The sequence below is a fragment of the Sphingobium sp. B11D3A genome (assembly GCF_025961695.1).
Classification (GTDB): Bacteria; Pseudomonadota; Alphaproteobacteria; order Sphingomonadales; family Sphingomonadaceae; genus Sphingobium.
Map to the genome: position 1 here is coordinate 2,645,525 of NZ_JAOQOE010000001.1, position 115,343 is coordinate 2,760,867.

Genomic DNA, 115,343 nt, shown 5'->3' on the forward strand with positions numbered 1-115,343 from the left:
AACGTGCCGACCTTGGCGCACTGGCCCAGATTCAGGTGCCGGTCGCTGGGGGCGCCTATGTCCCCCTGTCGAGCGTGGCGACGATTGCGGTGGTCGACGGGCCAAACCAGATCAGCCGCGAGAACGGCAAACGCCGCGTCGTTGTCCAGGCCAACGTCCGGGGCCGCGATGTGGGCAGTGTCGTTGCAGACGCTCAGGCAGCGATTGCGAACGAGGTGCGCTTGCCTGCGGGCAGTTATCTCGAGTGGGGCGGGCAGTTCGAGAATCTCGCTTCGGCAAGCGAGCGGCTGAAACTTGTCGTGCCGGGCTGCTTCGTCATCATCCTGTTGCTGCTCTACGGTGCGCTCGGCAATGTTCGGGACGCGGCGATCGTTTTCACCGGCGTGCCCTTCGCGCTCGTCGGCGGCGTGTTGCTGCTCTTCCTGCGCGGGATGGACTTCTCGATCTCGGCGGCGGTGGGGTTCATCGCGCTGTCGGGAATCGCGGTGTTGAACGGGCTGGTCATGGTCAGCTCCATTCAGGATCTGATCGGCAAGGGCATGAGCCGCGCCGAGGCAGCACGAACAGGCGCGATCCAACGCCTGCGGCCGGTCGCCATGACTGCGCTGGTCGCAAGCCTGGGTTTTGTGCCCATGGCGTTTGCCAGCGGCTCCGGAGCCGAGGTCCAGAAGCCGCTGGCGACCGTGGTGATCGGCGGCCTGATATCCGCAACGCTGCTGACGCTGTTCGTTCTTCCGACACTCTATGCCCGCTTTGGACAACGCGCTGTCCGGCGGCGCGGTCATCCGATGACCTCGGACAAGCGTCACCCGCTCTTGTCAAAGCCGGTTAGTCAGACGCGCGAATGATGTGCATTTGAGGTGGTCCGAATGGTCATGTGACGCGCCGCAAGGAAGAAATGCCAGGCGGGCCATACCATCGCTGCGAGGCATCCCATGATCACCCATTGCGTGGCCTGGGATGTCGCGGAGCGGCATGCGCTGGCCACTTCCGGGGCGCTCCCGGCGGCGGCCGCGCCGCCGGGGCACGCGCTCGAAAAACTACCTTGCCCAACGGCACCGAAGAGATGAGCTGCCAGCAGATCGATCCCCATGCCGGCGAGCAGCGGGCCGAAACCCATCGCGATCAGACTGAGGCAGAAGCTCGCGATGACCGATGCAGTCGCCCGGCCGTTTGGCCCGACCGTGCTGTGCAGCATGGCGTAGGAAGGCGCGAGATAGGTCGAGTTGACGACGGATGCGAGAAACAGGATCGCCGCGAGGCCCTGCCAGCTGTTTTGCGCATAAGCCGCAACATATAATGGCGCGCTGAGCGCAACGCCGATGGCAGGCACCCACATGATCCAGCGGTCGTCAAAGCGGGATGCCCAATGGACGATGAGCCCGCCTCCCAGCGTCGATATGGCCGATCCGAGCATGAAGGTCAGCGCGATGATCACGCCCAGTTCCGTGTAGCCCAGGTCGAACCGGCGGATCATGTAGGGGCCCATGAAGGTGACATTGGGCGCGCCGACCAGTCCCGCAGCCGTCAGAGCAATGATCACATTCCGGGCAATGGGCGATTTCCATAACGTCATCGCAACTTCGAACAGGGACCCGGCGCTGGGCAACGTCCGCGCGGATGCCCGCTCAAAGCGGCCCCGTTCGGGCTCCTTGATAACCATCCAGGTCAGCAGGGCTACCAGCAGGCCGGGCAGACCCACGATCAGCATCGCGCTGCGCCATCCCCAATGGTCCATGACGAAGCCACCGATCACGACGCCGGCAAACCCGCCCAGCGGTAGGCCCAGCCCGAAGATCGACATCGCACGCGTTCGCGCCTCCGGCGGGAAGAGATCACTGACCAACGAGTGTGAAGCGGGCAGGCAAGCCGCTTCACCGACACCGACACCGGCTCTGAACAGGCAAAGCTGCACGAAACTCGTCGCGAGCCCGCACAGCGCGGTCATGATCGACCAGAAGGCCACGCAGAGGGACAGGATCAACGTCCGGTTTCCCCGGTCGGACAGGCGCGCCATCGGAAAGCCGACGACGACATACAGGAGACTGAAGGCAAAGCCGGTGAGCAGGCCAAGCTGCCAGTCCGCGAGGCGCAACTCTTCCTTGATCGGCTGGGCGAGGATCGAGAGGATGAACCGATCGAGATTGTTGAGCAGATAGACGAGCAGCAGGATGGAGAGCGCGATCCATGATGCACGCGTGGCATCCGGGCGGCTGGTCGGCCCGTTCAGATCGACCGCCTCATCCGCCGCTGATTCGGCTGGCCTGCCAGAGCTCATTGCCTCGTCCCAACTCTTATCCTGATATCTGCCATACCGATGTGTCGCTCAGGCCTTTGGGGGCACACCCTCCATATGGTCCGTTTCCCCATCGAGCTTACCAAGCGCTTTGCGGGAAAAGGCGATGATGTCACCATAACGCTGCTCCCGCACCTTGTTGACCCATTCGGGGTCGCTAATCTGCCCGCGCCCGACAGCGACAAGGTCGAAGTCGCTCCGCTGCAGACCCTGGTCGAGAAGAGCGATGCTCGCCTGTACATCGGAGTGCGATTCCAGGCCCTGAGCCGTTTCCATGATGTCCGTGCTCAGTCCGACGCTGCCCACGGCGATGACCGGGAGTCCGCTCAGTTGCCTGACCCAAGCGGCCAGCGTCTTGTCGCTCTCCGGCCAGGCAGCCTCCCAGAAACGTCGCGTCGACACGTGGAGAATATCGACTCCTGAGTCCCGCAGCAGCGAGACGAATAGCGCCAGCTCCTCTGGCGTCTCGGCGATCCGCGCCTTGAGATCGATCTCCTTCCACTGGGAAAAGCGAAAGGAGATGATGAAATCTTCCCCGCAGGCTGCACGTACGCTTCGCGCAATTTCGGCAGGATAGCGCGCCCGCTCGGGCAGCGACTGGCCACCATAGCGATCCGAGCGGCGGTTGGTTTGCTCCCACAGAAACTGATCGAGAAAATAGCCGTGCGCGCCGTGCAGTTCTATGCCGTCTGCCCCGGCCTTTTGCGCGAGAAGCGCGGAGCGAACGAAGGCCTGTTTGATTTCCTCGAGTTCCTCAAGCGTCGCCGCCCGACCACGCGGTCGGTCCGCCGCCATCAATCCGGATGGGCTGAGTGTCGGCGTGACGACCACCCCGTCTCCCAGGTCCTCATCCTTGCGCACGGCGCCCTCATGCCAGAGTTGCAGGAGAATGTGCCCGCCTGCCGCGCGCACTGCCCCAACGCACTGGCGCCAGGCCTCGAACGTGCCTTCGTCCAACCGGCTGAAAACAGCCGACCGTGTCGCGCTGGGGTGATCGACCGCGACCGACTCCGTGATGATAAGGCCCGCGCCACCCTTCACGCGCCGCACGTAGTAATCGGTGAGCGTATCGGTCGGCGCGCCGTCGACGCTCCATCCGCGTTGCATGCCGGGGAGGACGAAGCGATTGGCGAGTTGCCGCCCTTTCAAAGTGAACTGGTCGAAGAGGAGGGAGGACTGATCCGTCATGCGGTTGCGCCTCGCATCGATGATAGCTGGCCTGCCACGATCAGTAGCGCCATTTGACCGTCGCGCCGAAGGTGCGCGGCGGATTGAGCAGCACCAAGTCGCCATTTGCGGACGGCTGGAAGGCCGCGATCTGCGCCTTGTCCTCGATGTTCCTGACGAACGCCGAGATCTGCCACGCGCGATTGGGGGTTTCGAAGGTCAAGCTCGCATTGGAGCGCAAGTAGCCATCCTGATAGGAGCCGGGGGCGTTGCTGTTGGCCACGAAATGTCCCGTCACATATTTGCTGTCGATGCCGAAGGTCAGGCGGGCGCCGCTGTCGAAATCGAACCGGTGCTCGTAGGCGCCACCTAGCGTGAAATCGGGCGCGGCCTGGATCTGCTTGCCCGACAGGTTGGTCGCGCCAATGATATAGGTATCAAAGCGGGCATGGAGCCAGGTGGCCGCTAGCGACAGGCGACCCGCGGAGGAAACGGCGACCTCGGCCTCCAGCTCGCCGCCGTACATCGATGATTTCTGCGAATTGGTCGTCTGGATGAAGAAGCCGGGAATGGCGGCGTCGCGGATCACCTGCAGCGCCTGGAAATCCTTGTAATCATAATAGAAGACTTCGCCGTTGATCTGGAGGCGGTTGCCGAGCAGGCGGTTCTTCGACCCCAATTGATAGGCAGTAATCGTCTCGGGCCGGTAGGAGCCGGTGAAGCCAGGCAGTTGCGGAACCTGATTGATGCCGCCCGATTTGAAGCCGGTGCTGACCGTCGCGTAGACCAGCGACGTCTCGGCCAGATCGAGCTCTGCCCCGGCTTTCCAGGTCCATTTGCGGGTCCGGAAATTCTGCAGGATCGGCAGTTCGGTGGTGGAGGTCGGCGAGATGGTGCGGACCACACCCGTCGCGGACTTCTCCTCGTCGGTATAGCGCAGCCCGCCGATGACCCGCAGCATGGAGGCGAGGGGCACGGTGACTTCGCCGAACACCGCTTTCGAAGTCGTCACCAGATGCGGATCGCTGGAGAAGTAGGGGATCTCGTCCTGATTGAAGGTCTGTGAGGCCGGCCCGGTCTCGCGTGCGTAAAAGCCGCCGAGGAGCCATTTGAAAGGCGACTGGGCAGGCGATGCGAGGCGCAGCTCCTGCGTGAACAATTTGCTGCGCACACCCTGGATAAAGCCTGAGGACGACGTGCCCAGCACCTGCGTCTGCCGGGCGAGGAAGTCGTTGTCGCGGTAGCCAGTGAGCGAGGTGAGCGTGGCCCAGGGGAGCGTGAGATCAATCTGATTATAGACCGACCAGCTATCGCTATGATTGAAATCCGCGAGGTTGCGTCCGCTCAGCCCGGTATAGGGGCGGAAAGGGCGGCCGGCGCACAAAGCGCTGGTGGTGTTGGGCGGGCAATAGTCCCAACCCGCGCCATCGTTGCTCAGCTTGGAGCGGTCGGCACTGAGGACGATCCTTAGTTGATCGCTGGGCTGGACCAGTAGACGCGCGCGCCCGACCCAATCAGCGGCATTGCTGTACCCATCGGGATAGAAGCCATCGCGCCTGTTCGAGCCGAACGCGAAACGGATCGCGGCCTTTTCACCCATGGGCACGTTCAGCATCGCCTCGGAACCGAAGGTCGCATAATTGCCCGCAGTCAGCGCGATATTTGCCTGCACTTGCCCCAGCACCGGTTCGTTGGTCAGGAAGTTGATCGCGCCGCCATTTGAGTTGCGGCCGTAGAGCGTGCCCTGCGGTCCACGCAGAGACTCCACGCGCGCGATGTCGACCAGAACCGGGGGATAGGCCTGGGGATGGGCCAGAAAGATGCCATCGACCGTATATGCTATGGCGGAATCGACGCCGGCCTGCGTGCTGAACGTGCCAACACCGCGCACGGTGACGATCGGCGTGCTCGTCGCTGTCTGGAATTCCACAGCGGGCAGCCGGCTCTGCAGGTCCGTCAACCCGGTGATGCCGGCCCGCTCGAGGGCGCCGCCGCCGATCACCGACACGGCAACAGGTGCGTTCTGCAACGTCTCTGCCGTCCGACGCGCAGTGACGACAATGTCCTCGATCGTTGCCGATGGTTCGCTCGGTCCCGTCTGCGCCATCCCCGGCGTCGCCACCAAGGCCGTCAGCACGCAAAAACCGGACAGACTGTCAGAGCCCTTCCACATATCCTCGCCCTCTTCATTTCGTTGTTTTGTGGCGAGCAGACTTAATTGGCCGCAGCCAGGCCGTCTTTCCGATTTCCGCAGTGGATTTTTGAAATTTGGAAGTGCGGGTCGGTTCTGAGTCTAGACAGTGCGGCCATATCGCAATTGCCGTGGCGAAACCCCGGCATAGGACCGAAAGCTGGTGCTGAACTGACTGCTGCTGTTGAAGCCACACTCCAGCGCAATGTCGGTGATGGATCTGTCCTGCCAGGCTGGCGATTTGAGGAGCGCCTCTGCTTGTTGGAGCCGGAAATTCCGGATCATCCGGGCGGGTGACTCTTCAACCTGGCAGATGAGGTGCAGGTAGCGCGTGGATATCCCGAGCGCGCGCGCAATATCCGCCGCTGAAAAATCGGGATCGCTGAAGTTTCGTGCGATGATCTCGCGAATGCGCAGCACATCGGCGCTGCGCTTGTGCAAGCCAGGGCTATGGTCATCGGCTTTGACGGGACGCAGAGTATCAAGGAAGCCGTCCACCAGCTTCGTGCTGATCGAAGGAAACTGCGCCAACCCAATGCATGATCGAAGCGCAAACATGATGTCGCGCGCTGCGAGCCCATTGGCATCGGGCAAGACAGTCGCTGCTGTGCTCAGATGAACCGGCTCCGGAACATGGCGCGCGACCATCCAGTGAGGCAGAACGAGTGTAAGATGCCGCGTGTCGCCAAGGCTGATCGTCCTGATTGGATCGTTCGTATTGATGACAACGAGTTTATGTTCAGGGATTTCCTGTATTTGGCCATCGCCTCGGCCGATCCAGGTGGGACGGTTCGCGATGTAGAAGCAGAATTTCGCAGCGCGATTGTCGGAACCGCCGCCGCTTATGACCTCGAAACGCTCGGGCACCAGCCAGTCAAAGAGCTGGATTTCGCTCTGACTGTTCGTGGTCGCGGCCACGATGACAGGCCGATGTGGCGTGCCGACATATGTCGCCGCCTGATACAAGGCAAAGCCACTGTTCCACGACCCATTGATTGGCGAAACTGAAATGTTCTGTGCCATGATGGTATCAAGATGTCATGCGATGCGCATTCCGCATAGTGTCAATGCGTGGGGTCGCTCTTTGCGTGACCTACCCGGCTTGACTGGTCCCCGGTACATGTGACCCCCAGTGGGCCGGTCATAGGAGAACCCTTGGACAGCGCGCCCGCGGGTTGTCCTCAGTTTTAACAGTTCAACATAGCCGACATTTCACCGCGCGAAACGGCCCGTGAGGACCTGCCCTCGTTCATGAAGCTGGCTTGCGCCATGAGCCTGAGATCGGCGGCGGTTAAAATCGAAGCGCACGCTGTCGGTTGCGGTTGCGGTTGCGGTTGCGGTTGCGGTTTCGAGGGGATCCATCTGAGATCGTTTAGCAAGGATTCTTCGGGTGAATCAGGCTGAATCAATCGCGGTATGACGCGGCTTCGGCACGAGGTGGGAGACAGATCGCATTCTGCTCGCGCCCCTTGCCTTATCCTTCTGTCTGACGACGCCAGCTCTTCTCTCTAATGAGCCGCTCATCAGAATTACACGCAATCGGCGTAAAACCGTGCTGCTACATCAGGGTGGGATCTCAAGCGCGCCTTGAGGTGGTTCATGCCGACATCGCGAAAAAGCGGGTTGCTGGGGTCTGAACTCACCCCGCGTTCGACTGCGCGGAGTTCGGGAGGAAGGTCGATTAGGGGGATGCTGCCCTCGTGGCTCGCGCCGAGGAAGAACGGAATGGAATAGCGCGCCGTGCCGGGCTCTGGTGAGGTGGCGCAATGGACGTCTGCGTGGACGAAGCCGTTGGTGGCCAGTTCAAGCAGTTCTCCGGTGTTCACGACGAATGTGCCCGGCACAGGCGGCGCATCGATCCACGATCCGTCCTCAAGCTGGACCTGCAGACCCGGCAGCACGTCTTGCAGCAAGATGGTGATCAGCCCGCCATCCTTATGGGCGCCGACGCCCTGTTTCGACGTAGTTTGATCGCGACCGGGATAGCGCACGATCTTGAGATGCTGGCGTGGGCCCGACTTGTACATGGGCGCAAAGGCATCTTCGTTCTGGCCGAGCGCCAGGGCGATCGCGCGGAGGACTTCGATCCCTACCCGCGTCACCTCCGCCTGATAGGCCAGAATGATGCCGCGCATCTCCGGCAGGGCATCGGGCCACTGGTTGGGCCCAATGGCGCGATGCCAGGCGGGTGTGTCGGGGCCGGTCGGCAGCGGGATTTCCTCGCGGTCGAAATCCACTTGCTCGCGCCAGTCGGGCTTACCGCCTGTCAGTTCCATGCCGGCCCGGCAATAGCCCCGGAAATGCGGCGATCTGATCATTTCAATGGCGAGCTTGTCTTCATCCGGCAATGCGAAGAACTGCTTGGAGACGGCGAGGGCTGCGGCGCACAGTGCGGGGTCGACGCCATGCCCCTTAAGGTAGAAGAAGCCGAAACGGTGCAGAACGCTCCTCAGATGTGCGATCAGCGTCTCACGGTCTCGCGCGCTGCCTTGCAGTCTGGAGATGTCCACGACCGGCAGGGTGTCAGGCAGATCGGCACCCTGTGCGGGTTGATCGTCAACGCCGGCTTTTTCGGCCGCAAGATCTGAAAGAACGTCCAACATCATACTCTCCATTTGTGTCGCCAAGCGTGCAGTCATTGTCCAGGCAGGCAATGATCGCGTTGGCTGATCCATGGTGTTGATTTTGAACGACCGTGTCGGTGGGTAAACCACATTCGTTCCCACCGTCGTTGGGATAAATCCCACCTTTCGAAAACTATGAATCTATATTTCCGGTGATGGAAATATATTCAGAAATAGAAGAGATTTACATCGGATTTGAGCTGCGTCTGAATCTCTTCAATATGGTGACGGAAGAGATTTGGCGCGAGGTAGATCGCCTTGCCACAAGTCGCGCAGCACAGGTCGCGTTTGGGCGTCTCCAGTGGCTGGTGGGCCACAAGGTCTGGCGTCAGGCTGCAACAGGCGCAGCCGCCGGCACTCGAAAATCTTTCGAGCTGATCAATCATATCCTGTGTCCAGCGCGCGTGGCAGAATGGGCAGGTCGCGTGATTATCCATATGTCTTCTTTCCATGGCTATCCCAGGTCTGCGCGACGGGAGATGATGTAGGCTTCGTTCTGGAACCACAGCCCGCCATATTTGCGCAGCGTCTGGCGGGTGGCCTCGAGATAGCGATCGCTGTTCATCGCCACGGACAGCCGGTCGTCTTCGATCTGCGCCACGTAGCTGGCGGCATTCCAGGCCGCGAGCAGCGTGGAGGAGCCGATCGACTGATCGATTTCGGTATCCAGCGTCTGGATGCCATAGCGGAACACCGAGCGCTCATCGGGTAGATCGTGAAGCTGGAATTTGCGCGCGTCACGGCCGAGTTCGGCCTGGACAGCGGCCATCAGTATCTGCCGCTTGTGGACGAAGGGGGTTTCGTCCGGCCAAATGGTCTGAATCAACTCCATGCCCGGATCGTCACCAAAGGAATGCACGCCCATCAGCTGCCCGCTCAGGCGCAACGCGCGGGCGAGCGGCGCGACGATCTTCTCCGCCTTGAAGGACAGCTCTGCCCGCGCGCTATAGGGTTGGGACAGTAGTACGAAGTCGAAATCGGCACTGGCCCGGCCCCGACGTGGAATGACCGCGTCGAGCGCGAACCGATGGTCGCGGCGGTACAGGATGAGGACGGCGGGGACTTCATGCAGCGGGCGCCCTGTGGCGGCACTGCGGCGCACGCGCCAGTTGCGTTCCAGAAATGGCTGAAGCTCGGCGATCGCCTCCTCGAAATCGCCGGCGGTGGTCCCATCGAGCGGCACTTCTTCCCAGACCATCCGGCTGGCGTCCACAGGATTGCGCGGGTTGAGCCAAGGGGCCTCGGTATAGGGCAGGTTGGTGACGACCAGCACCGTCGCCGGATGCTCCTGAAACCTGTCGGGCATTTTCTCCAGCATCAGTCGAACGTTTTCGAGGCTGATTTCCTTCGCGACGATGTAGAAAGGTAGCCAAGCGTAACGGCGGTGCGCGCCGCGCAGAAGTCGGGTAAGTGCGGTTCCATCGCCGGCGCCCCCATCAAACAAGCGGATCGCGGGCGGACGGGGCTGGGCGAGGGCCAATTGCTGCAACGCGCGGTCGGCGATCACCTGCTTTTCCGATGAGGTGTTCACGAACATCAGATATTTCTGGCGGTTGTCGTAGAAGCGGAAGCTGTGCTCGACGCTCATCTCGGCGCGACCGATAATGGCCGATCGCAACGTCGCTGCCGATGGCCCGCCCTGCTCGGCGATGAAGCGGTGGACCCGTTCTACCGTCTGGAGCGTCACGCGGCCGCCCTGCTGCAGGCGGCTGACGAACTTGCCGTCGTTGACAGCCTGCCGCCCGAATGTCGTCTGGGCGATCTTCAGCCGCTTGCAGGCTTCTTCGACCTGAGCCAGTAGGGTCTCGGCATCGGTCATGCCGCTACCATCGCATCTCGGGCACTGGCCAGTCCGTGCCGATGGGCGGCAGGCGCAGCAGGCGGGTCGCAGTGCCGCCGAAAATCAGGCGCTTGTCCGCAAGGCTCAGCCGGTCGCTCCGCAGCAGAAAGTTGAGGCTTTCGGCATAGGTCAGTCCGCGGCGCCGTGGGCGGGCACCGCGGGGAAGATCGGCCGTGCGCAAGCGCGTATAATCGCTGGCCCACATGATCCGCTCCGCGCCGAACGCGGCAATCAACTGGTCGAGCCGCGGCCACAGATCCTCGAACGGGTAAGACTCTTCCGACAGGAGCGGGGCGCCGCAGAGCTTCACGGCAATGTTGGAGTAGCGGGCAAGGTCGAGCAGGTCGGGGAAGGTCGCCCAGGACATCGTCTCGGGCGGCGACACGGGGTGCTGCGCGACGCCGATATGGTCGATGATCAGCGTCAAGGTGGGATGCCGTTCGGCAATCTCCGCCATGCGCGCGCATCCGCCGTGGGTGGAGTTGAAGATGGGCAGGCCGACCTCTTCTGCCGCCGCATAAAGAGTATCGAACTTTCCGGTATCGAACTCTGGGCGCATTTCCGCTGTCGCGAAGTTTCCGACCAATGCGCGCCCTGCCACCATGGCGGGATTGGCTGCGACCTTGCGGACAGCAGGGCCGAAGTCGTCGACGATCGGGAAGAAGGTATGGACCCCCGGGAAGCGCCCAGGGAAGAGGGTGCTGGCGAGTTCGATGAACGCGTCGTCGGTGACGGCGAGCGCCCGGTCGACGCCGATCGCGTCCATCGCTTCGCGCGCGAGTTCGATCTGCATCCTTGTCAACAGGTGCATGTCTGCCCCGTTCAGCCGAACTGCAGGGAAAGGCTCATGGATTTGCGCGTCGATGATTTCGAGCGTGTCGATCGGGGCCATGGCGTCGCGGTCTCCCTCACCGGTCTGATCCTGGGCGCTCATTGCCCGGCCTCCAGGGCCATGCGGTCGACGCTGCGGGCAAATGGCTTGAGGCCCTGCCAGGTGATCAAAAGGGTCAATGGGCCAAGCAGGGCAGTGCTTAGCGAGATGGAGTAGTTGAGCAGTTGCGGATCGCGGAAGAGATAGTCCGTCAGGATCGCGACGAGGAGCGGGCCCACCGCAAAGGCCAGAACATTGGTGCAGAACTGGCTCACCGAACTGACCTGCGCGCGCATGCTGTTGGGCGTGACAAGCTGGAAGGCGGCGATGGCAGGGCCGGCGCCCATAGCGGAAACGAACACGGCGACCGATTGAAGCGTCAGCACTATCCAGGGATTAGGCAGCAACGGCGCGACGATGTAGCAGGGCACGGATACGCACAGGCCGTAGAAGACGATGCGCAGATTAGCGTCGGAGCGCCCCTGCTTCATCCAGCGTTCCGAGACGCGCGCGCCGAGCAGCAGGGCGATGGGCGAGAGGACCATGGCGATCCCGCCCGTGATCATGCCCACATCGGACAGCTCCCAGCCGAATTCGCGGTGGTAGAGCGTTGGCATCCATTGCGAGATCCCCATAACCATCAGCAGCTTCATGGCGAGGCCGCCGATCGCAGCGAGATAGACGCGCCAGTCATCGCGCATGAAGCGGGCGACATCCTTCACCGGGACGCTTTTCAGCTTACGGCCTTTTAGTCCACGCCGCGCCGGCTCCTTGGTGGTCAGCACGACGAGCGCCCAGATGAGGCCCGGCGCGCCGACGATGATGAAGGCCCACTGCCAGGGGCGGATCGTGCCGCCGAAGGGCAGGCTAACCGTCGGGAAGTGTTCGACCATCGCGAGCACCGCGCCGCCCATGAAGAGCGCAAGCCCCGTGCCCACCGTCGCGCCGATGGAAAGCACACCGGTTCCAAAGGCCACCTTTTCCCGTGGGTAGGAGTCCGTCACGATCGACCAGGTCGCCGGGCCATAGCCCGACTCGCCGGCGCCGATGCCCATGCGCGCGAGGAAGAGATGCGTGTAGTTTTGAGCCAGACCGCACAGCATCGTGGCCCCGCTCCAGAAAGCGATGCAGGCGGCGACGATGTTGCGGCGGTTGCGGGTGTCCGCGATGCGGGCGATGGGCAGGCCGGCGATGGCGTATGTCAGCGAAAAGGCCGCGCCCAGCAACAGAGCCGCCTGCGTATCGGAAATACCGAAATCGCGCTGCACGGGCAGGATCAGCAATGCGAGAACCTGACGATCCACGACCGTGAACAGGACGACGACCGTCAGCACGAAGAGCGAATAATGCGCTTGCCCGCGGGTCGGCATGTCCGTGTCATCTGCCGGCGCGCCAAGCTTGGGACCAGCGGTTGCTTGGGAAACGCCAGGATCATGCGCATCGTGATGGACAGTCAAAAATCGTCTCCCAAAGCCGGTTGTTTTCTATCTTCTATCCGCATGTCGATTCAGAATGCAGCGCCGTAGATTTGGCGCGCGTCACGCCATTCGACGGGGCGCACATTGCGGTCCAGCAAGCGGGTGACGGTCATTGCGCCATCCGTCATCCGGTCCAGCGCATCGGCCGGCACGCCATGGTCGGAGAGGCGCATGGGCACGCCGCAATCGCGGCACAATCCTTCGATTAAACGCAGCCCTGCGCGCGCGATCTCGGCCGTCGTTCCGTTGCCATCCGCGCCAGCCGCCATCGCGATGTCGGCATAGCGTGCCTCCGCTGCGGGCAGGTTGAAGGCGAGGACGTGCGGCAGAAGGATGGCGTTCGACACGCCGTGGGCGACATGGAACTCACCGCCGAGCGGATAAGCCAGCGCATGAACGGCGGCCGTGTTCACCGGGCCAAGGCATACGCCCCCATAGAAGCTGGCCCGCGCCATGTCCGTCCGCGCTTGCACATCGCTGCCATTGCGCACGGCGTTCAGCAAACTGCGGAAGACCAGCCGCACGCCTTCCAAAGCAAAGGTATCGATCACCGGATGGGCAAAGCGGTTGGCATAGGCTTCAATGCAATGAGTCAGCGCGTCCAGCCCGGTTGCGGCGGTGACGGCGGGCGGCATCGACTTCGTGAGCATCGGGTCGATGTAGGCGGCATCTGGCACCAGTTGCTCGCTCACCACGCCCTTCTTGAGCAGGTCATTCTCATCCAGCAGGATGGCAATGGGCGAAACCTCGCTGCCGGTGCCGGCGGTGGTCGGGATGCACGCGAGCCAGCATCTGCGCGGGCCAAACAGGCCGTCGCGCTGAACATCCGCGATCGTCTGGCGGCCATCCAGCAGGGCGGCGGCGAGTTTCGCAAGATCCATCGAGCTGCCGCCGCCGATGCCGATGACGGCATCTGCGGCCCGACTTTGGGCTATGGCCAGCAAGGCCTCGAAGTCGCTTACGGATGGCTCGCTGCCGCTGTCGCACCAGATTTCGGTGCGCAAGCCTTGCGCCCGCAAGGGGCCGGCGACCCGCTCCGCGGCGTCGCGTACCGGTGGCGTCGTCACGATAAGGGCAGACTTCGAGCCGATCTTGAGAAGATCATCGACCAACCGCGCCGACACATCCGGCCCGAAATGGAGGAGCGCCACCTGTTTCATGCTGATCTGCTGGGGACTCATGGTCGGCGCGTTCCTGACGGTGATTTTGCAGGATCGGGATGACATGACCCGCCGGGCGGCACTTACCCTGGTCGGAAGTTGCAGATGCCCGTCGCGGTATGTCTGGCACCCCGCCTGTAGGCCTCCTGCAAACCAGGCGTCGGGCGTAGAAAGGCACAGCGAACTTCCGCGACGGATAAGCGCGGGCCGGTGGCCATGGGCAGTCATGGCCGCTGGCAGCAACGTCGACAGAGAAGATCATGATCACCGAAATCGCACATCTCACCATCGATCCGGCGAAGGCAGAGGCTTTCGAGCTGGCCGTGGCCCAGGCGGCGGCTATTTTGCGGGCCGCCAAGGGCTCACACAGTATGACACTTGAGCGGGTGATCGAAGACCCGGCCCGTTATCGCCTGCGCGTGGAATGGGACAGCGTCGAAGACCATATGGTCGGCTTCCGGGAGTCCGACGGCTTCCACCAGTGGCGGGCGCTCGCCGGCCCTTATTTCGTCGAACCGCCCTTTGTGGAGCATAGCCAGACGGTCGGCCGCTTTTTCTGATCTCGCCGCCGCATACCGCGAGGGGCAGCATCATTTTCCGGCCCGGGCAAGTGGCTCCGGGGAGTGCATCCTAGGTTGCGGTCCTGTCCTCCCCCTTTCAGGCCGCCTTGTTCCGTGCGGACGGCCCACACAGGAAGAAACCATGTCCACTGGCTCAATCACATTCGAAGTCGTGCCCAATTGGGAAAAATGTCCTGCCGGTGATGAATTCAGCCATGAGGACGTAGCCGGCGTCGCTTGCGATTCCCGGGACAGGGTCTTCCTCCACACCCGCAAGGGAGAGCGGGTGATGGTGTATGATTCAGACGGCAACTTCCTCTACAAATGGGGCGATGGCGTGTTCAATCGCGCCCATGGCATCACCATCCATGACGACCTGGTCTACTGCACCGACGATCAGGACAGCGTGGTGCGGGTGTTCGACCTGGAGGGGAATTTCCAGTGGATGCTGGGCGAACCGCGCAAGGTCAGCGATACCGGCTATGGATCGATCAAAGGCCGGAGGCCGCAGATCCATCACAATGAGTATGTGGAGCGCTCTGCGGATGGCTTCAACTGCTGCTGCAATGTGTGCATCGCGCAGAACAAGGACATGTTCGTCGCGGACGGATATGGCAATGCGCGCATCCATCATTTCTCGCCCAAAGGCGAACTGCTCAATAGTTGGGGCGAGGTGGGGACCGGCCCGGGCGAATTTCATCTCCCCCACGGCATCGCGCTCGATCGTCAGGAAAATGTGATCGTCTGCGACCGCGAGAACGACCGCCTGCAGTTCTTCGACCGCTCCGGCAAGTTCATCGCCATCTGGGATGACGTGCTGCGCCCGACGGACGTCGTGGTGGACGACGAGGGGCTGATTTACGTCTCCGAACTCTGGCGGCCGATGGAAGCCGGCCAAGGGTCTTTTACGCATGGCTTTGCGGACAGGGATCTGCCCGGCCGCGTGACGGTGTTTGCGCCGCAGGGCAATATCGTCGCGCGATGGGGCGCCGATTCCAACGCCCGCTCGGCCCCGGGCAACTTTATCGCGCCGCACGCCCTGGCGCTGGATTCGCAAGGCAGCCTCTATGTGGCCGAGGTTTCGGTCTCCTTTGGCTCCGGCTTCAATCGCATCGCGCGCGAGGCGTGCATCGATCACCAGATCCAGAAGTTCCGCAGGGTCGATCGCTGATGGCGCTGCCGCTGCTCGCAAACCTGGTTTGCGGAAGCCCCCATCGCAATCACGACTTTGATTACGCCCGGATCAACCTGGCGCAGGCGCTGTATGATGCCGGCGGCATTCGCACAGATTGCTTCATCGATTATGAGAATGTGGATGCATGGGCGCGCTGCGACATGGTTGTCAGCTACACCTCGCAAGTGCCGGTCTCGGAAGCGGCGTCGAGCGTCATGCGGGCCTTTCTGGAGCGCGGTGGACGCTGGTTCGCGCTCCATGCCAGCAATTCGGTGGGGGACAATCAGATTGTGCCGCAGATCATGGGCACGCGGTTCATAACGCACCCGCCCTTTCAGCGGTTCCGGGTAGACACCGCTCGTCCGGAAGACCCGCTGCTCGAGGGGATTGCGCCCTTCGAGATCGACGACGAGCTCTACTGCGTCGAGACGGTGCGCGATGATATCGAGGTTCTGTTGCAATGCCACTGGGGCGGCGAGGCCTTTGGCGGGCGCATGATGGAAACCAAGAATTGGCCGTTGATGTATCGGCGCCATGTCGGCGAGGGTGGCCTGCTGTATCTGGCTCTGGGGCACGCCAATCGCCCCTATGACAAACCCTTTGCGGATCGGCCCGACCAGCCCGATCATCGCGGCCCTTGGCAGGACCCCGTGTTCAAGACGTTGATCCAGCGCGGCGTGGAGTGGGCCGCGCGGCGGCGTCCTTTCGCCTAGAGCAGAGCCGGTGCTTCAGGCGCCGGGGCCGTTCCGCTCCAGCACATCCTCATCCAAGCTTAGCCCGAGGCCGGGCCGATCGGACAGGATCAGGTCGCCGTCCTCGATCTGCAGCTTCTCCTGGAAGAGCGGTTGCGCCCAGGGGACGAGGCCCACGATCAATCCATTGGGTACGGCGGCAATCGCGTGGCTCAGTGTTTCGGGCGCCAGATGGTTCACGACCGGCAGTCCATAGGCCTGCGCCATATGGGCGACCTTGAGGAAGCCCGTGAGTCCGAGGTCCTGGTCGATCATCACATAATCGCTGCCGCGCTTCTCCATCAGGGCGCGAAATTCGTGGGGGTGCTGGAACACTTCGCCGGCGCAGATCGCCTGCCTCGTGTTGGCCCGCACGAAGGCCATGCCGTCATAATCATGATAGGCGACGGGGTCTTCGATCCAATAGAGATCGTCCGGCTCCGTCTCGCGCGCGAAATGCAGCGCCTGCTTGGCTGTCCACTGAAAATTGCCATCAACGATGATGCGCACGTCCCGCCCGGCGCATGACCGCACGAAGTGGACATGCTCGATTGCCGTCGCCAGCGGGGCGAAGCCGACCGGACATTTGATCGCCCGAAACCCCCGGCCAAGGAGGTCGGCGATGTGGGCGGCGAGCGCGTCCTTGGGCGGCCCGGGCATCAGTCCCCAATTGGCGGACACGGGCAACCGATTGCGAAACCCGCCCATCAGTTTCCAGACCGGCTGACCGACCGCCTTTCCCTTGATGTCCCAAAGGGCGACATCGATTGCGCTGGCGGCGCGCAACTCCAGCCCGCTGACCGGCGCGCCGAGGAGGGGGCGTGTGAGCCGGTCGTGAATGGGTTCGACCTCCGCCTCATGCCCTATGAGGCTCTCGACCATCGCTTCGATCAGCAGAATGAGGGGCTTGAGCGTGCGCGGGTTCACCCGGCTGACAGAGCCGATGCCCTCGATGCCTTGGTCGGTCATCAGGCGCAGCACGATGTGCGTTCCCGCCATCGCGCCTTCGAAATTGACCGTCGCACCCATCACCTTGCCGCCGGTGATCTTCATGCCGCTCTCCCGTTCGACCCCGGCACCGTGCCCAGAGTTCGGGCGCCTGTCTGCATCGCCGATGGGGCGCGGGCAATAAAGAGCCGACTGTCCCGGCCAATCCGCAAGGCAAACTTCCGAAACGGATAAGTGCGCGCAGGCCCACCTCATATGGTTTAGGTCCCGAGTCAAAGAAAAGCGGGGTTCAGGAGGGTGAAATGCGGAAGGCTATTAGCAAGAAGGCGGGGATGATGTTGACCGGCATGTTGCTTGCGACGGTGAGCGCCGGCGCAGCGGCGCAGGCGCAGCAGACGCAAGGCACAACCGATCGGGCCAGCGCGGCGGGGAACGGCCTTCCCGATATCGTCGTGACCGCCACCCGACAGCAGACCAATGTGCAGGATACGCCGATTGCGATCACCGCCGTCACGGGCGAAACGCTCGCCACACGCGGTATCCAGTCGGCAGCGGAGATTTCGCAGGTCGTGCCCAACGCCACCTTCTCGCGGGCGCAGGGTGCCTTCGGCCCGGGGGTAACGACCTATATTCGCGGCATCGGTTCGCGCGATACGAGCCTGGCCGGTGAGGCCGCCGTCGCTTTCTATATCGACGACATCTACTATCCGCTTCTGCTCGGCGCCAATTTCGACTTGCTCGATCTGGAGCATGTCGAGGTGTTGCGCGGCCCGCAGGGCACGCTGTTCGGGCGCAACGCGCTCGCCGGTGGCGTCGTTCTCGTCAGCAAGCAGCCCAGCCTCACCGAGGCCTCCGGCTTCGTGGACGTCACGGTCGGCGCCTACAAGCGCCGCGATTTCCGCGCCGGAATCAATCTGCCGATCGTGGCGGACAAGCTCGGCATGTCGCTCTCCGTTCTCTCCAAGAGGCGCGACGGATTTGTGAAGCGGCTCGATTTCCGGTGTCAGATGGAGGCCAATGGCACGCCGCAGCTGGCGGGGCGCATCCCCTATGTCGACCAGACGCTGGCCTCTTCTCCCAACAACCGGCCCGATGATTGTCAGGTCGGGACGCTGGGTGGCGAAGACGTGCGCGCGGTGCGAGGCGCGTTGAAATTCCAGCCGAGCGACGGCATCCGCTTCACTCTGTCCGCCGATTATATCCAGGATCAGTCGGAGAATGTCGCCGATACTCTGATCGCGACTAATGCCTCTCGCGCCGCGACGCGCGCGTCCTGGGTCGGGCAGGCCAACCTGCTGGGCGTGGCCTATGATAACAGGTTTCTGACCGGCAACCGCTTCTCCACTTATGCGACCTATTGCGATCCGGTTGGCGCCGGTACGGTGGTTGCCGGCAGCACCTTCTACAACGGCAATCCCAATCATGGCGGGGTCTGCTACAGCCCGCGCGTGGATGTCGTGAACTGGGGCGTTTCCGGCAAGCTGTCCATCGACCTGACGAGCGATATCGAATTCACCGGCATCCTTGGCTATCGCAATTTCAGCGACACGCATGCGTTCGATACCGATGGCTCGCCGTTGGTGCAGGAACACACGCTGGCGACGATCACCTCCCGATATATCAGTGCGGAAGCCCGGCTTTCCGGGCGCCACCAGTGGCTGGATTGGGTTGCCGGTGTCTTCCTGTTCGATGCCGATGGCCGCAATCGGGCCGTCACCTACTCACCGTGGAACGGTTTCCTCAAATATCAGAACACGACCTACGAGCCCACCAGCAAGGCGGTGTTCGCAAATGTCACTGTGCGTCCGTTCGAGCGCCTGTCCGTCGTGTTGGGCGGCCGCTACTCGAAGGATGCGAAGGACGTGCATTATTCCAATCTGGACGATCGCGATCCGGGCAAGCCGAACTTCTCCCAGAACCTGACGTTCAATGTCAAACCCGAGGAGAGCCGCTTCGACTGGAAGGCCGGGCTGACCTATGAACTCAATGCCCAGACCATCGCGTATGTGTCGGCGGCCACCGGCTCGCAAGCCCCTGGCTTCAATGGGCGGCCGCTGCAGCCTTCGCAGAATCAGCAATATCCCGGCGATCGCACGCAGGCCTATGAACTCGGCATCAAGACCGAGTTTCTCGACCGACGGGTGCGCCTGAACGCGGTGGCCTTCTACACCGATTACAAGACGCGCATCTTCGGCCTGAGCGGGCAGGAAGCGCAGATCGGCACCAACGGTGGCCCATTGCCGGGCACACAGATCGTCATTCCTGATGTCGCTAATGGCAATGGCATTACCACCTGTCGCGCCCGCACCCCTGCGGAGGCTGCAGCCGGTCAGGGTGTGCAGTGCATTGGCCGGACGTTCTTCGTGAACCTGCCGGGCAAGGCCAAAGGCTTCGAGCTGGAGCTCGAGGCGAGGCCTGTCGAGGGGCTGCTGATCAATGGGTCGCTGGGCTATTCGCAATTCACCTCGCCCGACCTCAACGCGCCGGGGCGGATAACCAACCGGCTGACCGCCGTTGGCATCGGCATTCCAGAATGGACGGCCAATGCAGGGATCGAATATCGCGTCCCGGTTCCGTCGCTGGCAGGCTCGGTCACGCCGCGGCTGGACTGGTTCTACACAGGCAGCATTCCGTTTGATGCGGTCGATCCCGCCTATTTCCAGAAGGCCTATTCGACCTTCAACGGACGCCTGACGTACCAGAATGACGATCTTGGCCTGTCCGTCTCGCTGGGTGCGACGAACCTCACCAACAAGGCCTATTATCGCAACTACTTCATCTACAGCAGTATCGGTTTCGCCAGCAGCCAAGGCCAGCCTGCCGCGCCGCGGGAGTGGTACCTCAAGGTCAGCAAGACTTTCTAATTCAACGCGCAGTCCTCGCCGGCAGCGCTGGCGAGGACCGCCATGGAGATTGATTTGATATGAGACGTTCTACCGACCACATTCTGAGCAGCCACGGCGGCAACTTGCCCCGGCCCGCCAAGCTGGACGTGCTGCTGGCGAAGGCCGACGATCATCGCGCCGAGATCGACGAGCAACTGCCGCTGGCGGTGCAGTGGGTGGTGGACAAGCAGATCGCGTGCGGTGTCGATATCGTCAACGATGGCGAATATGTCAAAGCCGCCAATATGGGCCATTATGTGGGCTATATTCAGGCTCGCATCACCGGCTTTGGGCAACGCGAACGGCCAGAAGGCCTCGCACCCAAACGCGCATTTGTGGCCGAGCGGGATCGCCGCGATTTCCCCGGCTTCTATGAATCCGGCCTGTGGTTCGCCGGCTCGGGCGGCCCGGTGCGTCCCGGCTTTTCCAAGCCCGGCGTCGTGCCCCAGCCCTCGAAGACGGAAGCGATCTGCGATGGGCCGGTCACCTATATCGGTCAGGAAGCAATCCAGAAGGATATTGCGGCGCTCAAAAAGGCGCTGGTCGGCAAGGATGGCGCGGACAGCTTCATCGCGGCGCTCGGCCCGCTCAGCCTCGGCGCCGGCACCCGCAACCTGCATTATCGGGACGAGCGCGACTATATGATGGCGGTCGCGGCGACTATGCGCGAGGAATATAAGGCGATCACCGATGCGGGCCTGATCGTCCAGATCGACGAGCCGGAGTTCGCGACGGCGTGGATGTTCCACCCCGACTGGAGCGTCGAGGAATATCGCGATTATCTGCGCTTCTGCGTGGAGGTCATCAATCACGCGCTGGAAGGATTGCCCGAGGAGCAGGTTCGTTTCCACATGTGCTGGGGCAGTGGCCACCGTCCGCATGTGCACGATATCGGCTTTGAGCACATCGCCGACCTGATGCTGATGATCAACGCGCAGACCTATACGTTCGAGGCGAGCAATCCGCGACACGCTCATGAGTATCGCGTGTTCGAGACGCTCAAGCTGCCCGATGGCAAGATCATCGCGCCGGGAGTGGTGGGGCATTACACCGATCTGGTCGAGCATCCGGAACTGGTCGCGGAGCGGCTGGTCAACTTCGCCAAGTTGGTGGGCATGGAGAATCTCCACGCCGGCACCGATTGTGGCATCGGGTCGCGCGTGGGGCATGAGGAGATTGTCTGGGCCAAGCTGTCGGCCATGGCGGAAGGCTGCCGCATCGCCAGCAAGCGTCTGAAATCCTGATTTGCGTATGGATGCCGAGTCAAGAGGATCAAACATGGTGGATCAAGGCGATCGCAGCGTATTTCTGGTGACCGGCGGAAGCCGGGGCATTGGAGCTGCCATCGCACGAGACGCCGCCAAGGCGGGCTACCATGTGTTGCTCACCTATGCCGGCCGAGCGGACATGGCAGCGGCCGTGGTGGATGCCATTCGCGCGGAAGGCGGAAGGGCGCAGGCGGTCCAGGCGGATACTGGTGTTGCCGGCGATATCACCACGCTCTTCGCGGCCGTCGATCAGGTCGGCCCACTGGCGGCGCTGGTCTATAATGGCGGCATCGTCGGTGAATCCTCGGCACTTGTGGACGCGAGCGACGACCTCCTGGTCAAGGTGGTGGATGTCAATCTCACCGGCGCCTTGCTGTGTGCGCGCGAGGCCGTGCGTCGCATGTCCACCGCGAACGGCGGGGGAGGAGGCTCGATTGTGCTGATCTCGTCGCGCGCTGCGCTCTATGGGGCGCCCGGCGAGCATGTCTGGTACGCGGCCACCAAGGGCGGAGTGGACAGCCTCGTACTGGGGCTCGCGCGCGAAGTCGCTCCGCAGGGCATTCGTGTCAACGCGGTGTCGCCCGGCCCGATCGACACCGAAATTCATGTCCCGGGGAAACTGGACCGGATCGCCTCGGCCTTGCCGATGCGCCGGGCCGGTCAGCCCGAGGAAGTCTCCGCCGCCGTCATGTTCCTGGTTTCCGACGCGGCCTCTTATGTGGCCGGGGCCAATATCGCCGTGGCCGGCGCGCGATAACGAGCGCGTAAATCCGTCATTCCGAAGTGGGGCTTATGCGCGCTCCTCCGGGTGCCGCTTTTCCAAGATTTACTGCAACAGGGCCGGTTCGGCGCTCTCAGTCGCGTGTTGTAGGCGATACTGGCTGGGCGCCATGCCAAAATGCTGGCGAAACGTGCGCGTGAAATGCGGGGCGCTGTTGAATCCCCAGCTGAACGCAATCTCCGTAATGGATCGGCCCCGCCAGCGCTCGTCGCTGAACTGCCGCGCGCATTCCTCCAACCGCCGCCGCAGGATATAGGCCGATGGGGACTCGTCGCTTACCGCGAAGATCATGCGGAGGTAGCGGTCGGACAGCTTAAGCCGTTCCGCCACGAGCGAGGGAGAGAGCGACGGGTCGCGCAGATTTTCCTCGATGAAAAGGCGGACTTTCCAGAAGCGCCGTTCCATCAGCGACGTCGCGGATGATGGTTCGTCCATGACTTCCGCGTAGGCGGTGGCCAGAACATCCAGCAAATGCGTGGCCACACGCTCGTTGAAGTGGAGACCGGGCCTTGTTTCGAGCTTGGCGGAGAGATCCTTCGCCATTGCCAGCGCGGTGGATGTCAGCCCCACATCGCCAGGAATGCGCTGGCCATAGAAGCTGTCGGGCACCGGAAAAATCTGCCGGATAGCGGTTGAGTTCACCCGGATCATGATCACTTGGGTCGGCTGCCCGAAGTGCAGCGTGTATTCGGCGCTGTGGTCGTACATGGTGATGTCACCGGGATATAGTTCGATCTGCCGGCCATAATGGCGCAGGCTGGCCCCGCCGGACAGGACGAGGATGAAGGTCGATTGACGATCGGCGGGGGTCAATGCGCCTTCCGGCCGGGAAATCGTCACGGAGCCGCACCGCATCTGGATCAGCAACAGCGGCCCGAGTTGTTCGGCCAAAAGCATGGAGTTTGGGATGCGGCTGTGCACCGTCACCTGCGCCCGCCCGCCTTTCCAGACCACGGGAGGTGCCTGACTGGGCTCAATGGCTCTCGCTCGACGCATAAAAGACGGTCCTCTCCACCGTTTTTCGTATTTCCTATACGATATCCTAGTTGCGCTGGCAGTCAATGGACCTGCGCAAGACGGTTCGCCACAAGCCTAGCTTTGCTGCGGCTCTCCGATCAGCCGTTCATAGGAGTTGCCGATGTGTAGCCGCATGGCGGCTTCGGCCCCGTCCGCGTCCCGACGGCTCAGCGCTTGCGCGATGAGCCCATGCTCGCGGCTGGCTTCGATCGCGACCTCGGTATTCGATTTCAGGCGAAAAATGTGGAGGTGCGCGTGCAGCCGTCCCAGCGTCTCTTGAATGATCGTATTGCCGCTGCCGCGCGCGATCATCTCGTGCAATTCCGCATCGCGATCGGCGTAGTCATCATAGCCGAAAACATGGGTCTGCGGGTCCATCAGCGCGACATGGCGTGTCAACGCGCGCATATCCGCGTCGGTCATGTTTAGCGCCGCATGTCGGGCGGCGTGCGGCTCCAGCAGCAATCGGACGGCGAAGAGATCGTCGATCTGCGTCCTGGAAAGCTGCGGCGCGCACCAATACCCGGCATAGAGGCGCCGCACGACCAGGCCGATCGCTTCCAGCATGCTCAAGGCCTCGCGGATCGGTGTTTGCGAAATGCCGAGTTCGCGGGCCAACTTGTCGATCGAGATCCGCGAGTCTGGCGGAATGCGCAGAGCCATGATGTCCGCGCGAATGATCTGGAACACGTCTTCGACCAGGCCGTGCCTGCGCTGGAGTTTGCGCCGGGCACGCACGGACGAGCGGGACGGTCGGGTGTCGGCGGCGCCTTCATCGGCAGGGAAGTCAGGGGGCGGGGTCATCGTCGGGCGTTTATAGCGCGCCGGGCCGGCGCTGTCCGGCAGAACGGCACGCCGCAGATACTATCGCGCGTCCATGCCGGATTGGCGAAGCGGAAGTTCCGCCTGAGGCAGGTTGGGAAGGCCCGGAAACCGCGCTTCTTGGACGAGTGGGATGCAATGTGGTTTACCCGGCCATCCGTGGATGGACAATTCGCTCCGCCTGCGAACGGCAGGCAAAGGTCGCGAGGCGATAGGGGAGCGGATATGCAACTGACGAATAGAAACCGGCCCGACCGCGTGCCGGAGGATGAAGCGCCCCAACCCTCCGGGCCGAAGCCGCGCTTCTACGACAGTCGCCAGAATTACCTGATGTTCGTGCACAGTTGTACCGAGAAGCTGGTGATCGCCGACCGCGTGGCGCAGGAGCTTGAGCATCTCGATCCGCAGCAGCCCGCACTGAGGTTCTTCGATGCCGGCGTTGGCGACGGCACCGTGATGTCGCGCCTACTGCGCGCCATGCACCGGCGCTTCCCGCACTTGCCCTTCTATGTGGTCGGCAAGGAGATTAGTCTCGAGGATTTGCGCCTCGCGCTCGACAAGCTGCCGGATCGCTTCGTCGAGCATCCCGAAACGGTCGTAGCACTCACCAACATCTCCTATGCCGAGGCGCCCTGGCTGCGCCGGTCGCGTCCGCAGGCGCAGAAGGCGCTGGTCTGGAAGGACGTCGCATTGAACGGCGAGACCTCCGCCGACATGGAGCAGCAAATCCAGTCTCTCATGCCGTTTCTCGCGGACCATTGGCGGATGAAGGCCAACCCTGCGACGGGCGCATTGTCGCCAGAAACGCCGACTGTGCTCCTGCTCTATCGTGAAGCCTATCGGTTCATCCTCGACCGGGTCATTCCTCGCCCGGCCGCGACACGGGCCGATTTCGATTTGGTCCTGGCGAGCCAGCCCTTTCGCCTCAAGGCCGACGTGCAGTTCAAGGCTGAGCGCGTGCTGGCGCCGTTGGCGCGGGCCTTGCGCCCCGGCGGCCGACTGATCGTGGTGCAATCCGCCGGCGACGATCCGGCCATGGATATCATTCGCAAGGTCTGGCCGGAGGAGCAGCCCTTTCCCTACGGCCGGCAGGACCTGATCCGGGCCACGCAAGCAGCCTTGTCCGGCGGCACCGCCCATTATGCCTTCGACACGCTTTCCGATGAAGCCGCGTCGATTCGCTTCGAAATGCACGTGCTGGGCAGCGAAGGCGACCGGGATGCCACGCTCATCGGTACGTCTGCGCTTTATTCCGCCTGGATCGCCGCAACCTATGTGGCGCAAATCGAGAATGAGCGCGTGGCCGAGCAAATGACAGGACCTGGCTATCTGGCTGCCACCCGGGAGGTTCTGGCAAAGCACGGGCGCTTGTGGTTCCGGGACGAGTGTCTGGTCATCGAGCGGGTCGAGTGACGGGGGATGATGCTTGTCGCTGCGGTGTCGCGGGTTGACCCTGCCGTTTTCGTCAGAAATGCAGACGCACGGATAGGGCCAAATCGCAACCAATCACGTCTGACAGGACAGCTGGCTGATCACTATAGAACGTCAGATCTCCTGCCCTGAGCACTGGCATCTCGCTCTGACGATCTCAACGCTGAGCAACCCGACGCCGGGCGGTCGCCCTCTCCTGACCGGACTTGATCTGCCACAGTGAAACGCCATTTGAGTGGCGCCGGATAGGGAGTCGGCGAAATACATGCCGAAGAACTGCTACTATAACGGCCCCGTCACCGATCATTTCGACGGTCTCCGCTTTCACAATTTACGCGACGAACCAGAGACGGACCGCTCACTGCGGGACGTGATGCGCTGGAAGCGCAACGTCCCCGATAATCCCTGGCCCAAGTCGGTCGCGGTGAAGCCTGTCGTGCCGGACGAAAGGGTCGACGGCCTGCGTGTGACGATGATTGGCCACGCCACCCTGTTGATCCAGATCGGGGGCTACAATCTCGTCACAGACCCCGTTTGGTCCGATCGCGCCAGCCCGCTCTCGTTCGCCGGGCCTCGACGCATCTGCGCGCCCGGCGTTGCGCTGGCGGACCTTCCCCCGCTCGACGCCGTGTTGCTCTCCCACAATCACTACGATCATCTCGACATCGCGACGCTCAAGGCGCTTCACAGTCGTCACCATCCGCTGATCGTCACGCCGCTGGGCAACGACTATATCGTCCGCAAGCACATTCCGGCTGCCCGCTTTGGCGTGGGAGACTGGGGCGACAGCATCGAGGTTGCGCCGCGCCTCAAGGTGCATATCGTGCCCGCACTCCACTGGTCGTCGCGCGGATGGCGCGACCGGCGCATGGCCTTGTGGGCGGGCTTCGTGATCGAGGCGGCCGGCAGGCTCGTCTACTTCGCCGGCGATACTGGCTATGGCACCGGCGGCATCTTTCGGCGGATGCGCGACCGTTTCGGCGCCATGGACCTCGCGATCATCCCGATCGGGGCCTATGATCCGCGCTGGTTCATGGCCGCCCAGCACACCGATCCGGAGGAAGCGATCCAGATCATGCTGGACCTTGAAGCACGAGCCGCCATCGGCATGCACTGGGGCGCCTTCAAGCTCACCGACGAGCCATGGGACGAACCCCGGACGCGCTTGCAGGCCGGTCTGGTCGCGAAAGGGATCGATCCGACCTGCTTTCCGGCGCTCCGGGCGGGAGAAACTCGAGACCTGTCATTCGTCGGCCTAGAATCCCGCGTGATGTGATTGACATAGGGACAAAGATCAAGCGCCCTCGAGCTGAACTCAGGCACATTGCCTACGTGATATTCTGCGCTCGACCAGAAGTCGATCGATGGCATGGACGGATTGCTGTCCCTCGGTGCCCTCATCCACATCGATCACCAGGACAGGTCAAAGACCGTTATTTCCTTTTCTTGACGCGAAGGATCAATATGCGGCTACGAGATCTAACCACTCGGTGGATGTGACAGTTAAACCATTAATTCGATAATGTTCGGCAGCGCCTCGGCATAGCGTGCAACGTCGTGAAGATGACCGACGGAGACGCGGGAGTACTGCGTCCACTCACCGAACGCGCCCCGAATGACGATGTTGCGATCGCGCATGGCGCGGTCGAGGGCGTCGGCATCCGGGACTTTGACGAAGACGAAATTGGTCTGGCTGGGCAGGGCGGTCAAACCGGCGCGGGCGACGGCATCCAGGATCATTTCGCGCCCCTCGCGGATCGAGGCGAGGGATGCGGCGAGGAAGGTCTCGTCATTGTAGCAGGCGATCGCGGCAGAGATGCCTGCGACGTTGCCGCCAAAACTCGTCATGTAGCTGCGGATGCGCGCGGCATTCTCTTCGCTGGTCAGCGCATAGCCGACGCGCAGCCCAGCCATGCCGTAGATTTTCGAGAAGGTCCGGGTGACGATCACATCTTCACCACCGCGGACCAGATCGACCAGCGAGCTTTCCTCCGGCTGATCGGAGAGTTCGTTATAGGCTTCGTCCACCAGCAAGGTCGCGCCGCTTTGCGCGACGGTGCGCGCGAAAGTGCGCAGGGCGGCGTTGTCCAGCGCCATGCCGGTCGGGTTGTTCGGGTTGACGAGGTGGACGAGCGCAACGTCTTCGCTGAGGTGGCCCGCCATGCCATCGAGATCGAAGTTCATGTCCGCGGCCAGCGGGACATAGATGCACGCGACGCCCTTGCGTTCCGCGAAGAGGATTGGCGCGTCCCAGAACAGGCTGGGGCAGATGATCGATCCCTTCTGCCCCCAGGCCAGCGCGGTTGCGCACAGGATTTCGGTCGATCCGGCGCCGAGCACGACCTGCGCGGGCGTCACGCCATGGCGCTCGGCGATCATCGAGGTGAGATGGAAGACGCCCCGGTCGGCATAATAGCAGCCGGACCCGGCCGTTTCAGCGAGTGCCTTGAGCGCGCTGGGGGCGGGGCCGAACGGATTTTCGTTCCCCACGAGCCGCGCCTGGCCGGGGAGCGGCCCAAACAGGCTGGCGACTGGCGCATCGCGATCGGTCTGCAGGAAAGGAACATTCACGGCCCCGCCTTGAACCAGGCCAGGTGCCCGGGCCGGCGCGCGCTTCTTGTCCTGCATCATCTCGATATCTCCTAAGGTCTTTATTGTGCGATGGGGGCCCGCTGATGGGGACGGCCATCAGGCGCTAAGCCTGCCGCAGAGGCGCGGCTGGGCGAAACCTGCCGCGCGCCCCTAAACAATGGCCAGAAATTAGAAATTGCGTTGATATTGAATGGTTTGATCGAAATCTTATTCGGCGGGAATCTATGGCCCTGCCGTGGGACCGTCAAGAAAACGGCCATGAACCGGGCGCATAACCAATATCAGAATTCATCATTGGTGTTGGCCGAGGCAGCATCTCAATTTGAGGTGGATTATAAAGGCGATGGGCCAGCGTGATGTTCGCGCGGTTCAGGCAAGCCTGCGCGCGTGTGACGGACGCTGAACGAAGCATTGTCATACGCCGCGTCGGGGCCGTGGCTGAGGATGTGCTGTGACTTTCATCGAAAAGACCGACCGCATTACCATTGACGATCTGCGCCGCACCGGTGCGACGAAATGGGCGGTGCAGGATGATCTGATCGGCGCCTTCGTCGCGGAGATGGACTTCGGTATCGCGCCCGTGATCACCAAGGCGCTGCATGAAATCGTCGATCAGGGGGCCTTCGGATATCTGCCGACCCGCTTCACTGCCGAGTTGCGGGCCGCAACGGCGCAGATGCTTCAGTCGCGTCACGGCAGGACGGTCGAGCCTGCCGATGTGCGCGTGGTGCCGGATGTCATCAAGGCGCTGGAGCTGGCGATCGAGCATCATTCGCGGGCCGGATCGAAAATCATCGTGCCGACCCCATCCTACATGCCCTTCCTCTCCATCCCGCCGATGATGGGACGCGAGGTCATCGAAGTGCCGATGCGGTATGAGGATGGGCATTATGCGCTCGATATGGCCGGCATCCAGGAGGGGTTCGATCAGGGCGGCAACCTGCTGATCCTGTGCAACCCCTATAATCCCGTGGGCCGTGTGTTCAGCCGCGCGGAGCTGGAAGCCGTTGCGGAACTGGTTGAGCGCAATGGTGGCCGGGTGTTCTCCGATGAGATTTGGGCGCCGCTGACCTATGCCGGCAACCGGCACCTGCCTTATGCCTCGGTCAACGAGGTTGCGGCGGGCCACACCATTACCGCGCTCTCCGCATCAAAGGCGTGGAACTTGCCGGGGCTGAAATGCGCGCAGGTGATCACGAGTAACGATGCGGATCGGGCGATCTGGAACAGGATCGGCTTTTTCGCGGCCCATGGCACCGCCAATCTCGGCGTCGTGGCCAATGCCGTGGCCTACCGCGAGGGCTTTCCCTGGCTGGAAGACGTGGTGGCCTATCTTGACCGGAACCGCAGGGCCATGGCGGACCTCGTTCACGATCTGCTGCCGGACGTGCACTACCATATGCCGGAGGGCACCTATGTCGGCTGGCTGGACTTTCGCGGGTCCGCTGTCGCCGACAATCCGGGTGCCTTCTTCAAGGAGAAGGCCGGCGTCTATCTCACCGAGGGCGTGACGTGTGGCAAGGACTTCGCAGGGTTCGCCCGCTTCATTTTCGCCACGCCCCTACCCATCATGCAAGAGGCAATGGACCGGATGAGCAAGGCGATGAAGGCGCTGTGATTGCGGCCGCCGGGATGGGTCTTCAGCCTCACCCGCCCCGGTTCTTCGTCGCGTCGTTGAACATGCCGAACATCGACTTGCGCAGCCATGAGACGAGCGGATCATTGTTATAGCGGCGGTGCCAATATTGCAGCACCTCGATGGTGCCGGTGTCGAAATCCAGCTCCAATATCTTGATATCGTGGATCTTCTTCATGAAGGTGGCGAGCGATCGCGGGTAAAGCGCGATCAGCGTCTTGTCATTCGAGACGATGAAGGGCGTCGCGCTCGCATTGGGCGTGATGATCCGGGAGTTGCGGCGCAGGCCCCGACTGTCGAGCATATGATCAACCCGTGTCTTGGCGGCGGAGCGGATCTGATGGATGACATGATCGGCAGCGGCATAATCCGCGATCGTCATGACGCCCTCATAGGGATAGTCGGTCGCGCAGATGACAACCATGTCGTCGTCGTAGAGCTTCTGGCACATCAAATCGAGCGAGGGCGAGGCGATGAAGCCCACATAAAGATCGAGCTTGCCGTCCAGCAATTCCTGCTCGGCTTCATGGGCAAGGCTCATGACTGTCTGGATCTTGCAACTCGGCGCCGTGTTGCGGACGAACTCGAGGAGTGTCGACATCAGCATGATCTCGCCGACATCGCCGAGCGCAAGATGCAGGGTCCGCTCGGCCAGTTCCGGCTGGAAGGATGCAGTCGAGAGCAGGATATTCCCTGCTGATTGAAGAATCTCGTTGATCGGGCCCGCCAGTTCCAGCGTTTTTGGGGTCGGCATCATGCGGTTGCGCGTCTTGACGAACAGCTCATCCCCCAGCAGGCGGCGCAACCGGGTGAGCGCGTGACTGGCCGAGCTTTGCGACATGGACAGCTCGTCGGCGGCGGCGCTGACACTCTGATGCTCCAGGACCGCACCCAGCACGACCAGCAGGTTCAGATCGAAATTGCGAAGCTTGCCATATTCCATATCCGCTCCTTATTCCGTCGCAGTCGCTTGCGCGAGGCTTCAGCGTTATCCTCTTTGCCGGCAAAGGCCAGCGCCCACGATGCGACAGGCTCGGCCGCGCAGAGGCGCGCTCTTGTTTAGCTGATTGGACTGCTCATCGAAGGCCCGGTGCTATGCAGCAGGTCGATGACCAATATGGATCAGGCGCCATGGTGGGCGCCGCGGCGCCATGTTAGCCATCGGGAAAATATCATCCGGGCGAACGCGCATCCCACCCAATTGCCTTCGCCGTGCATGATGGACAATGAGGGGCTGCAGCCCGACCTGAGAGGATGACGACCGTATGAGCGGAGTTGGATTTAGCGGCGTATCTGCGCATCGCATCGCCCCCGTTTCATATCGAGTTTGAAGGCCGTTCTATGTCATCGATCCCTTCTTCAGCCGCCGCACCGGCCGCTCTTGACGCCTCAGTATCGCGCGACGGCGGGTGGACCCCCCGGTCGATCTATATGCTCGCCTTGCTCACCCTGGCTTATGCCTTCAACTATTTCGACCGGCTGCTGATCTCGCTGCTCTTCCCGCTCATTCAGGCGGACCTCAAGCTGACCGACACAGAGCTGGGTCTGATCACCGGCGTTGCCTTCGTGCTGATCTATGCGGTGATGGGCATTCCCATTGCGCGACTGGCGGACCGATGGAACCGCAAGATGATCATCGGCATCGGCTTCTCCTTCTGGAGCGTGATGACGCTGGCGACGGGCTTCGTCACCAATGTGTGGCAGATGGCGGCGGCGCGCTTTTTGATGGGCGCCGGCGAGGCTGCGGGCACGCCGCCCTCCACCTCGCTGCTCTCGGACATTTTCGACAAGAAGCATCGGCCGCTGGCCTTCTCCATTATGGCATCCGGGACCGCGATATCCGGGCTGGTGTTCACGCCCATCGCGGGGTGGATGGGGCATCTTTATGGATGGCGCGTCGTCTATTGGGTGGCCGGTTGCGTGGGCCTGGGCCTGGGTCTGCTGATGATGCTGACGGTGCGCGAGCCGCAGCGGGGCCGCTTCGATGACAAGGCGCCGGATGGCGAGGCCGCCAAGCCGACATTCAAGAGCTCGCTGGCCTTCCTGCTCAAGCGCCGCACTTATGTGTTTGCGACACTCGGCGCCGCCTTGGTGACGATCTCCTTCTATGCGCACATTGTTTGGAGCACGACCTTCATGCTGCGCGTGCACGGCATGAGCGTGGCGGAGAGCGCCAGCCTGCTCGGCCCCATTCGGGGTATTTCCGGTCTTGTCGGGGCGATCGGCGGTGGCATCCTGCTCGCGCGCCTGCTGCGCTATGACGAGCGCTGGCGGATTTGGCTCCCGGCTCTGTGCTTCACCGCCGTCGGCCTTTCGCAATATGTCTTTCTCTTCTCGACGAATATCCTTTTCGTGGCGATCGGGGCGGCCATCGACAGCGTCGCCGCGAGCATGATGGTGCCATTGCTGTCCCTGTTGCTGATTCAGGTGATGCCGGTGCCGATCCGCTCCTTCGGCATGGCGCTCTACGTCCTCTCCATCGCCATTCTCGGCCAGATCATCGGCCCGCTGGGCGTCGGCATCCTCAACGACCAGCTGGCGACGATCTGGCAGGATGAGGCGATCCGCTATTCCATGGCGATCACGGCGTTTGTGGGGGTGATTGCAGGCCCCATCATGCTGCGGGCCGGGCGCCATCTCTCCAGTGACACAGCCGAAGCGCGGACATGGGCCGGTGCGTGAGGGCAGAACCATGAGCCGAACAGATCTCGTCCGGATATGGGCTGTGTCCCTCGCGGCTGTGGTTCTCTCAGCCTCCACGATTGCTGCCAGCGAACCGGCCGTGACCGTGTTCACGGCCGAGCAGGCGAGCGCGGGCGAGAAGGCCTATAACAGCCAGTGCGCGATGTGCCACGGCGCGGAACTGCGCGGTCCCAATGCGCCCGGCCTTGTCGGCACGGATGTGATGCAGAATTTCGACACGGTGGCAGGGCTATATAGCTACATCAGCACAGCAATGCCGCCGCAGGCGCCCGGGCGACTTGCCGAGCAGGATTATCTGAACATCGTCGCCTATATCCTCAAGGCGAACGGCGCCCGCGCCGGCGCAGTGCCGCTGATGGCGGACCCGCAAGCGATGAAGGGCATGTCCCTTGCAGCCATTGCCGGTGCGCATGGCAGCCCGGCACCTGCATCCAGCGCCCCACCCGAGGCGCCTGAGGCCGTTCCGCAAGCCTACACCTGGGGCAAGACACTGCCGAGCGTGAAGTGATCCTGCCGCGCCCGGTTGCTCAGATATGGAGTTTATAATGAGCAAGCCTCCCCTTGCTGCAATGACCTGGGCCGCTTTGGTCTTGGCAGGCCTTTCAGTGCCGTCCCACGCGCAAGGCGTGAGGGAGCGCTACGAGCCGGTCACCGACCAGATGCTGCGCGATCCGCCGGCAGGCGAGTGGCTCTCCTGGCGCCGCACGATCGACAATCAGGGATATAGCCCGCTCGCGCAGATCGACCGCGAGACAGTCGGCAAGTTGCAGCTCGTCTGGGCCTGGCCGATGGCTGATGTGGGCGTGCAGGAAACGGCGCCGCTGATGCACGATGGCATCCTCTTCCTGCAGACCAACAACAATATCGTGCAGGCGCTCGATGCCCGCACAGGCGACCTGATCTGGGAATATCGCCCGGCCCTCGCCAAGATTCCCGCCGACTGGAGCTATCAAGCCTATCAAAGCCGCCGCCAGAAGAACTCCATCGCGCTCTATGAGGACAGCGTGGTGCTCACCACGGTCGATGCGCGCATCATCATATTGGACGCGCGGACGGGCGAGGTCCGCCGCGAGGTGCAGGCTCTCGATTACCGCAAGGGCTATAGCTACACGGTCGGTCCGCTCGTCGTGAACGGCAAGATCATCTCGGCGATTTCGGGCTGCTCGACCGCCGGTTCGGCCGGCGGCTGCTACATCATGGCGCACGACTTCAAGACGCTCAAGGAGTTGTGGCGCGTCAACACTATCGACGATCCCGCCAATCCGGCGCAGGGCCGGAGCTGGGGGGAGGTGCCGCCGGCCAATCGCTGGGGCGGCACGCCCTGGGCAACTGGTTCTTACGATCCCCGGACGAACACCACCTTCTGGGGCACCGGCGGCCCCGGCCCTTATTCGGAGCTGATCCGCGGCACCGGCAAGGGCAACGTCCTCTACACCAATTCGACGCTGGCAATCGATGCCGATACCGGCAAGATCAAATGGTATTACCAGCATCTCCCCCGCGACAACTGGGATCTGGACAGCCCCTTCGAGCGCGTGCTGGTCGATGTGCCGGAGGGCGGCAAGATGCGCCGCCTGATGATCTCCGTGGCGGGCAAGAACGGCATCTTCTTCGCCCTGGATCGCGACACGGGGAAATATCTCTGGTCGAAGGACACGGTGTTCCAGAATTCCGTCTCGCGCATCGATCCGGACGGGACGGTTCATCCCAATGAGGCGATGATCATCAAGGCGCTGGGCGAGGAAGTGAACATCTGCACCTCCATTTCCGGCGGCAAATTGTGGCAGGCCGGTGCCTACAGTCCGCTCACCGGGCAATTCTATGTGCCGCTGACGGAGGCGTGCAACACCATCTCGGCCACGCAGACCAAGTTCACCACCGGCAACATCATCGCGTCCATGAAGTTTGGGCCGCGTACCTTGCCTGAAGGCGTGACGGATGCGGGGCTGGTCGAGGCGATCAGTGTTGGCGCGCGCAAGCCGAGGGTTGAAGGCTGGAAGGCGCGGCAGCGCACCGTCCCGACATCCTCGCTGCTGGCGACCGGGGGCGGGCTGGTGATCGGCGGCGATGCGGGCCGCTTCGTCAAGGCCTGGGACCAGAAGACCGGCGTGGTCCTCTGGCAGCAGCGGCTCAATGCGCCGGTCGGCGGCTCGCCGATGACCTATGAGCTGGACGGCGAGCAATATCTCGTCGTCCCCACCGGCTATAGTGTTTCGGCAAGCTCCATCGCGGCGGCGTTCCCGGAGACACCGCTGCCCTCCGGCGCGGGCAACTCGATCTTCGTGTTCAAGCTGCCGGCGAAGAAATGACCTGCCTGAACAACGTCCTCAAAAGGCGTCGATGGGAATCTTGAGGTAGCGCACGCCATTGCCTTCGGGCTCGGGCAGGCGGCCGCCCTGCATGTTCACTTGAATGGAGGGCATCAGGAGCTGAGGCATGGCAAGCGACCTGTCGCGCGCCTCGCGCATCGCGACGAAACTCTCCTCATCGATGCCGTCCCGCACATGGATGTTGTCCGCGCGCTGGGCGGCCACGGTGGTCTCCCAACAGAAAGTGTCGCGGCCCGGCGCCTTGTAATCATGGCAGAGGAACAGGCGCGTCTCGTCTGGCACGGCGAGAAGGCGGCGGATCGAGCGAAACAGGGTGCGCGCATCGCCGCCGGGAAAGTCCGCGCGGGCCGTGCCGTAATCCGGCATGAACAGCGTGTCGCCGACAAAGGCGGCGTCGCCGATGAGAAAGGCGAGATCAGCGGGGGTGTGCCCGGGCACATGGAGAACCTGGCAGTCGAGATTGCCCAAGGGCAGGCTGTCACCATCCTCGAGCAGCCGGTCGAACTGCGAGCCATCCCGCGCGAAATCGCTGCCGGCATTGAACAGCCGCCCGAACAGCGCCTGCACGGTGATGATCGCGCGGCTGACCGCCAACTGGCCGCCGAGCCTCGCCTGCAGATAGGGCGCTGCGGAGAGATGATCGGCATGGATATGGGTTTCCAGATGCCACGCCACCGTCAGTCCGGCTTCGACCACATGGGCTGTGATGGTATCGGCCGAGGTGAACGCGGTGCGCCCGGAGGCCGGATCGAAATCCAGCACGCTGTCGATGATCGCCGCCTGCCGGGAGGCCGGATCATGCACGACATAGCTGACGGTAAAGCTCGGCTCATGGAAAAAGGCGGCGATCCGGGGACCGCCGCGCGCTTGGCACATCGTCATGCTTGTTGGTCTCGAATGGGCGCGGACAGCCGGCGAACCGGCCGTACACGGACCGGGGCTTGTTCAGGCGGTCGGCATCTTCAGGCCGAAGATGGAATGCAGGCCGGGATGGCGACCGATGCCGCCGAACAGATCGCAGCCGCGCTCATACCAGTCGCGCAGGAAATCATCCTCGGGGAGGGGCGGCGTCTTCGCGACGGAGGCGGCCCACAGGAAGATGGAGAGCGCGGAATAATCGGCAAAGTCCGGCGCCTCGCCGCCGAGCCATCTGCGCTCGCGCAGCACTTCGCGCAGCGGCTCGAGCTGCGGCACGACCAGCGGCAGGCGCTCTTCCCGTCCGGCCTGCGCGTCCTCCAGCGTGCGTCCGCCCAGAAAATCCCGCTCGCGGCTTTCGCGCACATAGGGGCGATCTTCCGGCAGGGAGAGATCGTGATAGTCGAGGATGTAGCATTGGAACCAAGGCTTGATCGCGGTGGCCCACAGCCAGGTATCCAGGAACTTCACATAGTCATGATGGTCCGCATTGCGGAACAGCATCGGTCGGTCGGGATAGGCGCGGTCGAGATAATCCGCGACGACGAAATCGCCGCTGCGCAGGCTCTCGAACACCCATGTGTCGCCATCGCTGATGCCGGGATGGAAATCGGTGCGGCCACCAGTGCGGCGCGAGAGCGAGGTAAAGCCCCCCTCGCTCATCTCGGCCTCCAGCCCCTTATGGGCCACGGCATATTTGGCCTGCCAGCAGAAGGGGCTGATCGTCGCGCCGGTGACGAGATTGAGGTCGTAGATGCGGATGGGGTTGGTCTGGGTCATGGCACTCTCTTTCGCCGGCCGGGGGGCGTGGCGGGGTTTGTTCGAGGGAGGTCTGATGCCGTTCGCTCAGGCGGAGGCAGGCTTGGCGGAGGTGGGCTGGGCGGGGCCTTTGGCCTTGGGCAGGGCCGGATCGGCGCCCCATTCCGTCCAGCTTCCATCGTAAAGCGCGACATCCTCCTTGCCGATCCGCTCCAGCGCGAGGGCAAGCGCGCAGGCGACGACACCGCCCCCGCAACTGGTGATGATCGGCTTGGAGAGGTCTACGCCGGTGTTCGCGAACACGCCCCTGAGCGTTTCGTCGCTCTTGAATGTCCCGTCCGCCTCGAACAGATCCCAGAAGGGCACGTTGATCGAGCCGGGCACATGGCCGGATGCAACGGCGGGATTGGGGTCTTCATCCGCGCCGCTGAAGTGGGCCGCGCCGCGGCCGTCGATATGCTGCGCGGTCTTGTCCTCGATGTTGCGCAGAACGTCCGCCTTGTCGCGCAGGCGCGTCTCGTCGAAGGACGCTGTAAACGTGCTGGGCGTTCGCGTCTCGATACCGGTGGCGAGCGGCCGCCCCTCGGCCTTCCATTTCGCCAGGCCGCCATCGAGCATGGCAACATTCGGCAGGCCGTACATGCGGAACATGAACCAGGCCCGCGCCGCCGTCTTCACCACGCTGTCATCGTAAATAACGATGCGTTGATCGGCAGAAACGCCCAGCTCGCGCATCCGGGCCGAAAACTGCTCCGCCTGCGGCATCGTATTATCGATGGGGGAGGCGGCATCGACCAGATGAAGCAGATCGAGAAACACCGCGCCCGGAATGTGCCCTGCTTCATATTCGGCGGCGGACTGCCGCTCCGGCTCGAAATGGTGCCGCGTCGCATCGACGATGCAGAGATCGGGAGCGCCAAGCTGCTCGGCGAGCCATTGAGTGGAAACGAGATTGTCCATAGCGGTCCTCATCGATGCCGGGCGACCCGTGTTTCGCGATGCGTCGCCATGCTGTTGTGCCGGTCAGGCAAAATCCGGGGCCTGTGACGGCCCCGGACCTGAACTTTCATTGTCTGCTCAGAACTCGTAGCGGGCGGTGACGGCCCACTCGCGCGGTCTGGACGGGGTGGCCTGGATGCCGGCCGTCGAGGTCGGGCCAATGCCGGTATAATAGAAGGTATCGGTCAGGTTGCTGATCGACGCCGAGAGCGTCAGCCCGCTCGCATCCGGCTGCCAGCTCACCCGCGCCCCGAGCAGGCCATAGCCCGGCTGGGACTGGCTGAGTGTGTTGGCCAGATCGTACCAGATGCGGCTGCGCCAGTTCCAGTCGGCCCTCACGCTCACCTCGCCGGCGGAACCCAGGTCGAAGTCATACTGCGCCGCGACGGCATAGTTGAACGCCGGGGCGCCGACCGGTTCGCAGGTTGCGCACGGGCCGTTGGGAACAGCCGCCGCCGCGCCCAGATCGGTATACGCGAAGTCATTATACCCCAACATGCCGTTCAGGGTCAGGCCCTGCGTGGGACGCACCGTCACCTCGGCTTCCACGCCGCGAATGCGGGCGGTGCCGGCATTGGTGCGCAGCGAGTTGGGAACGCCGTTGAGATCCGGCACGATGGCGGTGACCTGACGGTTGGTGAAGTCCGTCTGGAAGACCGCAAAATTGGCCTGTACGGCGCGATCCAGCAGGTTGAGCTTCGCGCCCAACTCGTAGGACGTCACCGTTTCCGGCAACACCGCAGTCACCTGCGCCGCGCTGAGCGGACGAGGATTGAAGCCACCCGAGCGGAAGCCGCTGGAAACCGAGCCGTAAAGGAACACGTCTTCGCTGGCCTTGAAGTCCAGACCGACGCGATAGTCGACGCGGTCATAGGCGACATCGGCCGTGGTGTAAGCGAAGGGCCGCGTGCCGGTCTCGTAATAGAGACGGTCGAACACATAGTCCTTCTTCTCGTTGCTGTAGCGCAGGCCACCGTTCAGCTTGAGCTGATCGGTGAGCGCAAAGGCGACATGCGCGAAGGCCGAGTAGTTCTTGCTCTTCGAGATATCCTTGGTGAACTGGGTCAGGTTGAGCGTGGCGAAGTAGACCCAGCTGTCATAATTGCCGGTCGCCGTATAATAATAGCCGCCCAGGGTCCAATCCAGCCGGTCATCCATCATCAGGCCGGACAGGCGGACTTCCTGGCTGAACTGGTGGTGGCCCAGAGTCTCCGCGCTGCCGCCCAGGTCCATCGGCGAGCCATCGCCATCGCGCCCGAAGAAGCCGTCATATTTCCGCCATGCCGTGATCGAGGTGAGGCTGATATTCTCGCCCAGCTTCCAGTGGATCTTCCCGGTGATGCCCCACTGATCGAGATTGCTCTCATTGGGCAGGGCCAGACCGTTGCGGCCGGGCTGATAGGCGGCATAGGTCGTGTAGGGCGAGTTGGTGATGAAGCGGCTGTCGTAGGGAATCCCGTACAGCGGCACGCCGATGGTGGCATTGTATGACGTCAGTGTCGGGCTGATGGTGAGCAGCTTGTAGGCGCTCTGGGCCGTATGATCGCGGGAATAATCGCCCGTCACGGTCACTTCGAGGTCATCGCTCACCAGCGCGCGCAGAGAGGCCCGCGCCGCCTTGGTGTTGATGTTGCCGAGCTTGCCGACCTCACATCCGGATTCCGTCGTTCTCTGGCGCAGCAGGTAGGACAGCGGCGCCGTGCCCGCGCCGGTGCTGCCGGGGTTGGCGCAGGCGAAGTCCAGCACGGACATATAGCCCTCGCGGCTCAGCGACGCGCCCGAAACACGCAGGAAGACGCGATCCTTGATCAGCGATGCATCGAAGGCGCCGCGCACGTCCATGCGGTCGTAGCTGCCTGCGGTCGCCTCGACATAGCCGGTGTTGCTGCCGGTCGCCTGCTTGGAAACGAGCCGAAGCGCGCCGCCGAGCGAGTTCTTGCCGAACAGCGTGCCCTGCGGACCGCGCAGAACTTCCGCGCGTTCCAGATCGAGCAGGCCAAGCACGCCGCCGAACACCGTGCCGTGATACACGTCGTCAACATAGACGCCGATCGCAGGCTCGATGGTGAACTGATAATCGGACTCGCCGATGCCACGGATGGTCGACTGGAGCGACTTGCCAAAGGCGGCGCTGCCTTCCCGCAGATAGATGTTCGGCGTGGTGTTGGACAGCGCGGTTACGTCCCGCGCATCGCGCGCCACCAGTTCGTCGCCGGTGACGGCGGTGATGGCGATCGGCACGGTCTGCAGGCGTTCCTCGCGAAAGCGCGCCGTCACCACGATGTCACCGTCGGTTCTGGCCGTCTCGGCCGCATCCTGCGCGACGGCAGGCGCCGCGACGCACAGGCTCGCCAGCACGGCTGCCGATGCAGAACAACCAAAAATCGTCTTGAGCCCCATATCACTCTCCCTTGAAATCGCTGCTACTCTAAGCGCCGCTCTTTGGGCGGTAGCTTGGCTGGCGCGTGGGCCGCGGCGGACGAGCCGGCGGCGTGTCAAGCCAACGATGGGCGGATATCATCGCTCATGAACAGCGGCCATGAGGGCGCGGCGATAACCGTTATTCAGCTTGTGCATATCGATCCCCCGTACGGCGGCGCTGATCAGGTCCGCCGCGCCTCGATAGCGGACATTTCGTCGCCATATTCGCAGATGGTCGAGCGACGCAGGTCGCGCTTCACACCGAAGTAATCGAACGGGCGGGCGCGATGCAGGGTGCACCGATTGTCCCAGATGAGCAGGTCTCCCTGCTGCCACCGGTGGCTGTAGATAAATTGCGGCTGGGATGCGAAGGCGACGAGGGCGTCCAGCAAGGCGCGACCCTCGGCTTCATCCATGCCGATGATATGGTCCGCGTGGGAGCCGATCACGAGGCACTTTCGGCCGGACGCGGACAGGCCGACAATGTCGTGGGTGACCGCCGGATACATCTCCTTGAGCGCCATCGTGCCCTCGAAGCCGATGCGCTGGCGCGAGATCCAGACATTATGCTCGGCAACGCGCCCGTCGATCCGGTTCCGCAGATCCTCGGGCAGCGCGTCGTACACGGCCCGGGTGTCGACCAGCTCCGTCTCACCGCCCTCACTGGTGACGCTGTGGCCGAGCAGGAGTGACCATTTGGTTGGCATGGCGTGGAAGGAACTGTCCATGTGGAACAGCTCATTGCCCTTGTTGTTGGCGACCGCCTTGTCGTCCGGCGCCATGATCTCTCCGTCCAGCCGAAGATTGGAGGCATCGTAGAGCAGCGGGCTGATCCGCTTGCGGGGAGCGGCGCCATCAGAGCGCGTGCCATGGGGGAGTTCCAGCGGGCCGAACGCCCGGCTGAAGCGAATGTGATCCGCATCACCGATGTGCGACTGCCCGCGGATGACGAGCACCGCATATTGCGCCATCGCCTCTTCGACGAGGTCGATCAGCGTCTGATCCGGCTCGGTGGAAAGGTCAGCGCCGATAAGTTCCGCTGCAAACAGCGGATGAAGCGGATTGATCTCCATGCATCGTCTCCCGATATTTTTATCGAGACTTATGGCGTGGCCTGACGTGGGCAACGGTGTGGTGGCGCATGGGGCCTATCGACTGCGTGCATAACGTCATCACGAAGTGGAGCTTGAGCCCGGCCCATTCTCCGCTCGCCATTGCATGCCGCACCACCGGCTTTATGTTTGACTAGAGCCCTGCGCTTGGCGCACTTGCGCTGCGGGTGCGAAAAGAGATCTCATGAGAATCGTCATCGTCGATGATAGCGGCGCGCGCGCGACGGTCCTCGAGGAAGGGCTGCGTGATGCCGGCTATGACGACATCCATGTCGTCCCCCCACGCGGCGCCTTCGTCGCGCGGCTCGAGCGCATGGCGCCGGACGTGGTGCTGATGGACCTCGGCAACCCCAGCCGCGATACACTGGAAGAAATGCTCACCGTCAGCCGTGCGCTGGCCAAGCCCATCGCGATGTTCGTCGACCAGTCGGATGACAGCATGATCGAGGCGGCGATCGATGCCGGCATCTCTGCCTATGTGGTCGACGGGCTGCGCAAGGAGCGGATCAAGCCGATCCTCGATCTGGCGATCCGTCGCTTCAATGCCTTCGCCCGGATGCAGGCCGAGCTGGACGATGCGCGCACGCAACTGGCCGACCGCAAGACGATCGATCGCGCCAAGGCCATCCTCATGGCGCAGCGCGGCCTCGGCGAGCCGGAGGCTTATGCTCTGCTGCGCTCCAGCGCGATGAACCAGGGGAAGAAGATGGTCGATATCGCCGCGGCCCTGATTACCGCGCATGATCTGCTGGGAGGCACGCCGTGACGCCGATCCGCATTGCCTTTCTAGGACTGACCGATACCGCCGTTCTCGTTGCCGCGCGCGAGAAGGGTTTTGCGCAAGCCGAGGGCGTCGCGCTCGATCTGCTGCGCGATACCAGCTGGGCTACGCTGCGCGACCGGCTCGTCTACGGCCAGGTGCAGGCTGCGCACATGCTGGCCCCGCTCGCGGTGGCGGTGACGCTGGGCTTGAGCCAGCAGCCTTGCGCGCTTTCCGCGCCCTATAAGCTCAACGTCAATGGCAACCTCATCGTCATGGCGCCGGGCTTTTCCGCCGCGCTGGAGCCGGACACGTCCGCGCGCCTCAACGATCCGCTGGCCACCGCACATGATTTCGCCACCGCCATCGGTCTGCATCATCGCAAGCCGATCATCGGCGTCGTCCATCGCTTTTCCAGCCATGCTCTTGTGCTGCGCTACTTCCTCGCCAGCGCCGGGATCGATCCCTACCGCGACGTGGTGATGCGCGTGCTGCCGCCCTCACTGATGGTCGAGGCGATGCGCGCCGGCGAGATCGATGGCTTCACGGCCGGCGAGCCCTGGGGCAGTGCGGCCATAGAGGCCGGGCTTGCCGAAGCCGTGGCGGCGAGCGAACGGCTCTGGCAGCGCGGCGTCGAAAAGGTGCTCACCTTCCGCACCGACTGGATGGAAGCCAATCCGGATGCAGTCGATGCGCTGCTGCGGGCCATGGCCAAGGCAGCGCTCTGGTGCGACGATCCCGCCAATCGCGCGGAACTGGCCTTCCTGCTCGCCGGGCCGGCCTATCTCGATCAGCCAATCCCACTGGTGGAGCGTGGGCTGGCCGGGCGCATCGTCGCGCGGCAGGGCGAGCCGCCGGTCGATCTGCCCGACTTCCTGCTCTTCGCCCGCGAGGCCACGCCCTTTCCCTGGCAGAGCCAGGCGCTGTGGATTTACTCCCAGTTCGTGCGCTGGCGCATGGTGAAGCCCGGCGAGGCGAGCCGCGCCAAGGCCGCGTCCGTCTTCCGGCCGGACATCTACCGCCGCGCGCTGGCCGACAGCGACGCGCCGATGCCGGGCGCCAGCAGCAAGGTGGAAGGCGCCCTCACCAGCCCACTCCCCATCGGCGCCCCGCGCGGCGCGATCACGCTGGGGCCAGATCGCTTCTTCGATGGTCGCAAGTTCGATCCGGATCAGATCGAGGCTTATCTGGCGGGGTTCGAGCGGGGATGAGGGGGCGGATCATCGATCCCCGCGATCCTTCGGATCGCTACCCCTCTCCCAGCTTCGACCAGGCAGAACGCTGCCAAGTCTGCGCATCCCTCTCCCTCAAGGGGAGAGGGTTTGAGCTTGGCTCATCGGGCATGAGATTGCCGCCTCCGACTCTGCCCAAAATTGTGCCTTGCAACATGAGCCGAATCGCGAGATAGTATCTCCGTTACGCGACGAGGCGTGACCGCTTGGACAGGCGCTCCATTGAGGGAGCGGGCCGCGTCCTCCCAAATTTTGCAGCAATGCCGCTGGCCAGACATGTGCATTTTTGTGCGCATCGTCTGCCGAGCGGCTTTTTTCGTTTCACCGCCCATCAGGGGGCTTCGTCACTAAGGGGACGTGACATGGCAACGATAATCAGTGACGTGACTGGCATGAGCGCCACGCAGGCATCATCCGAGAAAAGCAATTTCTGGCGCGTGGGCCACAAGCCAACGTTGATCGCCTCGTTTCTCTATTTCGATCTCGCTTTCATGGTCTGGGTGATGCTCGGCCCACTCGCGCCGGATATCTCCGCCACGCTGGGACTGTCGGCTGCGCAGAAGGGGCTGATGGTCGCAACCCCCACGCTGATGGGCGCCATCTTGCGCGTCGTGAACGGGTTGCTGGTCGACCGGATCGGCCCCAAGCTCTCCGGCGCGATCAGCCAGGTCATCGTCATCGTCGGACTGATGACGGCGTGGATGATGGGCGTGGACAGCTTCGGCGGCACGCTGGCGCTGGGCGTGATCCTCGGTTTCGCGGGCGCCAGCTTCGCCATCGCGCTGCCGCTGGCCAGCCGCTGGTATCCGCCCGAGCATCAGGGCAAGGCGATGGGTCTTGCCGGTATGGGCAATTCCGGCACGGTCCTCGCCGCGCTGTTCGCGCCGACGCTGGCCAAGCTCTTCGGCTGGAACGCGGTGCTGGGCCTCGCCTGCATTCCGCTCGCGATCGTCTTCGTGATCTACATGGTGATGGCCAAGGACGCGCCGAATCAGCCCGCGCCCAAGAAGGTCCTCGAATATTTCAAACCGCTCCAGACGGCGGACGCCTGGTGGCTGATGGGCTTTTATGCCGTCACGTTTGGCGGTTTCTCGGGACTTTCCGCCTCGCTCAGCATCTACTTTACCGATCAGTTCCTGCTCAGCCCGATCATGGCCGGCTATTGCACGGCGGCCTGCGTGTTCGCCGGATCACTGGTGCGGCCAATGGGCGGGGCGCTGGCGGATCGGGTCGGCGGCATCAACACGCTTGTGCTGGTGTTCCTCGTCGCCGCGCTGGCCCTTGCCGGGGTGAGCATGGCGACCACGCTCCCCGCCGCGCTCGGCCTCTTCGTGCTCGCCATGCTGGCCCTGGGCACGGGCAATGGCGCGGTGTTCCAGCTCGTGCCGCAGCGCTTCCAGGCGGAAATCGGCATCATGACCGGGCTGGTCGGCATGGCGGGCGGCGTGGGCGGCTTCTACTTGGCCTCCTCGCTCGGGTTTGCCAAGCAACTCACCGGCAGCTTCTCTTCGGGCTTCCTGATCTTCGCCGGCCTCGCGGTTCTGGCGCTCGCGGGGATGCTGGCGGTCAAGAGCAAGTGGCGCGCGACCTGGACGACCGGCGCGCGCATCTGATGGCGTGACGATGGGGCGGGGCCGCTGGCTCCGCCCGTCTCATCAGGGGGAAAATCATGAAATTTTTGTCTATGACGGCGGCCCTGCTGGTCGCCGCCGGGCCGGCTTGCGCCCAGGATCTGACGGTCAAGCCGCTCGCCGAACTGCGTCTGCGCTATGAGAGCGTCGATCAGGACGGGCTGGCCCAGTCGCAAGCCGATGCGGCAACGGCCCGGCTCCGCGCCGGCGCGCAAGCCAGCCTCGGGCCACTCTCCGCGCTGGTGGAAGGGCAGGGCACGCTCCGTCTCGCAGGGGATGCCTTTGACGGGTTGAACGGCGCGGCCAACCGGCCGCTTATCGCCGACCCGCAAAATGTGGCTCTGTCCCGCGCGCAGATTGCCTATCGCACGCCGTCCTTTGCGCTCACCGCCGGGCGGCAGCGCATCATGCTGGATGACGAGCGCTTCGTCGGCGCGGTCGGCTTCCGGCAGAACGGCCAGAGCTTCGATGCCGCGCGCGGAGAATGGACCGGACTTCCGGGCGTTCGCGCGGATGTCGCCTATGTCTGGCAGGTGCGCACCATCTGGGGCGTGGATGGCGCCGGTGCCCGGCCGCGCAGCATCGACGGCGATAGCGTGCTGACCAACGTCTCGGCGAAGACGCCGTTCGGCACCGTTACCGGCTTTGCCTATCTGATCGATCAGGACGAGGCGGCGGTGCAGGGCTATCGGCTGTCGAGCCAGACCTATGGCGTCCGGCTCGCGGGGACGCGCAAGCTCTCGGCCTCCACGAAGCTCGGCTATGCGCTCAGCTACGCGCGGCAGAGCGATTATCGCCGCAATCCCAATGATTATGCGGCGGACTATTGGTTGGCGGACGTGACGCTGGATGTGGCCGCCCTCAAGCTCAATGCCGGCTATGAAGTGCTCGGCGCGTCCGGCGGCGCCGCGTTCACCAGCGTCCAGACGCCGCTCGGCACCAATTTCAAGTTTCAGGGCTGGGCGGACAAGTTCCTCACCACCCCGCCCGATGGCCTGCGCGATCTCTACGCGGGCGCGAGCTACGGCCGGCGGGGCGTGACGGTGCAGGCCATCTATCACCGATTCGAGAGTGACCGGCTGGCGCGTCATTATGGCGACGAGATCAATTTCCTCGCCAGTGTGAAGCGTGATAAGGCCACGGTATCTGCGCGTTTTGCACGCTATGCGGCGGACAGCTTCGGGACCGACACCAGCAAGCTGTGGCTGCAACTGGATTGGGCGCTGTGACGATGACGCGCCGGAATCGCTTGCGCGGTTTCGCGAATCGCGTCATGTTGCAGTGCGAAGGGCAAGGACGCCCGACGGATTTCATAGCTGAGACTGGCCCGCGGATGGGCCGTCAAGGCGCGATGTGATGGCAAAGCCGCCATCCAGGCTTCGGTTCAAACACCGGAGCCCGGATGGCGGCTTTTTTTCGTTTTGGAGCAAGGCACATGGACTTCCAGGATTATCGGGGCGGAGGGGCAGCACCGGAGGCGGGACCATCGGAAGGGGCATCGGGCGGCAGCGCTGCGCCGCGCGAACATCTGGTGGTGATCGGCAATGGCATGGCCGGTTGCCGCGCCGTCGAGGAACTGCTGGCGCGCGATGCCGGGCGCTACCGCGTCACCATCTTCGGCGCCGAGCCGCATGTGAACTATAACCGCATCATGCTCTCCCCTGTGCTGGCCGGGGAAAAGAGCTTTGACGAGATCGTCATCAATACGGCCGACTGGTATCGGGAGAACGGCATCGATCTGATCGTGAGCGATCCGGTCACCGCTATCGATCGTGCCGCGCGCACCGTCACCAGCCGTTCGGGCCGGATCGTCGCTTATGACCGCCTGCTCATCGCCACCGGATCGGACCCGTTCATCATCCCCGTACCCGGGTATGACTTGCCCGGCGTCATCAGCTTCCGCGACATGAAGGATGTCGACACGATGGTCGCCGCAGCCGATGCCAAAAATAACGGGGGTGGCGGCGAGGCCATCGTGATCGGTGGCGGTCTGCTCGGGCTGGAGGCCGCGCACGGGCTTTCCTTGCGCGGCATGAAGGTGACGGTTCTGCACCTGCCCGGCACGCTCATGGAGCGCCAGCTCGATGAAGCCGCGGGCTGGCTGCTCAAGACGGCGTTGGAGGCGCGCGGGCAGACCATCCTCACCGGTGCCGATACCGCTGAAGTCTTTGGGCAGGGCAAGGTCGAGGGCGTGCGCCTGAAAGATGGCCGCGAGATCCCCGCGAGCCTCGTCGTCATGGCCGTCGGCATCCGCCCCTCGGTGGCGCTGGCGCGCGAGGCCGGTTTGGAGGTCGGGCGCGGCATCAAGGTGGACGATCACATGGTCACCTCGGACCCCGCGATTCTCGCGGTCGGCGAGTGCGTGGAGCATGACGGGCAGGTCTATGGCCTCGTTGCGCCCTTGTGGGACATGTGCCGCAGCCTTGCGGACGGTCTCATCGGCAAGGCGAACCCCTATCGCGGTTCGGTCACCTCCACCAAGCTCAAGGTCTCGGGCATCGACGTCTTCTCCGCGGGCGACTTCTCCGGCGCGGGCGCGGGCTGCGAGGACATCGTGCTGCGCGATGCCAGCCGGGGTGTCTACAAGCGCCTCGTGCTGCAGGATGACCGTATCGTCGGCGCGGTACTCTATGGCGATACGGCGGATGGCAGCTGGTATTTCGACCTTCTCAAGAAGGGGGAGAGCATCGCGGACCTGCGCGATCTGCTGATCTTCGGCCAGGCCTTCGCCTCCGGGGGTGGGCAGGCGGACCCTAAGGCGGCCGTTGCGGCGCTCTCGGACGATGCCGAGATTTGCGGCTGCAACGGCGTGTCCAAGGGCCAGGTCGTCTCCTGCATCGCCAAGGGCGCCCACAGCCTCGATGCGGTGCGCGCGACCTGCAAGGCCTCGGCCAGCTGCGGCTCCTGCACGGGCCTCGTCGAGACATTGCTGGCGATCACGCTGGGCGATGATGTCCAGTCCGGTCCCAAGACGATGTGCAAATGCACCAGCTTCACGCATAACGATGTGCGGCGGGAGATCGTCGCGCAGGGCATGCGGTCGATCCCCGAGGTGATGCAGAAGCTGCACTGGGGCACGCCGGATGGCTGCGCCTCCTGCCGTCCCGCGCTCAATTATTATCTGCTCTGCGCCCTACCGGGTGACTATGTGGACGACCAGCAGAGCCGCTTCGTCAACGAGCGCCTCCATGCCAACATCCAGAAGGACGGCACCTATTCCGTCGTGCCGCGCATGTGGGGCGGCCTCACCAATCCGCGCGAGCTGCGCGCCATCGCCGATGTGGTCGAGAAATATGAGGCGCCGATGGTCAAGGTCACCGGCGGCCAGCGGCTCGACATCTTCGGCATCAAGAAGGAGGATCTGCCCGCCGTCTGGGCCGATCTCAATGCCGCCGGCATGGTCTCGGGCCATGCCTATGGCAAGGCGCTGCGCACGGTGAAGACTTGCGTGGGCAGCGAGTGGTGCCGCTTCGGCACGCAGGATTCCACCGGGCTTGGCGTGCGGCTGGAGAAGATGAGCTGGGGCTCGTGGATGCCCCACAAGTTCAAGATCGCCGTCTCCGGTTGCCCCCGCAATTGCGCGGAAGCGACCATCAAGGACTTTGGCGTGGTCTGCGTGGACTCGGGCTATGAGCTGCATGTCGCAGGCAATGGCGGAATCCATGTGCGCGCCACGGACCTCCTCTGCCGCGTCTCCACCGAGCAGCAGGTGCTCGATTATTGCGCGGCCTACATCCAGCTCTACCGCGAGGAAGCCCGCTATCTGGAGCGCACCGCGCCTTGGGTCGAGCGGGTCGGCATCGATTATGTGAAGCAGCGCATCGTCGAGGACGAAGTGGGGCGCGAGGCCCTGTGCGCGCGTTTCCTCTATTCGCAGAGCTTCAGTCAGGACGATCCCTGGGCGGCCCGCGCTGAGGGCGGCGAGCGCGAGCAGCACGCGCATATGGCGCAGTTCAAACCCGTCAAAGCGGAGGAAATGGCATGATCGGCGATTGGCTCGACATCGGCTGGGTGAACGAGATTCCCGTGCGCGGCAGCCGCACCGTCACCGTGGATGGCGCGGGGGAGATCGCCGTGTTCCGCACCGGGGACGACAAGGTCTTTGCCCTGCGCAACCGCTGCCCGCACAAGGGCGGCCCGCTCAGCCAGGGCATCGTCCATGGCCACAGCGTCGCCTGCCCGCTGCACAACTGGAACATCGCGCTGGCGACCGGCGAGGCGCAGGGCGAGGACAAGGGCTGCACGCCGACGATTCCGGTGAAGGTCGATGGCGGTCGGGTGCTGATCTGCCGTACCGGCACGCTGCAGGCGGCGGCGTGATGGGGGCGATTGCTTCTCCCTCTCCCCTTCAGGGGAGAGGGCCGGGGAGAGGGGGATTGCGTCGTTGACCCCCGCCAATCCCAGTTCCCCTCTCCCAACCCTCTCCCCTGAAGGGGAGAGGGCTAACATCCGCACCACCTGCGCGTATTGCGGCGTTGGCTGCGGCATTCTCGCGACGCCCATCGGCCCGCGCAGCATGGCGATCAAAGGCGATCCCGATCACCCGGCCAATCGCGGGCGGCTGTGCTCCAAGGGCACGCATCTGGGCGAGACGGTCGGGCTGGAGGGCCGTCTGCTCCACCCGATGATCGGCGCCAAGCGGGCCGGCTGGGACAAGGCGCTCGATCTCGTGGCCCGCCGCTTCCGCGAGACCATTGCCCGCCATGGGCCGGACAGCGTCGCCTTTTATGTCTCCGGCCAGTTGCTCACCGAGGATTATTACGTCGCCAACAAGCTGATGAAGGGGTTCATCGGCTCGGCGAACATCGACACCAATTCGCGCCTGTGCATGTCCAGCGCGGTCGCCGGTCATCAGCGCGCGTTCGGCGAGGATATCGTGCCCGCCAGCTATGACGATCTCGATGCGGCCGACCTGATCGTGCTCGTCGGCTCGAATACCGCATGGTGCCACCCCATCGTCTATCAGCGGATCATGGCTGCGAGGGCCGAGCGCGGCACGAAAATCATCGTCATCGATCCGCGCCGCACCGAGACGTGCGAGGATGCCGACCTGCATCTTGCGCTCAAGCCCGGCACGGATGTGGCGTTGATGAACGGCCTGCTCGCGCATTGCCGGCGCGAAGGGCTGGTGGATGCGGCGTTTCTCGCCGATCACGTCGCCGCGCCGGAGGCTTTCTGGGAAGCGCTTGAGCGCGACCATGATCTGTGGAGCATCGCAAAGACCTGCGACCTTCCCCCTGCCGATCTCCAGCGCTTCTACGACCATTTTGCGGCCACGCCGCGCACCGTCACCCTGTTCAGCCAGGGCATCAACCAGTCGATCCGCGGCACCGATCAGGTCAACGCGATCCTCAATGTCCATCTCGGCACCGGCCGCATCGGCAAGCCGGGCGCGGCGCCCTTCTCGATCACCGGTCAGCCCAACGCCATGGGCGGCCGCGAGGTCGGCGGGCTGGCGACGACGCTGGCCGCGCATCGCAGTTTTGGCGAGGAGGACGTGGCGGAGGTGGGGCGCTTCTGGGCCGCCGAGCGCATGGCGACCAAGCCGGGCCTCAAGGCAGTGGACATGTTCCGCGCCATTGCGGAAGGGCGCATCAAGGCACTGTGGGTGATGGCGACCAATCCCGCCGTCTCGCTGCCGGATGCCGCCCGCGTGCGCGAGGCGCTGGAGACTTGCCCGTTCGTCGTCGTCTCGGACGTGATGGCCGATACCGATACCACCCGCTTCGCCCATGTGCGCCTGCCCGCCGCTGCGTGGGGGGAGAAGGATGGCACCGTCACCAACAGCGAGCGGCGCGTCAGCCGCCAGCGCGCGGTGCTGGCGCTGCCCGGCGAGGCGAAGCCGGACTGGTGGATCATCAAGGAAGTCGGCCGCCGCATGGGCTGGCGCACGGCCTTTGGCTATGCGCATCCGGCGGAAATCTGGCGCGAGCATGCCCGCTTGACCACCTATTGCAATGAGGGCGCCCGCCTGCTCAATCTGCGGGACAAGGTGGCGCTGGGTAATGCGGATTACGACGCGCTCGAGCCTTTCCAGTGGGGCGGCACGCCCTTTGCCGATGGGCGCTTCTCCACGCCGGACGGCAAGGCGCGGCTGGTGCCGGTCGTCCAGCGCGAGGCCGAGGCGCAGTTGCGCGACTGGCCGATGACGCTCAACACCGGGCGCTATAGGGACCAGTGGCACACGATGACGCGCACGGGCCTCAGCCCCAAACTCGCCCGCCATCGCGAGGAGCCGCAAGTTGAGGTGCATCCCGCCGATGCCGCGCGGTTGGGGCTGGAGGATCGCGCGCTGGCCCGCGTCATCACGCCGCAGGGAGAGAGCCTGTTCCGCGTCGCACATATGCCTGGCCAGCGCCGGGGCGAGGTGTTCACGCCGATCCACTGGACCGATTGCCAGTCCACCGGCGGGCGCACCGGCTTGCTTGCGCGTCCGCTGGTCGATCCGCACAGTGGTCAGCCCGGCTTCAAGATGACGCCCGCTCGCATCGAGCCGGTCGCGGTCGACTGGCGCGGCTTCCTCATCCTCCACGGCTCGGCACTGAGCGCCCCCAAGGCACCGGATTGCCTCTGGGCGACGCGCATCGCCGTGCCCAATGGCGCGCTCTATGAGCTGGCCGGGGAGGGCGATCCCGCCGTGCTGGATGCGACCCTGCCCCGCGGTCAGCGCATCGAGGCGAGCGATCCCGCACGCGGCACGCGGCGCATCGCGATCCTGCAGGACGGGCGCCTCGCCGCCGTGCTGTTCGTCACCCGCGACGGCGACCTGCCGGCGCGCGACTGGCTCATCGGCCAGCTTGCCCAGCCGCAGGGGCCGCAGGTGCTCGCCGGGCGCGCGCCGGGCGCTCAGGTCGATCCCGGCCCGATCATCTGCGCCTGCTTCGGCGTGGGTCTCCACGCCATCGTCGCGGCCATTCGCGCGCGGGATCGCGTCGATGTCGCCGCTATCGGCGCGGCGCTCGGCGCCGGCACCAATTGCGGCTCCTGCCGCCCCGCCATTGCGCAGCTCATCGCTGCCGAAACGAAGGAGGCCGTTCATGGCTGAAGCATTTGCACCCGGCACTATCTGGCTCGTCGGTGCCGGGCCGGGCGATCCCGATCTGCTCACCCGCAAGGCGCTGCGCCTGCTCGAACAGGCCGATGTGGTGTTCTACGATGCGCTGGCCGGGCGAGACATTCTCGATCTTGCCCCGCAAGCCGAGCATGTCAGCGTCGGCAAGCGCTCAGGCCGCCACAGCAAGGATCAGGCGACGATCGACCAGCTGATCGTCGCGGCGGCACTGGCCGGACGGCGGGTGTTGCGCCTGAAGGGCGGGGATCCCTCGATCTTCGGCCGCTCGACAGAGGAGCTGACGGCCTGTGCCGCGCATGGCATCCCTGTCTACATCTGCCCCGGCATCACGGCTGCCAGCGCCGCGGCCGCCAGCGGCCTCGTCTCGCTTACGCTGCGCGGGTCGGCGCGGCAACTTACCTTCCTCACCGCCCATGCGCGCGGCAAGGAGCCGCTCGATGTCGATTGGTCACGCCTCGCGGCGGGCGAAGCGACGCTCGCCATCTATATGGGCCGCGACGCCGCGCCGGAAATTGCCCGCAACCTGATTGCCGCCGGACTGCCCCCGGAGACACCGGTCATGGTCGCCGTCAATGTCTCCCGCCCGGATGAGCGCCTGCTGCGCGGCCGGCTCGATGCGCTGGCCTTTCTCGTGCGCACCATCGGGCGCGACGATCCCACCCTGCTGCTGATCGGCGATGCGCTGCTGTGCCCGGGGAGCGAGCGCAAGCGCGCCGCGGCGTTGGCGCAGATAGGACAGGCTACCACGCAGGATTGATCTATCGCTCAGATAACAGGGTCGAAATGGCAGCGTCCTTTCGCAACAGGACGCTGTGTCAGGCGATTTTTCCTGATCTGAACTTAAACGATTGTGTAGCGTAACCAATGTCCAGACGCTTGATTTCTCAGGTGTCTGAGGGCGCAGTATCTTCAAAGTTTATGCGCTGCTGAATTTTGGTAGCGATGCAATCACGACGCCCGCCTTGCTTTCACCTTGCAATTGCAGAAAATGAGTTCCAACGAACTCCCGCATGCCAGTGGATTAAATAGCTGGCAGGCGGCCAAATCCTCCATAAGGACTGCATCAGATGTTTAGAAGACTGTCGCTTGAGACGGCTCTGAAATCGATCGGTACCTGCATTGGGGAGCATGCCATCATCGCAATAGTCTTAGCCGGCCTTAGCTGGCCGGCTTCACTTTTGGCGGCTCCAACTCCGACTCCGACGGCACCTGTTGAATCGGTCAGACTTTTGCCGCGTACCGGGCCGTTCACGGTGACGATGGAGACGGTGCCGAGCTTGCCCAACCATGTCGTTTATCGCCCTGAGGGCGTCAAAGGCCGTATGCCGATCGTCGCCTGGGGGAATGGCGGCTGCGCGGCGGTGGGCAATCGCTACCGCAGGTTCCTGACGGATATCGCATCGCGGGGCTTTTTGGTGATTGCGGTCGGGCAGATCGGCGATGCGCGATACGAGACGGATCATGATGCCGAGCCCTACATGCCGACGGGCCCGATCGATTTCAACGCGCCTGGCCCTTCCGAATCCGTGGAACTGAGCAGGGCGATCGATTGGGCTGCGGCGGAGAGCCAGCGTCGCGGTAGTGCCTATTTCAAGCGGGTCGACACGCGCCATGTTGCGGTGATGGGCCATTCCTGTGGCGGGCTGCAGGCGCTGGCAGTGACAGTGGCCGATCCTCGGGTGACGACAGCGGTCATCCTCAACAGCGGGGTTTGGTCCACCGGGCCGGGCGGTCTGCCGGGTGCGCGCGTGACCAAAGCCGATCTGGCGCGAGTCAACGTGCCCATCGCCTATTTCAGCGGCGATCCGTCCGATGGCGCCCATGCGAACAGCAAGGATGATTTCAGCCGGTTGCGCTCGGTACCGGCGGTGTGGGCCTATCGCACGGGCGTGGGACATACCGCGCAATATTGGGCCCCGCAGGATGAAGACGAATATAGCCGGGTGACCGGCGCTTGGCTGCAATGGCAATTAAAGGGCGACAAGAAGGCGGCCCAGGTGTTCCGGGGCGCGGATTGTACGCTTTGCAGCGACAGTAAGTGGACGCTGGCGCGACATGATATTCCCTAGGCGGGACTGATCATCAGTCAGCGCTGATGGCTGCTATAGCGGCTTCTCGTATATGACGAGGAGCCGCTATTTTTTTATCCCGGTTCCACCTGGAAGGAGATCGATCCCGAGCATCCCGACCATCTGGCGTGATGGCTAAGAATGGCCGTCCCCGGGGCGCGCGAGGGCATCAGCCGAGCACACAGCCCCCGGGGCAGCCGGACTTGTTACACCATCGCCCAGTAAGTGAAGATGGATTGAGACTCGCGGCGGTCTGCCTTGCCGACGAAAATCGTGCGGCTCAGCCAGTCGTGCGGGCCAACCGGCGCATCGAAGCGCGGGGTGAGGCCCATATAATATTCGGAAGGATCGACCGGCTCATATTTGCGCATCCGTTCCAGCACCTCTTTGCTGCCATAGCGAACGCCGGTGTTGTGCAGCTCGATAATGGTGCCGTCATCGGCCTCGATCAGGTAGCGGGCGTCGAACCGCACCGTGTCGTCCGGTTTCACCGTCGGCCAATCGCCACCGCTGTGCGGGATGATCTTGCCGTTCAGCTTGGGGCCTTTCACGGTGCCGCCGAGAACACCAACATAGCCCCGATCCATGCCCCAGAAGGTCGGGCCGTAACGCAGGCGCTTGCCCAGCTCGATCTTGATTTCGAATGCGAATTCGAAGCTCGGCGGCGTCAGCGCCTTTCCGGTCATGTCGGAGATCTGCTGCTGCCGCGCGGCCGCTGCGCTCGTTTGGGCAGCGGCCATGGCCGGGAGTGCAGTGGCGACACCAGCAGCGCCGATGCCGGCAGACAACAAGCTGCGGCGCGAAAATGACTCATTACTCATATAGACTTCCTCTCTATCGCCCGAAGGCTCTCGCAGGCTGACGATGGGGATGCAGAAACATGGGTACCGCAGAATTGTCAGACCATAAACACCAGTCGAGGACCGGTGAGGCGGAGCTTGGTCGCAAAAAAACAGATCATTGGCAAGATTGGCGGTCTTGCTGATGGCATGATGGCTCCAATTTCGTACCCCTTTCCTGCATGGACAGCCGCGCACATCGGAAAACGGCTATTGAGCGCCCCGTATTCCGATCTTCTTAGAGCGTCACGAACGCGGGGACGCCCGGTTCCCGCCCCGCCGCGCCATCGCAAATCGGCTGAGAGTTCGTCGCGCCAGCGCTTTCTGCACGAGCGGCAAAGGCATAAATTCGCTGCATAATCTGACAGCTTGTATGCGCCATGCTGGCTTTCAGGCCGCAATCCGGCTAGCTGACGCTGCAAAACTCGGCGCAACCATGGGTGGGCAATGACAAAATCCGCAACGAACAAGGCGAGCCGCCGGCCGGTGCAGCTGAAGCGGCAGAAAACGAGCCTGCACCGTCGGATCGCGCACGATCTCGGCGTGGCGATCGTAACGGGCAAGCATCATCCCGGCGATATCCTCGCGACCGAGCTCAATGCCAGCGATGAGCTGAGCGTTTCCCGCAGTGCCTACCGTGAGGCGATCCGTGTGCTTGCCGCCAAGGGCCTGGTGGAGTCCCGCCAGCGCACCGGCACCGTTGTCATGCCCATCACGCGCTGGGCGTTGCTTGACCCGGATGTGATGGAGTGGATGTTCGAGGGCGGCGCCTCCACATCCGTGCTCGAGGGATTGGTCGAGATGCGGCTGATCATTGAGCCCGCAATTGCGAGCCTTGCGGCGCAGCGGCGCACGCTCCAGCAGATCGCGAGAATGCGCGAGGCTTTGCAGGATATGGAACGTTTTGGCCTGACCAGCGAAAAGGGACAGGCGGCGAACCGCCTGTTCTATGAGGTGCTGTTGCAGGCGACGGCCAATCCCCCGCTGGTCAATCTGGGCAACAGCCTTGGCACTTTTGTGCTGTGGTACACGGAATTTCAGGGCGGCAGCAGCACGCCGCGCGAAACCGTGCGCGAACATTGGGCGCTGTTTGATGCCGTCGCCGCGGGCGCAGCCGAGGAAGCATCCGCTGCCATGGAAGGCCTGATCCGCAGCACCTGACCTGCGACGCGGGCTACCGGGCTCTGCCAATCATAAAGCGCCCTGCCCCGTAGCACTCGCTATTGCGCAGTATATGCCATGAGCATTCTGTGTGGTTTTCCTCAAATTGTCTGTTTTTTTGTGGCCCCGTCCGCGCGATGTTGGTATCGGCGCCGGCGCGTCATGGCCAGACGATCGGCCGGACGGTGAATATTTATAGGGCTGAAGCATCTTAAGATGCTGAAAAGAGATAGATGTGAGGGGCTTGGGATGGCGGGCGGTCAGATAATCGGCGATTCGCTAGATGCGGACCAACTGCGGCGGATTAGCTCTGCCGGAGTCCTGTCATGACCGCTTTTCCTCAGACCATTCATTTCACGGGCCTTAATACGCCTGTTCGCACCGAAGCGTCTGTCCGCAACCTGCTGGTGGAAGGCGAGATCCCGTCCGAGATCGAAGGCGCCTTCTTTCGCGCCGTGCCGGATCCGGCCCACCCGCCGATGTTCGATGACGATCATATCCTGTCGGGAGACGGGATGATCGCGCGTTTCAAGTTCGACCATGGCGCTGTGGATTATGACATTCGCTATGTCGAAACCGCGCGTTATGCGGCCGAGCGCGAAGCCCGGCGCGCGCTGTTCGGCCAGTATCGCAATCCCTTTACCGATGACCCCAGCGTTGCGGGCGTTGATCGCACGGTCGCGAACACGACGCCGCTTTGGCATGCAGGTCGGCTGTTCATGACGAAGGAGGATGGCCGCGCCTATCGCGTGGATCCGACTACCCTGGACACGCTCGGTGCCTGGGATTTCGGCGGCGCCCTCAAATCGGAGACGATGACGGCCCATTCGCGGATCGATCCCGAGACCGGCGAATTGTTTTTCTTCGGCTATGAGGCCGATGGCCAATGTTCGCGGGCGATCGCCTATGGGATTGCGGATCGCGACGGCAACCTCGTTCGCGAGCAGTGGTTCGACCAGCCCTATGGCGGCATGATCCATGACTTTGCGATCACGAAGAGCCGCGCGATTTTCCCGATTTTTCCGACCACCACCGATCTTGAGCGGCTGCGCGCCGGCGGGCCGAAATGGGCCCATGAGCAGGACCTGACCTGCCGCGTTGGAATCATGCCGCGCGATGGCGATGTCGCTGCGATGCGCTGGTTCGAAGGCGCGGCTGGCGCGTCTGCTTTTCATATCATGAACGCGTTTGATGAAGGCGATCGGGTCCATCTCGATATCTTCGTATCCGACACGAACGCATTTCCGTTCATGCGCGAAGCGGGCGGAATCCAGCGCGGTCAGCAGGAGATCCGCGGTGCCTTCGAACGCTGGACGTTCGACCTCACCAAGGATGGCTCTTCCTACGAGGTGCGGCCGCTCGGCCCCCCGGGCGACATGCCGCGCATTCGCGATGCCGATACCGGCCTGCCGTACAGCTTCGGCTGGTATCTGACGGTCGATCCGAATGGGCCGCCTCCGCTGCCCGGCGGCCCGGTCGGCATGACCTTCAACATGCTTATCCGCATCGATGTGGCGCATGGCGGACTCGACGCACTCGCACTGCCGCCCGGTCACGCAATCAGCGAGCCCGTTCACGTGCCCTCGGCCGCGCCGGGGCATGACGGGTGGCTGCTTGCTGTGGTCGATCGCCAGGTCGGCGATCAGGCCTTCGCCTCGCAGCTTTGGGTCATCGATGCTGGCGCGGTCGGGGCGGGGCCGGTTGCCAAGGTGCATGTGCCGCTGCCCTTGCGCGCTCAGGTGCATGGCACATGGGTGCCAGCCACCCAACTGGCGCTGGCAAAGACCTGAAACCAAAGCAGTAATTCCGGGCGCCAGCGCGCCTTCTTTTTCATTCAGTTTTGCAATCGATTGAAATTCAATGGTTCGGCCCGCTCGTCGAGAGCGGTGCTTTTAGGAGGGAAAGAATGAAGACCATGAGCATCTGGCAAATCAACGGCGCGACCTGGTTGCGCAACTCCGTCGCGGTCGGCGCGATGGCAATCGCTTGTGCGGCACCCGCCTTCGCGCAGGAGGCGGCTCCGTCGACGGCACCCGTCAATCAGGCGGAACCGACCGCGCAGGCCGAGGACGGCATCAGCGAAATCGTCGTGACCGCGCAGTTCCGTGGCCAGAGCGCCCAGAAAACGCCGCTCGCGATCACGGCCTTGTCGGCTGAGACGATCGCCGCGCAGGGGCTGACCACCGTCAGCGATATCGCAGCCCAGGCCCCTAACGTCGTGCTCCAGCCGGCTCCCGCTGGCGCCGGTCCGTCGGTTCAGTCCTTCATTCGCGGCGTGGGCCAGGTGGACTTCAATCCCGCCGTGTCGCCCGGCGTCGGCACCTATATCGACGACGTCTATTACGGCACCATCGCTGGCGCGAACTTCGATCTGGTCGACCTTGATCGCATCGAGGTCCTGCGCGGTCCGCAGGGCACGTTGGCCGGGCAGAACTCGATCGGCGGCTCGGTGAAGCTGTATTCCAAGAAGCCGACCGGCAATGGCGGCGGGTTCATCTCGCTCTCTTACGGAAGCTACAATAACGTGCGCGTGAATGCGGCAGCGGACATGACGCTGGTGCCCGATCGCCTGTTCATGCGGATCACCGGCGTGACCGACCACAAGGATGGCTATGTCACGCGGTACGATTATGCCTGCACGCATCCGGGTACGCAGGTTCCGTCCTTCGCGCGCGATGCGAACTGCAAGCTCGGCACTGAAGGCGGGAAGGCCGTGGCAGCCGGGCGCGTCCAGCTGCGCTGGGTGCCCACTGATGCGCTCGAGGTCAACCTTGCCGCCGACTATGTCAGCGACAAGTCGGAAGGCACGCCGCAGACGCTGCTTTATGCCCGCAATGACAGCCTGACGCCCAAGAACAGCATCAATGGCGTCAGCATCGGCACCGCGACCGGCGCGTCGCAATTCATCAGCTATTCCCCGTTCGGGGCGTTCGCTGGCGACAGCTTCAGCACGAGCCCCTATACCAACTACGCGACCTATTGCGACCCGACCCCGAGCAGCCGCTCGGGCGCCTATTGCCTGGATTCAAGCTCGGCGACCAAGGGCGGCGGCGTCTCCCTGACGATCGACTACAAGCTTGCTGACAATGTCTCGTTCAAGTCGATCACAGCCTATCGCAAGCAGAAGATGGAGTTCTCGCAGGATAATGATGCGACGCCTGTCCCGCTGGCGCAGAGCTTCAATGCGCTGACCTATCGCGAGGTGACGCAGGAGCTGCGCGTCAATGCCAGCCTCATGCAGGATGCGGTTAATCTGACGCTCGGCGGCTTCTTCATGGATGAGTTTACTGCGCTGGATTCGCGCATCGACATCCCGCCCTTCGACTTCATCGGGCGGGATCGCGTGCCCGCGAAGACCTATGCCGTGTTCGGCAACGTCGACTGGAGCGTGACCGACAAGCTGCAGCTGATCGGCGGGCTGCGCTACTCGAAGCAGGAAAAGACCTTCAAGTTCGGCCGCCTCGGCGTGCCGGGCACGCAGCTCGGCGGCCATCCCGATGGCCCGCCCTATCTGCCCTGCCCCGAAGCGGGCGGGACGATCGTCAATGTGGCAGTCTGCCCGGTGAATGGCGCCTCGGGCACCTTCAAGGGCGACAATGTCGATTATCGCATCGCAGCGCAGTATCAGTGGACCCCCACGATCATGACCTATGCGTCGGTCGCGACCGGCTTCAAGGGCGGCGGCATCAACCCGCGGCCTTACAATATCTATCAGGTCATCCCGTTCGCGCCGGAAAAGCTGACCTCCTATGAGGTTGGCTTCAAGAGCGACCTGTTCGACCGCAAGCTGCGCGTCAACGGCAGCTTCTTCTATGGCAACTACACCGATCTCCAGCTCCCGGTCAGCGCGTGCCCGGCCAACCCGGCTTATCCGGATGTGCCTCTGGCAAGCTATGCACAGCCGTGCAGCGCACTGCTGAACGTCGGCAAGGCGGTGACCAAGGGCGGTGAACTGGAACTGACCGCTCGCCCGACCAGCAATCTCACGCTGCAAGCGGCGGTCGGCTACATCAACATCGGCTTCAAGTCGCTGCAGGCGACGGCGATCAGCGCCGGCACCACGCTGGACTCCAAGTTCCCGCTGATCTCCGACTGGAAGGGCAGCGCGAGCGCCCAGTATCGCATCGATACGGCCAATTTCGGCACTCTGACGCCACGGCTGGACATGACGTTCCAGTCCAGCTTCCAGACGTCGATCCCCAACACCACGTTCAACAAGGTGCCGGCCTATACGCTGCTCAATGCAGGCCTGACCTGGGATGCTCCGGGCGGCGATTGGCAGGTGATTGCGAACGTCATGAACCTGACGAACAAGCTTTATTACTACGCTTATCTGGATAACCGTGCGACCAATGGCACGGTGAACGGCTTCCCGGCCGCGCCTCGGCAGTGGCGCCTGACTGTGAAGCGTTCGTTCTGATGATCGGCGGCGGGGCGGTGGTTGCGATGCGATCTCTGCCCCGCCTCGAGAACCACAAGATGAAATAGGGTGGAGGCGGCAGGGTGAAAGTCGGTCGGAGAGCGATATTAACGGGCGGCGCCGCAATCGTCGCTGCCAGCACCCAGACCCCTCGCATGGCAGCCGCCGCTGCCGCTTCCCCGCGCACTGGCGGGCGGGCCGTATCCGCAGGCCGGGATATGGCACGCGTGGAAACGCAATCGGGGACGTTGGCCGGCTATCGGCAAGGCGACGTCCTGACCTTCAAGGGCGTTCCCTATGCAGATGACACGGCCGGGCCAAATCGCTTCCTGCCGCCACGTCCGCCCCGTCCGTGGTCGGGCGTACGCAGCGCACTGAGCTTCGGGCCGGTCTGTCCGCAAGATCGCGGATCGGGGCGGGCCAATGACGAAGAAGCGTTCATTTTTCAATGGAATGACAGCTACGAGCGCGAAGACTGCTTGCGGCTCGATATCTGGACGCGCGGCGATGCCGGTCGCCCCCGACCCGTGATGGTCTGGCTGCACGGCGGCGCGTTCATCGCCGGATCGGGCCATGACCTGCCCGCCTTCGACGGCCATAATCTGGCCGACCTGCACGACGTGGTGGTGGTCACGTTGAACCATCGGCTCAACGCGCTCGGGTTTCTCGATCTGTCGGCGTTCGATTCCGCCTTCGCGGACTCCGGCAATGTCGGCCTGCTCGACATCGTCGCCGCGCTGCAATGGGTGCGCGACAATATCGCAGCGTTCGGCGGCGATCCGGCGCGCGTCACGCTGTTTGGCCAGTCGGGCGGCGGACGCAAGGTTGCAGCGCTGATGGCCATGCCTCAGGCGCGCGGTCTGTTTCACCGGGCGATCGTCCAGAGCGGCTATGTCCCCACCGGCGTGACGGTAGACGAGGCTGCGAGCCTGGCCGCCGCAACGCTCGCTGAACTGGGCATTGCGAGGACGTCGGCGCGCGCCGTGCAGGATGTGCCCTATCCGCAATTGCTTGCGGCATCGAATGCGGCAGCGCGGCGGCTCAATCCCAAGCTTGCGGGAAGCCCCATCGATCCGCGAAATTTGCCGCGCTTCTCATTTGGGCCGGTTATCGGCGGGGCCACTCTTCCCGGCGGCGTGCTCTCCGATGGCGCACTGGCGAATTCCGCGCATGTGCCGCTGATCGTCGGCACCACGCTCAACGAATTCGCAACCGGCATCAACGACCCGGCGTTCGAGGCTTTATCGGCAGCGCAATTGCGGGAACGGGTCACCGGCCTGTTCGGCGATCGTGCGGACGGCATTATCGAGGCCTTCAAAGGTCGCACGCCGCACGCTTTGCCCTGTGACCTATGGTCCCGCATCGCGACCGCGCCGCTGCGCCTCAGCGCGATGGAGTTCGCCCGTCGCAAGGCCGCCATCGGCGGAGCAGGCGCATGGCTGTACCAGTTTGCACGCCCTGCGCCGGTGCTGGATGGCCGGCCACGCGCATTCCATTGTGCGGATATTCCCTACGCGTTCGCCAATGCCGAACGCTGCGCCACGATGACCGGAGGGGACGCGGTCGCGCTGAAGCTGTCCAATCTCATGGCCGGCGCCTGGACCCGATTTGCCGGGACCGGTGACCCCAACGGACCGGGTTTGCCGCGCTGGGCGGCTGCAAATCGGGACCGACCTGCGACCATGATCTACGACGATCAGACCCGGCTCGACACCGGCAGCGACCACGCCGAACTGGCAACCGTCGCGGCTGCCTTGCGTGACTGAGCAGTCGCGGGAATTCTCAAGGTGTCGCCGTGACGGGGCCGTCGGGAGCGAGTGCGAGACACTTGATCAATACTCTGGTTTTTAAGGTCGGTGCTCCCCGCGCAAAGCCGCTTTCGCCCAAAGATGGTAAAATCGTTCGCCGCTGGCGCAGATTATTGTCGTTTCACAACAAAGTGTTGCCTCGCCGTCCGATCTCTAACCGAGAGGGGATTGGCGGCACTTAAAAGTCCTACCTTTTTCCGCCTCTGTCATGCTAGGCTTCTCCCATGATATCGATCCTGCTCGCTACCGCTCTTGCCATGGCCCCGGACTCGACGCCGGCTGTGACCCCGCCCTCATCCCAAGAAGCGCCGGCGGCAGCGCCGTCCGTTCCTACGGATCACGCTGCCTTGCTCGCCAGCAAGGACCCCAAGCTCGCGCGGAACAAGCGGCTGGTGTACGACATGTATCGGATCGTGCTCGTGGCTGGTCAGGTTGATCGCGCGCACGAGTTCATCGCGAAGGATTACATCCAGCATAATCCCAATGCCGCCCAGGGTTTGGCCGGCGTGATGGATTATGTCCGGTCCTCGCGCCCGCAGCGGCCTGTGGAGGCAAAATTGAGCCTCCCCATGGTCGACATCACGGCGGAGCGGGACAAGGTCGTCATTGCATTTGTGCGCCCCGAAAAGGATGCGAACGGGCAGACCTATTACACGACCTGGTTCGACATGTTCCGGATCGAAAACGGCAAGATCGCGGAGCATTGGGATCCTATGCTGAAGGGCGAACCTAAGGTTGACCCAAATCAGAAGAAGCTCTGATCGTTAAAGGAAATCTCTTGAATTGTGAGAAGCGCGCGAGCGTTCGGCTGCAATTCAAGTGTCTCAACTGCGCCTATTGCCCCCCGTCATTTCCGATTCCATACAATGCGCTGCATCCCGTGCGGAATCCTAGGACATCGTCGATCTTTACTTCACTTGGGATTGAAGGGCCTCTCCTTCGCTAAGCAGACGCAACTCACTTCGAACGTGGATAATGTGTCCGATCAGGGTTCTCCCTACCTGACCACTGGCAATGGCTATGGTAACGGGAATACGCTCGGAAGGCTGGTTCGGCCCGCCATTCGTACGCGCTTCTGATCCGCCGGGTCGCCCGTCCGCCAACGGCGCGATCATAGCGGACGGGGCATCGATATTTGAGGTAGAAGAACTGATGGTCACTCGATTTAGCATGGTGCTGGCCGCCGCTGCGGCGCTGGCAGTTTCGGTTCCGGCGACCTCTGCCGAACCTTTGCATACAACGAAGTTGCGTGTCCTGATCTTGTCCGACATCGGAAATGAACCCGACGATTCTGAGTCTCTTGTGCGCTTGTTGCTTTATGCAAACGAGTTCGACATCGAAGGCCTTGTTGCGACGACCTCCACCTGGCAGCGTACCAGGGTTCAGCCACAGCTTATGCGCGAGCGGGTGGAAGCTTATGGGAAGGTGCTTCCCAATCTCCGGAAACATGCCCGCGGCTATCCGGATGCCAGCACGCTGATGGCCGCAATCGTCAGCGGCACGCCGGTTTATGGCATGGCTGCGGTGGGCGAGGGCAAGGATACCGAAGCCTCGCGCCGGATCATCGAAGTAGTCGATCGCCCCGATGACCGACCGGTTTACATCCCCGTATGGGGCGGCAGCGCGGATCTTGCACAAGCCCTGTGGACCGTTCGCGAAACGCGCACGCCCGAACAGGTGAAGGCCTTCGTTTCCAAGCTTCGGATCTATTCCATTTCGGATCAGGACGATACCGGCGCTTGGGCGCGACGGACCTTCCCGGACCTGTTCTGGATCGCCAGCGTCCATGGCTGGGGCCAATATGGCCTCGCCGCATGGATCGGCATTGCTGGTGACCTTTTCCACCGTGACGACAAGTGGCCGAATGCGGACATGGTCACCAATGAGTGGCTGGAAGCCAATATTAGGCGCGGGCCGCTGGGCGCATTATATCCCCCGCATGAGTTCATCATGGAAGGAGACACACCGTCCTTTTTGGGCTTGATTCCTAATGGCCTGAATAATCCCGAGCGTCCCGAATGGGGTGGCTGGGGAGGGCGCTATCTGCCGATCTACGAAGGTGCCGGCCACCGGGCCGACGCATCTGACAGGTTTGTGGACGCAAATGGCAAGGTCTGGGTCAGCAATCAGGCGACGGTGTTTCGTTGGCGCGGGGCTTTTCAGAACGATTTTGCCGGACGGATGGCCTGGACTCTTTCGCCCGACGTGCGCCGCGCCAATCACTATCCCGAGCTGGTGTTGAACGGGGTCGCCGGAAAGGCGCCCGTCACCTTGTCGGCGAAGGTCGGCGCAACCGTGCGCCTCTCCGCCGCCGGCACGCATGATCGGGATGGCGACAAGCTGACCTATCGCTGGTGGCAATATGCAGAGCCAAGCCAGGCGCCCGGCGTCATGGTGCCGCCCCTTGAGATTACCGGCGCGGACAGCACGGAGGTGAGTTTCACCCTGCCGATGTACCGGATGACGAACACGAACGTCCCTGTGCCCAAGGACACCGCCTATCACATTATTTTGGAGGTCACGGATTCGGGATCGCCGCCCCTGACCAGCTACCGGCGGGCCGTGGTGACTTTGGAACCATGACGGGGCTGTGCCGCAATGGTCGATCGGGCCTGCATTCGATCGGCCATTGATGTTTTCTGGAAGGGCCTGTGGCAAATGGCGTGCTGGAGAGCAAGTAGGACTGTCACAGACAAGCGATCACGAAAGTAGACGTTCCCGATCATCGAGCGAAGCGGATGGCTGCGTGGACCAGTGCAGCTTACGCTAAACAACCAGCCAGAACTGGAATCTCGGGGAACGTTAGACTGTCTCGTCAAACTTGCCTATGAGCCTTCACACGCCTCGTGGGGGCAGAAGCGAAACTGAAGGATCGTAAGTGCCCTCACTCACGCGTGTGAGATACCGTGTCGCGCGCCCGACATAGCCGGGATCGGTCTTCCATCTCGCCAGCATGTCCATGGGCCGATAGACCGGCTCGATATAAGTAAGAGCATTAAGAGTCTGAAGTGCGACCATTTCCGGAGGATTTGCGGCGAGCAACTCGGCAAAAATCTGCTTGGCCTGCTCCCCTTCACTCAGATGCGTGAGGGCTTCCGCCATGACCACGCGGACCTGCGCCGACGTTTCGCGCTTGCTTGCGCTGAGTAACGTCTCTCGCGCCGGCGCGGCCTGTGCTTTGCGGATCAGCAGACCCGTTGCTGCCCAGTAGCGCATCACTTCGTTATCGTGTGTCAGGGCCCGAGTAAGATCCGGCAGTGCTGATGGGCCTCCGGTCGCCGCCTGCGCGGCCAGAGCCATAATGTCCGCCAGCGGATAGGCATGGGGCTGGCGACTGGCTTCGTAGCCCTCTAGCGGCGAGCCTTCGGGTATGAAGCCGTTATCGTTTATATCCAGCATGTGCTGGTCGAGCGCTGTCCGCAAAGCGCTCAGGCGGCGGCTCTGCTTCGGATCGGCGGCAAGGTTTTGAAGCTGATCAGGATCAGCTTCAAGGTCGTACAGTTCCTCATAGGGCCGAGGCTCGAAGAAGCGCGACTGCACGGCGTTAAGCTCGCCGGCGGCATAGCGGCGATACCAGTCCTGATAGCTGCGCAACATCATCGGGAAGGCGTTGACCTGCCCCATGGGGCGGTGCGGCATGTAGTTGCGAATATAGCGGTAATGCCCGTCCGCGACGGTGCGGACGAAGTCGTAACGCTCATCCATGCGATTGCGCATGCCAAAGGCATAGGCTTTCGGACGCGCGATCTTCCGGCCAAGGAAGGCCGTGCCCGGCATGGTCGCAGGCTGGGGAATGCCCGCGATGGACAGCAGCGTGGGCGCGAAATCGATGAAGCTGACCGGCGCCGCGATCTCGCCGCCCATCGCGGCCGGCGCATAGTCCGCCCATTTGTCGGGCACATGGACCACCAGCGCGCAACGCAGCCCTTCCTCATGGCAATGCCGTTTGGAGCGGGGCATGCAGCCGCCATTGTCCGAAAAGTAGAAGATGATGGTATCGTCGGCCAGTCCGGCATCTTCCAACTCGGCCAGCTTTTCGCCGACCTGTGCGTCCATTCGCTCCATGAGGTTATAATAGCTGGCGAAATCCTGCCGCACGGCGGGGCTGTCGGGGAGATAGGGCGGGACGCGGACCTGTTCGGGCTTCACCTTGCCTTCGGTGATGCCGAACAGCCGCGATTCATGCGTGGTTTCAAAGTTGAAAACAGCCATGAAAGGCGTGTTCGCAGGCCGGTTGCGGTAATGCGCCTTGGCGCTCGATTCATCCCAGATCGACGATGGATTGACGGCGGCATTGTAATCGGTTTTCTCATTGTTCGTGCAGTAATAGCCCGCCGTGCGCAGGAGTTGCGGATAGGTCTTGAGGAAATCAGGCAGGCTTGCGTCGGCGCGCATGTGGTTCGCCGGCGCATTCGATTCCGGATAGATGCCGGTCAGAAGGCAGAAGCGCGCCGGGGCGCAGACCGGAGCGTTCGCGTAGATCTTCCGGTAGAGCAGCCCCCGGCGCGCCAGCGTGTCGATATGTGGCGTATGGGCAATCGGGTCGCCATAGGCGCCAATGAAGGGATTATTGTCTTCGCTCACCAGCCACAAAATATTGGGCCTGCCTCTCGGGTCGGGCCGGCTTGTCTGCGCAGTTGCCGTGCAGCCGGTCGCGACGCTGGCCGCAGCCAGGCTCCCGAGCATATCCCTGCGACTGATCGCCATCTTCGCGTATCCTTATCTTAATTGAGGGCGGCCTTTGCCTTCCCGGACCGAAGCAATCCCCACAGCACCAGCGCGCCGATCAGGTCGAAGGCGGCGAGCATGACGAACAGGGGATTGTACCCCACAATCTCCGCGAGCCCGCCGACGATCAGCGTGAAGATGGCGCCGCCGATCCATCCGATCGATCCAGCCATGCCGGTCGCCGTGCCGACTGCCCGCTTGTCGAACAGATCGGCCGAGAGGGTCAGCAGGGCGCCGGAAAGCATCTGATGTGCGAAACCGCCGACGCAGAACAGCGCGATGGCCATGGCCGGTGAGGTGGCGAGGCCGATGCAGGCCGGGCCGATCATCAGCGTTGCGCCCAGCGTGACGGTCAGCTTGCGCGAGGTGAGCAGGTCAACGCCAAACCAGCGGATAAGCGCAGGCGCGGTGAGCCCGCCCAGCATGGAGCCCGCGTCCGCTGCCAGAAATGGCAGCCAGGCCCACAGAGCGAGATCTTTCAGATTAAAGTCCCACACCGTGACCAGATAGAGCGGGATGAAGAAATTGAAGGTCTGCCACGCCGGCTCCGCGAAGAAGCGAGGGATGGCGATGGACCAGAAGCCCTTGGTGCGGATCACCTCGCGCCAGTGCGCCGGGCGCGCGATGACCCCGGCATCGTCACCGGCGGTCTGGATATGGGCGAGTTCCGCTTGCGTCAGTCGCTTGCTCTGTTCGGGGCTGCGATAAACGAAATACCACAGCAGGGCGAAGAGCAGGCTCAGGCCGCCGGTGATGAGGAAGGCCGACTGCCAGCCGAAATACAGGATGCAGAACGCGACGAGCGCGGGTGCGATCATGTTGCCGATGGAGGCGCCCATGTTGAACACGCCGGTCGCCACGGTGCGCTCGCGCGGCGGAAACCACTCTGAGACGACCTTGAGGCCGCCGGGAATGGCGGCGGCTTCAAAGCTGCCCAGCAGCCCGCGCCAGAAGGCGAGGCTGAACCAGCCGGTGGCAAAGGCGTGGCACATATTGGCAAAGCCCCAGCCGACCACGAAGATGGCGAAGCCCAGGCGGGTGCCGAGCCAGTCCAGGATGGCGCCGCTGAACGTCTGCATCACCGTGTAGGTGGCCTGGAAGGAGAAGACGACCCAGCTATATTGCTGGGTGCTCATGCCGAACACTTCCATAAGCGTCGGCGCCGCGACGGAGAGGGACGAGCGCGCGAGATAATTGAGAATCGTGCCGATCGTGACGAGGCTGATGATCCACCATCTCAGGCCCATGAGGGGCATGCGCCGCTTGTCATTCACCGTCATTCTCTCCCGAAGCCCTGTTTGATTGGCAAAGTCAGTCTGCCATCGTTTCCAGATGACTGGACAGTGCGGCCAGTTCATCGCTCGTGGGTTTCCACGAGGAGGCGATCAATCCGCTCTCTGCGAAAAGCGCGGCGGCGATCCCGTCCCGGCCGGCCTGCTTCCAGGCCAGCGCCAGCGCCTCCGCACGGGGATCGCTGACATGCGGATTGTCGCCCCGCACATGCGCGATCCACGCGGCGAGGGCTCTCAGGATCGCAGGCGAGGCTTTCTCCTGCGCCTGCCGGTCGGCAAGCGTCGCCAGCCAGCGCTGGGGGATCTTCTGCGATCCATCCATGGCGATCTGGGCGAGCCGGTGGGGAAGGGCGGGGTTGGCGAAGCGGGTTTCCAGCGAGGCCGCATAAGCCTGCAGGTCTTGCCCGGCGGCCGGCTGGAAACTGTCGGCGGCTTCGTCCCGCATCAGGCTGCGGATCAGCGCGCCGATGTCTGGGTCGGCCATGGCCTGGCTGACCAGCTCATGCCCCTTGGCAAGGCCGAGATAGGCGAGCGCGGAGTGGGCGCCATTGAGCATCCGCAACTTGGCCGTCTCATAGGGGCGCACATCCGCCACGATCTCGGCACCAGCAGCTTCCCATGGGGGGCGGGGGCCGGCGAACCGATCCTCGATCACCCATTGGCGGAAGGGTTCGGTGAACACTGCAGCCTCGTCCCGCAGACCGATCATGCTTTCCAGCCGGTCGATATCATCGGGCTGCGTCGCCGGGACGATCCGATCGACCATGGAGCAGGGGAAGGTGCAGTTATCCGCGCACCATCGCGCCAATTGCGGGTCGGTGCCGGTCAGCACCTTGAGGAGCATGGCGCGCAAGCGGGTGCCATTGTCCGCCAGATTGTCGCAGCTCAGGATCGTGAGGCCGGGCAGGCCCTGGTCCCGGCGCTGCTTCAGACCTTGTGCGAGATAGCCGTAGATGGTGCGCGGCGCCGGGCTTGCGGGGTCGTCCTGCAGCAGCGGGTCGAGCGCGTCGTCCTGCCTGCCGGAAAGGTGATAGCCTTTCTCGGTCACGGTCAGCGTCACGATATGGGTCTTGGGATCGGCGATGGCGGACACCACACGGGCCGGGTCTTCCGGGGCGACGATGATATCGCTCAGGCAGCGCACCAGCCGCGTCGCAGGCGCGCCTTCGCCCTTCGTGGTCACGGTGAACAGGCAATCCTGCGGCGCAAGCTGATCGCGCACCGTGGCGCTGCGCATCGATACGCCGATGATGCGCCAGACCTCGCCCGACGTCGCAATGGCATCTTCGGTAAACACGGCCTGATGCGCTCGCGTGAAGGCGCCCAGGCCAAGATGGACGATCTGCTTGCTGCCGGCGGCGCGATCGTAAGGCACCTGAATAGCGCGCGCATCGAGCGACGCGAGGGTCTGCTCGGAGAGCCTCATAGTTTGTACGCTGCCTTGGCGAAATTATAGGCGAGATCCTGCGCGAGTTCGGCAGCTTCCCAGTCCTCCAGCCGATGCTCGGCGACCAGCCGCGCGAGAAAGGCGCAATCGACCCGGCGGGCGACATCGTGGCGCGCGGGAATGGACATGAAGGCACGCGTGTCGTCGTTGAAGCCGACTGTGTTGTAGAAGCCCGCTGTCTCCGTGACATTCTCCCGGAAGCGCCACATGCCTTCCGGGCTATCGTGGAACCACCAGGCCGGGCCGAGCTTGAGTGCCGGATAGTGGCCGGCAAGCGGGGCCAATTCCCGGCTGTAGGTCGTTTCATCCAGCGTGAAAACGATGAGGGACAGGCGCGGATCGCGGCCATATTTGGCGAGCAGTGGCCGCAGCGCATGGACATATTCGGTGCGCACCGGGATGTCCGCGCCCTTATCCCGCCCGAAATGCTCAAACAGCCAGGGATTGTGATTGCGGAAACAGCCAGGGTGGATTTGCATGACCAATCCATCCTCGATGCTCATGCCGGCCATGACCGTCAGCATGTGCGCGCGGAACAGTTCGGCATCCGCGGCGCTCACGTCCGGGGCAATGACGCGCGCGAAAAGAGCGCGGGCCTGCGCGTCGTCAAGGTCCGCCGTCGCAGCGGTTGGGTGGCCGTGATCGGTTGAGGTTGCGCCCATCCGGGCGAAAAACGCCCGGCGGTTGCGGTGCGCGGCGAGATAGCCCTCATAGGTGAAGCAATCTTCGCCGGCCAACTCGCCAAAGCGCACCAGATTGTCGCGAAAACCCTCGAATTCGGGATCGATCACTGGGTCCGGGCGATAGGCGGTAATCACCCGGCCGGACCAGCCGCTGGCGGCAATCGTGCGGTGATGGTCGAGACTGTCGAGGGGGGACTCGGTGGTGGCGATCACTTCGATATTGAAGCGCTCGAACAGCGCGCGAGGGCGGAACGCCTCCTGCGCCAGCTGCTCTGCGATGGCATCGTAATATGCGTCGGCGCTGTCCGCATCCAGCCGCTGGGCGAGACCGAACACTTCGGCGAACACCCAATCCAACCAGAGCCGCGAAGGGGTGCCACGGAACAGGTGATAATGGGCCGCAAAGATGCGCCATGCTTCTCGCGGCGCCGTCTCCGCCGCTTCGCCGCGCCGCCGCACGCCCAGCTTCTCCATGGGAATGCCCTGGCTGTAGAGCATCCGCAGGAGATAATGGTCGGGGACCAGCAGCAGGTCTGCGGCATTGCTGAATGCCTGATTGTCCGCAAACCAGCGCGGGTCAGTATGGCCATGGGGGCTCACGATCGGCAGTTGCGCAACCTGTGCATAAAGGTCGCGAGCGATTGCGCGCGTGATGGAGTCCGCAGGAAACAGCCGATCAGGATGCAGTTTCAGTGGACTCATGACCTTCTCCCTGGCGACCGGAAATGACCCCTTGCCATACAATGCCTGACCAATCTAGTATTGATTGTCAGGCGAAAATGCTTGGACACTCATCGGGAGCTTTGCCTGCAATGAAGATAACTGCCGCTCGGGTCATCGTCACCTGTCCCGGACGCAATTTCGTGACGCTCAAGATCGAGACCGATCAGGGCGTTTATGGAATCGGCGATGCCACGCTCAACGGGCGGGAGCTTTCGGTCGTGTCCTATCTGCAGGACCATGTGGCGCCCTGCCTCATCGGCATGGACCCGCGGCGGATCGAGGATATCTGGCAATATCTCTATCGCGGGGCCTATTGGCGGCGCGGACCGGTGACCATGCGGGCCATCGCGGCGGTGGATGTCGCGCTCTGGGACATCAAGGCCAAGATGGCCAATATGCCCCTGTACCAGCTTCTGGGTGGCCGCAGCCGCGATGGCGTGATGGTCTACGGCCATGCCAATGGCTCGGATATCGAAGAAACCGTCGATGCCGTGGGCGAATATATCGACATGGGCTATCAGGCGATCCGCGCGCAGACGGGTATTCCCAATGTGAAGGACGCCTATGGCGTCGGGCGTGGCAAGCTCTACTACGAGCCTGCCGATGCCGCGCTGCCTTCCGTCACCGGCTGGGATACGCGCAAGGCGCTCAACCATGTGCCCAAGCTGTTCGACAAGCTGCGCCTGACCTACGGGTTCGACCATCATCTGCTGCATGATGGCCACCATCGCTACACGCCGCAGGAAGCCGCCAATCTCGGCAAGATGCTCGAGCCCTATCAGCTTTTCTGGCTGGAAGACGTCACGCCCGCGGAGAATCAGGAAGCCTTCAAGCTGGTCCGCCAGCACACGGTCACCCCGCTGGCCGTCGGCGAGATCTTCAACACCATCTGGGATGCCAAGGATCTCATCCAGAACCAGCTGATCGACTATATCCGCACGACCATTGTAGGCGCGGGCGGCGTTTCGCATCTGCGGCGCATCGCCGATCTGGCCTCGCTCTATCAGGTCCGCACGGGCTGCCACGGCGCGACCGATCTCTCGCCGGTGACGATGGGCACGGCCCTGCATTTCGATACCTGGGTGCCGAATTTCGGCATTCAGGAATATATGCGCCACACCGAGGAGACGGACGCCGTCTTCCCCCATGATTACCATTTCGAGCGCGGTTTTCTCTACTGCGGCGAGACGCCGGGTCATGGCGTCGACATCGATGAAACTCTGGCCGCCAAATATCCCTACAAGCCGGCCTATCTGCCGGTCGCGCGGCTGTCCGACGGCAGCATGTGGAACTGGTGATGCGCGTTCTCGCGATCGGCGAGGGCATGGTCGAGTTCCGGCGGGAGGATGCGTGCTGGCGGCAGGCCCATGGCGGCGATGTGGTCAACACGGCCGTTCATCTGGCGCGCTTCGGTATCGCGACCGGCCTTGCGACGGCCATCGGGCGCGATGGGTTCAGCGATTTTCTCGCGGCACAGTGGCAGGGCGAGGGGCTGGACCTTTCATGCGTGGCGCGCAGTCCGGCGCATGAGTGCGGCATCTATTTCATCGCGACCGACGAACGGGGCGAGCGCTCCTTCACCTATCGGCGCAGCGACAGCGCCGCACGACGCCTGGTTTCACTGATCGCGCCCGATACCCTCGCCGCTGCAGTCCGTAACGCCGAGCTGATAGTTTATTTTTCGCTGGTGACGCTGGCCATCCTCCCGGAGGAAGACCGCGCTACGTTGCTCGATATTTTGCGGAGCCGCCGCGCAGCCGGTGGCCGCATCGCGTTTGACAGCAACTACCGTCCGGCGCTTTGGGAGACGGTGGCGGCGGCCCGGCATTGGCATGATGCGGCGCTGCGGACAGCGTCCATTGGTCTGCCGACGCTCGATGATGAGCAGGCTCTGCTCGGGACGACTTCTTGCGAGGAAGCAATAACCTATTGGCGCGAGCGCGGCGTCGATGAGGTCGCTGTAAAAATGGGGGCGACCGGCGCGATGGCGGGCGATTGCCTCGTTCCGACCCGCAAGATCGTGGCGCGCCCTTTGGATACCTCCGGCGCGGGCGATGCATTCAATGGCGGCTATCTGGCTCATCGGCTGGTGGGGCGAAGTCCGGAGGCGTCGGCGGAGGCCGGCAATGCTCTGGCCGCTTGGGTTGTGCAGCGGCGCGGGGCTATTCCGCCGGCCGAAGCCGGGATCTACAGTCGGCCATCGGGCGACGACACAGGGATGGCCGTTTGACCGGGTGACCCCGCCAATAAGAACAGCATGATTGGAGAAGGCCGTGCGCATGACTGGCAAGATTTCGTTCTCGGTATCCGCAATGGCGCTCTGCGCCGTGTTTAGCGGCTGTGCGACAACGGACCGGTCCGCCGCCGCGTCTACTCCATCTGCTTCACCGACGATGACACAGCCGGATGTCGCGGCGCGCAGCAAGCCGGTCATCACTGTGGCCGGACTGCGGTTCAAAGACCTCAATGCCTCCGGCACGCTCGAACCCTATGAAGACTGGCGTTTGACGGCGCTTGAACGTGCACGCGATCTCGTGACGCGCATGACGCTGGCCGAGAAGGCGGGGACGATGCTGATCGCGACGCAAAATCCCGATTGTGACGGCTCGATCACTGAGGATGGCAAGGCGCTCATCGAAAAGGAGGAGATGAGCCGCTTCATCCTGCGCGCCACGGTCTCCACGGAGCCGGCAGATTGTTCGGTCAAATTGACCGGCTTCCGTCTGAGGGGCGGTTACAGGCAGACGCCGCTGCAGATGGCGCGCTTCACCAATGCGGTGCAGGAAGCGCGCGAGGCGAGCCGGCTTGGCATCCCCGCGCTTTTCAAGGACAATGCCCGCAACCATGTCGAGGTCAGCCCGACCTTCGGCATCGGCCAGGGCGCCGGTGCCTTTACCGAATTTCCGAAAGAGGCGGGGCTCGCTGCCGCTGCGCTTGGCGCTGCAGGGCTGCTCAGCGCAACGGACGGTGCGCCACCCGCTGGCCTGCGGGGCGATATGTCCGTCATCACCGGATTTACGCGCGTCATGGGCCAGGAGTGGCGGGCCATCGGCCTGCGCGGCATGTATGGTTATATGGCGGATCTGGGCACGGAGCCGCGCTGGTCACGCTTCCACGAAACGTTCAGCGAAGATGCCGATCTGGTCAGCGATATCGTGACGGCGCTCGTTCAGGGTCTGCAGGGCGAGAAAGGGCAGGGCGGCCTTGCGCTCTCTCCGGCCACCGCAGTCAGCATGACGCTCAAGCACTTCCCCGGCGGTGGGCCGCAGCAGCTCGGGCTGGATGCGCATTACACATTCGGCAAGGACCAGTTCTACACCGATCCGAGCGGACGGTATGGGTTCGATTATCATCTGCGCCCCTTCCAGCGAGCCATCGACGCGGGCGTGGGTTCGATCATGCCTTATTATGGCGTGCCGGTTGATGCGCATCATGGCGGGCGGCCGGTCGAAAGTCTGGGCATGGCGTTCTCGCGGCAGATCGTCACGGGTATTCTGCGGGATGAGCTGGGCTTTCGCGGCTATGTGAACTCGGACAGTGGCATCATCGAAGAGCGCGGATGGGGTCTGGAAGACAGTCGCATCAATCCGGCGACTGGCAAGGGATACACCATCGCGGATCGCACCGCGCTCGCCGTTCGTGCTGGCACGGATATTCTCTCCGAATTCCGCAGCAAGAGCACGATCATCGATCTCGTAAGGGACGGCGCATTGAGCGAGGCGCGCGATATTGATCCGGCGGTCGAGCGGCTGCTGACGGAACAATTCGCGCTGGGCCTGTTCGAAAATCCCTATGTCGACGCCGAAGCTGCGCCGCAGATGATCGGCACGGCTGAGCATCGCGCGCTGGGGCTGGATGTTCAGCGGCGGTCGCTCGTGCTGCTGCACAATCAGAAGGTGGACGGCTCGGCTGTGTTGCCGCTCCGCCCGGGCAGTCGCATCTACACCATGGGCTTTGCCGGTGCTGACTTCGCCGCGCGGGGTTTCGCAGCGACTGACGGCAATTATGACGCGAAAAAGGGGCAGGTCCGTCCCGTCGTCCCGGCGGGCACGGACTATGCCGTCATCAATGTCCGCGTGAGCACGGACGGGGCGCGGCGCTATTCCAGCAAGTCAACCGAAGCCGGCGGGCGCGCGGTCGATCCGGCGACCAGCATCGCCAACCGCGTGACGGGCAAGCGGCAGGCAAGCTGGGGTGAGCAGGACCCCTGCACGGCGCCCGGTGTCAGCAAGGACGTCACCTGCGTGGACGACAATCTGATTTTCGGCGGCGCGTTTCCCTGGGAAGCAGGGATGCTGTCCTTTTCCGCCATGGCGAAGGCGCAGAGCTGGTCGGTCTATCCGTCGCTGGCGGACATTCAGGCGGTCATGCGCGAAATCGGCGATCCGCGCCGCGTGATCCTCAATATCTATTTCCGCCAGCCTTATGTGCTCGATGAAGGCAGCGGGCTGCGGAATGCCGGGGCGATCGTCGCGAGCTTCGGGGCGAGCGATGCGGCCCAGATCGACGTGCTGACCGGCAAGCAGGCCCCGGCCGGGCGCCTGCCTTTCGCCTTGCCTGCCTCGCTCGATGCTGTCGACCGGCAGCATTCCGATGCGCCCGGCTATGCCGAGACGCCGGGCGGCACGCTCTATCCGTTCGGCTTTGGCCTGACCTACTGAGTGGGCATGCCGGGGGAGCCCGGCGCGTTGCTCAGGCAATCGCCCTTTCATAGCGGGCGCGCTTCGATGCCGATGCCTTGCGCGCTTCCTCGATCGCCTTTTCCTCGGTAGCAAAGAGCAGGCTGTCCAGAACCGCGGTCAGATGCGCGCGCATGGCGGCGCGGGCCTTGGCGGGGTCGCGCGTCCGCAGCGCATCGAGAATGACCTGATGCTCGTCGATGACCGGTTTGACATTGGCCGATCGCGCCTTGGCATAGAGCAGGGCGGTCTCAGGGGATTTGGCGCGCAACGACCAGAGATTGTCGATGAGGTTCACGATCGCCGAATTGCGCGTCGCCCGCGCGATGGTCAGGTGGAACTGGTGGTCGGCGTCTTCCGTGCCGGCGTTGCGCTCATTCTCTGTCGCAATCTCGTCGATCAGCTGCGCCAGCGTAGCGAGCTCCTCGTCGGTGATCTGCGCCGCCGCAAGCGCGGCCGCTTCGCCTTCCAGCAGCAAGCGCGCTTCGGTCAGTTCGAAGGCGCTGACATTGAATGCCGCAGGATCGCCCGCGCTGGGCAGGCCTTTGAGATAGGCGCCGGAGCCGACGCGGACTTCGACGATGCCCTGAACCTCCAGCGCGATGATCGCCTCGCGGATCGTCGGGCGGCTGACATTATACTGGATCGCGAGTTCCCGCTCCGTGGGTAGCCGGTCGCCAGGCTTGTAGCGCCCGCTCCCGAACACCTCCAGCAACTGGTGCGCGATTGCCTGATAAAGTCGGTCTCTGCCGCTGATCGGTTCGGATGCCATGACCACCTGTTCTATGTCGACCCTCTGCCAGAGGAAAGCGGCGATGCTATCGCGGATTGAGCGGATTGGCCAGACACCTTTGCGCGGTTTCTTTGCAACAGTCGAATATGAAAGTGGCGGCTGAAATTAGCCGTTTTCGGTCAGCACGCTGATTTTTCCCGCCACAGCCATTTATATTCTGCCTACAATGTGGCATGACCAATTATCCGCAGTGACTTGGCCAGGTCCGGTTCGGTTCCGAGTTTTGGTAAGAGGATCTCCCTAAATGCGTTTTTTCCTACGTTTTTCCGTTGCGTCTGCTGCATTGGCGGCGGCCTGTGCGGTCGCAACGCCTGGCTTCGCCCAGAGCGCGCCCGAAGCCGGTGCCGGGGCTGAGCCGGAAGCGATCATCGTGACCGCGCAAAAGCGGGAGCAGGACATTCTTGAAGTTCCGGCGGCGGTCAGCGTGATCAACTCGGCGGTGCTGAACACGGCGCAGGTCACCCAATTCTCCGACATTACCCGCGTGTCGCCGTCGCTGACGGTGAACGAGCAGGGCAATTCGGCGTCGTCGTCCGTCTCGATCCGCGGCATCGGCACCTTCTCCTTTTCGACCAGCACTGAGCCCGCCGTCTCGATCGTCGTGGACGGTGTGGCACTGCTTCAGCAGGGCCAGGCGTTCGGTGGCGGGTTGAATGACATCGCGCAGGTCGAGGTTCTGCGTGGGCCGCAGGATTCCCTGTTCGGCAAGAACGCGTCTGCCGGCGTGGTCAACATCACGACCAAGAATCCGACGCGTGACCTGAGCGGTTATGTCGAAGGTGTCCTGACCAATGACGACGAGACGCGGGTATCCGCCATGCTCTCCGGTCCCATCGGCCAGAATGCCGGCTTCCGGCTGAACGGCTTCTATTCCGACCGTGAAGGCTACATCAACAACCTGACCAACGGTCATCGCCTCAATGGCGCGGAAAGCTACGGTTTTGGCGGCAAGTTCACTTACGGTGCCGGCAACCTCGATCTCACGCTGTCCGGCAATTACAGCAACACCAAGTCGAACGGCAACGCGCCGACCTATTATTATGTGACCCCTGGTGCGACCCAGAATGGCGCGGCGATTGACCTGCGCGGCATCCGGCCGGGCGTCGGCAACGACAATGTCCGCTTCGATGGCGATCCGCGCGCTGACAGCTTCCAGTATCTGCTGTCGGCCAAAGCCGATCTTGACCTGGGCTTTGCGACGCTGACATCGGTTTCCGCCTATCAGCGCTGGAAGCTGGAATCCGGCCAGGATCTCGACTTCTCTGCCGCGCCGACCCTCTATCAGGGCGGCCCCTATGATGCGACGATGTTCAGCCAGGAGCTGCGCCTGACCTCGCGGGGCGCCAGCCCGTTCGAGTATATGGTCGGCCTGTTCTATGCTGATGGCAATACCGATCGCCGCTTCATCCGTTCGGCGCCGTCTTTCTTGTCGTTCCTCCGTCAGGATTGGGATTCGACCGCGTCGACGGAAAGCTATGCCGCCTTCGGTCAGCTCGGCTATAATTTCACGCCCACGACCAAGCTCACGCTCGGCGGCCGCGTGAATCGCGAGACCGTCGGCGTGTTCTATCGCGATAATCGGCCGGCAACGCCTGTCGTCTACGAAGATCAGCGTAGCGATACGGCGGTCACCGGCAAGGCCTCGCTGCAGCAGTTCGTGAGCGACGAAGTGATGGTCTATGCCGCCATCGCCAAGGGCTATAAGGGGCAGGCCTACGACATCTCGTCGGGCTTCAACCAGTCGCGGATCGACAATCTCGTCAAGCCCGAGCATTCCGTATCTTACGAAGTCGGTATGAAGGGTCGCTTCTGGGGCAACCGTGGATCGTTCGCGATCACCGGCTTCTGGACCGACTATGACGACTTCCAGGCGCAGAGCGCGGAATTCATCGCCGGTGCGCCGCAATTCATTCTCAAGAATGTCGGCAAGCTGCGCACCAAGGGTATCGAGTTCGAGGGCTCCATCCGGGCGACTCCGAACCTCAACCTCTATGGTTCGGCCGCTTACGTCGACGCGAAGATCCGCGAATTCCCGGGCGCGAGCTGCTATCCTGGTCAGACGGTCGCGCAGGGCTGCGTCGCCATTCCGGGCACGACCACGTTCGTGCAGGATCTGGCTGGCGTTGGTCTCGCCAATTCGCCGGACTTCAAGTTCAACGTCGGTGGCGTATACGAGGCGCCCATTCAGGGCACCGAGATCAACGCCTATATGAGCGCGAACTATGCCTGGCAGGATGATGTCAACTTCTCGCTGGATCGCAACCCGCTCACCAAGTTCGATGCCTATGGCATCGCCAATGCCAGCATTGGCCTGCGCAGCACGGGCGCTGTGAACTGGGATCTGTCGTTCTTCGTCAACAACTTGTTCAACAAGGCGTATCTGACGTCCATCACCGATTATACGGGCAATGGATACTCGGCCCCGACGCTGATCCAGCAGGTTCCGCGCAACTATCAGCGCTATGTCGGCGTCCGCCTCCGGGTCGGTTTTGGAGCGAGCAACTAAAACCGTTCCGATCAACGGAACAAAGCAGAACTGAAAGAGAGGACAGTACCATGACGATTGCCCGTTTGAGAGGGTTCATTCAGCAATGGCGTGGTCCTGGCCTCTTTTTCCTCGGCGCGTTATCGGCGGCCCCTCCGGCATTGGCTGGGGAGGCCGTTGGCACATCCGAGCCGCGGGTGACGACGCAGGCGGGGGCGATTGAGGGACGGATGCTGCCCTCCGGCGTTCGCGCGTTTCTGGGCGTGCCTTATGCCGCACCGCCGGTACGGGATTTGCGCTGGCGGGCGCCCCAGCCGGTGGCGGCCTGGAAGGGCATCTATCATGCCGACCGGTTCGGCCCGCAATGCATGCAGCAGCAGCGCGGCATCCTGACCAACCAATATTCCGGCGCGGAAGTCACCAGCGAAGACTGCCTTTATCTCAACATCTGGGCCAAGCCGGGACTCAACAAGGCGCCCGTGATCATCTTCTTGCATGGGGGCGGCTTCTTCATCGGCGCGGGCAGCATGGCGCTGTACGGTGGCGAGACTGTCGCCACGCGGGACGTTGTCTTCGTCAATCTCAATTATCGCGTCGGCCCGCTGGGCTTTTTCGCGCATCCCGATCTGACCTCTGAATCGGGGCATAAAGCATCGGGCAATTATGGATTCCTGGACCAGATCGCCGCGTTGCGCTGGGTGCAGGAGAACATCGCGCAATTTGGCGGCGATCCTTCCAATGTGACCATTGCTGGCCAGTCGGCCGGGTCGATGTCGGTTCTCGCTTTGCAGGCCAGCCCGCTTGCCAAGGGTCTTTTCCAGCGCGCCGTGGGCATGAGCGGTGCGCTCATCGGCTCGGCGGCGCCGGGTGCCATGCGTCCCCTGGCGCAGGCCGAGCAAGATGGCGTGCGGCTGCAGGCCATCTGGAAGGGCAGCAACCTCGCTGATCTTCGCGCCATGCCCGCCGACCGGCTGGTCGTGCCGCGCGTGCCCGGAACTCCGCCGGTCGGCCCGATCGAAGATGGCTATGTGTTGCCTTACCCGATTGACGAGGCCTTCAACCGGTCTGCCCAGAGCGATGTCCCGCTCATGCTCGGCTTCACGCGCGATGAATCGCTCGGTGGCCTCGGCCCTGTGCAGACGCTGGCTGACTACAAGGCGCGGGCTGCGGCCGTCTTCGGCGGTCGTGCGGACGCCTTCCTGAAGCTTTACCCCGCGGCGACCGATGCTGAAGCGAAAGCGCAGGCGCGGGTTGCGGACCGGGACGGGACGATGGCGGCGGCGATGGATGCCTGGGCGCGGGCGCAGGTCGCGAAAGGCAAAGCGCCGGTTTACAGCTATATGTTCGCCCGCCCGCATTCCTACCCGGCCGGGGTGCACATCCCCGACCTCGATCCCGCGACGGCCGGCGCTTACCACACCTCGGAAGTGCCGTTCTGGCTCTCCACGATCGACAGCTTCGATCGCTTCCGCCCCATGCGGGACTGGTCCCAGGCAGACCGCGCGTTCAGCAGCGCGATGACGGATTCGCTCGTCGCCTTTGCCCGCTCGGGGAAGCCGGACACGCAGCAACTCAAATGGGTGACGTTCGACCCGGCCCGTCCGCGCCTGCTCGAACTCGGGGCTGATGCACATATCTCTGCCTGGCCGGACGAGCGCAGGCTGGCGTTCTTCCGTGCCGCGCCCGCCCAGCGTCCCGCAGGTGGCGCGGCGCGCGACTGACCGGCGAACGCCTGCCTGAAGACGCGCACTAGGACATGAAGAAGGCGAGATAGATATGCGGATGATGACATCGATGGCACTGGTTCTGGCGCTCGCTGCAACGAGCCAGGCCTCCCCATCGCTTGCCCGTGACGCGGTGTCGTCCAGCAATCAGGCCAGCGAGCACGTGCGCACCAGAATGGCGCTGGCCGACGGCTGGCAGTTCAATCTGGTCGGCCAAGCCGGTCCCGCCGCGCATGACCCTAAGTCGGAGAACTGGAAGCCGGTCTCGGTGCCGCACAGCTGGAATCGCGTCGGCTATTATCTCTCCGACCCGAAAACGCATGTGAACTCGGCGGAGACAGTCAACAAGACCCAGGGCGTCGGCTGGTATCAGCTGACCTTCACGCCCGCAGCGGCGAATGCGGGCAAGCGTGCCTTTCTGGAATTCGATGCAGCCAGCCGGACCGCCGAGGTGTGGCTGAATGGCGTGCGCTTGGGCGAGCATCGCAATCCGTTTGGTCGCTTCCGCCTGGATGCCAGCAGCGTGATCCGCTTCGGCGAGCCCAATTCGCTCTACGTGAAAGTCGACAACACCCAGCCGCGTCTGGGGAACAGCACTGAGGACGTGCTGCCGATGACCGGCGACTTCTTTGTGCGGGGCGGGCTGTATCGGCCGGTCAGTCTCGTCACGACCAATCCGGTCCATATCGACATGCTCGATCATGGCGGGCCGGGCATCTACGCCGCGACCCGCAGCGTTGAGAGCGGCCGGGCGACTATCGATCTGCTCGCGCGGCTCAGAAACGACAGCGCCTCCGCGCAGCCGGTGACGATCGACGCGCAATTGCTCGATCATCGCGGCAAGGCGGTCGCGACATGGCGCGAGACGGCGCAGCTGGCCGCTGGCGCGGTCAGGGAGATGCGCGGTGCGCTGGTCGTCGCCAATCCGCATCTGTGGAACGGCACGGCCGATCCCTATCTCCACACGCTGCGCTTCGAGATGCGGTCTGCCACCGGCGAATTGCTCGATGCACTGGACCAGCCCTTCGGCATCCGCACGCTGAGGCTCGACCCGAAGGAGGGCTTTTTCCTCAACGGCAAGCGTATGCCGCTCGTCGGCGTGGGGCTGCATCAGGATAATGAAGCCGCCGACTGGGCCATGACGCCCAAGGACGTGGCAGAGACGGTGGACATCATGCGCGATATGGGCGCCAATTCCCTGCGCCTCGCCCATTATCAGCACGGCCAGCCGATCCACGACCTCGCAGACCGCTATGGCCTCATCCTGTGGGACGAGATCGCGCTGGTGACGGCTTGGACCAATGCGCGCGACCAGACCGAAGCGCCGGCGGGCATTCGCGAGAATGCGCGGATGCAATTGCAGGATCTCATCAAGCAGAATTACAATCACGCCTCGGTCGCGGTGTGGGGCATCGCCAATGAAGTGGATTTCGGCCCGGGCCGGCCGGACTTTCTAGGCCGCCCACCGGAGGTGCTGGCCAATCCGCGCCCGCTGCTTGACGAGCTGAACGCGCTGGCCAAATCGGTCGATCCGCTACGGCCGGTCGTGCTGGCGCAATGCTGTGAAGGCCGGGGCATGCCGGACGTGCCGCCCGTTGCGGAGTCGGTCGATGCCGTCGGCGCCAACCGTTATTATGGCTGGTATTATGGCGAGCCGGATCAGCTTGGCGCGCATCTCGATGAACTGCGCGCCAAGCGACCCGATCAGCCGATTTCGATCAGCGAGATCGGGGCTGGCGGCGCGGCCAACATGGCATCGGACAATCCGCTGGGCGGCCCGATTGAATCTGCTGGGCGGACCCAGCCGGAAGCCTTCTTCTCCTGGTATCATGAGCAGAGCTGGAAGGTGCTCAAGGATCGGCGCGATCTTTGGGGCATCTGGCTGTGGAACGGCTTCGATTTCGGCTCGACGGTGCGGCGCGAGGGCGATGCGCAGGACATCAATACCAAGGGCATCGTCACCTATGATCGCAAAATCAGAAAGGACATTTTCTACTTCTATCGCGCGAACTGGTCCGACAAGCCGACCGTCCACATCAACGGCCGTCGCTATGTGGACCGCGCCTATCCCGTCACCGACATTCGCGTTTACAGCAATGCCCCGGAGACCCTGCTCACGGTGAATGGCCGCACGCTGGGCGGTCTGAAGGATTGCCCCGACAGTGTATGCGTATGGCCGGCCGTGCGCCTGAAGCAGGGCGGCAATGTCATCGAAGCCCGTGGCGTGTTCCCGTCCGGCCCGGTCATGGATCGGATCGACTGGACCGTCGCGCCGGCGCAGGCCCGCAGCTTCCGCATCGACAGCGGCGCGCTCGTCGCCGCGCGCGCGGACGTGAAGTTCGGCTCGGATGAATTCTTCGTCGGCGGTACGGCAGGCACGACCGATCAGCCCGGCGGACGCGGCCGCCAGGCCGTCCTCGCCGAGATTAGCGGAACGGATCGGCGCGATGTGGTCGCGAGTTTTCGGCAGGGGAAGGCGTTCCAATACCGAATCCCCGCCGCCGATGGCCGTTACCGCGTCACGCTGAGCGTTGTGGAGCCAGACAAGGGCGTCGGCGAGCGGCGGTTCAGCGTCACCGCCAATGGCAGGCCGGTCCTGCAAGCCTATGACATTCGCGCCCGGGCTGGCGCCGTCCGCGCGGTCGTGCGTGAGACGTTCGACGTCGATGTGACGGGCCAGATGCTGACGCTGCAGTTCAAGGCTTCCGTTGGCGAGGCGGTGGTTTCCGCCATTGAGGTCGAACCGGTTGGTAACTGAGCCGGATTCTGGCGTTGCCCGTCGCGCTGTAGTGGCGGGCGCGGTGTCTGCGTTCGCAGCAGGATGCACGCCTTCGCTGGTTCGGCCCGCGGCAGAAGCGAGGCCGCTCGGACTGGCGAGCATCACCGTCGCGCAGGCGCTCCAGCGCGACTATGCGGGGACCCTCAAGGCCGCCAAAGCGATGGGGTACAGCCATTTCGGTTTCCCGCTCGCCGCGCTCTCCCCCCGCCAGCCGCCGGCGCCTGATCCGGTCGAGGCCGCCGCGATGGTGCGGGATGCCGGTCTGTCGGTCGGCGTCGTGCGGCTGGGTTACGGCGTGGCGCCGGCAATGCAGATGGCCACAGCGCGCAAGATCGGCGCAACGATTGTCGCGCAATCGGCCGCGCCGGTGTTCTTCGAGGGCGCGGTCCCCGGCAAGACGACGCGCGCGGCGTTCGAGGCGTGGCTGCCGCGACTAAACGATCTTGCGCGCGCGGCACATGAAGAAGGCCTGCGTCTGGTTTTCCACAATCACGGCTGGGACCATGTTCCGCTCGAGGGAAAGACCCCGCTCGCGTTGATCGCGGAGCGGTTTGCGCCCGGCGAGGTGGATTTCGAGATCGATCTGGCATGGGCCGCCTTGGGCGGCGCCGAGCCTCTGAGGCTCGTCCGCGCGCTGGGGCCGCGCGTCCTCGCCATGCATTTCAAGGATGTCGATCCATCGCGCGGGCCATCGAAGCATGACCGGCTGGTTCCGCCGGGCGATGGCATATTGAACTATGCGCGGCTGATACCGCTGCTCGATAGGATGACCAACGCGATCGGCTATGTCGAAGTCGATGCGCCGGAGGACGAGATTGCAGCCGCCGGCCGGGGCGCGGTGTTCGTGCAGCGCGTGCGGCGAGGCTCGGTCTCGGACCGCTGATAGCCGACACATTCAGGGGAGGGGTCTGTGATGAAAATTCTGGTTCGCGCGGCTTTGCTTGGCGCCACTGCCTTTGTCGCATGGGGGGCGGCGGCCGCTCAGGATAGCGCATGGAAGGCGGGGGCGGCGAAAGTTGAGATTACACCGGATGCGTCCAGGCTCAGCCCCGGCGACATCATTCGTGATTCCCTCTACGTCCGCGCCCTTGTCATCGCCAATGACAAGAGCTGCGCAGTCCTTGTCGGCGCCGATCTGATCGGCATATCCGACGCGGTCGTGGGGCAGGCGATCGCCCAAGCGGCAGAGATCACGGGGTGCCCGCAAGAGAATTTCGTCGTGTCGGCCACTCATACGCACAGCGCATCCGGCTCGTCGCGCTTGCGCGCGGGTGCGGGGCCGGACGCGCCTTGGGCATCGTCAAGGCGGTGACAATGGCCAAGGCCGCGTTGCGGCCTGCCACAATCGGCTTTGGCACGACGCAGGTGGACCTCAACATCAATCGCGACCTGTTGCGGGACAACCGCTGGGCACAGGGGCCCAATCCTGACGGACCATCCGACAAGACACTGGCGATTCTCGAAGCGCTGGGGGAGGATGGCCTGCCGATCGGCGTCTATCTCAACTACGCCATGCACCCGATCAATTTCTACATGTCGGGCGTCGTGAGCGCGGACGTGCCGGGCGAAGCCTCGCGCTATATCGAGCGGCGCTATGGCGACGCAACGGTGGCAATTTTCGCTCAAGGCGCTTCCGGTGACCAGAACCCCAGATTCACGCGGGCGCAGAATAGATTGAGTCGCGTGCGCAGGGGCGTGCCCGGCGCGTCGGACATGCGCGTTCTCGCGCGACTGGCAGAGGGCCAGCCGAGCGCCGGAGTGTCGATGGCCGACCGTATGGCCGCGTTGGGCAGCCCTGTGCCAGCACAAAGGCGGGCGGACTATCTTGCTGCGGTCGAGGACGTCAGCCAGATCGTCGCGGCAGGGGGAGCGCTTCTCGGGGAGAGCGCCATTGATCTCATGCATTTCGGCACGTTGGCGCGCAGCCGGCAGGGGGTGATTGCGGGCGTGGTCAGGCAGTTGCAATGTCCGGGGCGAGACCGGCTGGACCGGGACAATCCCGTCCGGGAAGGCGCCGCTCCGCCTTATGCCGACGGGGAACCGGTGACGATCCGCGCGGGCATGCTGAAGATCGGCCTGGTCTATATCAGCGCGATCAATGGCGAGGTCTACAGCGAGATCGGCACGCGTCTCAAGCGTTCCACCCCTGGCTTGCAATTGATGATGACCTCGCTGGCCAACGGATCGGCCAATTCCGGCTATATTTATTCCGACACTGCGCGCTCGCATTTGACCTTTCAGGTCATTGGGTCTCGCCTGCAGCCGGGCTGCGCCGAAGACGCCATCGTGAGATCCGCACTCGAGATGATCGACGAATTGAAATGATGGGGTGGGCGAGTCGGCGTTCATTTGAACCCCATTTATTGGTCAGGCAAATGTCGGTCGGTATCCCGTTGGCCGTGCCGTTCCACCGGTCCTGCAATAAAATCGGAGTAGAATCAGATATTTGTAAAGGTTTTGGTCCTACAGTTCTTGCCTGTGCAGTCATCATTTCTCTGTCGGGCATGCTGACCAAATTGTCATTGCAATTGCTATATTGTCGTGCAAACTGGTAAAACCAATAAGGGCAAACAGGGAGAGGGAATGTGCGCCTGAAAGCATGGATGCTTGCCGGTGGCAGCGCGATAATCATCGCCACGCCCATGGGGGCAATAGCTCAGTCTCAAACATCATCTACGGCTGCGCCGCAGTCTTCGGCATCGTCGCAAGAAGGTGGCGTCGAGCAGATCATCGTCAGCGCTTCGCGCATCGATCGTGCAGGATTTATTGCGCCCAGTCCGACCGTCGTCATCGGCGCAGAGCTGTTGCAGGACAGGGCGGCGGTTAACGTCGCCGACGTCATCAACGAGGTTCCGTCCTTCCGGCGCAGTCAGGCTCCGGAAAGCGGCGGCATCGGCAATTCCGGCGCGAACAATGCCGATTTGCGTGGCCTGGGCGCGGTGCGCACGCTTGTCCTCCTGGACCGGATGCGCTTGCCAGCCGTCAATGTGCCCGGCTCGGCGGTGGCCGGCGCGACCGATCTCAATCTCATTCCCTCGGCCCTGATCCAGCGCATCGACGTGGTGACGGGCGGCGCGTCTGCGGCTTATGGCTCGGATGCCGTTGCTGGCGTGCTCAACCTGCAGCTCAATACCCGGCTGGATGGCATCAAGGGTTCGGTGCAATGGGGGCAGACCAAATATGGCGACGCCGATGACATGTTCGCCTCGCTTGCATTCGGAACGCAGTTCGCGGGCGGTCGCGGGCGTTTCGTCATTGGCGGCGAATATGGCAGCAATGACGGCACCGATCTTTTCAATGACAAGCGGCCCTGGGGAAGGCGCAACGTCAGCAGCGTCACGCTGCCGAACAATCGGGCCGCCGGACTGCCGGCCAACCTGATTACCGACGATGTGATTTTCGGCATGCTGACGACGGGCGGCCTGATCAGCCCGACCGCTGCCGGCAATCCAGCGGCGCTGCGTAATCTGCAGTTCGTCGTCGGGCCGAACGGAACCGTGACGACTGCGCCCTTCAAAGCCGGGCTCTATCAGGGCCAGATCGGCACCAACATGGTCGGCGGAACCAATGTGTCGCCCTATCAGGTGCTCCGCGCCAACACGCAGCGCTACAATCTCGCGGCACATGCCGAATATGATCTCTCCGACAGCCTGACGTTATGGGCGCGCGGACTCTACTCCAACACCGAGGCGCAGAATATCAGCGCCCAGATTAGAGCGGCGACGGGCGGGACGACCGGTTTCCTTTCGATCAGCCGCAACAATCCCTATCTGCAGCAGGCGCTGACGCCAGCCCAGCTCGCGCTCATCCCCGCCAACGGGTCGCTGACGGTCGGCTATCTCGGCAATGATTTCGGTCCGCCGATCCTGCGCAACGCCAGCAAGACCTACAGCCTGTCCAGCGGCTTGCGCGGCGAACTGGGTGGTTCCTGGCGGTGGGATGCGGCCGTTCAATATGGCCGTAACAGAAGCTCGCTGGACCAGGCCAATACGCCCATCACCGCGAATTTCCTGAACGCGGTCAATGCCGTCACGTTGAACGGGCAGATCGTCTGCGCAAATGCCGCGGCGCGCGCGGCCGGCTGTCAGCCGATCAACATTCTCGGGCGTGCCAGCTATTCGCCGGCAGCCTACAATTACGCGTTCGGCACGACCCACGCAGTGGCGGAAACAACCTTGTTCGAGGCGAATGCCAACCTTAACGGGGATCTGTTTTCTCTGTGGGCGGGACCAGTTTCGGCAGGCGTCGGCGCCTCTTACCGGCGTGAAACCTTCGTCACCGACGCAGACGATCTGAGCCAGGCCGGTGCCTTCATGGCACGCGCACCCCGCGATTTTCCGAAGGCAAGCCAGTCGGTCAAGGAGGCCTATCTCGAGACGATCGTTCCGCTGTTGAGTGCGGACTGGGTCACGGGCTCGCTTGAATTCAACGGTGCCATCCGCCTGACGGACTATAGCGTCTCCGGCGAGGTGACGACGTGGAAAGCGGGTCTGGTCTGGAAACCGATCCCCGACATTCTGTTCCGGGGCACGCTCTCGCGGGATATTCGCGCACCCAGCCTGACGGAACTGTTCACAGCGGCCGTGGCGACTGTGCCCCGCCCGATCTATGCCGATCCCCGCGCCGGGTTCGCCGGGCAGCCCTCTTATGCGTATGACGTCGTCACGGGCGGCAATGCCGGCCTGACCCCGGAAATCGCCAAGACGTTTAGTGTAGGCGCTGTGTTCAACCCGCAATTCCTGTCGCGGCTGAACATCTCGGCGGATTATTTCCAGATCAAGATCCAGGACGCCATCGGCGCAACCGGAGCGGGCACGTCGCTGACCAACTGTCTGGGCACGGGCACGGCGGATCTGAGCAGCCCCTATTGCTCGCTGATCACCTTCGCCAATAACGATCCTGCGAACGGCGCTGTGCTCTCGGTGTTGGCGCAGAACGCCAACTTTGCCGAATTCAAGACCCGCGGCATCGACATGGCGTTGTCCTACATGCAGCCGGTCGATGAGATATTCGCCGGTGCGCAAGGACGCATCACGCTCAGCGCACAAGCCACCCGCACGCTGGAATATCGCTCGACCTTCGACGTTTCGCTGGCCTACCCCAATGGTGTGAACCGTGCGGGGCAGACCGGTGCGATCTTCGGCGGGACAGCTGGCGTGCCGAAGTGGGTGGTGAACACTTCTCTCGCCTATCGCGGCACGCGGTTGGAAACGAGCGTCAACTTCCGCTGGATCAGCCGGAGCAAGTTCAACAACGCCTTCATCGGGCCGGACGAGCCGGGCTACAGCCCGACGCTGATCAACAGCATCAACAACAACATCGTCCCAGCGCGCGGCTATGTAAACCTGAGCGTGGCCTACAATGTGGGTTCGCAAGACCGGAAGGTGCAGATCTATGGCACGGTCAACAACCTGTTGAACCAGGAGCCGCCGCTCCCCGCCGTCAATAACAACGCCTGGTACGATCTGCTGGGCCAGAGCTTCAGGGTCGGGGTCCGCTTCGATCTCTAGAGGTTCTGAAAACTGACTGCAGTGGGAGGGGCAGATGCGCGCATTGGCAGGGATGAAACGGCTCGGCACGAGCCTGACAATTCTGGGTCTGGAGCTCTCATCTGCCTCCCTCCTTCACGCTCAGGTGCCCGGGCTGGCGGCACTGCATGTCGCGACGGCACAGGGGCAAATTCAGGGCGTCGCCACCGAAACCGGGGCAGCCTATCTGGGCGTGCCCTATGCGGCGCCGCCGGTCGGAGAGCTGCGGTGGCGATCACCGGCCCCGCCGCGCGCCTGGGCCGGCGTGAAGCAGGCCGACCATTATGGTCCACCCTGTGCTCAGGCGCCGCTGCGCGGGCAAACCGCGGTATCCAGCATCAGCAGCGAAGATTGCCTGACCCTCAATATCTGGGTGCCACGTGCGTCGGCGGAGCCAAAGCTGCCGGTCATGGTCTGGGTCCATGGCGGCGGTTTTCAGAACGGCATGGGCAGCAGTCCGACCTATGATGGCGTTGCCCTCTCCCGGCACGGGGTCATCGTGGTCACGCTCAACTATCGGCTCGGCGCGTTCGGCTTCTTCGCGCATCCACAGCTGACAGCAGAATCGCTCCATAAATCCTCCGGCAATTTCGGATTGGAAGACCAGATCGCCGCGCTGCGATGGGTTGCGGCGAACATCGCGCAATTCGGCGGTGATCCGGCCAATGTCACTCTGTTTGGTCAGTCGGCCGGCGGCGCCAGCGTTCTTGATCTGGTGACCTCCGATGTGACGGACGGGCTGTTCGCGCACGCCATCATCCAGAGCGGCGCGGCGCGTAGCAGCATTGCGCCCCTCAATATGGCCGATGCGGAGCGGGAGGGCGAGAGCTTCGCCAACGGCCTCCCGCTATCGGCCTTGCGTGGCCTGGATACGGCGGCGGTCATCGAGATGGCGCAGGCGGCTGGCCAATCCGGCGCGCGCTTCTCGCCAGTGCAGGATGGCTACATCATCACCCGCGCCGCCACGGACGCCATCTCTGACCAGCGGCGCAAGCCCATCCCGCTGCTGATCGGCAGCAACGCGCGGGAAGGGCTGGCGGTTCTGCCGCCGGACAAGCTCGATGCTGCGATGGCCAGCGCGTTCGGTGCGAATGCGGCTGCGGCCCGCGCGGCTTATGGCTTGTCCGCCGCGATGCCGCCGGCGCCCGATCGCCTGATGGGAACGGTGGCGGAGCAATTCTCGACCGACAGCAGCTTTCGCTGCGGCGCCGTGCAGATCGCAGCAGCATCGGCAAGAGCGGGAGGGCCGGTCTGGCACTATCAGTTCGAGCAGTTCGTGCCCGGCCGTGAGGCGCGGGGCGCTGCGCATTCGTTCGAGGTGCCCTATGTGTTCGGCAATCTGCTGACCACGGGGTTTTCGGCTGCCGATTACAAGGCGGCCGACCGCCGTCTCTCTGATCTGATGGTCGAATATTGGACCAATTTCGCCAAGACCGGAAATCCAAATGGCGCAAAGCTGCCCGTTTGGCCGGCCTACCAGAAGGATCGCCGCGCCTATGCGCGGTTCTCCTCGGATCACCCCGGCGCGGTGGAACTCGGGACGGATCTGCGCGGCGAGATCTGCCGGCTTTTCCCCTGATCGATATCAACGAGGAGCAAGGATGTTATGAAGAGACCATTTGAGCCTGCCGTAAGAGCGCTGTCCCTGGCCGGTCTGGCCGCGCTGCTTTTCTCGGGAGCCGCGCCTGCGCTGGCCCAGAGCCAGGCCGGCGCGCAGCAGACAGCAGCAAAGCCGGCACCCAAGATGCGCTCGCGTTTGATGACGACGCTGACCGGGTGGGAAGTGGAAGACTATCTCAAGCGCAACGATGTCATTTTCGTGCCAGTTGGCCCGGTTGAGCAGAATGGCGGCAATCCGACGGATGTCGAATATGTCATCCCCCTCGCTTATGCGCAGGAACTGGCCGAGAAAGCGGACGGGCTCGTGATGCCCTACCTCGCTTATTTCTATCCCGGCGGGACGACGACCAGCCGGGGCACGGTGTATGTCTCGACATCCGACAGTCTGCCCTACCTCAAAGCGTTGACCCGCTCGCTCATTCGTCAGGGGTTCCGCCGCATCATTTTCCTTACCTCGCACGGCCCGTCCCAGCAGACCATGCTGCCGCTGGTCCGCGAAATTTTCGATGAAGAGCATGTTCCGGTGCTGTGGATGGGGACGGACATGGTCCGCAAGTCGGAGCCGGGTCAGCCGCGCCCCGGCTTCGGTGACGGTCCGCCCAATGGCCGCAATCTGGTGAGCTATGGCGCCTATCAGCTGGTCGGCCGTCTCAACGATATGCCGGTCGGCCTCAGCCAACCTGAGCATGAGATCGAGCGCGATCCCAGTGCCGTGTCGCGCTATGTCCCTCCGTTCAGCGGCACGCCTGCCGGCAGTTTCTATCCCGATGCGGTGCTGCACGGGGGCTTCGTCAAGCCGGTGACCGAACAGGAGCGGGCGCAGTGGGGGCGAGAGGGGGCCGACCTTATTCGCTCCCAGGTCGCCTCCTTCGACGTGAACGGCCTGCTCACCGAATTGCGCAAGCGCGACGAGTTCACCAAGAAGCTCGAGAAGAAATATGGCGATCTTTTGCCCGGCAGAGGTCGCTAAAGGCGGACGGCACCGCCCCGCCCGGGAACGGCGGGGCGATCGCCACAATCAAATGCGCGCTGTTCAACAAAGTGGCAGGGATTGCGCTGGCCAGCGCGCTGCCGACATGAGATGGGTCCGGCCATGCGGTTCAAGGGCCTTGATCTCAACCTGCTCTACGCGCTCAGCGTATTGCTCGATGAACGCAGCGTCTCGCGTGCCGCGGCGCGGGTCAATATCAGCCAGCCGGCCATGAGCGCGGCATTGACCCGTCTGCGCGAACATTTTGCGGATGACTTGCTGGTCCAGGTCGGCCGGCGCATGGTCCCGACCGCTTATGCCGAGAGCCTCCAGCCGCTGGTCTCCCAGTTGATCGAGCAAGCGGACCAGATCCTGTCGACATCCAGCACGTTCGATCCGGCGATCTCCAACCGTCGGTTCCGCATCAGCGTGTCGGATTATATGATGACTGTGCTGATCGGCCCGCTGATGCGCAGCCTCGGGACGATCGCGCCGGGCATCCGCATCGATGTCTATCCGACAGGGCCTGATGCGACGAGCTTTCTCGAGAAGGGCGAGGTCGATCTGGTCATCTGCCCCGAGCAATATCTATCCCCCGCGCACCCCAGCGAGATGCTGCTGGAAGATGAGCATGTCGTCATCGGCTGGGCGGGCAATCCGGCGCTGGCGGGGCCGCTGGATCGCGAGACGCTCTTCTCGCTGGGCCATGTCGCCGTTCGCTTCGGCCAGTCGCGCGAGAGCACTTTTGCCGAGCAGCAGGTTTTTCCGCAGCAGGACAAGCAGCGCACGGAACTCACGACGAACAGCTTTTCGAGCGTACCCAGCCTGATCGTGGGGACGATGCGCGTGTCCTTCCTGCAGAAGCGGCTCGCGGATGCCTTTATCGATCAATTGCCCATCGTCGTGCGCCCGGACCCCCTTGGCCTGCCGCCGCTTCGGGAAATGGTCCAGTACCATGCCGCCCGTGCGAATGACGCCGGGATCCTCTGGCTGGTGCGGCAAATGCACCATATCCTCCACACCGAATGACCTATCCATAATCTTGATGGAACTGTATCTGAACAATTCATTTTTCAGATTTTCTACGCGACGATAGAACAGGCCCAAGGCCCGCTTCAGGGCTGCCATGCGCGCGGAGAGGGAGGTCGAAAGCTGCCGCACATGCTGTGCCTGCATCCGCGCTTCGCCCCTCGCCCCTCTCATCAACAGAATCATCGGACATAGACCATGCAGAGCCTGCACATTCTCGTCATCGGCGGCGGCATTGGTGGCCTGACCTCGGCCATCGCGCTGCGCAAGCAGGGGTTCTCCGTAACGGTGATCGAGCGTGATCCCAGCTGGAGCGTCTATGGGGTCGGCATCATCCAGCAGGGCAATGTCCTGCGCGCGGCGCACATGCTGGGCATATTGGACGACTATGCCGCGGCCGGCGTCGGTTTCGATGCCGTCGAGGTGTTCGCGCCCAATGGCGTCCAGGTGGCGCGGGTGCCATCGCCGCGCCTGCTGCCGGATTATCCCGCCAATCTCGGTGTCGGCCGCAGGCAGCTCCAGAAGGTGCTGGGCGATGCGGCACAAGGCGCCGGCGCCGAGATCCGCCTGGGCGTGACGGCGCAAGCGATCAGCGACGGGGATGACGCCGTCGAGGTGGCGTTCTCGGATGGCAGCGCAGGTCGTTTCGATCTGGTGATCGGCGCGGATGGCGTCTTTTCCAAGACGCGTGAGATGATCCTGCCGGACGCGGAAAAACCGCAGTTCACAGGGCAGGCCGTGTGGCGCTATAATCTCCCGCGCCCGGCCGATCTCGATGCGCTGCAGGTCTATAACGGGCCGATTGGCGCCGGTCTCGTGCCGATCAGCCCGGACCTCATGTATCTGTATGTCACCACACCGGAGCCGGGCAATCCCTGGTATCCGCGCGAGGGCCTGGCTGCAGCGATGCGCGCCAAGCTCGCCGGCTGCGCCCCGGCCTTGCAGGCGCTGGCCGAGCAGATCGTCGATGACGAGGAGGTCGTCTATCGTCCGCTGGAAGGCATGCTGGTCGAAGGCCCGTGGAGCAAGGGGCGGGTGGTGCTGATCGGCGATGCCGTCCACGCCACCACGCCGCATTTGGGGCAGGGCGCCGGCATGGCGATCGAAGACAGTATCGTGCTCGCCGAGGAACTGGCCCGTCACGCCTCCGTCGAAGAAGCGTTCGCGGCTTATCATGATCGCCGCTTCGAGCGCTGCGCCTACATCGTGCGCGCCAGCCTAGCCATTTGCATGGGCCAGATCGGAAAAGGCCCGCCCGTCGACAACGCCAAGGCCACCGCCGAAATGTTCGCGCGCACGGCCGAGCCGATTTGAAAGGAACTGAAGATGAGCCGCGTCACCGAAATTCGCTATGTCGGCTATGCCGTCACCGATTTTGCCACCGAGTCCAGCTTCTATGAGGGCCAATGGGGCCTTGAGCGCGTGCCCAGCGACGATGGCATGGCGTGGTTCAAGACGCAGGGGCATGACGAGCATCATGTCGTCCGCCTGCGGCCCAGCGACGAGAACCGTGTCGATGTGATCGCCCTGGCTGCCGATAGCCGCGCCGATGTCGATGCGCTGTGCGAGAGGGTGCGGGCCTCGGCGGCCAAGCTGGTGAGCGAGCCGCAGGATTTGACCACGCCCGGCGGCGGCTATGGCTTTCGCTTCTTCACGCCCGATGGCCTGCTGATAGAGGTCTCGTCGGATGTCGCACGTGGCGAGGCGCGCGAGATCACGCGCTGGGAAGGCCTGCCGGTCAAGATCAGCCACATCGTGCTGCATTCGCCGGATCATCAGGCCGCCGTGCGCTTCTTCTGCGATGTGCTGGGCTTCAAGGTTTCCGACTGGCTGGGCGATTTCATGTGCTTCCTGCGCTGCAACAGCGCGCATCACCGCATCGCGCTGCTGCCCGGGCCGCCGTGCCTCAATCACGTTGCTTATGACATGACCGATGTCGACGGCATGATGGCGGGTATCAGCCGCCTCAAGCAGAACAAGACCGATATTCGCTGGGGGCCGGGGCGCCATACGGCCGGCGACAATACCTTCTCCTACTTTGTCACGCCCTCGGGCTTCGCGGTTGAATATACGGCTGAACTGGAAGACGTGGACTTCGAAACGCATGAGCCCAAGGTCCATGTGCCCGCGCCGCGCGTGATGGATCAGTGGGGAATCGGCGTCGGCGGTCCGCAGACCATGCCCCATCCGGAGGCCAATCCCGGCTTGTTCGTGGCAGTGGAGGCCTGATCCGTGGCGTTGTTCGAATATTTCCCTAACTACATCTGGAACCTCTCGGTCGCCATCGCGCTGGAGAGCGGCGGGCGCATCGGCGAGATCGTCGATATGTGCCAGCCGATCAAGGATGCCGCCGCCAGCGGCGCTGACGCCGGCACACCGCAGTTCATGGCGCAATGGGTGCGGGTGGCGGATACGCTGGTCAGCCTTGCCGATGAGGACATCGCAAAGGGCCGGGCCATCTCGGCATCCGAGAAGCTGGAGCGAGCTGCGCTCTACCTCTTCGTGGCGGAGCGGATGCAGGGCCATGGTTCCCCGGGCCGCGAGGAAACCTACGCCCGGGCGCTGTCGATCTTCGCCCAGTCGACCGATCTCGGCAAGATCAACCGCGAACGGGTGGAGATCCCGCTCGGCGATGGCAGCATGATGTCGGCGCTCTACACGCGGGCGCCCGGCGAGGGGCCGCGGCCGGTGGTCGTCTACTGCAATGGCCTCGATAGCTGCAAGGAACTGCTCTACTGGTCACGCCTGCCCGAGGCGCTGGCCCGACGCGGTGTCTCGACGCTCTGCGTCGATCAGCCCGGCACCGGCGAGGCGCTGCGGTTGCACAATCTGCCGGTCGATCCGCATAGCGAAAACTGGGCATCGAAAGCCGTCGACTGGCTGGAGACCCAGCCGGATGCCGACCCCAAGCGCATCGGCATGACGGGCATCTCGCTCGGCGGCCACTTCGCGCCGCGCGCCGTCGCCTTCGAGCCGCGCTTCGCCAGCGGTGCCTGCTGGGGCGCCAACCACAATTGGCGGGAAGTGCAGGACAAGCGCATCCGCCGCGAAGGCGAGAACCCCGTACCGCACTACTGGGCGCATGTGTTCTGGGCATTCGGCGCGAAAGACATGGAGGATTTCCTCGCTAAATCCGAGGACATGAACCTCAATGGCCGCATGGATGGCGTGCGCGTGCCCTTCCTGGTCACCCACGGCGCACATGACCGCCAAATCAGCGTGGAATATGCCCATGACTGCTACGCGCAACTGGTCAACAGCCCCCGGCGCGAACTCAAGATCTTCACCGAGCGCGAAGGCGGGGTGGAGCATGTCGGCGCCGACAATATGTCTTACGGGCGCGATTATATTGCTGACTGGTTCGCCGAGACGCTGGGTGGCCATACCGATTGATCGAAAAAGAAATTCGTCGGGTGCTGACGTCGCTTCCCGCCGCCCGTCGTTTTCGCAAGTCGGCATACCTCTTATTAGAATGTCTTGTTTCCGCATCCAGCAGGTTGGGAGCGCGATAAGGGGACTAAGTTCTGCGAGGTACGGCGGGTCGGTCTATTGTCGGTGCAAATCGTTTAAGGTTCGAGAGCGGACCGGCGCAGGCTCGCCTCCTTTCGGCACGGCCGAGAGTCAGGAAGACATCGTACGCATTTTATCCATGGTTTCCATTGAGGATGCACCCCACAATATGAGGACTATCGAGCGCGCGCTGAATGTTTTGCGTGACGCAACGGCCGCGAAGGGCAAGGTGGAGACCCGTGGGGGTCGCGCTCGCGCTGTGGGTGCTGCGCGAGCGCTGCCCGGACGGATGGCTGGTCGCGTTCTGAAGTGGGAGGATCCGACCATGAGATTGCGCGCAATCAGGGATTGCACGCTGCCTATAATGGCATTGTGAGACAGCTGAGCACCAGGGGAGGTCTGTTCGAAGACGCTGCGAGGATGAAATGAGGCCGCTGCATTCCAATAACGGTCCCTCAACCTCCAATTGCGCAGGAACGAGTACGCATGGCCAATGGCTGGGCACTCGAGGGCGCTGTTGAGGACCAAATCGAAGACAGCGTGAAAGATGCGCTGGCACCAGAGCGTGCTCGTATGCCGGCAGGTTCTGGTCGCGCCGATTGTGAGGAATGTGGATAGCTAATCCCGCAGGCACGCCGCGAAGCTCTGCCCGGTGCCCGGACATGCGTGGCCTGCCAGTTTGGCCGCGACAAGCACCGGGCTTTTTCCTGCATCAACCGGCGCGGCAGTAAGGATAGCCAACTGCGCTGATGGTGAGCGGTCAAAATCTCACGCCATCGGGGCACTGCTAGCCGCAGTCGCCAACTTAGCAAACATTTAGCGTACAAATGCTGGAGTTCAGAAGCGGCCGTTCATTAATAACCTAAATGTCGTTTCGCCGGGATTGTAGCGTCGCCATTACCGGATGGTCGGTTATTGATGGGCATTGCCGGCATGAAATCGTCAAATTTCAGATATGTACCAAATCGGGGCAGTCTCAATCCCGCGATAGCGGAGCCAAATCAGCCCCCCACGCATTGTGGTTAACGCGCATGCCATACAATGGTGGGCTGAGGGGGAGGAATGGTCACGATATCGAAGACCGAGGTGGCCGCAGACCACATATTTGCAGAGCCGGACGGTGGGCGCCCGATCGATCAGGACGGACAATCTGACCGGGTTGCAGACGATCTGGACTGGATACTGAGCAAGTTCGCCGGTCGCGTCTTTGCGGACGAGGCGGTTCTTTCCCTTCATCGCGACGATAACAGCCCAGAGCTGCTTGCGCGAGTGAGCCCCAACCGCGCCTTGCTCTCCGATCCGCACTTGGCGGTTGCGATCGCATGTCAAGATACCGACGCGCTTCATTATACCGGTCAAGGTGCGCGTGTTGCTTGGCACGAACTGACGCAGGTCGAGGAAGCAAAGCGTGCGATGACCTTGGCCGTGGCACAACATGGTGGGCTGCGCCTGATCCTCACGGCGCTTTACCGTCATGCCAACATGGTCCAGCGGCTGGCCGCCGAGCAGATGGCCAAGAAGCTGCAGCCCGTGCTTGCGGGCTATTTTCGCCTCTGGCTGCATGCGCGAAGCCAGCAGCGGGCCTTGATCGCCTATAAGTCGGCGCTCGACCTGAGCGACGTGGCGATTATCATTCTTGACGGCCACGGCGCGGTGATCGGCGAGAATGCCGTCGCCACGCTGATGTTCCAGAAGCGGGATGTGGTGCACAAGTCGCGCTATTCGCTTGTTGCCGTCAATCGCGGCGAGACCACCAAGCTGCACGCGGCCATGGACCATGCGTCGCACGATGGCGAAGCGGTGCTGATCAGCCTGAGCCGGAAGAATTATCGCCGGCCTCTCATGGCCCTTTTATCGCCGACATTCACGCGCCCGGAAATTTCCGCGGATCCTTCTTTCGTCCTGTGCATTTATGATTCGGACACGGACGTAACCCTGGCGCTCCAGCGCTGTTGCGACGCCTATCGGCTCACCAAGACCGAGGGTCAGCTGGTCCACCATCTGGTTTGCGGCCTCGCACTGAATGATGCTGCCGCCCGGATGAAAATCGCGGAGGCCACCGCGCGAAGTTATTTGAAACAAATCTTCGGAAAAACGGCCACCCATCGGCAATCTGATCTTATCAGGGTGATGTTATCGAGCATTGCTCGAACATCATTGGGTCATTTTTCCGCCCTCTGATTCAGAAGCCCGATTCCCTCTTATTATTCTGAGACTTTCGTTCGTCTTCACAATTATCACACTCACCCCCAAATGAGGGTTACTCATACAGCGCTATGAGGGGGGAAGAGATAGTTCGGTGGGGGTGAAGGTTAATTCGTCGTTAACCTATTCAGGGTGGGTCTCCGCGGAGGCGGAGTCGATGCGTCGATCGGGGAAAGCCCCGAGGGCGGCGTGGGAACCCTGAAAGGACGACAATCGATGAAAACTCTACTTATCACGGCCTCGGCCGCCGCGCTTATCGCGGCATCGCCCGCGCTGGCGCAGGACGGCAACACCGTCAGCGATAGCGGCAACAACAGCTGGATGGCCGAATCCACCACCACCACCACCAGCGACAGCGGCAACAGCGCCTGGACCGCAAACACGTCCACGAACGTGGCCACCAACACGGATAACAGCGTTGCCGACAGTGGTAACGATATGTCGAACAACTCGGTCAACACCGCCGACAGCGGCAACACGATGACGTCCGACAGCGGCAATTCTGCCTGGACGGCCAACACCACCACGAACACGGACAACAGCGTGGCGGACAGCGGCAATAGCGCCACCACAACCACCACCAGCGACAGCGGCAATTCGGCTTGGACCTCCAATGCCACCACCAACACCGACAACAGCGTCGATGTGGCGGACAGCGGCAACGACATGTCGAATAACTCGGTGAACACCGCTGACAGTGGTAACACCACAACCACGACGAGCGACAGCGGCAACTCGGCCTGGACGTCCAACGCCACGACCAACACCGACAATAGCGTCGATATTGCCGACAGTGGCAATGACATGTCCGACAACAGCCTCACTGTCTCCGACAGCGGCAATGATATGTCGAACAACTCGGTGAACACCGCCGACAGCGGTAACACCAGCACGAGCGACAGCGGCAACAGCGCCTGGACGTCGAACACCACCACGAACACGTCCACGGACAACAGCGTCGCCGATAGCGGCAACGACATGTCCAATAATTCGGTGAACACGGCCGACAGCGGCAATGACTCGTCCACGCACGACATGTCGGACAACAGCTCCGCTTCGGGCGCGCAGGTTGCGGCCAACAATGGCGGCACGGCAACCGACAGCCGCGACATGTCCTCTCAGGATGACAGCTCGACCAACACCGTGGCCAGCAACAACAGCTGGGAAGACAATTCGGACAATTCCGATCACAGCTGGGCCTTCAGCGGCGGTGATACCGCAGCCGGTTCCGCCAAGTCGGATTCCGTCTTCGGTGACAGCGCCCTGGTCGCCAGCGCCAACCTCTCAAGCTATGTCACGGGCGTGAGCGTCAGCTTCGACGGTCGTGGCGGCGAGTCCCCGGTGGCTGATAACAGCATCCGCACGGGTGGCAGCGCATTCCAGAACTTTGCTGGCATGCAGGCGGTCAACCAGAACACCGGCGTTGGCGCATCGCAGAACGCGTCGGTGAGCGTGGCGGTCTCCGCGGGCGACATCACGCTTCGCTAAGCCTCTCCAACTGGCCGGCGATCTCCACCGCCGGCCAGTCTTTTCACATCATAAAGGGAGAGGATGCATGAACCGATTTCTATTCCGCCGGGCATGGCTTGTGACCTTGCCGTGCAGTTTTGCCTCGACTGCCCTTGCGCAACCGCCATTTGAGGGCGCGGCGCCGCCCGTCGACGTCGCCACGCTCGAGCAGGTGACAGGCCGCGCGGATCTCAACCAGATCGCCCAGTCCGAGCATGTTGCCGCCGTATCGGACAGCAGCGTGAGCGGCAATTCCGTGACCGGGGCGGTGGCCATCGATGGGAACGCATTCCAGAACCTTTCCGGCCTGTCGATCATCAATGCCAATTCCGGCAACAACGTCGCGATCAATGCTTCGATGAACGTCAACATCGCCCTGCTGCCCGCACAATAATGGCGCGCATGCTCCTTGCCGCACTCATGCTGCTCTCCGGCTGCAGTGCGCAGGTGAGCGGAGGGCCGACGTTCCAGCTCGGAGCGGCGGGTCTTGGCGATGTCGCGCCGCCTGTCACATCGTTCGAGGACCGGCGATTTTTAACGGTTGTTCGGCAGCAATATGATTTCAGTTGCGGTTCGGCTGCCCTCGCCACGTTGCTGACTTATCATTATCGCCGGAGCAGGGCGGAAGCCGACGTGTTCAACGGCATGTGGCGCGTGGGAGACCGTGCGCAGATTACCCGGCTCGGCTTTTCGTTGCTCGACATGAAGCGCTATCTTGCCAATGCCGGCCTCAGCGCGGACGGATACAAGGTCTCGCTCGACCAAGTCGCTGCGGCAGGCGTGCCCGGCATCGCGTTGATCGAGGCGAACGGCTATCGCCATTTCGTCGTGGTCAAAGGCATCAGCGCGGAGGAGTTGCTGATCGGAGACCCCGCGCTCGGTCTGCGCACCATGTCGCGACCTGCGTTCCAGCGCGCATGGAACGGCATCTATTTCGTAATCGGCGAGGATACTGCAGTGGGCCGCAGCGCCTTCAATGGGGACCGGCAGTGGGCGGCCTTCTCCCGCGCACCGGTCGGCGCCGCATTCGTTCAGCCGCTCAGCCAGCAAGCACTGGCTTTGACTGCGCCCTTCATGAGGGACTTCTAGCCATGAACCGCCATCTCATCTCGGCCGTTGCAGCAGTTGTCCTCTGCAACCCCGTCTTCGCGCAACCGCCGGTCGAGGGACATGAGCCGGTTCCGGAGGATGTTCTTGCCGAAAGCCGCGGCAAATTCCTCCTCCCCAACGGTGTGGAAGTCGCCATGGCCGTACAGACCGATACGAGCGTCAACGGGCAATTGCTCCTGCGCAGTGTCTTCACCGTCGATCAGGGCGCGCCGCGCCTTGCCATCTACGCGCCACAGTCGACAAGGCAGCCCGATGCGCCAGGCACCAGCGGCCCCTCGCAACACGCGGGCAACCCGGGTGATGTCTGGGTCAGTTTCGACCGCGAGAGCGGTGTCTCGCTCGTCGAGCGGAGCTATCGTCCGAGCGTCGGCGCCGTCACCGTGAGTACGGGCGAGCAGGCGGAGATCGGCCTCAGCCCCGATGGATCGACACCACTCCCGCTAGGCCCGGGCGATCGCGCGCAGACCCAGAACGGCACGGTCGGGCTCGACCGGCTAGGCAGCGGTTTCAAGGTGACCTTGTCGCAGCAGGATCTGGAGGTCAGCCACGTGTTTGGGCAGGCCTTGGGCAGTGTGCTCCTCAACAGCGGTAACAACCGTGCGATCGAGACCAGCACGACGATCAACCTCGATCTGATGAACGCCACGCCCGCGACCGTCGGCTCGGCCATGCCGAGGATCGACAGCATGGCGCTTGACGCGACGCGGGATCTTATTCGTTGAAGGAAGGACACAAATGACCAGAATAGGTCGGCTCCTGGGGGGAGTGGCAATGCTTGGCGGCGCACTGGCTGCATCACCGGCATGGGCCCAGCCAACGGGCACCGCGCTGCCACAGTCGAGCAATGCCAGCCCCGAACTGAAGCAGGCGCTCAGCCTCATCGCCCGGCAGCAACAGCAGTTGGAAGCGCAGGAGGCGCGCATTCGTGCGCTGGAGCAGCGCCTTGCCATGGATGCGCAACCAAGTGGCGCAACGGCGGCGCCATCGGCAGCAAATCCGCCGCAAACTGTTCAGTCCGCCAGCAACGCTGTCCCGCCGCCGCGCGCGCCCAATGGTGCGCCCCAGTCCCCGGCTGGCCCCGTGGGGGAAGCGCCACCGGATATCGATCGCCCCCCCGAGGTCGCGGTGCTGGGAGAGCAAGGCAGCGTCGTGACCCGGCGCGGTCAGCTCACCGCCGAGCTTCAGCTCGATTATGCGCGGGCCGACCGCAACCGTGCGCTTTTCCGCGGCATCGAAGTGGTGGAGTCCGTGCTCGTTGGCGTGTTCGACATCAACGAGAGCCGGCAGGACGTGCTCACGGCATCCGCCGGCCTGCGTTATGGGCTCCTCGGCAATGTCGAGATCGGCGCCCGTCTTCCGTTCGTCTATCGCAATGACAAGTCGGTGCTGGCCCCGATTCAGGGCACGACGGGCGATCCCGATGCGGCGACCATCGATAGCAGTACCAGCGGCCGGGGGATTGGCGACCTTGAGCTGTCGGCGCGCTATCAGCTGAGCTCTGCGCGTGGCGGCTGGCCGTTCCTGATCGGCAATTTGCAGGTTGTGGTGCCCACCGGCACCGACCCGTTCGACATCTCTCGGGATACGCTGGGCCGCGCGACCCGTGCGGCCACGGGGTCCGGCTTCTGGGGTGTGACGCCGAGCCTGACCGCAATTCTGCCCAGTGACCCAGCCGTCCTGTTCGGCTCCATTGGCTACACCCGCAATTTCGGTCACGGGGTCGATACGGTCATCCCGCCGGTGCGTATCACCTATGTGAAGCCGGGAGACGCGATATCCGTCAGCATGGGGATCGGCGTATCATTGAACCAACGCACCTCGTTCAACCTGGGTTATGCGCACAGCTGGTCCTTCGGCACGCGCACCACGCAGCGCCTGCTGATGCCCACGATGGACTGGGGCGACCCGCAGGTGCAGACGGCGCGCGATCTCCAGATCGGCCGCCTGCTGTTCGGCGTAAGCTACCGCGCGACGGACCGCACGACGCTGAACTGGTCGGTCGAGGTGGGGGCGACCGAAGACGCCACCGATCTGCGCACGGTGCTGCGCATCCCGTTCGTGTTGTCGAGGGGCAGGTGACGCCGCGGAACGTAGTTGTTCCAGCGCGCCGGGCCTGTTTCTGCTGCCTTACAATGGCCCGCGTTCGGATCTGCCCGCTGCTGACTAGGTCGCCAAATCTTCATTTGCACCTGGTCACGGCCCCGCAGTTTGCTGTTCGATCGCTAGATCGAACAACGTTCGATCTCATAACCGGCGTCGCTGATCGAGATAGAAGTGAATCTCCCAAATTTGTTTCGGCTTCAGGGCACGCTTTCACGCCGACTGTCCTTCGGGCATTCTAGGTCCGATGCTTGGTGTTGGGTTCTGTTTCAGGCATCTCCATGATCATTCTCCAATGGCCGGAATGGCCATCTGGAGAATGCTCGACCTGTTGAGGGGATGAATTCAGCAGGGCACCTGGCGACCAGTGTCGGTCGTTCCCATCAGCCAGGATGAATGGCCGCTCGCGGCAAAACCTGCCGTTAGTGTGAGTCTCAGAGGCCAAGCAAGATTCGCCCTTATACCGGCAGTTAAGACACCAGACCGCGCTTCCTAAGACCAGCCATTTATTTGCTGAAACAGGGGAGCCCACCGCCTCGGCCAACAGTAAGATCGAGGTGACACGCTAGGCTGTGAGGGGCAGCTCCGGATCATTTGGAATGATGATGTCGGGCTGCTGGCAGATGTGGAAGCCGGGAAGATCGACGTGGTCGTGGTCTACAAGGTTGACCGCTTGACCAGAGCCCTCTCGGACTTTGCCCGCATCGTCGAGATCCTCGATGCCCGGGGCGCCAGCTTCGTCTCGGTCACGCAGGCGTTCAACACCACCAGCAGCATGGGGCGGCTCACACTCAATGTGCTGCTCTCCTTTGCCCAGTTCGAGCGCGAGGTCACCGGCGAGCGAATTCGCGACAAGATCGCCGCGTCGAAGAAGAAGGGCATGTGGATGGGCGGTAACCCCCCGCTTGGCTATGATGTGAAGGGCAGGGCGCTGGTGATCAACCAGGCCGAAGCGAGCCAGGTCCGCCACATCATGAACCGCTATATCGCGCTGGGCTCCCTGCAGGCCCTGGTCGAAGAACTGTTGCGCGATGGCTATCGCACCAGGCAGCTTCATGGTCGGGGCGGCATTGCGTTCAGCCGCGGCGCGCTCTCACACCTGTTGGGCAACGCTATCTATCGCGGCAAGGTCGTGCACAAGGGGGCGGTCTATGACGGCCAGCACGACGCGATCATCAATGAGGCACTTTGGGATGCGGTACAGCGTCAGCTGGAAGAAGGACGCAACAACCCCCCGGCCAAGCGGTCTCCCAGGCGCAGCTTGCTCACCGGCCTGATCCACGATGGGGAAGGCCGAAAGATGTCGCCCAGCCACACGGCCAAGGCGGGCAAGCGCTATCGTTATTATGTAACCCATCCCAATACGCTCATCGGCAGCAGCGAAAAACGATGGCGGGTCAGCGCGCCGGAGATCGAGCGCATCGGCACGGATCGCCCGAAGGGCTGGCTCACGGATCATCGGGCTCTCGTCGAGTTCGTCGGCGCCCAACGTGCCATAGGTGCGCTGACCAGAGCATCCCAGGTTGCAGCCGATCTGCACAAGGCATCAAAGCGTCCGGCGATGCTGACGATGCTCCTCGGTCGGATCGACATGGCAGAGGAGAGCATCACTCTCACACTCCACCGTGACAAGCTGCAGTCCCTCCTGGGTCTGGATCAGCTGGCCCATGACCGTCCGGTGCAGCTGACCAGCCGCGCGATCCGCATCCGGCAAGGCAAGGATGTTCGCATGATCATTGGCGACTCGCGGGATCGGTCAGCTGATACGATCAATAAGCCGCTGGTCGCGCTGATCGCAGAAGCCCGAGCGCTGCATCTAGCGCTGCTTGGCGCCCCCGAGCATAGTCTGGCATCACTTGCTGACGCGCAGGGCAAGTGCCGCAAGCGTTCTGCGCAGCTGCTGCGCATCGCAATGCTTGCGCCAGATATCGTGGCGCAGTGCATCGAAGGTGTTCAACCGGTTTCGATTACGACCAAAGGACTGCTCAACATCGATCTGCCGATCAACTGGAGTGAGCAGCGGGCTTTGCTTGGCTGCAGGTAAATTCAGTCACCCATCTAGGGAAAGCGTCGGCCGGATGTCCTCCGGCCGTTTTCTTGTTCGACGCCGCGCAGCGCCGACCTGTCATGAGGTTTGGAAAATGGCCACTGACATAATGGGATAGAAATGGCCGACGGTGCCCGCGTGCTTGGTCTGTAGACCTCAGTTCGCGAAGCGTCGGCGCCAAAACGGCGCAGTTTCGCGCGAGTTATGCCGCGGCCACACCATGGCTGACGAATCTCGGAGAAACACGGACTATCTGGTGCGGGCGGTCGGACTCGAACCGACAAATCCTTGCGGATGGCGGATTTTGAGTCCGCTGCGTCTACCAATTCCACCACGCCCGCACGGCGCGAACCCCTTGATGCAGCGCGCTGCGGGGATGGCTGGCGCGCCTATATCTCACCTTTTTAGGAAACGCCAGATGCTCGGTGGCGTTCATGGGCCGCGCGTGAGAATAGATATCTCACGCCCGTGCCCTCGTCAGCCGGCCCGCTCGATCAGGCTTCGGCGTGGCCGTAATCGGAGCGGTGCCGGCGGGCATCGCCGGCGGTGGCGCGGTTCTTGAGTGCCTGCTCGACCCTGTTGAGCAACTCGGCCGGGCGATAGGGCTTGCCGATCACATCTTGCGAGATGGTCTGGGGGCCATCGGAGACGAGTTGCTCATTATAGCCGGTGGTCATGAGGATCGCGATGCCGGGCACCAGCTTCACCGCTTCCTCTGCCAGCAAAATGCCATTCAGGCTGCCGGGCATGACGAGATCGGTGAAGAGAAGATCGATAGGGTCGGCTTCCATCAGCTTCTGCAGCGCCTTGAGACCCTCGTCGCCCGAGATGGCGGTCGAGACACGGTAGCCCGCGCTTTCGAGGATCTCGCGGGACAGGGCCATCACTTCAGGGCTGTCTTCCACCACCAGAATATGGGCCTTGCCGGAGGGACCATCGGCGGGCGCGGCCGCGGTGATAGGGCTAGGCGCGGCGGCGCGGTCATCCTCGTCATTCTGCACGGAGACCGGGAAGAGCAGGCGGATCGTGCTGCCGACGCCCTGTTCGCTCTCAATCTCCAGCCGGCCCCGCGATTGCTGCAGGAAGCCGCTGGCCATGGCGAGGCCGAGGCCCGTGCCCTGGCCGGTGGGCTTGGTGGTGAAGAAGGGCTCCGTCGCGCGCTGGGCGACATGGGCGGGCATGCCTTCCCCCTCATCCGTCACCTCAAGGCTGATATAGTCGCCGGGCGGAAGCTGGCGGGCGGCAGCATCGCCGTTGAGATGCAGCTTGCCGGTCGTGATGGTCACCAGCCCGCCGGCGCCGCGCATCGCGTCCTTGGCGTTCATCACGATGTTGAGCACCGCCATCTCGAACTGGTCGGGATCCACATGGATGCGCGGCAAGCCCCGCCGCAGGCTGAGGTGCAGCTCGATATCGCTGCCGAGCGCGCTCTCCAGCACATGCACGAAGCTCTGCACACAATCGCTCACATCCACCGACCGGGGCGTGAGCCGCGTCTTGCGGGCGAAGGCGAGCAGCTGGCCGGTCAGCTTTGCCCCGCGCGCGGCGGCGTGCTGGGCATTTTCGATATGCCGCCCGGCCCGCTCATCCTCGATGCGGTTCGAGGCGAGTTCCAGGCTGCCGCCGATCACCTGCAGCAGATTGTTGAAGTCATGGGCAAGGCCAGCGGTCAGCTGCCCGATCGCTTCCATCTTCTGCGCTTGGCGCAGCACCTGCTCGGTTTCGCGCCGCTTGGTCACGTCCAGCTGGCTGGCGAAAAAGTAGAGCAGCTTGCCGGAGACGTCATAGACCGGGCCGATGAACACCGCATTCCAGAACGGCGTGCCGTCGCGCCGGTAGTTGAGGATTTCGAGCGCGATGGACTCATGCCGCGCCACGGCATCGCGCAGTTCGGCGATCCGCTCGCGGTCCGTCTCGGCGCCTTGCAGGAACCGGCAGTTGCGCCCGATGATTTCGCTCTCTTCGTAAAGCGTCAGGTCCAGAAACGCCTTGTTGGCAAAGACGATGGGATTGTCCGGCAGATTGGGATCGGTGAGGATCATCGGCATCCGCGTCATTTCGATCGCGGCGAAAAATACGTTGCCCCGTTCGCTCAGGCCCGGCGCGGTGATGGTGCGCTCACGCCAGTGATCCTTGCCGCGCACGGTCACCCGGCCTTCGGCTGCTTCAGTGCCCTGATTGTCGTCCGAAGCGGCGGTATCCCCGCTTTCAGCCGCGAAGTCGTTGTGATCGCCCGATTCTATCGCCAAGGTCGCATTCCCTGTGGTTGCCCGCTCCAGCCGTCCGCGACTTTGAAGCCAGCATAACAAACGCTTCAGGACCGAGTGGTTCCCGAAAACCGCCCAGACTGCCCTTGCGTACAGGGGGTGGCTAGTCGTCCGATTGCCGGGGTGCAAGACAATGTGGGGGCAGCCGGGCTGCACGAACATGGACGCTGGGCGCGATCGCGCTATATCGCCTGCATGGCTCATACACAGGCAAAGCTCATCGTCCGTCCCGCGCTCGCCAAGGATGCGCGCGCAATCGCCCGGCTCTCCACCAAGGTCTATGGCAAGGCCGAGGCCATGACCGCCGCGCAAATTCGCGGGCAGATCAATAACTTCCCCGAAGGGCAATTCGTCGCCGATTATGAGGGCACCATCGTCGGCCACTGCGCCACGCTCATCGTCTCGCAGGAGATTGCCTTCGCGCCGCACAGCTGGGGCGAGATCACCGGCGATGGCTTCGGTACGCGCCATGACCCGGAAGGGGACGTTTTGTACGGCATGGAAGTCTGCGTCGATCCCGATTTCCGGCGTCTGCGCATCGGCCAGCGCTTTTACCGCAAGCGGCAGGAGCTATGCCAATATTTCGAGCTGAAGGGCATCGCCTTTGGCGGTCGCCTGCCGGGCTATGCGCGCCGCCGGCGGGATTATCCCGATCCGCAGGCCTATCTCGATGCCGCGATCGAGCGCAAGCTGCGCGATCCGGTGATCAACTTCCAGCTGGGGCAGGGCTTTCAGGCCAAGGGCATCCTGCCCGATTATCTGCCCGGCGACCGGGACAGCGCGGGCAATGCGGTGCTGATGTTTTGGCCCAACCCGCTGGCACCCGAGGAGGGGACGGGGCGCGCGCACCATGGCACCCTCAAGCTGCCGTCATCCGTGCGGGTCGCCACGGTGCAGTTCCAGATGCGCGGCATCACGCGGATCGAGCAGTTCGAGGAGCAGGTGGAGTATTTCGTCGACGTCGCGGCGGATTACCGCGCCGACTTCGTGGTGTTTCCCGAGCTCTACACGCTGGAACTGCTCTCCATCTCGCGCGCCAAGCTGGCGCCCAGCGAGGCCATCGGCAAGATCGCGGAATATACCGAGCGCTATTGCGCGTTCATGGAGAAGCTGGCCGTCAGCTACAATATCAACATCATCGGCGGCTCCCACCCCACGCGGGTGGAGAATGGCGATATCCGCAACATCAGCTATGTGTTCCTGCGCGATGGGGCGATGTACACGCAGGAGAAGCTGCACCCCACGCCATCAGAGCGGCGCTGGTGGAACATCAAGGGCGGCTTCGGCGCCGATGCCATCCCCACCGATTGCGGGCCGATCGGTGTGATGATCTGTTATGATTCCGAATTCCCGGAGCTGGCGCGGCACCTCGTCAATCAGGGCGCGCTGCTGCTGTTCGTGCCCTTCTGCACCGATGAGCGGCGGGGCTATCTGCGCGTGCGCTATTGCTGTCAGGCGCGGGCGGTGGAGAACCAGTGCTATGTCGTGACGTCCGGCGTTGTCGGCAATCTGCCGAATGTCGAGAATATGGACATTCACTATGCCGAAAGCGCGATCCTGACGCCCTCGGACTTCCCCTTCGCGCGCGATGGCGTGGCCGCCGACACCGCGCCCAATACCGAGACGATCGCCATTGCCGACCTCTCCCTCGACGATCTGCTGACCAGCCGGCAGAGCGGCGCCGTGCAGAACCTGCGCGACCGCCGCTTCGACCTCTACGGTGTGCAGTGGAAGGAGCCGCGCACCAAACGGGCGCGCTGACCTTCAGATCGCCGCGGCGGCTACCGGGCGTCTGCGCCGCCCCGCCTTGCTGGCGACGGTGCCAAGCAGGCCCAGGCCCAGCAGACCCACGGCGATATCGACCAGCGTCGCCATGCCGTCGTCCATCCCGACGAGGGCAGGGTGAGCGAGCGCGATGACGATCAGCACAGCGCCCGTCCCGGCCCGCCCGGCGGCGGAGAGCGCGGCAGGCGTCAGCACGGTGGCGGCCGCCAGCGCGCAGATGCTGATCGCCGCCCATAGGCCGATCAGCGGGCCGACCGATGGCGTCAACAGCGCGAGGAGGGCGGCGCCGCTCAGTGCAAGCGGCTGTCCCCACACGGTGGCCGTCCAGACACGCTCCCAGCCTGGCGCGGGCCGGCCCTTGTCCCGACGCCGGGCTAGCCAGATGTTGACGCCGCCGGCGGCCAGATAGGTCAGGCCGATCCCCAGCGCGGCATAGGCGATCTTGATGAGGCCGCCGCCGAACCAGCCGAAGTGCAGGATGCCAAGCGAGCCTAGAATCTGTTGGCCGACATTGCTCTGCGCGGCCTTGTGCTCGTAATAGAGCGTGCCGGCGCGGTCGAAGGCGTAGCTGTCGGCATCAGCGAGCCGGGACGAGCCATCCTCCACCTCGAACAGGATGGCTGCACCGGTTTCGGTCGGATGCTCGACGACGGCATAGTCGATCCGGCTGCCCGGCGCGCGCGCGGCAACCTGTGCGAACGATGGGCGCAGGTCGAGCGGCGGGGCGGGGCGGACGTCTTCGGCCGGATGAGGCGGCGTGAAGATGGCATAAACCTTGGCAGTATCGCCCTGGAATACCGCGAGGCCGATGGCGCCGACGATGATCGTGCTGAGGCCGAGCAGCGCGCCGGTCAGAGAGACGGTGATGTGAAAGGGCAGTGCCCATACGCCGATGCGGTTATGCAGATCGGCTTCCTGCAAGCGCCGCGATCCGCCGAGCCGCAGGTGGAAGGCGTCGCGGAAGATGCGCGGATGCGCCAGCAGGCCGGAAATCAGCGAGGAGAGCAAGGCGACGCCGGTCAGGCCGACGATGAAGATGCCCCAGCTTTGCGGCAGGTGCAGGTTGATGTGCAGCCGTGTGAGGAACTTCGTCCAGCTTTCGCGCTGTTCGCTCACAAGGCGCCCGGCGCTGTCGGCGATCCAGGTGGTGCGCGTCCCGTCTTCGGCGTCGACCCGTAGGGTCGGCCAGGGACGGTCTTCACTCGGCATCATGATGAACACATGCTCGACCGGTTGCCCAGCGCGGTCGAGCGCCGCACGATACGCCGCCTGCGCGGCATCGCCTGAGAAGCTCTCCACCGGTTCGGCACCGGGATTCTCCCAGCGCTGGAACTCGTTGGCGAACACCGCGATCGCCCCAGTCAGGCAGACCAGATAGAGCAGGGCGGCAAAAGCGAGGCCCAGCCCGCTATGGCCCTTGAGCACGGCGCGGACGAGGTCCGGGGAGGGGAAGCTCTGCTTCTTGGTGCGGCTCGTCATGTGAATCCCTTCAGCATCGCGGTGCCAAAGCCCAGAATGGCGGTGCCGACCAGCACCGCCGTTGCGCGCAGGATGCGGCTGTCCGCCAGGGTCCAGGCCATCGCGCCGCCCCAGGCGAGCGGCACGATCAGCCCGCCGATCAGCAACCGCGTTTGCGGTTCGCCTGGTGCCCAGATGGCATAGCTGATGCCCACGCTCATCGCGGCGACCATGCCGATCGGCCCGGCCAGCGCCCAGCGCAAGGTCGTGCGCCAGGGGCTTGCCATCCGTTCGGCCGGTTCGGGCGCGAGCGCTTCGCGGCCTTGCCGTCCGGCGCGGGCAGGGCGCAGCGTGTAGCCGGTGGCGATCACGCCGAACGCCGCCACCGAGACGAGTGTCGCGGCGGTAAAGGGACCGCGCGCGCTGCCCAGCACCCATGCCCCCCAGAGCAGCGTGGCGCCGAGCAGCGCCAGGCCGGCGATCCGCCACGGCGCCTTGCCGCTTTTGAGACTCCACGCCCCGCGCAATGCCCAGATGCCGGCCACGCTACCGGCCAGCATGGCGGTCAGCGCGGCAAGAGAGCCGGTTGCGCTCAAAACCCGGCCTCCAACACGATGCCGACACTGCGCGGCGCGCCGATGGTGGAGAAGCCGGTGAACGAGTTGATGTACTGATCGTATTTCTCATTGAGCAGATTGTTGGCAAACAGCGACACGCTCCAGTGATCGGCCGCATAGCCGAGCCGTGCGTTGACGACGGTCCGTGCGCTGACGCGGTTGCTCGATTGGGGCTTCGCCACATCCGTAAAGACAGCGCTGCGATAAGAGGCGTTGAGATTGGCATTGAAGCCGCCATCGAAGCGAACATTGGCGCCGCCCGCCAGCGTCCAGCGCGGCGCATAGGGGAATTCAAGGCCGGAGAGATCGGTGATCGAGCCCAGATTGGTGACGAAGGAGTCGAACTTGGTGCGGGTGTGTCCCAGGCTGGCATACCAGTCGAAGGCAGGCGACCAACGATGCGCCACTTCCACCTCGAACCCGTAGAGATGCGATTTGCCGGCATTCACCGTGTGCGTATCATAGACGCCGTTGCCGAAATTGGCGGTGGTCTGCTGGTCGGCCCAGTCGATGTAGAAGGCATTGGCGTTGAGCGTGAGTCGGCGGTCGAGCCAGGCCGAGCGCAATGACACCTCATAATTCCAGGTGAACTCCGGGTCGTAGGCGAAGAGCTGTGATCGGGCGGTGTTGAAGGCGCTGCCGCCCGACCGGTACCCACGCTGCGCAACGAAGGACGTGGCGAGATCCGGCGTCCACGCCATCTCGATGCCGCCCTTTGGCAGAAAGGCGTTGAAGGTACGCGCACCGAGCGGCGCCGACCCGTTGGCATCGTCCACCAGCCCCAGCACGAAGCCGTTGAGCGCGGTGATCGCGCCATTCAGCGGTGCAGGGTAGAGCGCAGGGTCGGGGAGCGTTCCGACGAACCGGGCGAGGGCGTCGCCACTGATCTGGTTGCGCTCATGATCGTAGCGGAATCCGCCGATCAGCGAGAAGCGGTCGGTCAGCCGATATTTGGCATCGGCGAACACGGCCATGGTTTCCACCTGATTGGGGAACTGCGATGTGTAATCGACCGGAATGGTTGGCAGCGCGGCGGTGTAGATCGTCGCCACCTGCTGCGCGGTCGCGGCGCCCAGTTCGCGCGTTAGCGCAGCGACGATGGTCGCGGCGGGCGTCGGCACCAATGTCACCTGATGCGAATTTCGATACTCGTCGCGGTGCGAGTAAAACAGGCCGATCAGCCCGCTGAGCCGGTCGCTCTCATAACTCAGGCGCAGCTCCTGTGTGAAGGTCTCCACACCGCCGGCAATGTCACTGTACGCGCGGCTGGCAGCGGAGGAATCCCCGTCATATTTGCGGATGAAATTGGTGTCCGTCCACGTGCCCACTGAACTCAGCGAAAGGCCGCTGCCGAGGTCGTAGCGCAGGTCGAGTAGCAGCTGATCGTGATCGACATCGCTGCTGTTGGGATAGTCGGACGGGTTGGTGCGATTGTCGAAATAATCGCCGACCGACCGGTCGACATAGGTGAACAGATAGCCGCCCTTGGTCTCGAAATGATGGTAGCCAAGGCGCGCCTCGAAGGCGGGCAGGGCGGACGGCGTCCACAGCAGCTTGCCGCGAACCGAGATGGAATCGAGCGGGTTCTCGGGCGCATTGCGGGTGATGTTGTGGATATAGCCGTCCGAATCCCGCTTTTCGGCCGAGACGCGGAACGCCAGTTCGTCGGCGATGATCGGGCCGCCACCGGCGACCGCGAACTGGGTCGCGTTGAAGGAGGAGACGAGGGCGCGGCCCTTCGCGCTCCAGTCGAAGGTCGGCTCCTGCGAGCGGATATGCACCGCCCCGGCCAGCGCATTGAGACCCTGAATGGTCGATTGCGGACCGCGGAAGATTTCCACCTGCGCCACGTCCCACATATCCGTCGGGCCGTTGGAGAGTACATCCTGTGGCACCGGCGCGTGATCGACGAACACCGTGGCCGTCGCTGCCGACCCGCCGCCCGAGACGCCGCGCTGGTCGATGCCGCGGATCGAGAAGCCGGCCGCGCCATAGGTTTCGGAGAGATTGGCGGTGCGCTGATAGATTTCCTGGATCGTCAGGATATTCTCCTGCGCCAGCCGCGCCTGCGTCATGACGCTGACCGAGGCGGTCGTATCCTGCAGGCTGCGAGACATCTTCTCGCCCGTCACCACGATGTCGGACGGCTCTTCCGTCGCCGGCACCGGTGCTTCTTCAGCGGTGGCGACCGAGGGCGCCGTGAGAGCGGCAAGCAAGGCGGTGGACAGCAACCAAGTACGCTTCATGATTTCCCCTTTTCAATCGGGGCGCGGACTAATTGATAAGGCTATTGCGAGTCAATCGCAAATCTTAGCGCGAGCAAGCGCGTGGCTGGTGCGATGGGTCGTCAGGCGTCGGCCTTCACCAGATCCGCGCCCTTCTCGCCAATCATGATCACGGTCGCATTGGTGTTGGCGCCGGGCACAGTCGGCATGATCGACGCGTCGATGACGCGCAGGCCGGTGACGCCCTTCACGCGCAGCGCGGGGTCGACCACGGCATCGGGCCCCGTGCCCATGGTGCAGGAGCCGACGGCGTGCTGGCCGATCTCGACCACCTGGCGCACCCAGTCTTCCATCTCGTCGTCGCTCTGCACCTGCTCGCCCGGCAGCAGTTCGGTGCCGGTGAGCGCGGCTTGCGGTGCGGTGCGGTAGATGCGGCGGGCCTCGCGGATGCCGCGGATCATGGTCTGCATGTCCCAGCGGTCATCCATCAGGTTGAGGGTGATGGCGGGGCGGTCGTTCGGGTCGGTGGAGCGCAGCGTCATCCAGCCGCGGCTGCGCTGGTTGAGCACCACCACGCCGCAGGCCAGCTTGTGCGGTGGTGCGGGGCGGAAAGGCGGCATCCAGAGCCGCGCGCCGAAGGTCACGGGATTGCACATCAGCTGGATGTCCGGCTGCGCCAGCGCCGGATCGGTGCGCAGGATGACATTGCAGCTGTTGAGCTGTGTCGCGAACTTGCCGGTGCCGAGCATCAGCCACTGGACAAAATGGCGCGCGGCCCGGTCGAGCCGCAGTTCCTTGACGAAGGTGACCGGCTTGGTCGCCGCGAATTCCATCATGCAGCAGGGATGCTCGGAGATGTTGCGGCCGACGCCGGGCACATCGGCCTTCACCGCAATGCCCAGCTCGGCAAGCTGTGCGGCCGGCCCCACGCCGGAGAGCAGGAGCAGTTGCGGGCTGTTATAGACGCCGCCGCTCAGAATGACCTCGCGGCGCGCGCGCACCTGGCGGGTCTGGCCGTCCACCGAATATTCGATGCCGACCGCGCGATTGCCGTCGAACAGGATGCGGTGGGCGAGCGCCTTCAGCCGCACATCCAGGTTCTGGCGGCCAAGGGCAGGGCGGATATAGGCCGCTGCCGCGCTCGCCCGCCGCCCGCGCTTGTCGATGGTGACCTCGCCCAGTGCGGGGCCTTCCGCATCCGCGCCATTGATGTCGTCGGTCGCCGGATAGCCGGCCGCCAGCGTCGCCTGCCGCAGGGGCTCGTGGAGGAGATGCCCGGTCTGGATCGGCGCGACGTGCAGCGGGCCGCCCACGCCATGATAGGCGCTTTCGCCCCGCCAGCTATCCTCCATGCGCCGGAAATAGGGCAGCACATCGTCATAGCTCCAGCCGCGCGCGCCCATTTGCGCCCAGGTGTCGAAATCATTGGGGTGGCCGCGCATGTAGAACATGCCGTTGATCGAGGATGAGCCGCCGAGCACCTTGCCGCGCGGAATCCAGATCCGCCGGCCATTCAAATGCGGCTCCGGCTCGCCCATGTCGCCCCAGCTCAATTTGGGATCGGCGATGGTCTTAAGGAAGGCGAGCGGCATGGCGATGTCCAGCCGCTTATCGCTGCCGCCCGCCTCCAGCAGCAGAACCGACGTGCCGGGGTTTTCGCTCAGCCGCGATGCGACGACGCACCCGGCCGATCCAGCGCCCACCACGATATAGTCGAATTCATCCATTTCGTTCGGTCCGCCTGCCTGAAAAGCTGTTTCAATCCTGCCTGTCGTACAGCAGCCCCTTGAGCGGGGGCGGCAGCGGTCGACCTTCCCGCGCGCCCGTCTGCCCCGCAAAGCCCGCGAGGATCGGGCCGGACCAGTCGCGGATCGTGCGTTGCGCCATGCGCCACACGCCATCCTCCTGCCGGAAGATGTCCTCATAATAGCCCATCACATGCAGGGCGTGCGGGCCGTCGCCCTGGCGCAGGGCCACGGCGCCATAAGAGATCGCCCGCGCGCCGCCCTCACAGGGCGTGACGATGATGTTGGTGACGTGATGCTGCCGCCCCGCCGAAGCGGGCTGATCGCGAATGAAGGTCGCGAAATGGCGGATGGCGTCGGCGCCCTGCCAGCGCAGCGCCGTCTCGAACGCATCCCAGATCAGCAGCCCGTCGCGGGTGAAGCAGCCCACGAAAGCCTCGACATTGCCGGTATCCAGTGCCCAGGCATAATGGGCGATGGCATCGCGGATGCCGAACTGATCGTCGGCGGAAAGGCGGGTGGTCATGCGTCAGGTCACCGCATAATAATCGAAGAAGGTCGAATTGCCCCGCCGCTCGGCAA

At 63.5% G+C, this 115,343-nt stretch carries 85 protein-coding genes, 1 tRNA gene and 2 pseudogenes (2 of these 88 running past the window's edge); 53 read left to right on the forward strand and 35 right to left on the reverse strand.

All coding sequences use genetic code 11. The features are described from left to right. A protein-coding gene (locus tag M2332_RS12475; protein WP_264574287.1) for an efflux RND transporter permease subunit crosses the window boundary here: on the forward strand, positions 1–848 show its final stretch. It extends 2,401 nt beyond the left edge of the window; the window shows 848 of its 3,249 coding nt (coding positions 2,402–3,249); its start codon lies beyond the left edge, outside the window; the stop codon is at positions 846–848. On the opposite strand, the gene M2332_RS12480 is transcribed toward M2332_RS12475, so the two are convergent. The 10 genes from M2332_RS12480 to M2332_RS12525 form a co-directional block, all read right to left on the reverse strand. Continuing rightward, entirely contained in the window at positions 833–2,278 is a 1,446-nt protein-coding gene (locus tag M2332_RS12480; RefSeq protein WP_264574288.1) for a spinster family MFS transporter, read from the reverse strand. The genes M2332_RS12475 and M2332_RS12480 overlap by 16 nt on opposite strands. 48 nt (positions 2,279–2,326) lie before the next feature. Beyond that, a complete protein-coding gene (locus M2332_RS12485; protein ID WP_264574289.1) occupies positions 2,327–3,484 on the reverse strand; it encodes a 12-oxophytodienoate reductase in 1,158 nt (385 codons plus the stop codon). Positions 3,485–3,524: 40 nt separating this feature from the next. Continuing rightward, positions 3,525–5,636, reverse strand: coding sequence for a TonB-dependent receptor (locus M2332_RS12490; protein WP_264574290.1), 2,112 nt, complete (start codon positions 5,634–5,636; stop codon positions 3,525–3,527). A 120-nt stretch (positions 5,637–5,756) separates the two neighbouring features. After that, the gene (locus M2332_RS12495; RefSeq protein WP_264574291.1) at positions 5,757–6,677 is read right to left on the reverse strand and encodes a helix-turn-helix transcriptional regulator; all 921 of its coding nucleotides are present in this window, start codon (positions 6,675–6,677) and stop codon (positions 5,757–5,759) included. Positions 6,678–7,183: 506 nt separating this feature from the next. After that, positions 7,184–8,380: an isopenicillin N synthase family dioxygenase gene (locus tag M2332_RS12500; RefSeq protein ID WP_264574292.1), complete on the reverse strand. Its 1,197-nt coding sequence runs from the start codon at positions 8,378–8,380 to the stop codon at positions 7,184–7,186. Positions 8,381–8,445: 65 nt separating this feature from the next. Continuing rightward, a complete protein-coding gene (locus M2332_RS12505) occupies positions 8,446–8,715 on the reverse strand; it encodes a hypothetical protein (protein ID WP_264574293.1) in 270 nt (89 codons plus the stop codon). Between the two features lie 17 nt (positions 8,716–8,732). After that, positions 8,733–10,097 carry a hypothetical protein gene (locus M2332_RS12510; RefSeq protein ID WP_264574294.1) on the reverse strand — a complete coding sequence of 455 codons (1,365 nt, stop codon included), beginning with the start codon at positions 10,095–10,097 and terminating at the stop codon, positions 8,733–8,735. Between the two features lie 4 nt (positions 10,098–10,101). Continuing rightward, positions 10,102–11,052 carry an amidohydrolase family protein gene (locus tag M2332_RS12515; RefSeq protein WP_264574295.1) on the reverse strand — a complete coding sequence of 317 codons (951 nt, stop codon included), beginning with the start codon at positions 11,050–11,052 and terminating at the stop codon, positions 10,102–10,104. Next, positions 11,049–12,446, reverse strand: coding sequence for a spinster family MFS transporter (locus M2332_RS12520; protein WP_264574296.1), 1,398 nt, complete (start codon positions 12,444–12,446; stop codon positions 11,049–11,051). Before M2332_RS12520 ends, M2332_RS12515 begins: the two co-directional genes overlap by 4 nt. Before the next feature lie 50 nt (positions 12,447–12,496). Continuing rightward, positions 12,497–13,648: an iron-containing alcohol dehydrogenase gene (locus M2332_RS12525; protein WP_264574297.1), complete on the reverse strand. Its 1,152-nt coding sequence runs from the start codon at positions 13,646–13,648 to the stop codon at positions 12,497–12,499. A gap of 239 nt (positions 13,649–13,887) precedes the next feature. On the opposite strand from M2332_RS12525, the gene M2332_RS12530 reads away from it, so the two are divergent. The 3 genes from M2332_RS12530 to M2332_RS12540 all read left to right on the forward strand — a co-directional run bounded on the left by M2332_RS12530 (position 13,888) and on the right by M2332_RS12540 (position 16,074). Beyond that, the gene (locus M2332_RS12530) at positions 13,888–14,187 is read left to right on the forward strand and encodes an antibiotic biosynthesis monooxygenase family protein (protein ID WP_264574298.1); all 300 of its coding nucleotides are present in this window, start codon (positions 13,888–13,890) and stop codon (positions 14,185–14,187) included. Between the two features lie 142 nt (positions 14,188–14,329). After that, a complete protein-coding gene (locus tag M2332_RS12535) occupies positions 14,330–15,358 on the forward strand; it encodes a 6-bladed beta-propeller (RefSeq protein WP_264574299.1) in 1,029 nt (342 codons plus the stop codon). After that, the gene (locus M2332_RS12540; protein WP_264574300.1) at positions 15,358–16,074 is read left to right on the forward strand and encodes a ThuA domain-containing protein; all 717 of its coding nucleotides are present in this window, start codon (positions 15,358–15,360) and stop codon (positions 16,072–16,074) included. Before M2332_RS12535 ends, M2332_RS12540 begins: the two co-directional genes overlap by 1 nt. A 15-nt stretch (positions 16,075–16,089) precedes the next feature. Here M2332_RS12540 and M2332_RS12545 read toward each other — a convergent pair whose 3' ends face one another. Beyond that, complete coding sequence (locus M2332_RS12545; protein WP_264574301.1) at positions 16,090–17,145, reverse strand: mandelate racemase/muconate lactonizing enzyme family protein; 1,056 nt, start codon at positions 17,143–17,145, stop codon at positions 16,090–16,092. 197 nt (positions 17,146–17,342) lie between these two features. On the opposite strand from M2332_RS12545, the gene M2332_RS12550 reads away from it, so the two are divergent. The 3 genes from M2332_RS12550 to M2332_RS12560 are packed head-to-tail and all read left to right on the forward strand — an operon-like array spanning position 17,343 to position 21,950. Further along, positions 17,343–19,904 (forward strand): TonB-dependent receptor, encoded by a 2,562-nt coding sequence (locus tag M2332_RS12550; protein WP_264574302.1) that lies wholly within the window; start codon positions 17,343–17,345, stop codon positions 19,902–19,904. Between the two features lie 59 nt (positions 19,905–19,963). After that, a complete protein-coding gene (locus M2332_RS12555) occupies positions 19,964–21,169 on the forward strand; it encodes a cobalamin-independent methionine synthase II family protein (protein ID WP_264574303.1) in 1,206 nt (401 codons plus the stop codon). A 34-nt stretch (positions 21,170–21,203) separates the two neighbouring features. Continuing rightward, complete coding sequence (locus M2332_RS12560) at positions 21,204–21,950, forward strand: SDR family oxidoreductase (protein ID WP_264574304.1); 747 nt, start codon at positions 21,204–21,206, stop codon at positions 21,948–21,950. Positions 21,951–22,019: 69 nt separating this feature from the next. Here M2332_RS12560 and M2332_RS12565 read toward each other — a convergent pair whose 3' ends face one another. Together M2332_RS12565 and M2332_RS12570 are read right to left on the reverse strand one after the other, a co-directional pair. Continuing rightward, positions 22,020–23,036 carry a helix-turn-helix domain-containing protein gene (locus M2332_RS12565; protein ID WP_264574305.1) on the reverse strand — a complete coding sequence of 339 codons (1,017 nt, stop codon included), beginning with the start codon at positions 23,034–23,036 and terminating at the stop codon, positions 22,020–22,022. A 30-nt stretch (positions 23,037–23,066) separates the two neighbouring features. After that, entirely contained in the window at positions 23,067–23,795 is a 729-nt protein-coding gene (locus M2332_RS12570; RefSeq protein ID WP_264574306.1) for a GntR family transcriptional regulator, read from the reverse strand. Positions 23,796–24,038: 243 nt separating this feature from the next. Here M2332_RS12570 and M2332_RS12575 point away from each other — a divergent pair, with 243 nt between their 5' ends. Further along, a complete protein-coding gene (locus M2332_RS12575; protein WP_264574307.1) occupies positions 24,039–25,226 on the forward strand; it encodes a hypothetical protein in 1,188 nt (395 codons plus the stop codon). Between the two features lie 283 nt (positions 25,227–25,509). Beyond that, complete coding sequence (locus tag M2332_RS12580; RefSeq protein WP_264574308.1) at positions 25,510–26,520, forward strand: MBL fold metallo-hydrolase; 1,011 nt, start codon at positions 25,510–25,512, stop codon at positions 26,518–26,520. A 227-nt stretch (positions 26,521–26,747) separates the two neighbouring features. On the opposite strand, the gene M2332_RS12585 is transcribed toward M2332_RS12580, so the two are convergent. Next, positions 26,748–27,815, reverse strand: coding sequence for a pyridoxal phosphate-dependent aminotransferase (locus M2332_RS12585; RefSeq protein WP_264574309.1), 1,068 nt, complete (start codon positions 27,813–27,815; stop codon positions 26,748–26,750). A 472-nt stretch (positions 27,816–28,287) separates the two neighbouring features. On the opposite strand from M2332_RS12585, the gene M2332_RS12590 reads away from it, so the two are divergent. Continuing rightward, positions 28,288–29,454, forward strand: a complete 1,167-nt coding sequence (locus M2332_RS12590) for a MalY/PatB family protein (protein ID WP_264574310.1) — start codon at positions 28,288–28,290, stop codon at positions 29,452–29,454. Positions 29,455–29,482: 28 nt separating this feature from the next. On the opposite strand, the gene M2332_RS12595 is transcribed toward M2332_RS12590, so the two are convergent. Continuing rightward, positions 29,483–30,415, reverse strand: a complete 933-nt coding sequence (locus tag M2332_RS12595; protein WP_264574311.1) for a LysR family transcriptional regulator — start codon at positions 30,413–30,415, stop codon at positions 29,483–29,485. A 488-nt stretch (positions 30,416–30,903) separates the two neighbouring features. Between M2332_RS12595 and M2332_RS12600 the strand changes: the two genes are divergently transcribed. Genes M2332_RS12600 through M2332_RS12610 form a run of 3 tightly spaced genes read left to right on the forward strand, consistent with a single transcriptional unit; the run spans position 30,904 to position 34,484 of the window. Beyond that, the gene (locus M2332_RS12600; protein WP_264574312.1) at positions 30,904–32,154 is read left to right on the forward strand and encodes a spinster family MFS transporter; all 1,251 of its coding nucleotides are present in this window, start codon (positions 30,904–30,906) and stop codon (positions 32,152–32,154) included. Between the two features lie 10 nt (positions 32,155–32,164). Continuing rightward, positions 32,165–32,683 carry a c-type cytochrome gene (locus M2332_RS12605; RefSeq protein ID WP_264574313.1) on the forward strand — a complete coding sequence of 173 codons (519 nt, stop codon included), beginning with the start codon at positions 32,165–32,167 and terminating at the stop codon, positions 32,681–32,683. A 37-nt stretch (positions 32,684–32,720) separates the two neighbouring features. Next, a complete protein-coding gene (locus M2332_RS12610; protein ID WP_264574314.1) occupies positions 32,721–34,484 on the forward strand; it encodes a pyrroloquinoline quinone-dependent dehydrogenase in 1,764 nt (587 codons plus the stop codon). An 18-nt stretch (positions 34,485–34,502) separates the two neighbouring features. Here the strand turns inward: M2332_RS12610 and M2332_RS12615 are convergent, their stop codons facing one another. From M2332_RS12615 to M2332_RS12635, 5 genes are all read right to left on the reverse strand, one after another. Next, a complete protein-coding gene (locus M2332_RS12615; protein ID WP_264574315.1) occupies positions 34,503–35,381 on the reverse strand; it encodes an MBL fold metallo-hydrolase in 879 nt (292 codons plus the stop codon). A gap of 69 nt (positions 35,382–35,450) precedes the next feature. Continuing rightward, positions 35,451–36,200 carry a glutathione S-transferase family protein gene (locus M2332_RS12620; protein WP_264574316.1) on the reverse strand — a complete coding sequence of 250 codons (750 nt, stop codon included), beginning with the start codon at positions 36,198–36,200 and terminating at the stop codon, positions 35,451–35,453. 66 nt (positions 36,201–36,266) lie between these two features. Further along, a complete protein-coding gene (sseA, locus tag M2332_RS12625; RefSeq protein WP_319801490.1) occupies positions 36,267–37,151 on the reverse strand; it encodes a 3-mercaptopyruvate sulfurtransferase in 885 nt (294 codons plus the stop codon). A 105-nt stretch (positions 37,152–37,256) separates the two neighbouring features. After that, entirely contained in the window at positions 37,257–39,578 is a 2,322-nt protein-coding gene (locus M2332_RS12630) for a TonB-dependent receptor (RefSeq protein WP_264574317.1), read from the reverse strand. Between the two features lie 203 nt (positions 39,579–39,781). Then, positions 39,782–40,672, reverse strand: a complete 891-nt coding sequence (locus M2332_RS12635) for a TauD/TfdA dioxygenase family protein (RefSeq protein WP_264574318.1) — start codon at positions 40,670–40,672, stop codon at positions 39,782–39,784. Between the two features lie 223 nt (positions 40,673–40,895). On the opposite strand from M2332_RS12635, the gene M2332_RS12640 reads away from it, so the two are divergent. The 9 genes from M2332_RS12640 to M2332_RS12680 all read left to right on the forward strand — a co-directional run bounded on the left by M2332_RS12640 (position 40,896) and on the right by M2332_RS12680 (position 53,475). Next, positions 40,896–41,477 (forward strand): ANTAR domain-containing response regulator, encoded by a 582-nt coding sequence (locus tag M2332_RS12640; RefSeq protein ID WP_264574319.1) that lies wholly within the window; start codon positions 40,896–40,898, stop codon positions 41,475–41,477. Further along, positions 41,474–42,682 (forward strand): CmpA/NrtA family ABC transporter substrate-binding protein, encoded by a 1,209-nt coding sequence (locus M2332_RS12645; protein WP_264574320.1) that lies wholly within the window; start codon positions 41,474–41,476, stop codon positions 42,680–42,682. Before M2332_RS12640 ends, M2332_RS12645 begins: the two co-directional genes overlap by 4 nt. Positions 42,683–43,065: 383 nt before the next feature. Further along, entirely contained in the window at positions 43,066–44,316 is a 1,251-nt protein-coding gene (locus M2332_RS12650) for a nitrate/nitrite transporter (protein ID WP_264574321.1), read from the forward strand. A 56-nt stretch (positions 44,317–44,372) separates the two neighbouring features. After that, complete coding sequence (locus tag M2332_RS12655; RefSeq protein ID WP_264574322.1) at positions 44,373–45,563, forward strand: alginate export family protein; 1,191 nt, start codon at positions 44,373–44,375, stop codon at positions 45,561–45,563. A gap of 206 nt (positions 45,564–45,769) precedes the next feature. Beyond that, positions 45,770–48,319 carry a nitrite reductase large subunit NirB gene (gene nirB, locus M2332_RS12660; protein ID WP_264574323.1) on the forward strand — a complete coding sequence of 850 codons (2,550 nt, stop codon included), beginning with the start codon at positions 45,770–45,772 and terminating at the stop codon, positions 48,317–48,319. After that, the gene (gene nirD / locus M2332_RS12665) at positions 48,316–48,654 is read left to right on the forward strand and encodes a nitrite reductase small subunit NirD (protein WP_264574324.1); all 339 of its coding nucleotides are present in this window, start codon (positions 48,316–48,318) and stop codon (positions 48,652–48,654) included. Before nirB ends, nirD begins: the two co-directional genes overlap by 4 nt. 127 nt (positions 48,655–48,781) lie before the next feature. Beyond that, positions 48,782–51,379 (forward strand): nitrate reductase, encoded by a 2,598-nt coding sequence (locus M2332_RS12670; protein WP_264574966.1) that lies wholly within the window; start codon positions 48,782–48,784, stop codon positions 51,377–51,379. After that, positions 51,372–52,163, forward strand: a complete 792-nt coding sequence (gene cobA, locus M2332_RS12675) for a uroporphyrinogen-III C-methyltransferase (RefSeq protein ID WP_264574325.1) — start codon at positions 51,372–51,374, stop codon at positions 52,161–52,163. Before M2332_RS12670 ends, cobA begins: the two co-directional genes overlap by 8 nt. Before the next feature lie 496 nt (positions 52,164–52,659). Continuing rightward, the gene (locus M2332_RS12680) at positions 52,660–53,475 is read left to right on the forward strand and encodes a dienelactone hydrolase family protein (protein ID WP_264574326.1); all 816 of its coding nucleotides are present in this window, start codon (positions 52,660–52,662) and stop codon (positions 53,473–53,475) included. A gap of 206 nt (positions 53,476–53,681) precedes the next feature. On the opposite strand, the gene M2332_RS12685 is transcribed toward M2332_RS12680, so the two are convergent. Further along, on the reverse strand, positions 53,682–54,296 hold the full coding sequence (locus M2332_RS12685; protein WP_264574327.1) for a DUF3237 family protein: 615 nt from the start codon (positions 54,294–54,296) through the stop codon (positions 53,682–53,684). Positions 54,297–54,761: 465 nt separating this feature from the next. Here M2332_RS12685 and M2332_RS12690 point away from each other — a divergent pair, with 465 nt between their 5' ends. The 6 genes from M2332_RS12690 (at position 54,762) to M2332_RS12715 (ending at position 64,286) form a co-directional block, all read left to right on the forward strand. Beyond that, positions 54,762–55,475 (forward strand): FadR/GntR family transcriptional regulator, encoded by a 714-nt coding sequence (locus M2332_RS12690; protein WP_264574328.1) that lies wholly within the window; start codon positions 54,762–54,764, stop codon positions 55,473–55,475. A 326-nt stretch (positions 55,476–55,801) separates the two neighbouring features. After that, positions 55,802–57,265 carry a carotenoid oxygenase family protein gene (locus tag M2332_RS12695; protein WP_264574329.1) on the forward strand — a complete coding sequence of 488 codons (1,464 nt, stop codon included), beginning with the start codon at positions 55,802–55,804 and terminating at the stop codon, positions 57,263–57,265. 116 nt (positions 57,266–57,381) lie between these two features. Then, on the forward strand, positions 57,382–59,895 hold the full coding sequence (locus M2332_RS12700) for a TonB-dependent receptor (RefSeq protein ID WP_264574330.1): 2,514 nt from the start codon (positions 57,382–57,384) through the stop codon (positions 59,893–59,895). 218 nt (positions 59,896–60,113) lie between these two features. Next, entirely contained in the window at positions 60,114–61,661 is a 1,548-nt protein-coding gene (locus M2332_RS12705) for a carboxylesterase/lipase family protein (RefSeq protein ID WP_264574331.1), read from the forward strand. Between the two features lie 266 nt (positions 61,662–61,927). Continuing rightward, positions 61,928–62,464 carry an ester cyclase gene (locus tag M2332_RS12710; protein ID WP_264574332.1) on the forward strand — a complete coding sequence of 179 codons (537 nt, stop codon included), beginning with the start codon at positions 61,928–61,930 and terminating at the stop codon, positions 62,462–62,464. Between the two features lie 409 nt (positions 62,465–62,873). Beyond that, complete coding sequence (locus M2332_RS12715) at positions 62,874–64,286, forward strand: DUF1593 domain-containing protein (RefSeq protein WP_264574333.1); 1,413 nt, start codon at positions 62,874–62,876, stop codon at positions 64,284–64,286. Positions 64,287–64,538: 252 nt separating this feature from the next. Here the strand turns inward: M2332_RS12715 and M2332_RS12720 are convergent, their stop codons facing one another. From M2332_RS12720 to uxaC, 4 genes are read right to left on the reverse strand one after another with little or no spacing between them, the layout of a single operon-like run. After that, the gene (locus tag M2332_RS12720) at positions 64,539–66,410 is read right to left on the reverse strand and encodes a sulfatase-like hydrolase/transferase (RefSeq protein ID WP_264574334.1); all 1,872 of its coding nucleotides are present in this window, start codon (positions 66,408–66,410) and stop codon (positions 64,539–64,541) included. Positions 66,411–66,427: 17 nt separating this feature from the next. Further along, entirely contained in the window at positions 66,428–67,687 is a 1,260-nt protein-coding gene (locus M2332_RS12725; RefSeq protein WP_264574335.1) for an MFS transporter, read from the reverse strand. A 55-nt stretch (positions 67,688–67,742) separates the two neighbouring features. Next, complete coding sequence (locus tag M2332_RS12730; RefSeq protein WP_264574336.1) at positions 67,743–69,149, reverse strand: mannitol dehydrogenase family protein; 1,407 nt, start codon at positions 69,147–69,149, stop codon at positions 67,743–67,745. Beyond that, a complete protein-coding gene (gene uxaC, locus M2332_RS12735; RefSeq protein ID WP_264574337.1) occupies positions 69,146–70,555 on the reverse strand; it encodes a glucuronate isomerase in 1,410 nt (469 codons plus the stop codon). The genes M2332_RS12730 and uxaC overlap by 4 nt, the downstream gene beginning before the upstream one ends. A 110-nt stretch (positions 70,556–70,665) precedes the next feature. Between uxaC and manD the strand changes: the two genes are divergently transcribed. The 3 genes from manD to M2332_RS12750 all read left to right on the forward strand — a co-directional run bounded on the left by manD (position 70,666) and on the right by M2332_RS12750 (position 75,237). Continuing rightward, entirely contained in the window at positions 70,666–71,874 is a 1,209-nt protein-coding gene (gene manD / locus M2332_RS12740) for a D-mannonate dehydratase ManD (protein ID WP_181558590.1), read from the forward strand. Further along, a complete protein-coding gene (locus M2332_RS12745; protein WP_264574338.1) occupies positions 71,874–72,806 on the forward strand; it encodes a sugar kinase in 933 nt (310 codons plus the stop codon). The genes manD and M2332_RS12745 overlap by 1 nt, the downstream gene beginning before the upstream one ends. Before the next feature lie 163 nt (positions 72,807–72,969). Continuing rightward, positions 72,970–75,237 carry a glycoside hydrolase family 3 protein gene (locus M2332_RS12750; protein ID WP_264574339.1) on the forward strand — a complete coding sequence of 756 codons (2,268 nt, stop codon included), beginning with the start codon at positions 72,970–72,972 and terminating at the stop codon, positions 75,235–75,237. 31 nt (positions 75,238–75,268) lie between these two features. Here the strand turns inward: M2332_RS12750 and M2332_RS12755 are convergent, their stop codons facing one another. Then, complete coding sequence (locus M2332_RS12755; RefSeq protein WP_181558593.1) at positions 75,269–76,027, reverse strand: FadR/GntR family transcriptional regulator; 759 nt, start codon at positions 76,025–76,027, stop codon at positions 75,269–75,271. A 265-nt stretch (positions 76,028–76,292) separates the two neighbouring features. Between M2332_RS12755 and M2332_RS12760 the strand changes: the two genes are divergently transcribed. The 20 genes and pseudogenes from M2332_RS12760 (at position 76,293) to M2332_RS12855 (ending at position 102,596) form a co-directional block, all read left to right on the forward strand. Then, positions 76,293–78,554, forward strand: a complete 2,262-nt coding sequence (locus M2332_RS12760) for a TonB-dependent receptor (RefSeq protein WP_264574340.1) — start codon at positions 76,293–76,295, stop codon at positions 78,552–78,554. A 176-nt stretch (positions 78,555–78,730) separates the two neighbouring features. After that, positions 78,731–80,254 carry a carboxylesterase/lipase family protein gene (locus tag M2332_RS12765; protein ID WP_264574341.1) on the forward strand — a complete coding sequence of 508 codons (1,524 nt, stop codon included), beginning with the start codon at positions 78,731–78,733 and terminating at the stop codon, positions 80,252–80,254. 55 nt (positions 80,255–80,309) lie between these two features. Further along, entirely contained in the window at positions 80,310–83,015 is a 2,706-nt protein-coding gene (locus M2332_RS12770; protein ID WP_264574342.1) for a glycoside hydrolase family 2 TIM barrel-domain containing protein, read from the forward strand. Positions 83,016–83,058: 43 nt separating this feature from the next. After that, positions 83,059–83,919: a sugar phosphate isomerase/epimerase family protein gene (locus tag M2332_RS12775; protein ID WP_264574343.1), complete on the forward strand. Its 861-nt coding sequence runs from the start codon at positions 83,059–83,061 to the stop codon at positions 83,917–83,919. A gap of 30 nt (positions 83,920–83,949) precedes the next feature. Next, a complete protein-coding gene (locus M2332_RS12780; protein ID WP_264574344.1) occupies positions 83,950–84,348 on the forward strand; it encodes a hypothetical protein in 399 nt (132 codons plus the stop codon). Between the two features lie 2 nt (positions 84,349–84,350). Continuing rightward, complete coding sequence (locus M2332_RS12785; protein WP_264574345.1) at positions 84,351–85,361, forward strand: hypothetical protein; 1,011 nt, start codon at positions 84,351–84,353, stop codon at positions 85,359–85,361. Positions 85,362–85,621: 260 nt separating this feature from the next. Further along, positions 85,622–88,546: a TonB-dependent receptor plug domain-containing protein gene (locus M2332_RS12790; protein ID WP_264574346.1), complete on the forward strand. Its 2,925-nt coding sequence runs from the start codon at positions 85,622–85,624 to the stop codon at positions 88,544–88,546. A gap of 34 nt (positions 88,547–88,580) precedes the next feature. Next, the gene (locus M2332_RS12795; protein ID WP_264574347.1) at positions 88,581–90,143 is read left to right on the forward strand and encodes a carboxylesterase/lipase family protein; all 1,563 of its coding nucleotides are present in this window, start codon (positions 88,581–88,583) and stop codon (positions 90,141–90,143) included. Between the two features lie 27 nt (positions 90,144–90,170). Continuing rightward, positions 90,171–91,154 carry a creatininase family protein gene (locus tag M2332_RS12800; RefSeq protein ID WP_264574348.1) on the forward strand — a complete coding sequence of 328 codons (984 nt, stop codon included), beginning with the start codon at positions 90,171–90,173 and terminating at the stop codon, positions 91,152–91,154. A gap of 123 nt (positions 91,155–91,277) precedes the next feature. Then, entirely contained in the window at positions 91,278–92,183 is a 906-nt protein-coding gene (locus tag M2332_RS12805) for a LysR family transcriptional regulator (protein ID WP_264574349.1), read from the forward strand. A 198-nt stretch (positions 92,184–92,381) separates the two neighbouring features. Then, a complete protein-coding gene (locus M2332_RS12810) occupies positions 92,382–93,497 on the forward strand; it encodes an FAD-dependent oxidoreductase (protein ID WP_264574350.1) in 1,116 nt (371 codons plus the stop codon). Between the two features lie 12 nt (positions 93,498–93,509). Further along, on the forward strand, positions 93,510–94,412 hold the full coding sequence (locus M2332_RS12815; RefSeq protein ID WP_264574351.1) for a VOC family protein: 903 nt from the start codon (positions 93,510–93,512) through the stop codon (positions 94,410–94,412). 3 nt (positions 94,413–94,415) lie between these two features. Beyond that, positions 94,416–95,576 carry an alpha/beta hydrolase family protein gene (locus M2332_RS12820; protein WP_264574352.1) on the forward strand — a complete coding sequence of 387 codons (1,161 nt, stop codon included), beginning with the start codon at positions 94,416–94,418 and terminating at the stop codon, positions 95,574–95,576. A gap of 603 nt (positions 95,577–96,179) precedes the next feature. Next, positions 96,180–96,443: pseudogene (locus M2332_RS12825) on the forward strand (DksA/TraR family C4-type zinc finger protein). A gap of 312 nt (positions 96,444–96,755) precedes the next feature. Next, on the forward strand, positions 96,756–97,874 hold the full coding sequence (locus M2332_RS12830; protein ID WP_264574353.1) for a helix-turn-helix transcriptional regulator: 1,119 nt from the start codon (positions 96,756–96,758) through the stop codon (positions 97,872–97,874). A 240-nt stretch (positions 97,875–98,114) separates the two neighbouring features. Continuing rightward, on the forward strand, positions 98,115–99,386 hold the full coding sequence (locus M2332_RS12835; protein ID WP_264574354.1) for a hypothetical protein: 1,272 nt from the start codon (positions 98,115–98,117) through the stop codon (positions 99,384–99,386). Between the two features lie 67 nt (positions 99,387–99,453). Further along, positions 99,454–99,801 carry a hypothetical protein gene (locus M2332_RS12840; RefSeq protein ID WP_264574355.1) on the forward strand — a complete coding sequence of 116 codons (348 nt, stop codon included), beginning with the start codon at positions 99,454–99,456 and terminating at the stop codon, positions 99,799–99,801. Continuing rightward, entirely contained in the window at positions 99,801–100,496 is a 696-nt protein-coding gene (locus M2332_RS12845; RefSeq protein ID WP_264574356.1) for a C39 family peptidase, read from the forward strand. The genes M2332_RS12840 and M2332_RS12845 overlap by 1 nt, the downstream gene beginning before the upstream one ends. A gap of 2 nt (positions 100,497–100,498) precedes the next feature. Next, positions 100,499–101,239, forward strand: a complete 741-nt coding sequence (locus M2332_RS12850) for a hypothetical protein (RefSeq protein WP_264574357.1) — start codon at positions 100,499–100,501, stop codon at positions 101,237–101,239. 13 nt (positions 101,240–101,252) lie between these two features. Beyond that, positions 101,253–102,596, forward strand: coding sequence for a transporter (locus tag M2332_RS12855; protein ID WP_264574358.1), 1,344 nt, complete (start codon positions 101,253–101,255; stop codon positions 102,594–102,596). Between the two features lie 28 nt (positions 102,597–102,624). Here M2332_RS12855 and M2332_RS16630 read toward each other — a convergent pair. Next, positions 102,625–102,900: pseudogene (locus M2332_RS16630) on the reverse strand (integrase); the annotation flags it as partial. Positions 102,901–103,242: 342 nt separating this feature from the next. On the opposite strand from M2332_RS16630, the gene M2332_RS12860 reads away from it, so the two are divergent. After that, on the forward strand, positions 103,243–104,661 hold the full coding sequence (locus M2332_RS12860; protein WP_264574359.1) for a recombinase family protein: 1,419 nt from the start codon (positions 103,243–103,245) through the stop codon (positions 104,659–104,661). Positions 104,662–104,918: 257 nt separating this feature from the next. On the opposite strand, the gene M2332_RS12865 is transcribed toward M2332_RS12860, so the two are convergent. Together M2332_RS12865 and M2332_RS12870 are read right to left on the reverse strand one after the other, a co-directional pair. Beyond that, a tRNA-Leu gene (locus M2332_RS12865) sits at positions 104,919–105,005 on the reverse strand. A 153-nt stretch (positions 105,006–105,158) separates the two neighbouring features. Next, positions 105,159–106,913, reverse strand: coding sequence for a PAS domain-containing protein (locus M2332_RS12870; RefSeq protein WP_264574360.1), 1,755 nt, complete (start codon positions 106,911–106,913; stop codon positions 105,159–105,161). Positions 106,914–107,126: 213 nt separating this feature from the next. Between M2332_RS12870 and M2332_RS12875 the strand changes: the two genes are divergently transcribed. Next, entirely contained in the window at positions 107,127–108,692 is a 1,566-nt protein-coding gene (locus tag M2332_RS12875; RefSeq protein WP_264574361.1) for a carbon-nitrogen hydrolase family protein, read from the forward strand. 3 nt (positions 108,693–108,695) lie between these two features. Here M2332_RS12875 and M2332_RS12880 read toward each other — a convergent pair whose 3' ends face one another. The 6 genes from M2332_RS12880 to M2332_RS12905 form a co-directional block, all read right to left on the reverse strand. Next, positions 108,696–110,195 carry a PepSY-associated TM helix domain-containing protein gene (locus tag M2332_RS12880; protein ID WP_264574362.1) on the reverse strand — a complete coding sequence of 500 codons (1,500 nt, stop codon included), beginning with the start codon at positions 110,193–110,195 and terminating at the stop codon, positions 108,696–108,698. After that, a complete protein-coding gene (locus tag M2332_RS12885; protein ID WP_264574363.1) occupies positions 110,192–110,770 on the reverse strand; it encodes a hypothetical protein in 579 nt (192 codons plus the stop codon). Before M2332_RS12885 ends, M2332_RS12880 begins: the two co-directional genes overlap by 4 nt. After that, positions 110,767–113,037, reverse strand: coding sequence for a TonB-dependent receptor (locus M2332_RS12890; protein WP_264574364.1), 2,271 nt, complete (start codon positions 113,035–113,037; stop codon positions 110,767–110,769). Before M2332_RS12890 ends, M2332_RS12885 begins: the two co-directional genes overlap by 4 nt. A 101-nt stretch (positions 113,038–113,138) precedes the next feature. After that, positions 113,139–114,743, reverse strand: coding sequence for a GMC family oxidoreductase (locus tag M2332_RS12895; RefSeq protein ID WP_264574365.1), 1,605 nt, complete (start codon positions 114,741–114,743; stop codon positions 113,139–113,141). Positions 114,744–114,774: 31 nt separating this feature from the next. Beyond that, complete coding sequence (locus M2332_RS12900) at positions 114,775–115,287, reverse strand: nuclear transport factor 2 family protein (protein WP_264574366.1); 513 nt, start codon at positions 115,285–115,287, stop codon at positions 114,775–114,777. A gap of 3 nt (positions 115,288–115,290) precedes the next feature. Beyond that, positions 115,291–115,343, reverse strand: partial view of a DUF3237 family protein gene (locus M2332_RS12905; protein WP_264574367.1) — the 3' end only. The gene runs 418 nt beyond the window's last position; 53 of the gene's 471 nt are visible here — the last part of the coding sequence; its start codon lies off the right edge, out of view; it ends in the stop codon at positions 115,291–115,293.

What these genes read in the sequence shown, in the direction of transcription:
- M2332_RS12480 (WP_264574288.1), bottom strand. Translation starts at nt 2,278, where the DNA reads ATGAGCTCTGGCAGGCCAGCCGAATCAGCGGCGGATGAGGCGGTCGAT.
- M2332_RS12485 (WP_264574289.1), bottom strand. Translation starts at nt 3,484, where the DNA reads ATGACGGATCAGTCCTCCCTCCTCTTCGACCAGTTCACTTTGAAAGGG.
- M2332_RS12490 (WP_264574290.1), bottom strand. Translation starts at nt 5,636, where the DNA reads ATGTGGAAGGGCTCTGACAGTCTGTCCGGTTTTTGCGTGCTGACGGCC.
- M2332_RS12495 (WP_264574291.1), bottom strand. Translation starts at nt 6,677, where the DNA reads ATGGCACAGAACATTTCAGTTTCGCCAATCAATGGGTCGTGGAACAGT.
- M2332_RS12505 (WP_264574293.1), bottom strand. Translation starts at nt 8,715, where the DNA reads ATGGATAATCACGCGACCTGCCCATTCTGCCACGCGCGCTGGACACAG.
- M2332_RS12510 (WP_264574294.1), bottom strand. Translation starts at nt 10,097, where the DNA reads ATGACCGATGCCGAGACCCTACTGGCTCAGGTCGAAGAAGCCTGCAAG.
- M2332_RS12515 (WP_264574295.1), bottom strand. Translation starts at nt 11,052, where the DNA reads ATGAGCGCCCAGGATCAGACCGGTGAGGGAGACCGCGACGCCATGGCC.
- M2332_RS12525 (WP_264574297.1), bottom strand. Translation starts at nt 13,648, where the DNA reads ATGAGTCCCCAGCAGATCAGCATGAAACAGGTGGCGCTCCTCCATTTC.
- M2332_RS12530 (WP_264574298.1), top strand. Translation starts at nt 13,888, where the DNA reads ATGATCACCGAAATCGCACATCTCACCATCGATCCGGCGAAGGCAGAG.
- M2332_RS12535 (WP_264574299.1), top strand. Translation starts at nt 14,330, where the DNA reads ATGTCCACTGGCTCAATCACATTCGAAGTCGTGCCCAATTGGGAAAAA.
- M2332_RS12540 (WP_264574300.1), top strand. Translation starts at nt 15,358, where the DNA reads ATGGCGCTGCCGCTGCTCGCAAACCTGGTTTGCGGAAGCCCCCATCGC.
- M2332_RS12545 (WP_264574301.1), bottom strand. Translation starts at nt 17,145, where the DNA reads ATGAAGATCACCGGCGGCAAGGTGATGGGTGCGACGGTCAATTTCGAA.
- M2332_RS12550 (WP_264574302.1), top strand. Translation starts at nt 17,343, where the DNA reads ATGCGGAAGGCTATTAGCAAGAAGGCGGGGATGATGTTGACCGGCATG.
- M2332_RS12555 (WP_264574303.1), top strand. Translation starts at nt 19,964, where the DNA reads ATGAGACGTTCTACCGACCACATTCTGAGCAGCCACGGCGGCAACTTG.
- M2332_RS12560 (WP_264574304.1), top strand. Translation starts at nt 21,204, where the DNA reads ATGGTGGATCAAGGCGATCGCAGCGTATTTCTGGTGACCGGCGGAAGC.
- M2332_RS12570 (WP_264574306.1), bottom strand. Translation starts at nt 23,795, where the DNA reads ATGACCCCGCCCCCTGACTTCCCTGCCGATGAAGGCGCCGCCGACACC.
- M2332_RS12575 (WP_264574307.1), top strand. Translation starts at nt 24,039, where the DNA reads ATGCAACTGACGAATAGAAACCGGCCCGACCGCGTGCCGGAGGATGAA.
- M2332_RS12580 (WP_264574308.1), top strand. Translation starts at nt 25,510, where the DNA reads ATGCCGAAGAACTGCTACTATAACGGCCCCGTCACCGATCATTTCGAC.
- M2332_RS12595 (WP_264574311.1), bottom strand. Translation starts at nt 30,415, where the DNA reads ATGGAATATGGCAAGCTTCGCAATTTCGATCTGAACCTGCTGGTCGTG.
- M2332_RS12600 (WP_264574312.1), top strand. Translation starts at nt 30,904, where the DNA reads ATGCTCGCCTTGCTCACCCTGGCTTATGCCTTCAACTATTTCGACCGG.
- M2332_RS12605 (WP_264574313.1), top strand. Translation starts at nt 32,165, where the DNA reads ATGAGCCGAACAGATCTCGTCCGGATATGGGCTGTGTCCCTCGCGGCT.
- M2332_RS12610 (WP_264574314.1), top strand. Translation starts at nt 32,721, where the DNA reads ATGAGCAAGCCTCCCCTTGCTGCAATGACCTGGGCCGCTTTGGTCTTG.
- M2332_RS12615 (WP_264574315.1), bottom strand. Translation starts at nt 35,381, where the DNA reads ATGTGCCAAGCGCGCGGCGGTCCCCGGATCGCCGCCTTTTTCCATGAG.
- M2332_RS12620 (WP_264574316.1), bottom strand. Translation starts at nt 36,200, where the DNA reads ATGACCCAGACCAACCCCATCCGCATCTACGACCTCAATCTCGTCACC.
- sseA (WP_319801490.1), bottom strand. Translation starts at nt 37,151, where the DNA reads ATGAGGACCGCTATGGACAATCTCGTTTCCACTCAATGGCTCGCCGAG.
- M2332_RS12630 (WP_264574317.1), bottom strand. Translation starts at nt 39,578, where the DNA reads ATGGGGCTCAAGACGATTTTTGGTTGTTCTGCATCGGCAGCCGTGCTG.
- M2332_RS12635 (WP_264574318.1), bottom strand. Translation starts at nt 40,672, where the DNA reads ATGGAGATCAATCCGCTTCATCCGCTGTTTGCAGCGGAACTTATCGGC.
- M2332_RS12640 (WP_264574319.1), top strand. Translation starts at nt 40,896, where the DNA reads ATGAGAATCGTCATCGTCGATGATAGCGGCGCGCGCGCGACGGTCCTC.
- M2332_RS12650 (WP_264574321.1), top strand. Translation starts at nt 43,066, where the DNA reads ATGGCAACGATAATCAGTGACGTGACTGGCATGAGCGCCACGCAGGCA.
- M2332_RS12655 (WP_264574322.1), top strand. Translation starts at nt 44,373, where the DNA reads ATGAAATTTTTGTCTATGACGGCGGCCCTGCTGGTCGCCGCCGGGCCG.
- nirB (WP_264574323.1), top strand. Translation starts at nt 45,770, where the DNA reads ATGGACTTCCAGGATTATCGGGGCGGAGGGGCAGCACCGGAGGCGGGA.
- nirD (WP_264574324.1), top strand. Translation starts at nt 48,316, where the DNA reads ATGATCGGCGATTGGCTCGACATCGGCTGGGTGAACGAGATTCCCGTG.
- cobA (WP_264574325.1), top strand. Translation starts at nt 51,372, where the DNA reads ATGGCTGAAGCATTTGCACCCGGCACTATCTGGCTCGTCGGTGCCGGG.
- M2332_RS12685 (WP_264574327.1), bottom strand. Translation starts at nt 54,296, where the DNA reads ATGAGTAATGAGTCATTTTCGCGCCGCAGCTTGTTGTCTGCCGGCATC.
- M2332_RS12690 (WP_264574328.1), top strand. Translation starts at nt 54,762, where the DNA reads ATGACAAAATCCGCAACGAACAAGGCGAGCCGCCGGCCGGTGCAGCTG.
- M2332_RS12695 (WP_264574329.1), top strand. Translation starts at nt 55,802, where the DNA reads ATGACCGCTTTTCCTCAGACCATTCATTTCACGGGCCTTAATACGCCT.
- M2332_RS12700 (WP_264574330.1), top strand. Translation starts at nt 57,382, where the DNA reads ATGAAGACCATGAGCATCTGGCAAATCAACGGCGCGACCTGGTTGCGC.
- M2332_RS12705 (WP_264574331.1), top strand. Translation starts at nt 60,114, where the DNA reads ATGGCACGCGTGGAAACGCAATCGGGGACGTTGGCCGGCTATCGGCAA.
- M2332_RS12710 (WP_264574332.1), top strand. Translation starts at nt 61,928, where the DNA reads ATGATATCGATCCTGCTCGCTACCGCTCTTGCCATGGCCCCGGACTCG.
- M2332_RS12715 (WP_264574333.1), top strand. Translation starts at nt 62,874, where the DNA reads ATGGTGCTGGCCGCCGCTGCGGCGCTGGCAGTTTCGGTTCCGGCGACC.
- M2332_RS12720 (WP_264574334.1), bottom strand. Translation starts at nt 66,410, where the DNA reads ATGGCGATCAGTCGCAGGGATATGCTCGGGAGCCTGGCTGCGGCCAGC.
- M2332_RS12725 (WP_264574335.1), bottom strand. Translation starts at nt 67,687, where the DNA reads ATGCCCCTCATGGGCCTGAGATGGTGGATCATCAGCCTCGTCACGATC.
- M2332_RS12730 (WP_264574336.1), bottom strand. Translation starts at nt 69,149, where the DNA reads ATGAGGCTCTCCGAGCAGACCCTCGCGTCGCTCGATGCGCGCGCTATT.
- uxaC (WP_264574337.1), bottom strand. Translation starts at nt 70,555, where the DNA reads ATGAGTCCACTGAAACTGCATCCTGATCGGCTGTTTCCTGCGGACTCC.
- manD (WP_181558590.1), top strand. Translation starts at nt 70,666, where the DNA reads ATGAAGATAACTGCCGCTCGGGTCATCGTCACCTGTCCCGGACGCAAT.
- M2332_RS12745 (WP_264574338.1), top strand. Translation starts at nt 71,874, where the DNA reads ATGCGCGTTCTCGCGATCGGCGAGGGCATGGTCGAGTTCCGGCGGGAG.
- M2332_RS12750 (WP_264574339.1), top strand. Translation starts at nt 72,970, where the DNA reads ATGACACAGCCGGATGTCGCGGCGCGCAGCAAGCCGGTCATCACTGTG.
- M2332_RS12755 (WP_181558593.1), bottom strand. Translation starts at nt 76,027, where the DNA reads ATGGCATCCGAACCGATCAGCGGCAGAGACCGACTTTATCAGGCAATC.
- M2332_RS12760 (WP_264574340.1), top strand. Translation starts at nt 76,293, where the DNA reads ATGCGTTTTTTCCTACGTTTTTCCGTTGCGTCTGCTGCATTGGCGGCG.
- M2332_RS12770 (WP_264574342.1), top strand. Translation starts at nt 80,310, where the DNA reads ATGCGGATGATGACATCGATGGCACTGGTTCTGGCGCTCGCTGCAACG.
- M2332_RS12780 (WP_264574344.1), top strand. Translation starts at nt 83,950, where the DNA reads ATGAAAATTCTGGTTCGCGCGGCTTTGCTTGGCGCCACTGCCTTTGTC.
- M2332_RS12785 (WP_264574345.1), top strand. Translation starts at nt 84,351, where the DNA reads ATGGCCAAGGCCGCGTTGCGGCCTGCCACAATCGGCTTTGGCACGACG.
- M2332_RS12795 (WP_264574347.1), top strand. Translation starts at nt 88,581, where the DNA reads ATGCGCGCATTGGCAGGGATGAAACGGCTCGGCACGAGCCTGACAATT.
- M2332_RS12800 (WP_264574348.1), top strand. Translation starts at nt 90,171, where the DNA reads ATGAAGAGACCATTTGAGCCTGCCGTAAGAGCGCTGTCCCTGGCCGGT.
- M2332_RS12805 (WP_264574349.1), top strand. Translation starts at nt 91,278, where the DNA reads ATGCGGTTCAAGGGCCTTGATCTCAACCTGCTCTACGCGCTCAGCGTA.
- M2332_RS12810 (WP_264574350.1), top strand. Translation starts at nt 92,382, where the DNA reads ATGCAGAGCCTGCACATTCTCGTCATCGGCGGCGGCATTGGTGGCCTG.
- M2332_RS12815 (WP_264574351.1), top strand. Translation starts at nt 93,510, where the DNA reads ATGAGCCGCGTCACCGAAATTCGCTATGTCGGCTATGCCGTCACCGAT.
- M2332_RS12830 (WP_264574353.1), top strand. Translation starts at nt 96,756, where the DNA reads ATGGTCACGATATCGAAGACCGAGGTGGCCGCAGACCACATATTTGCA.
- M2332_RS12835 (WP_264574354.1), top strand. Translation starts at nt 98,115, where the DNA reads ATGAAAACTCTACTTATCACGGCCTCGGCCGCCGCGCTTATCGCGGCA.
- M2332_RS12840 (WP_264574355.1), top strand. Translation starts at nt 99,454, where the DNA reads ATGAACCGATTTCTATTCCGCCGGGCATGGCTTGTGACCTTGCCGTGC.
- M2332_RS12845 (WP_264574356.1), top strand. Translation starts at nt 99,801, where the DNA reads ATGGCGCGCATGCTCCTTGCCGCACTCATGCTGCTCTCCGGCTGCAGT.
- M2332_RS12850 (WP_264574357.1), top strand. Translation starts at nt 100,499, where the DNA reads ATGAACCGCCATCTCATCTCGGCCGTTGCAGCAGTTGTCCTCTGCAAC.
- M2332_RS12855 (WP_264574358.1), top strand. Translation starts at nt 101,253, where the DNA reads ATGACCAGAATAGGTCGGCTCCTGGGGGGAGTGGCAATGCTTGGCGGC.
- M2332_RS12875 (WP_264574361.1), top strand. Translation starts at nt 107,127, where the DNA reads ATGGCTCATACACAGGCAAAGCTCATCGTCCGTCCCGCGCTCGCCAAG.
- M2332_RS12880 (WP_264574362.1), bottom strand. Translation starts at nt 110,195, where the DNA reads ATGACGAGCCGCACCAAGAAGCAGAGCTTCCCCTCCCCGGACCTCGTC.
- M2332_RS12890 (WP_264574364.1), bottom strand. Translation starts at nt 113,037, where the DNA reads ATGAAGCGTACTTGGTTGCTGTCCACCGCCTTGCTTGCCGCTCTCACG.
- M2332_RS12895 (WP_264574365.1), bottom strand. Translation starts at nt 114,743, where the DNA reads ATGGATGAATTCGACTATATCGTGGTGGGCGCTGGATCGGCCGGGTGC.
- M2332_RS12900 (WP_264574366.1), bottom strand. Translation starts at nt 115,287, where the DNA reads ATGACCACCCGCCTTTCCGCCGACGATCAGTTCGGCATCCGCGATGCC.